A 100258-nucleotide genomic window follows, 5' to 3' on the forward strand; every position below is an offset into this window, starting at 1 on the left:
CGGTAGCAGCTGATAATAACCAGAACGTTTTAAATCAAACCAGCTGAATAGTTACGTTCTAAGTAGCTTTATGAAGCTTTCACCATTCCCCCAGAACGCATCAAGCAATACAAAATCAAGCCACTCTAAGAAAGCCTTAATTCGCGTTACACCTGGATAATGCTTCCGATAATAGGCCTCACGAGACCGCCAAGCTTTATACAAATGAACACGGCCGGCCTCGAGCTCAATTTTAATTGCCTTGTTTGCAGCAACTGAATTTCCAATTTGATGAAAATTCACCCTAAGCGTTCTGGCAAATTTTTGCTGAAGGTTTTCCTGTCCGGGGCATCCTGTATCAAGAATCTCCGGCTCTACTTGCGTTTGGGAAAACTCTGCGTAATCAAACACGCAGCCCTCAAATTTGCTACCTCTAAGGTTTGAGTTCGTGAACCTGCACCCAACAAATTTACATGAATCAAAAATACACTTATGCAAGTATGCTGAGTCGAACTGCGAGTAGCTGAAGTCGCAATCTGTGAAGCGTTTCTTCTTGGCAACCAAACGTTCAAATTGCTTATTTTTCAGGTTTACGCCTTTTAGGTCATGGGCGATAGCTTGGTCTGGGATAATTTCCCTGCCCGTCGGGCGAAAGTGATCATTCATGGCGTGAAACTCATCCTTCATACGGTATAACATTTGTATCCTAGCCTCGGAGGCCGATTTGCCTGAGGCCAGTATTTCCTGATGAATTTCCGTCAAAAACGGGCGAAAAGTCAGGTAGCATGAGCCGTTCAGGTCATCTGTTCACTCGAACTGAATCTGACAAAACGATCACCAAGCCTCATATCCACTTTTTGACTATGCCTTGTAACTTCATGATTTAAAATAAGTATCAGCAAATTTTTAGCCACACGCAAGGATACTGGCCTGCAAGGCCGTTTATCCGGCAGAATCAACCGAAAAAGCCTGAAAACCACGCTACCGCCCTCCTCGCGACGGAATACCGCCAAGGATGCACGCAGCCAGAGCCTTTAAAACAGAGGAATTGAGAGTGGGAGAGGATTCACCCAGCCTGGCTTCCGATGCTCAGCTGACGATTTGTTCTATTACCGATCAAAATCTGGCACCAGTACTCCTTCAGTGCCTGAAAGGCATGATGCCGAAAGCAGGCACAAGATGGAAGAAAAAAGGAGCAGGGGTGAGAGCTAGGGACGAGGTGCGAGGTTAAAAAGCAACAGCAGTGATTCGCGATTCATCATCGCGGCGTACCAGACCACCGGGACATCAGAACGGCTTACATACCCCTTCTGAAGCCGGCGAGCACTGGGGCGGTTTTTCGATCAGGCCCGGCAGGGGCGAGGCATGGATGCCGAGCCGCCGATGCGGCACAGGGATGTGACGTCAGTGGCGCCCGGAAAATCGTCCCAGCGCGCAGTAGAGAGGCTTCTGCGGGGGCGCCTTTCTTTGGTTACTTTATTTGCGCGTGCAAAGAAAGTAACGCGCCAGAAAGGCGCAACCCCAACCATCAAACTGTTTCGCAACGCCCGCCAGCACAGCGGTTTCAAGAATCAGAAACCATCAGCTTCGGATTGAAATGTTACCCATATCATTGAGCAGAACTGTTACCGATGTGGTTGAACTGCACAGTAACCGTGATTCGAGATTCGTGATTAACCTTGGCGGCACACGGCCGCACGGTGCAATTCGCACCGGCGGGCTAGCAGAACGGCTTCCACCCCCCTCAGCAGCCGACGAGCACCGGGATTATGTTCCGATCAGACCCGAAGGGGCGAGGCAGGGACTGCCGAGCTGCAGATTAAGAACATGAATGTTCCGACTCCCCACCTTGAAAGCCGGCCCCCGCACACTGGCGTCAGAGCGCAGCGAAAAGGCTTCATCGGGGCCTATTCTTAAAGGTAAAAAGCCTTGGATACTTTCTTTGCGTGTCGCGCCAGCAAGGCTCAATACAAACCATCAAACCAACCGCCTCGAAGCACCCGCCAACACGGCAGATCCACGGCCCCGGTAGCATATAGCTACCAAACCGAATTGTTACCCATGCGCTTGAATCGCACCCTATTCAGGTTTGATTAAGAATACCTTGTAGGCTCGTTCTGACTTCTGTAGGTTATTTCCAAAATAATTAATCGGTTTGCTTGGGAATGCTGGCACTGCTCGTGCCAGCGGGGATGGTCGCGGAATCGTTATTCCTGCCCAAGCCCGCCATAGGAGGTGCAGGTGAATGTATCCTGTTGCAATGGCAAGCCTATCCTGGAGTCGAAGTTGCAGGCCTTAGCACTTCAATCCCTGGGTCTATCCCTCCTCGCGGTCGTCACAGCGTTTATGTTTGGCTGCTCATCAGCTCCACTTCATGATGATCATCCCTTTGTTGCGGCTAACATGGCCGAACAATACGGCGAAGCCGCGCTACCCAACGTCGGCGCCAATCTGGCGACGTTGGGCAGCGGCACAGCATCTGCAGTGGTCATTCCGGACAGCGGCTTCATCGACCAGCACCTGGACAGCGTACAAACTCTTCCTTTTCAGCCTCTTGGCCACAAATTCGGCACCGATATCGTTATCGGCCGCTCAAGTGATGATCGCTACCGGGCCGGAATGGGCTGGATCAGCAAGAACGATCACAACCATGTGAAACTGAGTCTGTTCCGGCAGCAAACTCTAGGCGACGGACTCGACGGTCTATGGCTGGCCAGCCTCCAGGGCGAATTTACCCCGCTTGCTCTGGCTAACGATTTCGACTTCACGGGGGAGCTCGCCCTTGCCGCGCAAAGCGACTCCTCGCAACGAACGCCAGGGGGCTCCGGTATCCGCCTGCATCTGGACAGCAAGCCCGCGAACGGCTTCAGCTACGGCTTGGCCCTGAGTCAATTCAGCGCAGGCTTTCACCCCTACGGCAGTGTCGTGGCTGCAGGTGAACGCCGTGCTGTCGCCAAGCTGGGCTACAGACCCTGGAGCGATGCGAAAATGACCGCTAACGCGGATTATATTCTCCGCGGTTGGGATGGCGACATTCCATGCGATGAATACCGCACCGGCCTGTCGTTCTCCAGTACCGTTTTCACTTACCTGAGCGCCAAACTCGAAACATCCGCGCAGCGCACACTCGATTGCGCCGCGGCCTCCGATGCCGGCAACATCGACAGCTGGGCATTGACCCTCTCTGAAGATTCCTGGACGGGCTGGGACATAAACCTGTTTGCAAAGGTGTCGGAAAAGAGCCTGCCCTTCACGCAGGAGCCACAGACCTGGAGCCACTATCGCGTATCCGGTGACCACGACTTACGCCTGGGATCACACTGGGCCTCATTCGGCCCTGAAGTCTCCTTGCGAACCAACACCGTCGGTGAGGTAGAGCGCCGGCTGCAGACCGGGTTCGTGATGGGAATCGAAACCCGTACCCAGAATTTCAGCCTGCACCTGGGTTACGAGGCCCTTACAGGTTACGGGGGTGCACTTGACGGTAATGCCGGCAAGATCAAACTGAATTATCGTCTCGATTTCGATGCCTGAACGGTTGCCAATTATCCCTGCAGACGACGGGCGCGCCAAAACGCAGGATGCATCAACGAAAGCCGGAGCGAGCACTGCTGCCTGTGTGCGACCAGGCCCGCAGGGCGCAACACATAGCATCCAACCGATGCCGAACCCACCGCCACTGCAGATCCAAATTCAAACACGCAAAAACACCCAGAAAACTGACACCCATGTCAGTGAACAGCACTGTTATTCATGTCTCTTCTTCACCTGGCGGACATACTGGTCTTTCTGGCAATTCTTGGCTTCTTTGCCGTTTTAATTAGGTGTGTGCGCAAGCGCACAGCGAAGACACTGAAAATGGTGTTAACTGATTCCATTGTTTGACGGATTGCATATTCGCGCGGCATCCGACGAATAACGCCTGCGCTGGGTTCCATTGAAGCACCAGACGCCTGCAGATCGAGTTGCACAGATGCCGAGGCGGATGTAGCTCCCTCAGTCACAGGTTAGCGTGAGAAGAGAAAAGTCATGAACTTGCAACCCCCAAGCACAGCTGAAACCACAGGCACCTACCTGTTACGTTTTATTTCGTTGTATGACCGGGGACGCGGCATCGCTGTGCCCTGCGATGCCGCTGGCAACGTTGACACGGCTTCACTCAGCCTGCGACTTCGCCTTGCGTATCTTCGCGCAAGGTTAATGGTAGGTCGGGAGTACTCACGTCCAACAGTGCAGCCGAAGGCCGGCAGATGGATAGGCTCCGCTTTACCCATGCTGCACATGGACACTAAACCGCAAGAAGTAATTTAGTACCAGCAGGACGCCAGAACAACGCTATACCCCCCTGGGCAGAAAATTGCTCCGGCATTGACTACCGGCCATCCATGGCCCTGCGCCTGCGAACACCGGGCGCATGCAGCGATCAGGCCCGCAGACAGGGACTGTTGTACCTCCGATGACAGCATACCCGGCTCTTCACCCTGACGGCAGGCCGACCGCAGAATGGCGTCAGAGCACAGTGCAAAGGCGGCATCTGGGGTCATTACTATTAACCTGGCTGGCAAATAGGTTCTTTTTATGTCCAGCTGCCGCGGGTTATCGATCGACGGGCACGAAAATAAAAGGGGCAGCCATTATTAAACCGGTGGCATTTTACGTCTGTAGAGCCGGTTTAATACTGTGGCGCAGGATGCGCCACCATTGGCCAACGGCCAATGCGAGCCTTTGAAAATCCAGGGATTTCACAAATTCCGCCTGACTTTCAAGGGCGATGATGAAACAGGGCGGGACGACCTGTTTCATCGCCAGGTTAATAGCCAACGGCTACCCTGATACCGGATCATTTTCAAAAGAGCGGTCAATTTTTGGCGGGCTATAAAAGCGGTCTTTACACTTCTTTGGTGCGCTAACGCACGGACAGAATTTTGGCATGCATACATACTGAAAACAGCACTTTACGCCTCGATTCAAATACCACCACAAGGATTCGACCATGAAAGCGCTTGTTTACTTGGGACCAGGAAAAAAAGCATTGGAAGATCGACCGAAGCCAGATATTTCTGCGCCTACCGACGCCATCGTAAAAGTGACGAAAACGACAATTTGCGGCACTGACCTGCACATTTTGAAAGGTGATGTGCCAACCTGCCAGGCGGGCACTATTTTAGGCCACGAGGGCGTAGGTATCGTAGAAAAGGTGGGCGAGGCAGTAACAGCATTCAAACCGGGTGATCGGGTTTTGATTTCATGCGTCAGCGCCTGCGGAAAATGCAGCTATTGCCGCAAAGGTATGTACTCCCATTGCAGCACCGGCGGCTGGATTTTAGGTAATAGTATTGACGGCACCCAGGCAGAATTCGTGCGAACGCCTCACGCCGACACCAGCCTTTACCCCATTCCGGATGGCGCGGATGAGGAGGCTCTTGTGATGTTGAGCGACATTCTCCCAACGGGATTTGAGTGCGGCGTGCTTAACGGAAAAGTTAAGCCAGGCGATATCGTTTCAATCGTCGGCGCAGGGCCGATCGGTCTCGCAGCCTTGCTCACTGCTCAGTTCTACTCGCCGGCCGAAATCATCATGATCGATCTTGATGATAACCGTCTTGAAATGGCAAAACGTTTCGGCGCAACGGCGACCGTCAATAGCACTGACGGCAAGGCCAAGGATACTGTCATGAGTATGACGAACGGGCGCGGTGTCGACACGGCCATTGAAGCCGTCGGTATTCCTGCGACCTTCGAGCTTTGCCAGGAAATTATTGCGCCGGGTGGAACCATCGCCAATATCGGTGTACACGGCAAAAAAGTTGACTTGCATTTGGAAAGTCTATGGGATCGCAATATTACTATCACGACTCGCCTCGTTGATACGGCAAGTACACCAATGCTGCTCAATATACTGGCGGCGAACAAAATAGATCCAAAAATGCTCATTACTCACCGCTTCTCGCTAGAGAACGTTATAGACGCATACGAGACATTCGAAAACGCGGCGAATACGAAGGCACTCAAAGTGATTATTAACCAATAACGCTGATATATTCCGGCCGGCGTACAGGACATTTCCACAGGAAATAATCACGTCAATGGGTGTTTAGATCGTGCATTTCCCATGGATGCACAAGTGTTATGTGTTTTCATTTGGGCACGATGGGGTTGTGTCGCAAGAAGAGGGCTTCCACAATCAGGATAGTCAGCATTACGACACAAGCGATGCCCACCACCAGCAGATCACTGGATATTTTAATCCAGAGAAATCCAGCCAGAACGACCAGATCAAGAAAAATTGCGCCTATAAGAACGGCGCTACGGGCGCCAATTTCCTGCCGCAGATGACGCAATATGCCCCAGTGAACGGCCATATCCATTATCAGATAAAAAATGATGCCCAACGCGGCGATACGTGATAGATCAAAGAAGGCCGTCAGCAGCAAACCCAAGACAACTGTATAGACCAGAGTATGCTTTTGGATGCTGCCCGGCATCCCAAAATGACTGTGGGGGACAAGTTTCATCTCTGTCAGCATTGCCAACATCCGAGAAACTGCAAATATGCTGGCGATAATTCCGCCTGCTGTCGCCAGCATAGCCAGCACAACCGTAAACCACAGAGCATATTCGCCCAGTGCAGGCCTGGCGGCAGCCGCCAAGGAGTAATTTCTCGTTTCGATAATTTCCTGAAGAGACAAGTTGCTCGCGACAGCAAACCCCACCAGCGCGTAAATAACAACACAAAGCGCGATGGAGATGATGATGGCTCTGCCCACATTGCGGTGCGGGTCTTTCAGCTCCGAGCCACTGTTTGTAATAGTGGTAAACCCCTTGAAGGCCAGAATACCGAGGGCCGTAGCGCCAATGAAACCGGCCAGTGATATGTCAGGGTCTTGGGCTGAGAAATTAACTTCCACCGAATCTGCCACCGTGACCCCCACAACGCCGAACAGAACGATACCGCCTATCTTGATAAATCCAAGCACCGACGACACGCCCTCGATCATACGGTTAGCGGATAAATTGATCAGAAAGGCTACCAACAACAATCCGACCCCCAGTGTTGGCACCAGCAAACTGCTATCGTCGATTTCAAACAACTGCAGTGTATAAGCCCCAAATGTGCGGGCCAGAAAACTCTGGGCGATGACCATAGAAAAATACATCAGCAGGGAATGAAAAGCCGTTGTCAGCGTACTGCCATAAGCCTTTTTCAGGTACATGGCTATTCCGCCGGCCGACGGATAAGCATTCGACATTTTAACGTATGAGTGGGCGCTGAATGACACTATCAGTGCGGCCGAAAGAAAAGCCAGTGGGAAAAGACGCCCGGTCATCTCGGCCATCTGACCGGTCAGGGCAAATATCCCTGCCCCGATCATCACCCCAGTACCAAGGGCAACAGCTCCGACCAATGTCAGACTGTCTTTACGATACTGCGGCTTTCGATCTTCAGTCATCTGCATATCGTTACGAATATCTCCTCTATCCAAGGTCGGCGATATCTATCCTGGATAACATAGTGGTCGCAATTGAGGCTGCGATGCCGCGCATCGAAACCCAGATCCCCGCTTCCCAGTTCTGAACATGCAAGACCCCGAATACGACACCTTTAACTGCTACTTCAAGCTTTGCCGCTGCTTGAACCTAAGCGGACAGTCAGAGTTGCTTGCGTAACTTCAGCAACTCCTTGCGGCGCACGGCGCTGACTTTCGGGTAGCTCATTTTAAGGTCCTGCAGCGCCTCAACGATGATCTGGGAGATGATCAGCCTGGCGTTCTTCTTGTCATCGGCCGGAATGACATACCATGGTGACTCCTCTGTGCTGGTGGCACTCAGGCATGCCTCATATGCACGCATATAGTCGTCCCAGTGCCTGCGTTCCTGGATGTCGGCGAGGCTGAACTTCCAATTTTTCTCGGGCTCATCGATACGCGCGAGAAACCGTTCGCGTTGTTCCTCCTTAGACAGGTGGAGAAAGAACTTGATCACCCGCGTGCCGTTGCTGTGCAGATGTGCCTCCAGATCCGTGATGGATTTGAAGCGCTCGTCCCAGATGGCACTCCCGGCGACCGCATCGTCGGAAAACCCCTGCGCCCGGAGCAACTCCGGGTGCACCCGCACCACGAGTACATCCTCGTAGTAGGAGCGATTAAATATACCGATCCGCCCCCGCTCCGGCAGACGCTTGGTGGTGCGCCACAGGAAATCGTGCTCCAGCTCCTCGACGCTCGGTTGTTTAAAACTGAATACCTGGCAACCCTGTGGATTCACGCCCGACATGACATGGCGAATAGCCCCGTCCTTGCCGGCGGTATCCATGCCCTGGAAAATCAACAGCACGGCTTGCCGATTCGAAGCATAGTTCAATCGCTGCAACTCGCTCAGTTCGACGACCTGAGCCTCCAGCATCTTTTTATATGCTTTCTTGGAGTCATAAACGGGCACAATCTTGGTCGGACGCTGAGCCAAATCAACTTTATTGCCGGGATGAACGCGGTGATCATTAGGATCTATTTTCATAAAATCTGCCTGGTGTTCATGTTATTAGCCTGGCGGAGAAACAGTTTTCCGCCCTATTTGTCCGTTATGTACAGGAAGTACGGTCCCATAACTTTTGCTCCTGCAAAGTAAGGATTTCCGCCATCCTTGGCGGCCATACCGCACACGCATGGATGCGTGTGCGGTCACGCCATAGGCGCTTTAACCTAAAAGAACGGGCGCAGGTGCGTGGACATGCTGACCTTCCTCAGGGGAAAAGGTGGCGTTCACATTGGCCTGCGGCCAATGATGAAGCATCCCTGCTTCATGGATTCACCCGCCGGATTAATAGCCACCGATGAGTTTTCCACCAAGAGCAAAAGCGCCGGCAACAAGCGCAGCGACCGTGCCGAGCAGGCTCCATAACTGGTTCGGCTTCATACTCCCCAAAAGCTCGCCAACCGTGAGTTCCGATGGATTCTTCGCAGCACTGATTTTTGCAGTCGGGCGCTGCGTCAGCTTTTGTTTCCAGCTGGAAAGTACATCCGCTCGAGCGCAATAACAACAGTTGCGCAGCAGTTGTCCAGCAACTGCGTCACTGCCTTGAGAGGCGAATCAGCACTGATGGTATTTCGCCCGACAGTATGCGGAATGAGCCCTTCGCTTCGAAGCCGGTCTTCAACAGCACGCACAAAGACCTCTTGCTGCTCCGTCGCCGTTCCACCAACGCTGACGAACAGGTTCAGCTCACTCATTTCCACAGCTCCTCAGTGACGGGATGAGACGCATATCGTTTGCAACCTGGCCTGCAATCCTGCTGGCGACTCATGGGAAATTGACGCAGCCGTCGCGCAGGCCGGATCAACCCAGGCGCCTGCAAAGCACGCTACCGCCCTTCCGGCGACGGAACATCGCCTGCGATCCGCCAGCGACAGGGGGAAACACAAGTATAGGAAACGCGGGAGGATTCACCCAGCCAGGCTTCCGATGCCCACCAGACAAGATGTCGTTATCCGTCATGCCACAGGCGCTTTAATCTGAAAAGTCCGGCCATGCAGGGCGTTTATCGTCACAGGCCGGGGCCTTCCCATTGGCCCGTCTATTCAACGCAACGCCCAATGCCAAAACGAAAAAGGCCCGACATTTCTGCCGGGCCTTTCTATTGTCCAACCTAACGATCTCGTTCCAGCTCGCAGATTGCAGCGCGCGGATTCGAGAACCTAGCCTCAGTCTTCCCGATAATTATCAATCGACGGGCAGGAGCAAATGAAGTTGCGATCCCCGAACACGTTGTCGATACGGTTGGCCGCCGGCCAGAACTTGTTGCGACGGGTGGATTCGGTCGGGAACACCGCCTCATCACGGCTATAGACGCGATCCCAGTCACCCACCAGGTCCGCCATGGTGTGCGGTGCATGGTGCAGCGGGTTGTTTTCCGCCGTCCATTCACCGGATTCGACGCGGCTGATTTCGCCACGAATCTTCACCATGGCTTCGATGAAGCGATCCAGCTCCGCCTTGGATTCGGACTCGGTCGGCTCGATCATCAGGGTGCCGGCCACCGGGAAAGACATGGTGGGCGCGTGGAAACCGTAGTCCATCAAACGCTTGGCGATGTCTTCCTCGCTCACGCCGCAGGCTTCCTTCAGCGGGCGTATATCGACGATGCATTCGTGGGCCACACGACCGTTACGGCCCCGGTACAGGATCGGATAGTGCTCACCGAGCTTCTCGGCCAGGTAGTTGGCACCCAGGATCGCCACGCGGGTGGAATCCTTGAGGCCGGACTTGCCCAGCATGCGGATGTACATGTAGCTGATCGGCAGGATGGCACCAGAACCGAAAGGCGCCGCAGATACTGCGCCGTTCTGGTTGTCCAGACCCGGTACAGCACTCACCTGATGACCCGGCAGGAAGGGTGCCAGATGGCTCTTCACGCCGATGGGGCCCATGCCCGGGCCACCGCCGCCGTGGGGAATGGCGAAGGTCTTGTGCAGGTTAAGGTGCGATACGTCGGAGCCGATCAGGCCCGGCTTGGAAATGCCGACCTGGGCGTTCATGTTGGCGCCATCCATATACACCTGGCCGCCGTGCTTGTGCACCAGGTCACAGATCTCGACGATTTCCTGCTCGAACACGCCGTGGGTGGACGGGTAGGTAATCATCAGGCAGCTGAGGCTCTCGCTGTGCTGCTCGGCCTTGGCACGCATATCGGCCACGTCGACGTTGCCCCTGGCATCGCACTCAACGATGACCACCTTCATGCCCATCATGGCCGCGGACGCAGGGTTTGTGCCGTGGGCGGATGACGGAATCAGGCAGATATCGCGGTGACCTTCACCGATGGATTCCTGGTACTTGCGGATTGCCAAGAGACCTGCATATTCGCCCTGGGCACCGGAGTTGGGCTGCATCGAGACGTTGTCGTATCCGGTGATTTCCACCAGCATGGCTTCCAGCTCTTCGAGCATGCGGTGGTAACCCTGAATCTGGTCCTGCGGTGCGAAGGGGTGGATATTGGCAAACTCGGGCCAGGTCACCGGAATCATTTCGGCGGTGGCATTGAGCTTCATGGTGCAGGACCCCAGCGGGATCATGCCGTGAACCAGGGAGTAGTCCTTGTTCTCGAGCTGCTTCATGTAACGCAGCATTTCAGTTTCGCTGTGGTGGGTGTTGAACACCGGATGGGTCAGGATGGCATCTTCGCGGCGCTGCGCAGGCGCAATACCGGTGGCCTCCCCTGCCATAATGCGCGCATCGATGGCAGCCACATCCAGGCCGTGGCCAGCACCCAGAATAACATCGAACAGCTCGGCGACATCGGCGGCGGTGGTCGTTTCGTCCAGGCTGATACCCAGACGATCCGTGCCGTTAAGGCGCAGGTTGCAGCCCTGTGCCAGGGCGCGCTGATACACCGCCTGCTGCTGATCGTCCAGGGTCAGTGTCAGGGTATCAAAGTAGCTGTCGTTGACCGCAAAGCCCTTGTCCGCCAGGCCGATGGCCAGAATAGCGGTGAGGCGGTGGGTACGCTCGGCGATGGCTTTCAGGCCATCCGGGCCGTGGTACACGGCGTAGAAGCTGGCCATGTTGGCCAGCAGCGCCTGGGCGGTACAGATGTTGGAGGTCGCCTTCTCGCGGCGGATATGCTGCTCGCGGGTCTGCATGGCCATGCGCAGGGCCTGGTTACCACGGGTATCGACGGAAACACCGATAATGCGACCCGGCACCGAACGCTTGAGCTTGTCGCTGGCGGCAAAGAAAGCCGCATGCGGACCACCAAAGCCCATGGGCACACCAAAGCGCTGCATCGAACCCAGCACCACGTCAGCCCCCAGTTCGCCAGGGGATTTCAGCAGCACCAGTGCCATCGGATCGGCCGCCACGGCCACCATGGCCTGCTGGCTCTTGGCGCTGGCGATCAGGGTCTTGATATCGGTGATGTTGCCGCAGGTACCGGGGTACTGCAGCTGCGCACCGAACACATCGTGCTGATCCAGCTCTGAAGCCGGCGCCACGACCACATCGTAACCGAAGTATTCGGCGCGGGTGCGGATAACGTCGATGGTCTGCGGGTGCACATCATCGGCGACAAAGTAAGTATTGCTCTTCTTGCGGTTGGAACGCTTGCACAGCGTCATGGCCTCAGCCGCGGCGGTGGCCTCATCCAGCAGGGAGGCGTTGGCCAGATCCATGCCGGTAAGATCCATTACAAGCTGCTGGTAGTTGAGCAGGGATTCCAGTCGGCCCTGGGCAATTTCCGGCTGGTATGGCGTGTAGGCGGTGTACCAGCCCGGATTTTCCAGCACGTTGCGCAGTATGATGTTAGGCACGCGGGTGTTGTGGTAACCCATACCGATATAGGACTTATTGACCTTGTTCTGCCGCGCCAGGCCCTGCAGATAGCTCAGCGCCTCGACTTCGGTCTCACCGTCGTTCATGGCCAGGGCATCGTCGAGCAGAATGCTGGACGGTACTGTCTGGCGCATCAGGTCGTCGAGGGACTCGGCATTCAGGGTCTGCAGCATGGAGTGCTGTTCGGCCGCATCGGGGCCAATATGGCGACGGGTAAAATCCGTGCGCTGCTCAAGTTCAATCAAGGTACGGGGTTCAACAGCCATAACACTAACCTGCGTGCTCTGTGCCGGCTTCGGATCTGCCGAAACCTGCAACGGGTTCTAAAAAAGCGAAGAGCGCACAGCTCTTCGCGTTTTGCATCAATAGCCGCCCTGCGAGTGCAGGGCGCAACTTATTCCGCAACCGTCGCCTGATAAGCGCTCGCATCGAGCAGCTCTTCGAGCTCGGAGGCGTCGCTCAGTTTCAGCTTCGCGATCCAGCCTGCCTGGTAGGCATCTTCGTTCAGGGTCTCGGGGGCATCCACCAAAGACTCGTTCACGGCAATCACTTCGCCGGACAGGGGCGCGTAGATATCGGATGCCGCCTTGACGGACTCCACCAGGGAGAAGTCTTCCCCCTTGGCGACATCACGACCGACTTCGGGCAGTTCAACGAAAACCACATCGCCGAGCAACTCCTGGGCGTGATCGGTAATACCGACGGTTACGGTGCCGTCGCCATTATCGAGAATCCACTCGTGAGATGCAGTATATTTCAGTGTATTGGGCACATTGTTCATCGATAAATCCTTCTAAAACACTATTTTCAGTTCGATTTTTGAGAAACGGTACCTTTATCGATACCTTAACGGTGCGATTAACGGTAAAGGGGGAAGCGGCCACAGAGGGCTTCCACCTCGGCCAGTACCCGTGCCTCGACCGCCGCATTGCCTGCAGGGCTATCTACCAGACCATCCAGCACGTCGTTGATCAGATGCCCGATCTGGCGAAATTCGGTCGCGCCAAATCCACGGGTGGTGCCGGCCGGTGTGCCCAAGCGAATACCGGAGGTCACCATGGGCTTTTCCGGATCAAACGGGATGCCGTTCTTGTTGCAGGTGATGCCGGCGCGCTCCAGTGCCTCTTCCACCTGGTTACCCTTCAGGCCCTTGGGCCGCAGATCCACCAGCATCAGGTGCGTATCGGTGCCGCCGGTGACGATGTCACAGCCGCGCTCCACCATCACCGAGGCCAGGACACGGGCATTTTCCAGCACCTGGTCAATATAGGTCGTGAAGCCGGGCTGCAGGGCTTCACCGAAGGCCACGGCCTTGGCGGCAATCACATGCATCAGCGGGCCGCCCTGCAGACCGGGGAAGACCGCGGAATTGATCTTCTTGCCCAGGTCCAGGTCGTTGCACAGGATCATGCCGCCGCGGGGGCCACGCAGTGTCTTGTGGGTGGTGGTGGTAACGACATGGGCGTGGGGCAGCGGGCTCGGGTGGGCACCGGTGGCGACCAGGCCGGCAATGTGGGCCATGTCGACCATCAGCAGTGCGCCGACCTTGTCGGCAATGGCACGGAAACGGGCAAAGTCGATTTCCCGCGGGATGGCGGAACCACCGGCGATTATCAGCTTGGGCTGGCACTCGAGTGCCAGCGCTTCCACCGCATCGTAGTCGATGCGCTGGGTGTCCGGCGATACGCCGTACTGCACGGCATTGAACCACTTGCCCGACAGCGCCGGGCGGGCGCCATGGGTCAGGTGACCGCCGGCATCCAGCGACATGCCGAGGATGGTGTCACCGGGCTGCAGCAGCGCCAGCATCACCGCGCCATTGGCCTGGGCACCTGAATGGGGCTGCACATTGACGAAGGCGCAGTTGAACAGTTCCTTGGCACGGGCAATTGCCAGAGCTTCGGCTTCGTCGACGAACTCGCAGCCACCGTAGTAGCGACGGCCCGGATAGCCTTCGGCGTACTTGTTGGTCAGTACAGTGCCCTGGGCCTGCATCACCGCCTTGGAGACAATGTTTTCCGAGGCAATCAGCTCAATCTGGCTGTCCTGACGGCGGAATTCCGCATCCACCGCACCCTGCAGCGCAGGATCGGCGGTGCCGAGATCCTGGGTGAAAAACGCGGCGCGTTCAGCGTTGGCGTAGAGATCCTGTGTGCTCATGGTCTTATTGTTCCCAGCTGACTGAAGGTTGATTAACAGGCCACCACGTTGACGGCCAGGCCGCCGGTGGAGGTTTCCTTGTACTTGTCCTGCATGTCGAGACCGGTCTGGCGCATGGTCTCGATCACGGAGTCCAGCGACACATGGTGCTCACCGGTGCCGCGCAGCGCCAGGCGCGCCGCGTTGATGGCCTTGACCGCCCCCATGGTATTGCGCTCGATGCAGGGCACCTGCACCAGGCCACCGATAGGGTCGCAGGTCAGGCCCAGATTATGCTCCATGCCGATCTCGGCGGCGTTTTCGACCTGGCGATTGCTGCCCCCGAGTACCGCGCACAGAGCGCCGGCGGCCATGGAACAGGCCACGCCTATCTCGCCCTGACAGCCGACTTCGGCGGCCGAAATGGAGGCGTTTTTCTTATACAGCATGCCAATGGCGGCGGCGGTAATAAGGAAGGTCTTGATGCCTTCGACGCTGCTGCCCGGTACAAAGCGGTCGTAATAGGCCAGTACCGCCGGAATCACGCCGGCGGCACCATTGGTGGGCGCGGTCACGACACGGCCGCTGGCAGCGTTTTCCTCGTTCACGGCGATGGCATAGAGGTTGACCCAGTCGAGCACCGTGAGGTGATCCTTGATGCTGCGCTCGGGATGATTGACCAGCTCCTGCCACATGTCATGGGCACGGCGCTTGATGCGCAGCCCGCCCGGCAGCTCGCCGGTGTGCTTGCAGCCTTCGCGGATGCAGTCATCCATCACCTGCCATATCTTCAGCAGGCGCTGGCTGATTTCCGCGTCCTCATAACGGGTGCGCTCGTTCTCCATCACCAGCTCGGCAATAGTCAGGCCCGCTTCATCGCCGTAGGCCAGCAACTCGGCGGCGTTGTTGAACGGGTACGGCACTTCGATGGATTCATCCTCGGCGCCGCGGCCCTGATCATTGGCCTCTATATCACTGAGCACAAAGCCCCCGCCCACTGAGTAATACACATTGCTGTAGAAAATCAGCCCGGCGGCATCCAGCACGTCCAGGCGCATGCCGTTGGGGTGCTTGGGCAGCGACTCGCCAAAATGAAAGCGCAGGTGATCGGCTTCGCGAAAGGGTACTGGCAAGGTTCCGCCCAGTAACAGGCTGCCGTCTTCGCGAATTTGCGCAATAAGACCGTCGATACAGGCCGGATCCACCAGATCGGGCTTCTCGCCCAAAAGGCCCAGCATCACGGCGATGTCCGTGGCGTGGCCCTTGCCGGTCATGGCCAGAGAACCGTACAGGCTCACCTTCACCGCCGCGACCCTGTGCATCAGTTTGCCCTCGGTGAGTTCCGCCACAAAGCGGTTGGCCGCAACCATCGGCCCCACCGTATGGGACGACGAGGGTCCAACCCCTATTTTGAACAGATCAAATATGCTCAGTGCCATCTCGTCGCCTGCTACATCTAGTGTGAGTAAAACAGTGCCCCTGACGCCCTGCTCAGGACACCCCGGGGCCCGCCGGATTCAGTACCCTGACTTCGCGCTGCGGGAACGGAATCTCGATATTGTGTTCCTTGAAAGCATCCCAGATCATCAGCAGCAGATCCCCGCCCACGCGGTTCTCACCGTCATCGACCCCTTCCATCCAGAACTCCACCAGGATATCCACGCCGGAATCACCAAAACCGCTGATCTCGGCATCCGGCCGCTCCTCAATGGGCACCTGCTCGCCGCTGATCACCCGCGGGTGACTGGCGACCACTGTGCGCAGCAGGTCGAACAGAAAATGCAGGTCTGTCTTGTATGACACCTGAAACGCCAGCGCGTAACGCTGCTTGATGTTCTTGTGCGTCCAGTTGGTGAAGCTGCCGCTGATAAACTGCTCGTTGGGCACCATGATGTCCTTGCCATCAAAGGTTTCCAGCGTGGTGGATCTCATGTTCAGCTCGCGGATCATGCCCTTGCGGCCGTCTTCCATCTCGACGTAGTCACCCACGCTCAGCGAGCGCTCCAGCAGCAGGATAATGCCGGAGATAAAGTTCGAGGCGATGGACTGCAGGCCAAAACCCAGCCCCACACCCAGGGCGCCCCCGAATACCGCCAGCGCCGTCAGATTGATGCCCATAATCTGCAGCAGCAGAATGAAGACAATAAAGAAGAGCGCTATCTGAAACAGCTTGGCAAAAACTTCCCGCGTGCCCGCATCCAGATCCTGCTGGCTGCGGATAATCTGCTGGCCGGCCGTATTCGACAGCCGCCCAAGCCAGAACAGTACCGACCCGAATATCAGCACCCGTGCCACACCGTAGGCCGACACCTGGATATTGCCGACCTCCACCGAAATGCTTTCGAGGTAGGCGATCAGGCCATCGAGCCAGCCAAAAATATGCAACAGGGCGATGGGCAGAAAGACCCAGGATGCCAGGGTGCGAAAAAACTTCTTTTCCACAAAACGATTGATGATCGAGTAGAGCATGAACACCACGGCGAAGCTCAAACCCAGACGCACCAGCCAGTTCTGAGCGAACAGTTTCTGACTCAGATCAGCGGCAATCGACAGCATCAGAATCAGCATCAGTGGCAGCAGCAGGTTGCGCGACGCATAAATCTGCAGACGTAATCGCAACAGGGCGCCCTCCAGCGGGCGTTTTCTCAGCAGCGGCGAATGACTCTTCAGGTAAGCCGCGATGGAGTAACCCACCAGTAACGCGATCGCAATCAGGCCGATCTGGGAGTAAAAGGTCGGACTGCTTAGCCACTCCAGCGATGCAGACAACATCTGCTCAAACCTGTCCATGAACTCGTCTATGTTCATCAATACTTTCCTGCCACGTCCCGGGGGTTGAATTATTACGTTAATGCCGTGGTACAGCTCCCAGTATGATCGGCAAACAGCCAGAAGGCGAAACAGCCAGTCTCCGTGCCCGGCACAGGCTTAACCCCAGAGAACAGTTAGACTAGCAACAGCGTTTCCAAAAATCAAAGAAATATTTCCTATTGGAAACTTAATTCCCTTTAGTGGGAATCAATCACCAACAGAGGGCTTTCTTTCCAACATCTGGCAGCTTGTGTAGTATCGGGAAAATATAAAATTAGATGCCGGCTTTTAACCCCACTGCCCGCCCTGTCGCTCGCCCCAGGCCGCCCACAACGCGCGTCCAGGCGCGCGGGCCCTGCGCGGACCGGCACTCAGGAGTGAATGTTCATGTCTGACCAGCCCCAGTCGCCACCCGAACTCCAGGTAAGCGCCGCCAGCCACGAAGCCATCGTTGAGCCCCTGCAACTGGGCAAGCGCGTGCGCGAAATCCGCCTCAGCCAGAACCTCACCCTGGAAGAAGCCAGCAAGCGCACGGGGCTGGCCCGCTCCACTCTGTCCAAGATCGAAAACGAGCAGATCTCCCCCACCTTTACCGCCGTCAACAAACTGGTAAAGGGACTGGGGATCGATATACCGCAACTGTTCTCCCAACCCAGCAAAAGCCGCAGCAGCGGCGGTCGGCGCGATATTACGCGCTGCGGTGAAGGCAAACCGCGCGCCACTCCAACCTACGAACACGAAATGCTGGCTTCTCAGCTGACCAACAAGAAAATGATCCCGTACAAGACCACAGTGAGGGCTCGCAGCTTTGATGAATACGCCGACTGGGTGCGTCACGACGGCGAAGAACTGCTCTACGTACTCAGCGGCAGCATCCGCTTCTATACCGAATTTTACGAACCCATTGATCTGGCCGAAGGCGACAGCGCCTACTACGACTGCGAGATGGGCCACACCCTGATATCCACCAGCGAAACAGACGCCGTGATCCTGTGGGTCACGGCCTGAGCCTGAGACCCACCCCTTAAAAGCGCCTTCGCTGCTATACTTCCTCCCTCGTCCTGACAGGGCCGTCCTTCCCCTCCCCTGGAAGGGCGGCCTTTTTCACACCGACTTATTACACCGACGACAGGCACACAGAGACGACACCTTGCTGCGCCATTGCGACAGCCCAAGGCCATTTATCTATTGCAATCGACTTAATGATCCGCTAATTTCGTTTCCTATTGGAAACTTAGTTTATCTGGAATCGCCCACGCAAGCCTATCCCCGCCAGGCGTCCGGACAGCCAACACACCTTCGAGACGGAGCACATCATGGCAGAGCAACCTAACAGCGCCCTGAAAAAGACCCCACTGTACGACCTGCACCTGGAGCTGGGCGCCAAAATGGTACCCTTTGCAGGCTATGAGATGCCGGTACAGTATCCGCTGGGTGTAAAGAAGGAGCACCTGCAGACCCGCGAACAGGCGGGCCTGTTTGACGTATCCCACATGGGCCAGGTCATGCTCAGAGGCGAAGGTGCCGCCGCCATGCTGGAGTCCCTGGTGCCGGTGGATATCATCGACCTGCCGGTGGGCAAGCAGCGCTATGCCATCTTCACCAATGATCAGGGCGGTATTCTGGACGACCTGATGGTCGCCAACTGGGGTGACAGCATCTATGTCGTGGTCAACGCGGCGTGCAAGGAACAGGATATCGCCCACATGCGCGCGCACCTGCCTGAAGGCGTAACCCTGGAAGCACTGGATGATCGCGCCCTGATCGCGTTGCAGGGCCCGGCAGCCGTGACAGCCCTGAGCCGACTGGCCCCCCAGGTGGCCGACATGGTGTTCATGGATAGCGGCCGTATCAGCATTGATGGCGTCGACTGTTTTATCAGCCGTTCGGGCTACACCGGCGAAGATGGCTACGAAATTTCCATCCCCGCCAGCGACGCCGACCGCCTGAGCCGCTTGTTGCTGGCTCAGCCTGAAGTCGACTTTATTGGCCTGGGTGCCCGTGACTCGCTGCGCCTGGAATCCGGCCTGTGCCTGTACGGTCACGATCTGGACACCAACACCACGCCGGTGGAAGCCAGCCTGCTGTGGGCCATTTCCAAGTGCCGCCGCGCAGACGGCGAACGTGCCGGCGGCTTCCCCGGTGCCGACATCATCCTTGGTCAGATCGCCAACAAGGACAACAGCCGCAAGCGCGTGGGCATGATTGGCGAAGGCCGCGCACCGGTACGCGAAGGCACCGAGCTGTTTGATGCCGACGACAACCGTATCGGCATTGTAACCTCCGGCACCTTCGGCCCCAGCGCCGGCGCCTCCATCGCCATGGGCTACGTCAGCAGCGGCGCCGCCGTGATGGACAGCACTATCTTCGCCGAAGTGCGCGGCAAGAAACTGCCGATGCGCATCAGCAAGATGCCGTTCGTCGAGCAGCGTTACTTCAGAGGTTAAAGAGCAGAGGTTAAAGAGCAGAGGTTGAGAACCGGCGTTAAACGCCGAGCTTTATGGGGCCGCGGATAAAATAATCCGCGGCTAGACCACTGCTATTAACCCGCGACCAATCCGCATCCAGACGGGATCGCCCGCAGAATGCCGCCGTCGAAACACCCAGCCCGCTCACTCAGCTTGAGCTGTACTGCGAAGCCGATGCCAGGGACCTGTCCCTGGCGCTGGCACAGCCAGCACTGGTTGACGAGCTGACGCTGGACAGCGGCAACTGGCTGGTCGTCGCAGGCCAGGAAGCAACCTTGCCGGTGCAGGATTTGCTCGAGCAGCATTTTAACGCCGTGTCGCCCGGCGCGCAGCCGGGCTCTGCCCAGGCGCAAGACAGCAACGGGACCCCAGGCATGGCATTCTGGCTGCAGCCTGGCGAGCGCTGCCAGCTGCTGATGCGCCAGGTCAATGCCTGCAGTCTGGCCGGGCAATTGGGGCAATCGCTGCAGCGGGGCGCGAAGGCCTGAGAATCGCAGGTGCGAGCCTGCTCAATTTCACCCTTGCGTTATTTCTTTTGAGCAGTTAAATTTGCTCGGCGTTACACAGTTTTGCATCACGAGAAGGGCTGACGTCCTCGCCAACCTGCCAACCTGGGCAAGGTGGTTGCCGCCAAGCGGCGATGCGGTCTATACCGACAACCAATCAGGTATCCGCACTTAATACGTCAGCTCTCATGAATGAGTCTAGAAAGACATGCCTCAGTGGCAGGCCTTTCGTTAAAACATGGGAGCACGGCATGTTCGAAGCACATTTCAACACCACATCTGAAGCGACAGCGCCTTGCTGGGCCGGGCACGCACGCGAATCACATACACAGCAGCACACCGATACACTGGCAGTTCCGCACGTAAATACACAGCCACCTGCACAGCAAAGCGCAGAACAGGGCCTCACCCGGCGCATCCAAAACCTGCGCCACACGTGCCCACTGCACGTCTGGGCCGCCCCTGGCAAACGCAAGGATGCCTGCGGTAGGGTTCGCGAGCACTGGTTTCTGTATATCGAATACTGCAGCGGCACGGGCGCGCGGATCTGGCAGAAGCTGGAACGCGCCCAGGCTGACTGCAGCCTGGACGCGCTCTTCACGCTGGCGTGCCAGGCAGAACTGCCCGGCATTGATAGCGAGCGCACCCGCCTGTGGCTGGAGATGCACCGCGGTCGCTAAGCGGCGCAGCAGTTACTGCATTGCCTCGACACTGAAGCCAAGCCCGCGCGCCCGGGACAGCAGCCCCTCGGGGCCCACCAGATGAGCCGCGCCCACCAGCACCAATTCGGTTTGCGGACTGTTCAGCAGGATTTCTATCTGTGACCACCAGAGTCGATTGCGCTCCAGCACCAGGGTGCGATACAACGGCTCGTAATCGAGTTTCAGCTGCAGCACCAGCTCGTCATACAACTGCGCCTCGTCCCCCCGGCGCCAGGCGTCAATCAGGCTATCGAGCGTGCTACTGTCCACTTCCAGCTCGTCGAGGACCTGGGTCAGAAAGAGGTCGGGATCTTCCTCCCCCATTGAAAACAGATACTGCAGGTGCTGCCTAATTGTCTCGAGCCCGATCACCGGCTTGCCGTCATCCAGCGCCTGACGATACAGCCGCATGTCGACTCCCGCCTCAGTTGCCCCAAGACGCACCATCTCAATGCCCAGTAGTGTCAGAAATACGCCGGATGGCCGCAGCGACTGCAGCATCTGCGGCGCCAGTCCGCGACTGACAGCATAGTGCTCCAGCCGCTGCCAGCTTGACTCCGACAGCTGATCCGACAGACGGCCACCCTCGGCATACAGCATGCCCTGTGCGATCAGTGCCTGCACCTCCGGTTGCGCCAGATCGCCGAGATCGACTTCAAACAACAGCACATCAGACTTCGCATAGGCCTTATCAAATGCCTCGGGCAGCGGCAAATCCCCGGGCCTGAGCATATGCACCGTCGCCCCCAGATAGAGCACGCCGGAATCATTTGCAATGCGCCACACCGGGCTTTGCGCCCAGAGCGGCGGCGCGCACAACAGCAGCAGCGCCATCGCACAGCGCAGTATCCTGCCAAATCCCGCCTTTATCATTACGCCTCCCGCGACAATCTATTTGCGCCACAGTACCCGCAAGCGAACCCGGACAGAAAGTCGTCGCTGCCATAGTCGCTGCAGTTTTCACAATCCAGGCGGTACTCACCCGCAGTGCACGCGGTTTAGCGTTTGGCGTAGCCCGGCAAATTAAGCATGAAAGGCGGCTGGGCGACACAGTCGATATTTTTGGCCCGCATCCGCAGGCAGACGACGCCGACGTTGTCGCGGCTGTAGCCAATCAGCAGCGCCTTCCAGGAGGTGCCGTTTTCCATATCCCGCTCCAGCAGCAGCGCACGCCCGCCGTCCAAAGCCCCGCCCAGCTGTGTCTTTGCCGCTGCGATGGCGCGACGCGCCTGGGCACGGTCAGGATAGATCCCCAGCAACAGGCCCCAGCTTTCAATCGGCCAAACCGAGTGCGCCTGCAGCTCTCCCCTCACGGGCCCCCGCTCACAGCCGCTGCGCCCGATCGGGCCTTGCATCGACACGGACTGCAGCTCGGGCCTCTGCATAAATGGCGGAAGCTCAGCCATAGAACCGGATTCGGTAACGGGGACGGCAAAGCCTTCATCCAGCAACAGCCTCACCTGCTTGTCCCGCGCCGCCCGGCTATTTGCCCCCAGCACCACCGCAATCAGGCGCCGGTTATCACGCCGTGCCGAGACCGCAATGTTGTAGCCGGCCGCGCAGGTGAAACCGGTCTTCAGACCATCCACACCCGGATAGCGGCCGAGCATACCGTTATGGGTGTGCAGGGTGCGGCCCTTGTACCGGGTCGAGCGAGTGGCAAAAAGCCCGTAGCGCTGCGGAAAATCCTGCAACAGGCGCCAGGCCAGAATGGCCTGATCCCGCGCCGTCGTTATCTGCTGCGCATCCGGCAGGCCACTGGCATTGCGATAACGGGTATCCGCCATGCCAAGCGACTGCGCACGCGCCGTCATCTGCTCGGCAAAGCGCGCTTCGCTCCCGCCCAGCGCCTCGGCCAGCACCACAGCGACATCATTGGACGACACTGTAGCCAGCGCTTCTATCGCCTGTGCCACTGTGATTGTTGCTCCGGTACGCAGCCCAAGTCGCACGGCGGGCTGCGCCGCAGCCTGCCGGGACACCGGCAAGGCACTATCCAGAGTCAGCCGACCTTCCTCAAGCGCTTCGAATGTCAGATAGAGGGTCATGAGTTTTGCCAGCGATGCCGGGTACCAGTGCTGATCAAGCCCATCCTGGCGCAAAATCTGACCGCTAGCGGCATCAAGCAGCAGCACCGGATTGCCGGCCCGTGCCGCGGGCGTCGCTGCGCAGAACACCAACAGCAACAGCACATGCAGCGACGTTTTAAACAGGACAGGAAAAGACTGCGCAGGACGGATATAACCGCGCACGCCGCGAAGGACAGGAAAGAGCAACAACAAAAAACCGTTGGGCATGATAGTTCAACTTCCCCCGCCGCCAGGCGAAAGGCCCTTGGAGCCTAGACCGCCGTGATTAAGGTTGCCTATCAGCATAGGTCATGGAAGGGTCGAACAGCGGTCACAGTGACAGCCCTGTGTTCTCTGTGCGCAAGAATAGCAGAAGACCTCAAGGGGGGGGGGGGCAGATGCCGGTACGCGCCAGTGTCAGCATTTCGGCCTCATAGGCAGGTTTAAGCTCACGCCAGGCAAAGCGCTGCAGCGACAACTGCAACGGAGCAGCCGCTGGATTTATCCGCAGACTGGAGACTGCACTCGCAGCAGCACTCGCAACAACGGAGGCCTGGCGCTCGATCAGGTCGGCCGCATGGCCCGCTTCAGCGACCAGATCATCAGCAACACTGGCATAAAGACCGGACGCCGGCACCAGCTCTGGATACACCAGCCGGTTGGGTAGTACCGGCAGACAGCCCGCGGCCAATGCTTCAAGCACCGCCAGCCCCTGGAACTCATGCTCGGCCGTGGACAGCACCAGATCCGCCGAGCGCAGCCATGCCTGGTACTCGGCGCGCGTTTCGGCAAAGCCGAACTGCACCAGCCGATGCCCGAAGCTGGCACCAATCTCGGCAAACTCCGCCGGCGTATGGCGAAAGCTCTGCCCCAGCAAACAGAGCCGGTAATCCAGCTGTCGCGCTTCCAGCGCCTGCAGAATGGCCAGCAGGCGGCGCGGCCCCTTGTCGTACTCCCAGCGCGCCGACCACAGCAGACGCAGCGGCCGCCGTACATCGCCCCTGGCATAGACACCGCTGTCAACGCCACCAACAACAGGCAGATCCCAGCGTGCATCGGCACCGCCCCCAGTGCAGTCTCTGGCGTCAAAACAACGGTCCGCCAGCGGTACCGGCAGCACGGCTGAGCGCTCGCGCAAGCGCGCTACTATGCCGGCCGGCACCTGATCCGGCAGTTTCTTCATCAAGGCAGCTGCACCTGCCAGGAAGCTGTCACGGTTGTAGGCGGAATTGAACAGCACCCGGTCAGCCGCCAGCGCCGTGTAGATATTGAGAATCTTCGGTTCAACCGCCTTGAAGGCGCGCTCGGACTCGGGATAAGCAAACTGGTTTTCGTGGAAATACACCAGGGTCGGCACCTGAGCCAGGGCCGGTACCAGGCCGCGCAGTGCCGACAGATCGGTCATGGAGGTGGCCAGCACCAGATCATAGGGGCGCTGCAGCGTTTCGCGCTCATTAAAGGCCCAGCTCAGACTGTTGCCCCGAATGCGCCAGGAAAAGTAACGCGGCGCCAGGGTCAGCAGCGTCCAGTCCCAATGCGGCATGCCGCCCATTAACTGGCGATACCAGTGCTGATGACTGGCCGCATCGTAGGCCGATAACAGCAGTACGCGCACGGAATCAGTCGCGGGGGATCGGGCGCTTGGCGCCGCTCTCGTCGATCGCCACGTAGGTAAAGACGGCTTCGGTGACCCTGAAATGCGGCCGACTCCCCTTCTCGCGACTCAGGCGCGGGCGCACCCAGACCTCCAGATGCAGCGCAACCGAGGTATTGCCCTGGTGCTTGACCGCGCCGTAACAACAGACCACATCACCCACCTGTACCGGACGGATGAACTTCATCGAATCCACCGCCACTGTAACAACGGGACCCGCTGCAATCTGCTGCGCCAGAATACCGCCGGCAATGTCCATCTGTGACATGATCCAGCCGCCAAAGATATCACCATTGGTATTGGTATCGGCGGGCATGGCCAGGGTGCGCAGCAATAGATCGCCACCAGGCTCCCCGGGGCTGGCAGGCTGCGAGGAACCGGGCAGCGCGCTCTCGTCTGTCCCCTGCTGCGGGCTCTGCTTGGTACTCTTGGCCATCTGCTTCTCCTGTTATCGAGCCTAAAACCGCCCCGATGGTGCAATCCAGCGCAGCATTATACGCGCCCACAACCGCAGCGTCCTGTATTTGCGGGCGCGGCAAGCACAACGATAGACTTGTAATACGTATTTTTGTATAATACGCGACCTTTTCCCCCATCCAGATTCTGTGCCCCGCGCACCGGGTCTCAGTTTCACAGGTACTTCAATCCATGTCAGATGCTGGTGAACAGCTCTCCTTTACCTCTCTCGGTCTGTCCGAACCGGTGCTCAAAGCACTGACCGATGTCGGTTACGAAACTCCATCTCCGATTCAGGCGGCTAGTATTCCGTTCCTGCTCGCCGGCAGGGATCTGCTAGGCATGGCACAGACCGGCACTGGTAAAACCGCTGCCTTCGCACTGCCGCTTCTGTCCCGTTTGGACACTACACGTCGCGAACCCCAAATGCTGGTGCTGGCGCCTACGCGCGAGCTCGCCATCCAGGTTGCTGAAGCTTGCCAGACGTACGCCAAGCACATCCCGGATTTCCATGTCCTGCCGATCTACGGCGGCCAGGCCTATGACACCCAGCTGCGCCAGCTCAAGCGTGGCGCCCAGGTTATCGTCGGCACACCGGGCCGTGTTATGGACCATCTGCGTCGCGGCTCGCTGAAACTCGACACACTCAGCGCCATGGTGCTGGATGAGGCCGACGAAATGCTGCGCATGGGCTTCATCGACGATGTCGAATGGATCCTCGAGCACACGCCCAAAACCCGCCAGATTGCTCTGTTCTCGGCCACCATGCCGCCGCAGATCAAGCGCGTTGCACAGAAATACCTGAATAATCCTGAGGAAATCCGGATTGTCAGCAAGACGTCGACTGCACCGACCATCACGCAGAAATACCTGCGTGTCAGCAGCCATCACAAGATGGAAGCCCTGACCCGCATCCTCGAAATCGAATCCTTCGAGGCCATGCTGATCTTTGTGCGCACCAAGTCGGCCACCGAAGAACTGGCCGGCAAGCTGGCCGCACGCGGACATGCCGCCGAAGCCCTCAATGGTGATATTTCGCAGCAACAGCGCGAACGCATCGTCGAGCGCCTGAAAGCCGGCAAGATCGATATCCTCGTGGGTACCGACGTTGTTGCCCGCGGCCTGGACGTTGAACGCATCAGCCACGTGCTGAACTACGACATCCCCTACGATACCGAATCCTATGTGCACCGTATCGGCCGTACCGGCCGCGCCGGACGCAAGGGCGAGGCGATCCTGTTCGTGGCACCGCGCGAAACCCGCATGCTTTACGCCATCGAAAAGGCCACCCGCCAGCCGCTGGAGCGTATCGAGCTGCCGAGCGTTGGCGTGATCAACGAAAAACGTGTTGAGCGTTTCATGCAGCGCATCAGTGACACTCTGGATAACGGTGAAATAGCCACCTATCTGGATCTGCTGACCGACTACCAGAAAGAGCATGACACTGACCCGTTGCAGATTGCCGCCGCCCTCGCCCTGATGGCTCAGGGTGAAACACCGCTACTGCTGGATGAGCGTGAAATCCCGCAGCCACGGGAATACAAGGACGAGCAGCCGCGCGAGCGTCGTGGACCGATCAGCGTTAATCCCACAGCACGCCCGCTGAAGGATCACCCCGAGATCGAAATGCAGCGCTTTGTGGTCATGGTTGGCCGCAGCCACGGCGTTATGCCGAAAAACATCGTCGGCGCCATCGCCAACGAAGCCAACATGGCTGCCAACCTGATCGGCCAGATTGATCTGTTCGACGATTACAGCACCGTTGACCTTCCGGCCGGCATGCCCGCCAAGGTCATGCAGGTTCTGAAAAAAGCCTTCGTCTGCGGTCAGCGCCTGAACATTCATGCAGCCGGCGAAACCCCGGACACGGATCGTGGCGCACCTTCACGCGGCACACGCCGCCCGGGCGGCCCCAGCAAGGGCGCTCCCAACAGAAGCCGTAGCAAGCCGCGCGAAGGCGCAGCTCCGAACCGCCGTCCGCCGCAGAAGTAAGCAGACCGCTACAGACCCCAAAGCAGCCACAAGCTGCCTTGGGGATGGTTACGTCAGCTCACTCTGCACAACAGCGCAAGATGCCACAAAAAAGCCCGCCACCGGGTTACCGGTCGCGGGCTTTTTCGTGGCTCTCACCTTGCGACAAGAACATCACTCAGGCGTTGTGATACTCCAGCGCCACCCGGCGTGTCAGACAGGTCAGCAGGGTATAGGGAATGGTGTTGCAGAACTGCGCCACTTCAGAGACCGGAAGCTGTGGCCCCCAAAGCTCCACCCTATCGCCAATGCTGACATCGGCAATGTCGGTAATATCGATGGTCATCATGTCCATGGAGACACGCCCGGCGGTCACCGTGCGCTGCCCCCTGACCACTACCGGCGTACCGCTGACGGCATGGCGCGGATAACCATCACCATAACCCATGGCAATGGTGGCGATACGGCTCGGCCGCTGACAAATAAAACCGGCGCCGTAACCCACCGCATCCCCGACGTCGAGCTCGTGAATGGCGATGATTTCGGTGCTCAGGGTCATGGCCGGCTGCAATTTCGCCGCCTCATCCTGCGCCACCTCAAAAGGCGTCGCCCCCCAGAGCATCAGCCCTGGACGCAGCCAGTCTCGACGCGCCTGGGGCCAGGCCAGGGTTGCCGGCGAGTTGGCCAGACTGTGGGGCGCATCAATGCCTTCAACCGCCTGATCGAAGACGGCGATCTGGCGCTGCGTGGTATCCAGCGACAGATCATCGGCGCAGGCAAAGTGACTCATCAGGGTGATTTCAGCCACCTGTGGCAAAGCACGCAAGCGGGTATAGGCACCCTGAAAATTGCGCGGCTCAATCCCCAGGCGATGCATGCCCGAATCCATTTTCAGCCAGACATTCACCGGTGCCGGCAGCTCGGCCGCGGCCAGCGCATCGATCTGATGTTCGCTGTGTACTGCGATCCAGAGACCATTGCGCGCAATATAATCCAGCTCACTGGCTTCGAAGAAACCTTCCAGCAATATGATCGGCTGTTCGATACCGGCGTCACGCAGCTCCACCGCCTCTTCAATACAGGCCACACCAAAGGCATCCGCCTCGCCAGCCAGCGCCCTGGCCACCTTCACGGCGCCATGACCATAGGCATTGGCCTTGATGATAGCCGCCGCACGGGCACCGGGTGCCAGTGCACGGGCCAGGCGATAATTGTGGCGGATGGCGGCCAGATCGATACTGGCCTTTGCTGCACGACTCATACTCATTCCTCCGAATGCCGATTAAGCTGCGAACAGTCCGGGCCGACCAGCCGCCGCCCCGGGACGGGTAACGCGATTTACTCGCCGGTTACCATGATGGCTTCAACTTCAATATCCACAGCCTTGGGCAGCTGCTTGACCGCGTAGGCGGCGCGGGCCGGGTAGGGTTCGGAGAAGTAGCGGGACATCACTTCGTTCACCTGGGCAAAGTTGGCCAGATCGGACAGCAGGATGGTGAGCTTGACGCAATGATCCAGCGAACCACCGGCTTCTTCGGCGATGGCCTTGAGGTTTTCAAATACGCGCACGGCCTGAGCTTCGAAGGAATCATTCACCACTTCCATGGTGGCAGGGTCCAGCGGAATCTGGCCGGAGATGTACACAGTGTTACCCACTTTGACAGCCTGGGAGTAAGTGCCGATTGCTGCAGGGGCTTTTTCGGTATTGATAATGCTACGGTTAGCCATGTCGCTTCCTTAGGTACTAAATTAGGAGGTACTGATTTGTTAATCGTTCTTGGTCAATGGTCCTGATATGCGGATCATCAGCGGGCCACTTAGGATTGCAGCCGCGGCGGAGGAGTCCGCGACAGCAGGCCTAAGTGTCCTTTATTCGGCGCCAAAAGTCAGCGCCACTGCGCACTCCAAAGAGCGCTGCGGCGACGCCAAGCAGTGCAGATGCGACACTGCAGCCCGGGCTGCAACGTCGCGCACCGACATCAGCTGGCGTAGGCGAAGGGGTAACGGTCGATTCCCAGGCCCGTGGGATCGATGTCGGTCTTGTTGCCACTGAGCAGGTCAGAGACAAACTTGGCCGAGCCCAGGGACATGGTCCAGCCCAGGGTGCCATGTCCGGTGTTGAGGAACAGGCTCGGGTAGCGGGTTGCACCCAGGATGGGCGTACCGTCCGGAGTCATCGGGCGCAAACCAGTCCAGAATTCGCCCCGTTCCATGTCGCCGCCACCGCCGAACAGATCAGACACCACGAAGTTGACGTTGGCGCGGCGCTTCTCCGGCATCGACAGGTCGTAACCGGCCAGCTCTGCGCTGCCACCGACACGGATACGGTCGTTGAAGCGCGTTACCGCCACCTTGTAGGTTTCATCCATTACGGTAGACACAGGTGCACGGCTTTCATCAATAATCGGCAGCGTCAGGGAGTAGCCTTTTACCGGATAGATGGGCGCACGCATATCGATCTGCTTGAGCAGCATGGGGCTGTAGCTACCCATGCACACCAGGTAGCGATCGGCCTTCATGACACCGGCACCGGTTTTCACGCCCGCAACGTCGCCCTTCTCCATGATCAGGCCATCGATCTGGGTGTTGTACATGAACTTCACGCCCATCTCTTCGCAGCGTGCCGCCAGCGCCTGGGTGAACTTGAAGCAGTCACCGGTTTCATCGCCGGGCAGCTGCAGGCCACCGACAATCTTGTCCTGCACGTACTGCAGCGCGGGCTCCTTGCTGACGCAGCCCTGACGGTCCAGCACGGCAAAGGGCACACCCAGCTCACGCAGCACGTCTATGTCCTTGGCGGCGCCGTCCACCTGCTTCTGGGTGCGGAAAACCTGCAGCGTGCCGCCGGTACGGTGTTCATAATCGATATCGATGGTCTGGCGCAGGGTCTTGAGGCAGTCGCGGCTATACTCGGCGATGCGGACCATGCGCCCCTTGTTGACCTGATATTTGCCTTCGGTGCAATTGGCGAGCATCTTGCTCATCCATTCGTAAAACTGGTAATCCAGCGTCGGCTTGATCATCAGCGGCGACAGATCCTGCATCAGCCACTTGACGGCCTTGAAGGGTACGCCGGGTGCCGCCCAGGGCGCAGAATAGCCAGGCGATACCTGACCTGCGTTGCCAAAGCTGGTTTCCATGGCCGCCGCGGACTGGCGGTCAACCACCGTCACCTCATGACCCGCATTGGCGAGATACCAGGCGCTGGTAACGCCAACAACACCACTACCGAGAACGACTACGCGCATTTGGCTACCCTCTGGTTATTTTTTAATCTACAGCAAGAATATGTATTGCAGTATAGGGGATAGTTATCAGAATTTTTTTGCGTTTTTACGGTTTTCGCGGATAATAATCTGCCTATAAATACAATCACCGGAAATAATTATGGAAACCTTCAGCAGCGGTCAAAAAAAGCGCAAGCTTGACCGTATAGACATGAATATTCTGCGTACCCTGCAGTTCGAAGGGCGCATTTCCTATACCGAGCTGGCAGACAGGGTCGGGCTGTCCACCACCCCCTGCATGGAACGGGTAAAACGGCTGGAGAAAGACGGCTATATCGAGGGGTACTACGCGCGGGTCAACCCCGCAGCACTGGGCTACAGCATGCTGGTGTTCGTCGAGATCGCCCTGTCCTACCAGTCACCGGACGCATTCGACAGCTTCAACAAGGCCGTGGCCCAGCTGCCCTACATCATGGAATGCCATCTGGTGTCCGGCGACTCGGATTATCTGCTCAAGGCGCGCATCCGCGACATGACCGAATACCGCGAACTGCTCGGCGAGATGCTGCTGACACTGCCGGGGGTGAAAAACTCGAAGAGCTACATAGTGATGGAAGAGGTCAAGGAATCCCTGGCGCTGCCCATTGATATCAACAAGCCCCGCACTTATTAGCCGGCCGAAAGCATAGCCGGCAGATATCCATGAGCACAAAGGTATCGGCCAGCCAACAGACCCGAAGCGGCCTCAAGGACACGGAACAGGAAGCCAGCCCAGAGCCCTATCAGATACTCACGTCCGGCAGCTGGCGCAGCCAGTCAAAGAATACCCGTATACGGGCGTTGTCCAGCGCCCCGGGTCTGTGAATCAGGTAATAGGAACAACAGGACGGCAATGCTGGCAACAGTGATACCAGCCGGCCAGTATTCAGATCCTGATCAATCAGCCGGCCGCGAGCCAGCGCCACCCCGAGACCTGCGGCGGCGGCCTCCATGGCGAGATCCGCCCGGTTAAAGTAGTGCCCGCGATCACTATCGACCTCCCCCAGCCCCGCCTTGTCGAGATAATAGCGCCACTCCGCATCGCGGCGCGCCTCATGCCAGGCCATGGAGTCGTGCAGCAGCGTCAGATCCCGCCAGCTGGCAGGGTCCTTCCAGTCACGTGCAGCAACATAGTCGGGACTGGCCACCGGAAACAGCGTTTCGGCCAGCAGCGGTGTTGCCACCAGCTCGCGATACTCGCCGAAGCTGTAGTCAATCGCCAGATCGAAATCCCGCGGCTCGGTGCGCAGCAGGGATTCCTCGGCGAAGGTTTCAACCCGAATATCGGGATAGCCTGCCTGGAACAGGCGCAGTCGCGGCACCAGCCACTTGAACAGCAAGGACGGTGTTGATCGAAAGCGGATCTGCCCTTCCAGCATCTGACGCTGCAGGCGCAGCACACAGCCATCCAGATCCTGCAGACTTTTGTGCACCACCTCAAACAGCTGCTTTCCTTCGCCGGTGAGATTCAGCCCCCGCGGCAGGCGCTCGAACAGCTTGAAACCAAGCTGGGCTTCCAGATGCTTGATCTGCTGACTGACAGCTCCGGTGGTGACATGCAGTTGCTCCGCGGCACGGGTAAAGCTCAGGGTGCGGGACGCCACATCGAAGGTTCGAAGCGCGGCGAGTATCTGGGCATTAATCATCTATGTCTCCGGCACCAGTGTCAGTCAGGACAACAGTAAAGCAGAGCCCGGCGGCTTTGCGTAGACCCACAGCAGCAGATTGACGCTAAAGTTGCTTTAGTTTGCCTATAATCGACTTAAATATTCATTGCTTGCGGTTGCTATAGGCTGACTCCAGAATGCCCGCCTCGATACAGCCAGTGACAAAGGATTAATGGTGCCAATACAAGACGCTCGCTCCATCAGCCACAAACTCTCCCTTGGCAAACCATTATTCTGGCTAAACCCGGCCTGCGCGCACGACGCCCCGCAACCCGAGCTGCAGGAAATCGAAGCCGCCGCTGCGCGCCTGCAACGCTGCGCCCCGCTGCTGGCCCGCCTGTTCCCCGAACTTGCGGCGGCTAACGGCCTGATCGAATCCCCACTCCTGGCGGTGCCGGCACTGCAACAGGCGCTCGCACTACCGGGCACACTGCTGCTCAAGGCCGACCATGATCTGCCGATAGCGGGTTCCGTAAAGGCTAGAGGCGGCTTCCATGAAGTGCTCTGCCATGCCGAGTCCCTGGCGCTCGGTGCCGGTATTCTGCACAGCACTGATGATGACTACCTGAAACTGGCAGGCCCCGAGGCGCGGGCGCTCTTTGCGCAGCATCTGCTGGGCGTGGCCAGTACCGGCAACCTGGGTCTGAGTATCGGCGTGATTGGCGCAGCGCTGGGCTTTGACACCTGCGTGCACATGTCCAGCGATGCCAAGGAATGGAAGAAGCAGCGTCTGCGCAACTTTGGCGTGCGCGTCATCGAGCACGCCAGCGACTACAGCGCAGCCGTTGCCGCAGGGCGCGCCGACACCGAAGCCAACCCCTGCGGCTACTTTGTCGATGACGAGAACTCACCCAGGCTGTTCTACGGCTATGCCGTGGCGGCACTGCGCCTGCGCGACCAGCTGGCCGCAGCGGGCATCCCGGTCGATGCAGAGCACCCGCTCATGGTCTATATTCCCTGCGGTGTGGGGGGCGCGCCCGGCGGCATCTGTTTTGGCCTCAAACAGATTTTCGGTGATGCCGTGCATTGCTTCTTTGCCGAGCCTGCACAAGCCCCCTGCGTGCTGCTGGGCGTACAGGACCCGAGTATTCCCTCGGTCTATGATATTGGTCTGAACTGTCAGACCGAGGCCGATGGCCTGGCGGTGGGTCTTGCGTCCGAGTGGGTCTGTACGCGCATTCGCACTTTGCTGGCCGGTGTCTACACCGTGACCGACGAAAGCCTCTATCGTGACCTCTACCGGCTGCAGAGCACCGAACAGATCGCCATAGAACCCTCTGCCGCCGCTGGCATCCAGGGGCCCACCAGGTTGCTGAACGACGGCGCCGACTACCTTAGCGCCCGCGGCCTGGAACCTCGTCTTGCCAAGGCGACACAGCTGATCTGGACCACCGGCGGACGCCTGGTGCCCGACGAAGAATATAAAAAGTTCCTCAAAAGAGGAAAAATAGCTTCTAATGAAACATTAACTGATTAAAATAGAATCTGTTTCCTACACGAAACAACCAGCCGACAACACAGAGTGCTCTGCACGCGTCGAGTTGAACGGTCCTGCAGTCACCCAAACGCTGATCGCCGGGTGACTTCACATCATGCCGCACCCCTATCCGGGGCGGCTGATAACAATAACAACGAGGAGGCTTACCTCTAATGGAAATGATCGAGTCCGTCATCGGAGAGATTAACAGCATTGTATGGGGCCCGCTGATGCTGGTTCTGATACTGGGCGTTGGCCTGTTCCTGTCCCTGGGACTGCGCCTGATGCCGATACTGAGGCTGGGTACCGGCTTCAAACTGTTGTGGCGGGGCCGCAAGGCTGCCAGCGGCGATGAAAATTCCGGCGAAATATCCCCCTTCCAGGCCCTGATGACCGCACTGTCGGCGACCGTGGGTACCGGTAATATCGCCGGTGTTGCCACCGCCGTCTTCCTCGGCGGTCCAGGCGCCCTCTTCTGGATGTGGATCACCGCCCTGGTCGGCATGGCCACCAAGTACGCCGAAGCCGTACTGGCCGTCAAATACCGTGAAGTAGACGAAGAAGGCAACCACGTCGGCGGCCCCATGTACTACATCAAGAACGGTCTTGGCAGCAAATGGGCCTGGCTGGGCATGGCCTTTGCCATCTTCGGTGCTATCGCGGGCTTTGGCATCGGTAACACTGTGCAGGCAAACTCGATCGCCAGCGTCATGGAATCCAACTTCGGCACGCCCACCTGGGTTACCGGCGTGATCGTGATGGTACTGGTGGGTGCGGTACTGATCGGCGGCATTCGTCGTATCGGCCATGTTGCGGGCGCCCTGGTACCCGTAATGGCGGTTTCCTACATACTGGCGGGCCTGGTGGTACTGTTCATCAACGCCGAGCAGATTCCCCACGCTCTGGACCTGATCTTCACCCACGCCTTCTCACCGGTTGCCGCTGAAGGTGGTTTTGCCGGCGCTGCTGTTTGGGCCGCCATCCGCTTTGGTGTTGCCCGCGGCATCTTCTCCAACGAAGCGGGCCTGGGTTCAGCGCCTATCGCCCACGCCGCGGCTCAGAACAAGAGCCCGGTACGCCAGGGCCTGGTCGCCATGCTGGGTACCTTTATCGACACCATCCTGATCTGCTCGATCACAGGTCTGGTTATCGTCACCTCCGGCACCTGGACTAGCGGCGAATCCGGTGCAGCCCTCACCTCCGCGGCCTTTGCCCAGGCGCTGCCGGGGCTTGGCAACTACCTGGTGGCCATTGCACTGGCGATCTTTGCCTTCACCACCATCATTGGCTGGTCCTTCTACGGCGAGCGCTGCGTTGAGTATATCTTTGGCGTCAAGGCCATTGGCCCCTACCGGGTCCTGTGGATTCTGGCGGTGCCGGCGGGTGCGGTACTGAGCCTGGACTTCATCTGGCTGGTAGCCGATACCCTCAACGCCTTTATGGCGATCCCCAACCTGATTGCCCTGCTGCTGCTCAGCCCGGTGGTATTTCAGGTGACCCGCGAGTTCTTTGCTGAAAACAAGGATCTCTGATCCGGCGTAAAAACCCGCGACTGAAGAAGCAAGACACAAAAAAGGACCGGCAATTGCCGGTCCTTTTTTATTTCCGCTGCACGCTCAGGTTAACGGTATGCCTTTGGCTGCCGTATGCGCAGCTACAACTCCAGACCCAGATCACCCACCGCAGGGCCATACTGCACCTGAACCCGTTGCGGCAACTCGGGATCGAAGCCGCAGATAAGCCGCATACCACCGCTGTCGACATAATATTCCAGCGTGCCTTCACGACGCGACCGCCAGCGCACATGGGTCAGTTCCTGCTCATCCCACAGCTTCCACCAGTTGGCATCCCACTGCGCGGCGCGACTGAAACCCGGCGCACAGTTGCGCTGGGCACGGGCTTCGTTTTGCTTGCCCCAGCACTCAAGGTCCTTACTGCACTGAATATCCTTAAGTCGCCCCGCCTTGGACGTCAGCTTCTTGATGCAGGCACTGACCACCAGCGGGTTCATGCTGCTGGCCTGACAGTCACGAATAGCCTGCTCACTGGCCGCCAGGGCCTGTGACGACAGGCCCCAGGCGCCGGCCAGCAACATAAACGGTAGCAATCCTTTCATCGATCGAATTCCTGAAGGTTTTCAGCAGTGTAGCCTAAGAGGCTGGGAATTTTCAGCCGCATTGCGCGCACCACAGGCAAAAAGCCGCAGCCACCAGCGCCTGCGGCTTTTCGCAATCCCGCCCACTGCCTATAATGGCGCCCTTCCTTGCAACGGCGGAGCATCTCACATCCATGCAGCGCATCGACATGATTCTGGTGGCACGGGCGCAGGCCGGTTCACGCACCCACGCCCAGCGCCTGATCAAAGACGGCCGGGTGCAGGTACAGCTCAACAGTGAGTGGCAGTCGGTCACCAAACCCGGCCTGAAGCTTGACGCCGATATCGAGCTGCGCGTCAGTCCTGACCCGCAGGATCGCTTCGTCTCCCGGGGCGCCCTCAAACTGCTCGGCGCGCTGGAACAGCTGCAGCTGGACCCGACCGGTCTGGTCGCCATTGATGTCGGTCAGTCGACCGGCGGCTTTACCGACTGCCTGCTGCAGCATGGCGCCGCGGCCGTCGTGGGTATCGAGGTAGGGCACGATCAGCTCGATGCGCGCCTGCGGGCCGACCCCCGCGTTACCTGCCTGGAAGGCGTCAACGCCAGAGCGTTGAGCGCAGAGCAACTGCTGCCATTGAGCCGTGATGGCGCAGGCTTTGATCTAGCAGTCATGGATGTGTCCTTTATTTCCCAGACCAAGATACTGCCGGCCCTGGCACCGCTGATCCGCGGTTCAGGTCGCCTGATCAGCCTGGTAAAGCCGCAGTTTGAAGTGGGCCCCGCCGGCATCGGCAAGGGCGGCATCGTGCGCGATGAAAGCCTTTACGCCGACGTCGAAGCGGACATTCGAGCACTGTGCGAAGCGCTGGGTCTTGGCGTGCAGCACTATATGCCAAGCCCCATTACCGGTGGCGACGGCAATCGCGAGTTTCTGCTGATCGCAATCCAGACCAGAACAGCCTGAGACCCTGGCCCAATCAGGCCTGGCACCCGTCCTGAGTCAGGCACCGATGGCGCAAGATCTGTATACTTGCCCCATTCATTACAGAGACAGATCCCATGGAACTGAAACGCACCCTGCCAACGGCCGTCGACAACGCCCTGGAATACCTGACAGAGGCTACCGGCCTGCCGAAGAAGCGCTTAAAGGATGCCATGAACAAGGGCGCCGTCTGGCTGATACGCGGCACCCACGAGCGTCGCCTGCGCCGCGCCAATAGCCCACTGAAGGCCGGCGACCGGATCGAACTCTATTACGACGAAGCCCTGCTGGAGCTCAAGCCTCCCCAGCTTAGCCCCATCGAAGACCGCATGGGCTATACCCTCTGGTACAAGACCGCTGGCGTGATGTCGCAGGGCACCCGCTATGGCGATCATATGGCGCTGCCGCGCATGGCAGAGCTGGCCTATGGCTACAAGCGGGAGATTTACACGGTACACCGGCTGGATCGCGAAACCCGCGGTCTGATACTGCTGGCGCATAATCGCAAGATGGCGGCGATACTGTCGAAACTGTTTCAGGATGGCGCGGTAGAAAAGGGTTACCAGGCTGTTGTGCTGGGAGAGGCACCACTGGAGGGGACTGTTGATCTGCCGCTGGACGACAAGGCCGCCATCACCCATTTCACGCGGCTGGAATATGACGCCGAGCGCAACACCAGCGTACTGGAGATTCGCATCGAACATGGCCGTACCCATCAGATTCGCCGCCACCTGGCCCATATTGGTCACCCGGTGATGGGGGATCCGCGTTACGGTGAGGGCAACAAGAACCGAGAGGGCCTGTTACTGGTCGCGCACCGGCTCAACTTTATCTGCCCCATGCGCCGCCAGCCCACCGAATTCCAGCTGCCCCAGCCGTTCGTCACTAAAGCCAACAGCTGAGCTGACGCCGGAGCTGGCGGGCTATTCGCCCACCAGCTGCTTCAGCTCCCAGCGGCCCTGTTCGGGTGCAATCAGGTTCTGCAACATCGGCAGCGCCTCCTTGAGTTCGCCCGGTAGCGTCCAGGGCGGATTGATCATGAAGAGGCCGCTGGATGTCATGCCGAAGTCCTCGGTATCAGGCCCCAGCCCCAGCTCCGCCTGCCACAGATTACGCACACCGGCATTCCTGAAACCACGCACCATCTCATCAATGCGCGCCCGCACCACCACCGGATACCAGATCAGGTAGGTGCCAATCGGGAAGCGCTTGTAGCCCTCGAGCACAGCCTTAAGCACCTGGCGGTAATCACCCTTGTTCTCGTAAGGCGGATCAATCAATACCAGCGCGCGCTTTGACGGCGGTGGCAACAGCGCCTTGAGGCTGACAAAGCCATCACTGCGCTCGACCCGCACCCGGCGATCAGTTGCGAAACGCTCGCTCAGCAGGCGATAGTCGCTGGGGTGCAGCTCAAACAGACGTAACGCGTCCTGCTGGCGCAGCAACTGCGCGGCCACCAGGGGCGAGCCGGGATAATGCTCCAGATCCCCCTTGGGATTGATCTGGCGCAACACCGCCATCAGCGGCGTCAGGGCATCGGGCAGAGGCTGCCCCCAAAGACGCCCTATACCCGCTTCAAACTCCGCGGTCTTTTTGGACATGGCGGCGCCCAGGTGATAGCCGCCGGCACCGGCGTGGGTATCCAGATACAGCAGCGGCGTATCCTTGGTGGTCATGTACTCAAGTGTGCGGGCAAGAACCAGGTGTTTCAGTACATCGGCATAGTTGCCGGCATGATAAGCATGACGATAGCTGAGCATCGGCTTTCCGGAGGCATTAAAAGTCGGGGGGCGCCAGCATACGCCGTCCCCCCGGGGGATTCCACTGTAAAACGGCTTAGTCTGCCGGTAGCGGCACAATCAGTACCGGGCGATCACTGTGATGCATCACGCGCTGGGCGCTGGACCCCATAAACATCTTCGCCAGCACAGAATGGGTGCGCGTGCCCATGACAATCATGTCGGCATCTATCTTCCGTGCCGCGGCGAGAATCTTCTCTTCGACATTGCCCTTTTCGATCAGCACCAGGGGTTTGCTGAGCGCCTCGGCCTTACCCGCAGGCACCTCTTCGGCCCAGAATGCCTCCACCCGCTGCATCATCTTGTTGCGCAGGTCTTCAATTCCGGTCTTGCGCAGTTGTGCCAGCACCTCGGGCTCGAAGTGGGTGTCGATCAGCGCCTCGGTTGACGGGCTCAGCACCTCAACCACATGCAAAAAAGTGATAGTGGCACCATGCTCAATCGCCAGTTTCACCGCCATGCGCAGTGCCGGCACCGAGTTTTCGCCCAGGTCCGATGCATACAGAATTTGCTTGATATCAGGTAGCATGATTCACGTCTCCTTTAGTTAAATGCCACAGCGCCTTTCTCCTCTATCCCCAGGCTCAGTACTGCGTATCGGGAATCTGCACCACCAGCCCATCGAGCTTTGGAGATACTTCGAGCTGACAACTGAGGCGGCTGTTGGCTTTGCGCTCCGCGGCCACGAATTCGAGCATTTCGAGTTCCTCCTCGCCAGGCTCATCCACCGCCCCGGACACCACATAGACATGGCAGGTTGCGCAGCTGCAGCCGCCACCGCACTGGGCCACGATGCCTTCAATCCCCTTGTCTATCGCGCCTTCCATCACGCTCCAGCCATCGGGTATCACCAGCTCCTGACGCTGCCCATCCGGTTCTATGTAGGTAATCCTCGCCATTGCCGTCCCCTTGCCTGTCGATATACCAAGTGTAGCCAGTGCAGCACACAGACGCGGGCATGCAAGCCACAACAGCCAGGGAATTGGCAACAAAATAACATCCTGCGTTGCACCTATAGCGCAGTTGCCTTAATATCCACCCCGCTCTTGGGGGAGTAATCTTCCGGTCGGCCGCGCCGACCAGAGTGGCTGTCAACATACTTGGGCCCCATGCCCATGGCAGTCACGTCCTGCGGGATTGATGAGACCTGAGACACGACAAGCTGCTCCTGGCGGGCCGGCTTGCTGTGTCTTGGTGTTTTCAATTCAAGCCCGCCCAGGAACATGCCCATGGAAGCCCTGCTAGCCTCTGCCTCTGCCGTCGCCATCGCCGAGATCGGTGACAAAACCCAGCTCCTTTCGCTTTTTCTCGCCTCGCGCTTTGTCCAGCGCAACGCCATCATTGCCGGCATCCTGCTCGCGACCCTGCTCAATCACGCCCTTTCCGCCTGGCTCGGCGTCTGGGTTGCCCACTGGATTCCCGCCACCTGGCTGCCCTGGATCATTGGGCTGAGCTTTATTGCCGTCGGCCTCTGGGTACTGATTCCCGACAAGGAAGACGACGAAAACGCCGGCGTACTGCGCTTTGGCGCCTTTATCGCCACCTGCGTACTGTTCTTTATTGCCGAAATTGGCGACAAGACCCAGATAGCGACCGTCATTCTGGCTGCGCGCTTTGACGATGCCACCTTCTGGGTCATCATCGGCACGACGCTCGGCATGATGCTGGCCAATGTCCCTGTGGTGTACGCCGGCGCCTGGCTGATGCAGCGCCTGCCACTGGCCTGGGCCCGGCGCGGCGCCTGCCTGTTATTTGCAGGCCTGGGTATCGCGGCCATACTGATGCAGTAGCATCCTTAGCCTGGCGAAGCCCTGCCCGGATGTGAAACCGACAGATTCGGGCAATAATTTACGAACAAAACATAAAAATTAACAAAAAAACGCAAAACAAACCCACGCTACACTTGTTATTTAATTAAATTTACGTAAATTAACACAACTAAGATTCATCCTGGTCTACGACCGTTGATCGGTAACCCTAATAAGAGGAGCCCGAGATGGCCAACATCTCAGATTCTGACGCCTGGAAATTTCTGCAACAGCACGCCGGAGAAATTGGCGACGTTCATCTGCGCGATCTGTTCGAGCAGGACCCGAACCGTTACGAAAAATATTCGATTCGAGTGCAGAATATCCTGCTGGATTACTCCAAAAATCCGGTCACGGACGAAACCATGCAGGGCCTGCTGGATCTTGCCAAAGCTGCCGGCGTTGAAAACTGGCGCGAGCGCATGTTCCACGGCGACCGTATCAACTCCACCGAAAACCGCGCCGTACTGCATACAGCCCTGCGTAACCGCACCAACACGCCTGTGTACCTCGATGGCGAAAATGTCATGGAAGTGGTCAACCACGAACTCGGCCGCATGAAAGCCTTTGTCGATTCGGTTCGCAAGGGCGAGTGGCGCGGCTATTCCGGCAAGCGCATCACCGATGTCGTCAACATCGGTGTCGGCGGTTCGGATCTGGGACCGCGCATGGTGACCCAGGCATTGCGCCGTTATGCCGATGACCGCATCAAGGTGCATTTCGTCTCCAACGTCGACGGCGTTGAAATTGCCAACGTGCTGCGCCCGCTCAACCCCGAGCGCGTCATGTTTGTGGTGGCCTCCAAGACCTTTACCACCAGCGAAACAATGACCAATGCCCAGACCGCACGCAACTGGCTGATGTCCTCCGCCTTTGACGAGCGTGCGGTAGGCAGCCACTTCGTGGCCGTATCCACTAACCACGAAGCGGTGAAAACCTTTGGTATCAAGCGTGAAAACACCTTCCAGATGTGGGACTGGGTCGGCGGTCGTTATTCGCTCTGGTCGGTCATAGGCCTGCCCATCGCGCTCTGCCTGGGCTTCAAACAGTTCGAAGCGCTGCTCACCGGCGCCCACGAAATGGACATCCATTTCCGGGATGCGCCCATGGAGAAGAACGCACCGGTACTGCTGGCACTGGTCGGCCTGTGGAACAGCACTTTCCTGGGCCGTCAGTCCCAGGCGATTCTGCCCTACGACTGGCCTCTGGCACGCTTCGCCGCCTATCTGCAGCAGGCCGATATGGAAAGTAACGGCAAGTCGGTCGACCATGACGGCAACCAGGTTCCCTACAGCACCGGTTCCATCATCTGGGGCTCTCTGGGCATCGATGGACAGCACGCATTTTATCAGTATCTGCACCAGAGCAAGACCGTGGTGCCGGCCGACTTCATCGGCTCAATTGAAAGCAGCACGCCCGTGCGCGGTCACCATGAAAACCTCATGGCCAACTTCTTCGCCCAGACCGAAGCCCTGATGAACGGCATCGACGAAGGCGAAGTACGCCGCGATCTGGAAGCCAAGGGCATGAAGCCGGACGCGATTGACGCGCTGATTCCCCACAAGGTGCACGCCGGCGATCGTCCGACCAACACCCTGCTGCTGGAACGCCTTGATCCCCGCACCCTGGGCGCTCTGATTGCACTGTACGAACACAAGATCTTCGTACAGGGCGTGATCTGGGATATCTGTTCCTTTGACCAGTGGGGCGTTGAACTTGGCAAGACCCTGGCCAAGCAGATACTGCCGGAACTGACCGGCGGTGCCGTATCGGACAAACATGACAGTTCGACCCGGCACCTGATCGAGTACTTCAACGAACAGCGCCGCAAGACCGCCGAAGAAGCAGGGCGCTGAGGCTCAGCCTCAGCCCACCCTGCCCCCCTGGAGAAAATCCGATGCAGCAGAAAGTGATTCAGATGCCGGCCCTCAAGCGCATTGCGCTGATTGCCCACGACAATATGAAGCACGAGTTGATTGACTGGTCACGCCAGAATCTGCAGCAACTGAGCCAGCACCGGCTGTTTGCCACCGGCACCACCGGCCTTATGCTAGAGCAGGAGTTGCAGCTGCAGATCAACAAACTGATCAGTGGCCCCCTGGGCGGTGATCAGCAGATCGGCGCCATGCTGGTTGATCAGCAGATCGACATGGTGATCTTCTTCTGGGACCCGTTCGAGCCCATGCCCCATGACCCGGACGTCAAGGCGCTGCTGCGCATTGCCGCGGTCTGGAATGTGCCTGTGGCCTGCAACCGCAGCACCGCGGACTTTGTGATCGGCTCAGCACTGATGAACCAGAGCCACGAATACCGGGTGCCGGACTACGACGCTTACATCAAGCAACGCATAGGCTAATGCCCTCGGTCACGCGAGCCTAAAAAGCCGGCAGCCCTCAGGGCTGTCGGCTTTCCACCTTATCCTGCTCACCTTCCTCCTGCACCGCCCGATACAACTCATCCGAGCTGTACTGCGAGCCTGGCTGAGGCACAAAGCGAGGCTTGCTCTGGGCCATGCCGCGCCGCGCACTCTGATACAGACTGAACAACGCCAGCATAAAGGCCACCGCGCCGTTAAACACAAACAGACCCGACGGCCCCAGGGCCGACATGGCAGTACCACTGAGAAAGGGCCCAAGGATGGCACCAATGCCAAAGCCTGCCAGCAAGGCCCCGGCGGTTTGCATGCGCCGCCCGGGATCGCCCCAGTCGTTGGCGTGGGCGCCCGCCAGGGAATAGAGCGTAAAGGCCAGACAGCCATAGCTGAAACTGCCGAGCAACAACCACTTCACCTCCACTTCCTGCATCACCAGCCAGGCCAGTGCCCCGCAGCACAGCGTGGTACCGGTGGACGCCAGGGCGATCACCTTGCGTCGCTCGATACGATCAGACAGACGCCCCAGGGGTATCTGCAGCACCAGGCCACCGAGAATGCCACAGGCCAGAAAGAGCGCGATTTCATCGGCCGAGAGGCCCGCATCCTGCGCCGACAGCGGCCCCATGGTATAGAAGGACGCATTGATCAGGCCGGCTGCCATGGCGCCGAAAAAGCCCACCGGAGAAGCCTTGAGCACCGGTGAAATGCGCAGCGGCCCGGGCGGTTCCGGCAGCGGTGCCACAGTGCGGGTCAGCAGCACCGGAATCAGCGAGACCGAAAATGTAATGGAGGCCAGCAGAAAGAGCCGGTAGCCCCCCGGGTCATCCAGCATGAGCAGCAGTTGCGCCGAGCCCGCCCCCAGATAATTGATAATCATGTAGATCGACAGCACGGCGCCGCGGTTATGATCCTCAGCCCTGGCATTGAGCCAGCTCTCGGTCACCACTATGAGCCCCGCCATGCTGAAGCCCGCAATCAGACGCAGCACAAACCAGAGCGAGGGCGACACCACCAGCATGTGCAGCAGCGGCGTAATGGAAATCAGCGACGCAAAGACCCCAAAGGCGCGGATATGGCCCACCTTGTTGACCACGCCGGCCGCATAGCGCGCCCCCAGAAACAGACCGATAAAATAGCTGCCCATCACAAGGCCGATCAGCTCGGTGGGAAAACCCTCCAGCCGGGTACGCAGGCTGAGCAGAGTGGTAAACATGCCGTTGGCCAGCAACAGCAATCCATAGCTGGCCAGCAGTGCGGTCAGCTGACGAATAGGCCCCATTGATCAAACATCCCTGGTCTGCAGTAAAAGACGCGGCACCCCTTTGGTGCACCGGTATCTTGGCCTGTTAGGCCCCGGGGCGCCAGCGCGACAAAGGCGTCCTAGCAGATTAATTGCGCCCAACCCCAGCGCAAAACGCTCGAACGCGAAAACGCCCGGACATTGCTGCCCGGGCGTTGATGTTTGCTATTAACCGGGCGGACAAATAGGTTCTCTACCTATTTGTCCGTCACGCCATAAAAACGGGCGCAGGTGCACGGACATGCTGATTTTTCTGGCGTTCGCACTGGCCTGCGGCCAGTGATGAAGCTTCCCTGCTTCATGTATTAACCTGCCGGGTTAATAACCGGCTCAGAGTCGGTCTAGAGCATAAAACCCAGCGCCAGGAATCCGATGGCCGAAACCACACCGCCGAGCATCGCATAGGGCAGCTGGGTAATGGCGTGACTCATGGGGCTGATACCACAGGCCTTGGCCGAGAGTACCGTGGAGTCGCCGTAAAAGCAGGCATGGGAACCGAAGGCGGACGCCGAGATCATGGCGCCCACCACCAGCGGAATATCGGCGTTAACGGCCAGCGCCAGCGGCAGGATGATCGGCATGCCCACCACGAAAATGCCCCAGAAGGATGCCGTGGCAAAAGCCAGCGCCGCCATCACCACGAAGGCCACCATGGGCAGCATTTCCGAGGTCATGAAGGTCGTCGTCGCATTGATCACGTATTCGGTGGTGCCCAGGGTATCGTTGACTTCCGCCAGCATGAAGCCGCAGAACAGCGTGCCCAGTGGCATGATCATGCCGACAAACCCCTTGAGAATGCCGTCGAACATCTGCCCGACACTCAGCAGCCGCTGCACGCCGAAGAATGCCAGGGTCACGAAGATCGACGCCATGGCACCGGACATGATGTCGATATCGAAATACCAGGTGAAGAAAATCAGCGACGCGATGGGCATGAAGAAATTCAGCGTATGGGATTTCTCCACACCGGCGTCCATCTCGACGTTATGCGGGATATCGGCGTCGCTTACCACCTGACCGGTGCTTTCTACCCGTTTCTCGGCGTCTTTCATTTTGCCCAGCAGCGGCAGCTTGCCGCTGATGGCCAGCATCACCACCGCCAGGCAGACCCAGGCATAGAGCATATAGGGAATGGAGCTGATGAACAGGTCAATACCCTGGCCTTCGGCTGCAACATTGTTTTCTTCCAGCAGGCCGGAGAAGAACACCGCCCAGGTCGAGAATGGCAGAATAATGCACACCGGCGCCGCCGTGGAATCCACCACGTAGGCGAGGAATTCCCGCGAGGTCTTGACCCGGTCCGTGGCCTTGCGCATCGAGGCGCCGATGGTCAGTGCATTGAGATAGTCATCGATAAAGATCACCAGACCCAGGGCCATGGTCGAGAACAGGGTGCCCTTTTTCGTGTGCACCTTGGTGGTCAGCCAGCGGCCGAAGGCTTCGGCGCCGCCCCCCATGGTCACCAGGGCGATCATGCTGCCCATCAGGCCGCAGGCGACAAAGATCCAGGCCACCGTCTCGTTCATGAAGACATCGAGGAAGGTACTGCCCAGCACCGGAATAAAGTCCGCCACCGAATTGGTCATGATCAGGCCCACCAGCACGCCGATAAACAGCGATTCGATGGTGCGCTTAGTATAGAGCGCGGTGGCGATCACCACGCCGGTCGGCAGCAGGCTGAGCATGCCGAAGTTGCCATCCGCACCATAGGTCTGGAAGCAGTAAAGTGCAAAGGCGATCACCGCCAGTGCGATGGCACCAACGGCAATGGGCTGACTCGTTCGCGCTGTGTTCAGGTTCATAGCCGCGTCAGTTGAAGTCGTCATCTGTGTCCCTCGTTATAGTTGTTTTTCGCCGCAACGGGAACGCGACACCAGACCCCGCTCACATCAGGGGCCTGCCGTCGACTTATTGCAACGATGATTTAGAGTGTGACTGCTACCCCGGATCAGGCCCTGGGCTGCTGCTGGGTAATGCAGTGAATATTGCCGCCGCCCAGCAGAATTTCCCGCGCGTCGACGCCAATGATCTCGCGCTCGGGGAAAAGCCCCTGCAGGATTTCACGGGCCTGGCCATCCAGGGCCTTGTCCAGCAGCGGAAACACCACCACTGAATTGCCGATATAGAAATTGATATAGGAGCCGGCCATGCGCTCGCCTTCGCTGCGCGGATGACTGCCTTCGCACAGGTCAACGCCCACGGCTTCGTCGGCACTCATGTACAGGGGCCCCGGCTGGGGCAGCTTGTGCACTTGGAGCCTGCGACCCTTGGCATCGGTGGCCTGGTTCAGCACCTCCAGGGCGGCGCGGGAAATCTCATACTGCGGATCGGCCGGATCATCGCACCAGTGCAGTGCCACCACGCCTGGCCGGACGAAGCAGGCGATATTGTCGACATGCCCGTTGGTCTCGTCGTTGAAGGTGCCCCGATCCAGCCAGATCACCTTGGATACATTGAGATAGTCGCCCAGCTGCGCCTCGATCTGTTCACGGCTGAGGTGCGGATTGCGGTTCGCATTGAGCAGACATTCTTCGGTGGTCAGCAGGGTGCCCTCGCCATCCACATGGATGGCGCCGCCTTCCAGCACAAAGGGTGCCCGAAAGCGCCGGTCGCCATTGATTTCACACAGCTTGCGGGCGACGCGATCATCCTTGTCCCAGGGGAAATACAGGCCGCCATTCAGGCCGCCCCAGGCATTGAACTGCCAGTCGATACCGGCCCGCTCGCCCGCATCGTTAATCACGAAGCTCGGCCCCATGTCCCGCATCCAGGCATCGTTGGAGCTGATCTCGACCACACGTATGTGCGGCGCCAGCATGGCACGGGCATTTTCGTACTGGCCATCGTTTACCGCCACAAACACCGTTTCGCTGCGCGAAATGGCGTCGGCCACTGCGGCAAAAGCCCGCTGGGCCGGCTTGGCGCCCAGACGCCAGACATCACCGCGCTGGGGCCAGAGCATCCAGCAGGCATCATGGGGTTCAAACTCGCCCGGCATCCGGAAACCCAGTGCTTTGGGGCTGAGGTTATCGTTCGTGTCACTCATCGCAGGCAACCTGTTTTCTTTGACTATAGATGCTCTAGAGGCCGGGCGAACACGCGCCCACCCGGCAAAGGACCAGGCTCTCACGCCTGATAATGGCCGTCTTCGATCAGGGACTCGACGGTGGCCAGAATGCTCTGACGCAAAATGCCCACCACCAGGTCCACTGTCTCGCGGCTCCAGATCAGCGGCGGTGACAGCACGTTCAGATGTGCGATGGGCCTTACGATCAGGCCGCGCTTCTGGCATTGCTCGGCGATGCGCTTGCCGACATTGGCTTCCATGGGCAACAGTGCCTTGGTCGCCTTGTCGGCCACGCTTTCGATGCACATCATGAAATGACTGCCACGCACATCACCGACGATGGGCAGGTCCAGCAGTGTCTTCAGCTGCTGCTCGAGGTAAGGGCCGACATCGCGCACATTGCCACAGATGTTTTCGCGCTCCATGATCTCGATGTTCTTCAGCGCGGCGGCGCAGGCCACCGGGTGCCCGGAATAGGTAAAACCGGTGCTGAACACGGCGCCTTCACGCTGCGGCTTGCTGATCACGGCGTAGATTTCATCGCTCAGCAGGGTTGCACCCAGCGGAATATAGCCCGAGGTCAGGCCCTTGGCGCAGTTGATGATATCCGGCTGAATGCCAAACACCGCTTCAGAAGCGAAGAAATGCCCCAGGCGCCCAAAGGCCGTCACTACCTCATCGGCGATATAGAGCATGCCGTGCTTCTTGCAGACGTCATACATGCGCCCGTGATACCCCTCTGGCGCCACCAGCACGCCACCGGCACCCATGATCGGCTCGGCGATAAAGGCCGCAACCTTGTCGGCACCGCCGAGCTGACGGATGCTGCTCTCGAAATCCTCGACCAGATAATCGCAGTACTGGGCTTCTGTCATGCCGTCGGGGCGGCGATAGCAGTTGGCCTCGGCCACGTGGTGGACGAACTGGTCGGCGGTATCAAAGCCCCAGTTATTGCTTTCGATACCGGTCAGGGTCGAGGACACATAGGTGGTACCGTGGTAGCCGTTTTTACGCGAGATAATGATTTTCTTATCGTGCTGACCCAGCTGGTTGAAATAGTAATGCACGATACGGATGGTTGTATCATTGGCCACCGAACCGCCACAGCTGTAAAACACATGATTCAGATTCGACGGCGCCAGTTCGGCCAGTTTGGCGGACAATTCAATCGCCGGCACGTTGGAGAGATTATTAAACGGCGAATAATAGGCCATGCGCTCGGCCTGCTCGGCCATGACCTGGCCCATTTCCCGGCGGCCATGGCCAATATTGACGCACCAGAGCCCGGCGATACCGTCGAGGTATTTATTACCCTTGCCATCGAAAACATATTCGCCGCGGCTTTCGGTAATAATATCGCAGCCTTCTTTTTCGAAAACCGAGAAATCAGTAAAGGGATGGATAAAGTGCGCCTTATCCTGTTCCCACAATTTGTTAATATCATGTGCCATGCGAATTGCCTCGCGGTGTTCTGCGTTATAAAGTTAACCAACAGACCCTAAGGTACTACCGGAGCAAAAACTCCATCTATACCCCCGAAGAGATATGCACAGTGCTATGAATAAAATCGGCCTTGGTGTTCCACCCTCACAAAGCTGGCACAAAGACCTGGCACGGCTGATTGATCATATTCGCATGCGCAATTTCCCTGAGGTGCTGAACGACTGCCTGCAGAGCCTGGTCAGCTTCGACACCCTGCTGATCGCCACCTACAAGCACACCTTCAAGCCCATAGTCGTGCTGAGCAATCACCCGCAGCGCATGGGCCCTGCGCTGAATCGCTACGTCGATCAGCTCTACCTGCTGGATCCGCTTTTCAACGCCATGCAGCAGGGTCTGGCGGGGGGTGTCTACCGGTTGCGGGAAATCGCGCCGGACTGCTTCGAGAGCAGCGAGTACTACCGCAGCTGCTATCACGAGTTCGATCTGGTGGATGAAATTATTCTGGTGATACCACTGGAAAACGACGTCAGTTTTACGCTGTCGCTGGGGCGAAAATCGAGCCTGGGCTCCATTACCCGGGCCGAACGCAACACCCTGAGCCAGATTTTTCCGGTCATAAGCGCACTGGTACACCAGTTCTGGCTGGCCCAGTCATCGGACTATGTGCACAACGAGGAGTCCCGCGATGCCATGGAATACGCCCTCTCGACCTTCGGCAGCGGTGTGCTGACCAAGCGCGAGCAGGAGATCACCGGCCTGATACTCAAGGGCCACTCATCCAAGGCCATCGCCGATCTGCTGGATATCAGTGCCGGCACCGTGAAGGTACACCGCAAGAACATCCACGCGCGTCTGAACACCTCAACTCAGTCAGAATTATTCTCGATGTTCCTCGGCCACCTCACGAGCCTGGCGGGAAGCTGACTGGATATATACGAAAATGGCAGGAAAAGGCTGGAATGCAAATAGGGCGCTGCCTTGAGGTAGCGCCCTTTTTCGATCCCGGCAAAAGGCTCTGCTTACAGACGAATCCAGATGGTTTTGAGCTCGGTGTATTTTTCCAGCGCATGCAGCGACTTGTCGCGACCATTGCCCGAGCCCTTGACGCCACCAAAGGCCACGCTCTGGTCGCCATCGCCCCAGCCATTGACCCACACCATGCCGCTTTGAATCCGCCTGCTGACGCGATGGGCGCGCTTCAGATTCGAGGTCCAGACGCAGGCACCCAATCCATAAACACTGTCGTTGGCCAGGCGCACGGCATCGTCCTCGGTGTCAAATTCGCACAGCGCCAGCACAGGGCCGAAGATCTCCTCGCGAACAAAGGTCATGCCATTGTGGGCATCGCTGATCAGCGTGGGCTGGGCATAAAAGCCCTCACCGGCGCGATGCTCGCGTACGCCCCCCAGCACCAGAGTGCCGCCCTCCTCCAGACCCGAGGCAATATAACGGTTGACGTTTTCAAGCTGGGCGGCATCCACCAGCGGTCCCATGGTGGTTGCAGGGTCCAGCGGGTCACCCGGCCGGTAGGTCTTGGCCGCCTCCTGCAGTGCCGCCAGAAAGGCGTCCTTGATGCCCTTCTGCACATAGAGCCTCGAGGCTGCGATGCAGACTTCGCCCTGGTTGGAATAGATCGCCGCCGCCGCATTGGCCGCCACTTCGCCAATGTCCTCGCAGTCGTCAAAAATGATATTCGGCGACTTGCCGCCGGCCTCAAGCCAGACACGCTTGAGGTTGGACTGCCCGGCATACTCCATCAGCATGCCGGCCACCCGGGTGGAACCGGTGAACACCAGCACATCCACATCCATGTGCAGCGCCAGCGCCTTGCCGGCGGTATGGCCATAGCCCGGCAGTACGTTGAGCACGCCATCGGGCAGGCCCGCTTCCTTGGCCAGCTGAGCCAGGCGCAGTACGCTCAGGGGTGACTTTTCCGACGGTTTGAGAACCACCGAATTGCCCGCCGCCAGTGCCGGCGCCAGCTTCCAGGTCGCCATCATCAACGGATAGTTCCAGGGTACGATGGCGCCGACGACTCCGATGGGCTCGCGGCTCATCAGCGCCAGGGCATCATTGCCGGTGGGCGCAATTTCACCGTAGATCTTGTCCACAGCTTCTGCGGTCCAGCGCCAGCAACCGATGCTGGAGGGCAGATCCAGACCGGTGGATTCACGTATCGACTTGCCCATATCCAGCGTATCGAGCAACGCCATTTCATCCTGATGCTGCTCGATCAGATCAGCCAGCCGTAACAGCACCTGCTTGCGCTGCTCGGGCGAGCGTTCGGACCAATCGCCGCTGGCAAAGGCGGCACGGGCACTGCGCACAGCGACATCGACATCGGCGGTGTCGCAGGCGGCGATCTCGGCCAGGGTCTGCTCAGTGGCAGGATTAATAGTCGCGAAAGTCTCGCCGCTGATGGCCGGGACAAAACGTCCATCAATCCAGGCCTGATTGCAGAACGCGAGATCCGCGGCCTGCGCCTTCCAGTCGTCATAGCTCTTGTTCGCCATAGTCTTACCCGCTGCTGTTCTGGCTAGTGTTGCGTCCAGTCTACGCGGGACACCGCCGCGGCTGAATATCCCATGGGGGGTATATACCGCCGCACTGGCCCCAGATCTGGAGCACCCTGCAGAACCGAAGCCAGCTACCCCCACAGGGGTATGGAGTCCGTCGTGCAAGACGCCGATACTGTAGCCACATCTGACAACGACGGGGCTCGGCAGGCACTGGCTGCACGCCGGCGATTGGCTCATTTTGTTGTCAGCTGTGCTCATTACCCTGTTTGTAGCATTCCTTGTAAGCTTCTGGCCGCCGCTTGGCGGCCATTTTTTTATGCCGCATTTACTCCGACTTAAAAGCTTTTGACTGGTTAACGGGTGATTGAGGAATGAGCAGCGATGATTACTTGATGCACATCGGCGATAGCAGCTATCCCCCAGTGGGTATATCGAGGCTATGGCCTTGTTACTTACATTGCATCATCAGCACTGCGTTTTAACAGCACGCATTACGCATTTTTCGGCCACATTCAAGCGGGAGCCAGTCGATGCCCATACACACAATTAATGCCCAGCGACTCTGGGGAAGCCTGATGGAAATGGGCGAGATCGGTGCCACCGACGCCGGCGGCTGCTGCCGCCTTGCCCTCACCGAACTCGATCGCCAGGGCCGGGACCTCTTCGTGCGCTGGTGCAAGGAGGCCGGTTGCGACATTCATGTCGATCGCATCGGCAATATCTATGCACGACGTCCCGGCACCGACCCCGAAGCCCTGCCCATCAGCACCGGCAGTCACCTCGATACCCAGCCTACCGGTGGCAAGTTCGATGGCATCTACGGCTGTCTGGCCGGGCTTGAGGTCATTCGCGCCCTGAACGATCACAAGATTCAGACCCGCCGCCCGGTGGAAGTGGTGATCTGGACCAACGAGGAAGGTTCGCGCTTCGCCCCTGCCATGGTGGCGTCGGGTGTCTACAGCGGTAAATTCAGCCTCGATTACGCCCTCAACCAGACCGATGCCCAGGGCATTCGCTTAGGGGATGCCCTCAAGTCCATCGGCTACGACGGTGACCTGGAGGTGGGCGCACGCAGGTTCGCCAAATTCTTTGAACTGCATATCGAACAGGGGCCGGTGCTGGAACGGGAAAATGATCAGATAGGCGTGGTCACAGGTGTGCTCGGCATGCGCTGGTACGATGTCAGCGTCAAGGGCGTGTCGGCCCACGCCGGCCCCACTCCCATGAGCTATCGCCGTGATGCCCTGGGCGCCAGTGCCCGCATGATCAGTGCGCTGATCGATATGGCAGCAGAGCGGGTCGGGGAAGATGGCCGCTGCACCATCGGCGAGCTCAGCATTCCAAAGGCTTCACGCAACGTGATTCCGGGGGACCTTAACTTTACCCTGGATCTGCGCAACGCCAGCCTTGCGGGCCTGGAGGCCATGGAACAGCAGGCCCGCAGCCTGATTGACCGCATCGCCACAGACGCTCAGGTGGAAGTAACACTCGAGTGCATCTGGGACTCGCCCCCCACGGTGTTTGATGCCAACTGCATCGAGGCGGTGGAGCGCGTGGTCGCCGACAGTGGCTGCAGCTACCGCCGCATGACCAGCGGCGCTGGCCACGATGCCGTCAATATCAGCGCGGTGGCACCCACATCAATGATTTTCGTACCCTCAGTAGGCGGTATCAGCCATAACGAGAGCGAATATTCGACCCCTGAGCAGATCGCCAGCGGCGCCCGTATCCTGTACTCGGTAATGAAGAACGAAGCCCAGTGCACCTGATATCGGCGCCCCTAGTTTAGAGTATTCTTCAACCAGAGTCTGAGCCAGAGCCCGAGAGGACTCTGGCTTTTTTACGCATCCAGACCTGTTTTTTGGAAATCATTTCCATTTTTAACCGGCAACACAATTGCGCTGCCTGGGCGCGGCGGTTAGGCTATCGACCGCCCTGCCTCTGCCGCACAAGGATGCCCAGGTCATGACACCCCTAGATTACCTCCTGCTGGTTCTGGCCGGCTACTTTGCCGGCGTGCTCAACACCATCGCCGGTGGCGGCAGTTTTCTCACCTTTCCGGCCCTGGTCTACGCCGGCATCCCGCCCATTGCCGCCAATGCCACCAGTGCTGTGGCCGTATTGCCGGGCTATCTTGGCGGCACCCTTGGCTTCAAGCGCGAACTGCAAACCCTGGATCGCATCATGCTGCTGCGCCTCAGCCTGCTGGGCCTGGCCGGCGGCATCACCGGCGCCCTGCTGCTGCTGATCACCCCGGCGGCCGTATTCGATATCGCCGTGCCCTTTCTGCTGCTCGGCGCCACCCTGCTGTTCGCCTTCGGCAACCGTCTGATGTCGCTGCTGCGCCGTTCCGGACGGCCGCTGCCGATGGCCCCCGGCCTGCTGGTGGTAGCCATTTATGGCGGCTACTTTAACGGCGGCCTGGGCATCATGCTGCTGGCACAGTTCGCCGCCGCCGGCATGCAGGAACTCAATCTGATGAACGGCCTGAAGAACCTGCTGTCCTTCGTGCTGTCGTCCATCTCGGTGGTCGCCTTTGCCGTCGCCGGCATCGTTGAATGGCAGCCAGCGCTGATCATGATGCTGGCTGCAACCCTGGGTGGCTACAGCGGTGCCGGTATCGCCCGCGCCCTGCCGGTGCGCGTGGTACGCGGCATCGTAATCGGCGTTGGCCTGGTGATGACGCTGGTATTTCTGCTGCGCTAAAGGATCATCGGCACCCTTGCAGTACGCCGCCTGGCTGCCTCAGAAATTCACCCAGCGGGCGCCGTTATCGGCCGACTCCACGCAGCACTCCAGCATTCGAACACCCTCAACGCCGGCCGCGATATCAGGATACCAAAGGGCTTCCAGCGTCGCCTGATCGTCGTGATCCGCCGCGGCCATTGCCAGCCCAAACCGATGGTACAGGTTGGCCCAGGACTCGAAGAAGCCCTCGGCATGACCGCCACCGATACGATTGGTGGCGATACCCGGCACCTCGTTGTACAGATAGCCCATGCCCCGATCCAGCAGCTGCGCCGGCTGCCCCTGGACCTCGTAGCGCAGCTGATTGGGGTGTTCATCCCACCATTCGATACTGGCTTTTTCACCCACCACGCGGATCTTCTGCTGGTGCATGGAACCGGCATTGATGGCGCTGGCCCAGAGTGTGCCGACAGCGCCGTTTTTGAACTGCAGCATGACATGGGCGTTATCTTCCAGTGGCGCGCGACTTTGCACGAAGCTCTGGCGCATGCAGCACAGCCGCTCCACTTCACAGCCTGTCAGCATGCCGGCCAGAAACCAGGTGTGGGTGCCCAGATCCCCCAGGACGAAGCTGGGGCCGGACACCGCCGGATTCATGCGCCACTGGGCACCGGAACTGTGCTTTTCGATCGCCTCACTGTGAAAGCCGTGGGCGAACTGCATGTTGATCACGCGAATGGCCCCCAGATCGCCACGCCTGATCATCTCCCTGGCCTGGTGCAGCATCGGAAAACCCGCATAGCCATACATCACGCCAAAGACCTTTTTTGCCGCCTGCGCCCGTCGTTGCAGATCCCGTGCCTCGTCGGCGGTAAAGGTCACCGGCTTTTCACAGATCACATGCAGCCCGGCGTCCAGCGCCGCCTTGCTGATGGCGTAGTGCGTAGCGTTGGGCGTGGCGATGGACACAGCCTGAATGCCATCGGCCCGCTTGGCTTCCTGGCTGAACATGGAGGCATAATCGGCGTAGCAGCGTTCAGGAGCCAGCCCCAGCCGGGTGCCAAAGTCACGGCATCGCTGCGGATCTATATCAAAGGCCCCGGCCACCAGCTGAAACAGGCCATCGCGCTGGGCACCTGCCCGATGGGCATGACCGATCTCACTGCCACGGCCGCCACCGACCATGGCCCAGCGAATGGGTGATTCAAAACGCATCTCTTCATTGAACATCAGCCTGCTCCGGTTTTTATCATTGGAAACATGTTGCTTGCTGATCAGGATGCTAACATTGAGGCTTGGGCCAAATAGCGCATAAACACCTCAAAAACACCTCAAATAACGAGACGCGAGAATCCGATACGCCAATGAAACCCGCCTTTGCCCTCAAACAGATCGCCGCCCAGGCCGGGGTCAGCCTGGCCACTGTTGACCGGGTGGTCAACCAGCGCCCCGGCGTGCGTCTGCAAACCGTGCAGTGGGTGCAGCAGGCAGTGCAGGAACTGGAGCAGCAGGCGGGGCTTGTGGGCTTCAGGGGCAGAAGTTTCTATATAGACGTGATTATTCAGGCGCCCGAGCGCTTCACCAGCGCCGTGCAGCAGGCTATCCACCGCGCTCTGCCGCTGCTGCAACCGCTGCGCATCCGGCCACGCTTTCACCTGCACGAAGACCTGGAGGTGCAGCCACTGGTCAGCATGATCCAGGGCTGTGCCCGGCGCGGCTCCCAGGGGCTGATACTGAAAGGCCCCGATGAGCCGGCGGTTAACGAGGCGGTACAACAACTGACCGAGGCCGGCATCCCGGTCGTTACCCTGGTGTCGGACCTGCCCCACAGCGGTCGCTGCGCCTATATCGGCATGGACGACCGCGCCGCCGGGCGTACCGCCGCCCATCTGATGCAGCAGTGGCTGCAGGATCAGCACAGCACCATCGCCGTGAATGTCAGCAATCAGCGCTTTCGCGGTGAGGAAGAACGCGAGATGGGGTTTCGGCAGCTACTGCGCGAGCAGGCGCCTAACATGCGGATTACTGAAATTGTCGGCGGTCTCGGTATTCATGGCACCACTTACGCCCGCACCCGCCAGTGCCTGCAACAGGACGCCAGCATCAGTGCCGTGTACAGTGCCGGCGGCGCCAATCGCGCCATTCTTGATGCCTTTGCCGCCGAGCAACGGGACCTGCGTCTGTTTATCGGCCACGACCTGGATAGAGACAACCGCGCCCTGCTGCTGGAGCGGCGCATCGATGCCATCATCGATCATGATCTTGCGCAGGACGCCCACCGTGCCTTTGTGTATTTGCTGCAACAGCATGGCGTGGTACCGGCGGGCAGTAGCGAGACCCGCTCGCGCATCAACATCGTCACAGCCTACAACCTTTAGGCCGCCGCCTGATGCGTGCGGTGCCGGTTTTACGCCATGATGTGCTCGCCGGCATCAACATAGAGCGTACTGCCGGTGAGGTTAATGCCCAGATCGCTGACCAGAAAAGCAGCCATGGCGCCGACATCCGCCGGTGTACTTAGCCTATGCAGCGGCGCCTGGGCAATAGTGTGTTCCATCAGCGTATCGAACTGCGCAATACCGGATGCTGCACGCGTAGGCATGGGGCCCGGCGACAGCGCATGCACGCGGATATCCTGGCCCCCGAGCTCTGCCGCCAGATAGCGCACTGAACTTTCCAGCGCGGCCTTGACCGGCCCCATCAGGTTGTAGTGATCAACCACCTTTTGGGCACCGTAGTAACTCATGGTCAGCAGTGTACCTCCGGCAGGCATCAGCGCTTCAGCCAGGCGAGCGATACGAATGAAGGAGTGACAGGAAATATCCATCGCCCGGGCAAAGCCCTGCTGCGACGTATCCAGCAACCGACCATGCAGCTCATCCAGCGCCGACCAGGCAATGGAGTGAATCACGAAGTCGATTGTGCCCCAGGTGGTTTTGGCCGTATCAAACAGCCGCTCTAGATCTCCTGGCTGGCCCACATCACAGGCCTGAAAAATCGTCGCACCGAGGCGTTCAGCCAGTGGCGCCACATGGGAGCGCGCCTTGTCGTTCTGGTAACTGATGCACAGTTCGGCGCCGGCCTCGCGCAGCGCCAGGGCGCACCCGTATGCAATGCTCTGGTCATTTGCCACCCCCAGTACAATTCCCTTTTTACCGCTCAAATCGATTGCCAGGCTCATGTCCAGTTCCTTTAGGAGGTTGTTGATCCGTCGAGAGTAGCAGTTCCAACGCTGTTTGCATCCACGCAGCATGGTGCCGCGCCAAGGGAGCACGCTCACTGATGCAGGTCAAACAATTGACGATCAGTGCTCAGACGCAGCCGTCTCGAATACCACCATGGTGCCAATCTGCTGGCTGCGCTGGCGTATAGGCTGGCATCGTTGTGTGGCCAGCCATTGCGGGGTATCGGCGGGATGGCGGTTCTCGTCATCCAGATCCAGTGCGGGGATGCGGGTCTGGGGGCTCAGCTCCAGCTCGGCACCGAGTTTTTTCACCAGCCAGTGCGCCCGCGCATTGGCCCGGACCAGACGCCCGCGCCGGTCAAATGCCAGCAGCCCCTGCACTTTCCAGCGCCGGAATAATGCCTCGGTCTCGTCCAGTACCTCCTGTCGGGCCCGAAAGTAGAACGCCGACAGATTGGCTTCAATCAGCCGGGCCGCGTCCATCGCAAAATCCAGCGCGTGGCCCTGGTAGCTGTCCGTGAAACCCGAGACATCCACGGCCCCCAGCACCCGCCCATCGTGGGGATCGCGAATGACATCGGCCGAACAGGTATAGCGCTTGATGCCACTGCAAAAATGCTCGGCGCCATACAGCTGTACCGCTTCTGCCGCCGCCAGCGCCGTGCCAATGGCATTGGTGCCCACTGCCGACTCTGACCAGAGGCCACCGGTTACCAGATTGACCCCCTGCGCGGCATGGCGCGTACGACGGTCGCCGGCCACATCCAGGATGAGGCCGCTGGCATCGGCCAGCAGGATGACGCTATCGGCCTTGTGCAGCAGCTCCCCTGCCCGCTGCAGCACCGGATGGGCGGCCTCGCGCAGATCTGCCTGTCGATAGCGATGGAATTCAATCTGGACGGGGTCGTCGATCAGTGGGGCATGCCGCAGTTGCGGATCAAGGCGTGACTGATGGCAGCGGCGCCAGGAGTCCTCCACCACCGGCCGAATGTCCTGGTTGCTGTAATCCTGACCCAGCACAAACCGCTCCCACACCTCCAGCAGGCGGTGATGGTGCTGCGGATTGCTAAGCAGCTGGGAGCGATCGCGGATGGAGGCCGCCGCCTGTGCCGCCTGCGTGCGGGTAAAAAAATGGCCGTGGCGCACAAAGCCTGCCACCACGCCAGCCTTGACCGCCGTTACACGACCGCTGTCGAGCCTTGCAAGTACCAGTTCCGCGGGCAGGCCATCCAGCAAGTGCATGGGCGCCGACGCACCATTGGCAAAGCAGGACGGGTGCACAACGCCGGTTTCCATATCGTAGAACGCGGGCCTGAAGCCCAGATCGCGGTTCTCATCGCTGATCCCGCCACTGCCACGGAAAACGTCGTTTTGCAGACGCAGCATCTCGGGCGTCAGCTCAACTCTGGCGGCTGGAGGGCTTGCCGTGAAGACCGTCTTGCCAACCATAGTACCTCCTGACCCTGGGGCCCGGTAGCCGGGTTAGTGCGAGCTGTACGTCCATATTGTGGCGCGTCGCCAGATGTGTGCGGGCGCGCACTGCGCAGCCCGAAATTCAGCCTGCCTTGAGTATAGCCCGCATCCCCTGGGGTTCTGAGGTTTGCAGCCTTGAGCTTTAGAGCCCAACGCCAGGCAGCGGCGGTCCCAGGGAAGCGGCGCCGGGAAAAAAGTCGGTAATAGACCCAAAGCGGATACCAGGCATCCGGCTGCAGTTACCTGGCAGTTCCGTTCTTGGTGCCATTTGCTTTGATGGTAGTGATCAGGCTTTTCCGTTCGTCCTGGGCTGCCACAAACCGGTTCGGTGGCCTCTTCTGTCAGCATTCGTGCGGGCGCCAAAAATACACACTGGGTCTGCTCACACTATGCTGATAGTGATGCTGGTACGTCGCTTTCTTAACCAGCCAGGGCAGTGGACTGCGCCCAAGCGCCACCGCTGAACTTAGCCAGCACGCCATGGAGATGGAATATGAGTACGAAACCAAATACAAAACAAAATCAGCACACAGACCCAGTCTGCAATATGGTGGTATCAAGCGACTCCGAATTCCATTCACACCATGAAGACAACGAGTATTATTTTTGCAGCGAACGTTGCCTGCAGAAATTTAACGAGCATCCAGAGCAATATCTCGATCAGCAGACCTTGGCACCTCATGCAGCTCAGGCTGAGTCAAGCCCTTATACATGCCCCATGCATCCTGAAATCCAGCAACAGGGGCCCGGCAATTGCCCGAAATGCGGGATGGCGCTGGAGCCGATGCACGCACCGGAGACCTCGGCCCGCACCGAGTACAGATGCCCCATGCATCCCGAGGTGGTGCAGGATCACCCCGGTAGCTGCCCCAAATGCGGGATGGCACTCGAAGCCGTGACAACATCCGGCGGCGAAGAAAAGAATGCAGAGCTTGTCTACATGAGCCGCCGATTCTGGGTGTGCACCCTTCTCGCTCTGCCCGTGTTTTTCCTCGCCATGACAGCCGATATGCTACCTGCCTGGCTGCCGGATTGGCTTTCAATGCAAACAGTTCAATGGATTGAGTTCGTGTTGGCAACACCTGTTGTGCTGTGGGGCGGCTGGCCATTTTTTGTCCGCGGCTGGCAATCCGTCCGAACATGGAACCTCAATATGTTCACCCTGATTGCACTGGGTGTCTCTGTCGCCTGGGGGTATAGCGTTACGGCCCTGCTGTTTCCACAGATTTTCCCTCCGGTCATGCGCAGCGAAAATGGCTTGGTGGCTGTCTACTTTGAAGCTTCAGCCGTGATTACGGCTCTGGTCCTTATGGGGCAAGTCCTTGAGTTACGCGCTCGTTCACGCACCAATGCGGCCATTCAGATGCTGCTTGGTCTTGCGCCGAATACGGCGCGCATCCTGAACGAGGATGGAACCGAAAAAGATATCCCTCTGGAGGAGGTAAAGCCCGGCGATACCTTGCGGGTCCGACCCGGCGAGAAAGTACCGGTTGATGGTACTGTCATCGAAGGTGAAAGTAATATAGATGAATCCATGGTTACCGGAGAACCTGTCCCTATAGCAAAATCAACCGACGACAAACTCATCGGCGCTACGGTAAATGGAACCGGCAGCTTGCTGATGCGGGCGGAAAAAGTCGGCTCCGACACCCTGCTGGCACAAATCATAAAAATGGTGGCTGATGCACAAAGGTCGCGGGCACCCATACAAAAATTGGCGGATACTGTGGCGGGTTATTTTGTCCCCGCGGTGGTTGGCGCGGCGGCGGTCGCTTTTATTGTTTGGTGGCTGTGGGGCCCGGAGCCACGTCTGGCGCATGCCGTTGTGAATGCCGTGGCTGTGCTTATCATCGCCTGTCCATGTGCACTGGGCCTTGCCACACCAATTTCCATCATGGTGGGAACGGGGCGTGGCGCCCAGGCCGGAGTCTTAATTAAAAATGCCGAAGCACTCGAGATCATGGAAAAAGTCGACACCCTGGTTGTGGATAAAACCGGTACGCTAACCGAAGGCAAACCAAAGCTGGTTGCTGTGCAGGCAGAATCAGGATTGGACGATGATGAGATATTGCGCATGGCCGCCAGCCTCGAACGCGCCAGCGAACACCCTTTGGCGGAGGCTATTGTCAATGGGGCTGAAGAACGCGGGATCAAGCTGGCTAAAGCCAGTAACTTTCAGTCGATTACCGGTAAAGGCGTCACAGGCGAAGTTGACGGACATAAGGTGGCAGTCGGCAACCTGAAACTGTTAGAAAGCCTGAATATTAAAACGGGTGAATTATCTCAGCAAGCAGATAAAGAACGCGTCAAGGGAATGACCGTCATGCTGATTGCGATTGACGGCCAAGCAGCAGGTTTAATTGGTGTTGCTGACCCCATCAAAGACGCAACAGGCGAAGCCATTAGCGATTTGCATGCCGAAGGTATCCGGATCGTCATGCTTACCGGTGACAGTAAAACCACCGCCAAAGCTGTTGCCGACAAGCTGGGGATCGATCAGGTACATGCTGAAGTGTCTCCTGAACAAAAAGCCGAAGTCATTAAACAGCTTCAAGCAGAAGGCCGTATCGTCGCCATGGCTGGCGACGGTATTAACGATGCCCCTGCCCTGGCACAGGCCCATGTCGGCATTGCCATGGGCACGGGTACCGATGTAGCAATAGAAAGCGCGAACGTCACTTTAATTAAAGGTGATTTACGGGGAATTGTCAGAGCGAGACGACTAAGCCGGGCCACCATGCGTAATATCAAGCAAAATTTATTCTTTGCCTTTATTTACAACATAGCGGGTATTCCAGTGGCCGCCGGAATATTATATCCGTTCTTTGGAATACTGTTATCGCCAATGATTGCCGCTGCTGCAATGAGTTTCAGCTCGGTATCCGTGATCAGCAATTCGCTCAGACTAAGACAGGTAAAATTATAAACCATGAACGATGGTTTTCGATTTCAGAATGTCCGGTTAATCGGGTAGCAGACGGGGTCATGTTAGACTTTTCAGAATGACGAGAGCAACGTCAGTTTGATCTGAGCCCACTTAATCGAGAAGAGAGAGTTAGCAGCCATGAAACGAGTGCCTCAACTGCGCGACTTGTCTGACGATCATCACCAGGGGTTGGTCCTGGCGCGAAAGGCGAAGATGGCCGCATTGGGCCAAAAGGAGCCTTGCGGGCCCGAGATCTGGGCGGAGGTGGAGGCAGTGTTCCGGCGAGAACTGGAGCCTCACTTCGAAATCGAGGAATCGTTCATCGCAGAACCGCTTAGAGCGGCCGGCGAGTCACAATTAGCACAGCGACTCTGCGACGAGCATGAGGCGCTGCGTCAATACCTCATGCCTGGGCATCCGCGAACCTTAGACGACTTGCGCCTTTTTGGAGAACTCCTGCAGCAGCACATTCGCTTCGAGGAGCGGGAGTTGTTCCAGGTCGCCCAGCACAAGCTGACGAGCGAGGAGCTCGGCGCCGTTGCGCAAGCCTGCCACGACAGAGACCGCGAAACCTAGCCTACGGTGACGCAACAGGCGCGGTTGCGGTTTAACTGTCGCGCTAAGCTGACGGGTCAATACGAAAGGTTAATGTCCGTGTAGTGCCGCCCCCTGACAGCAGCATCCACCGAACACCATAAAAACTAGCCAAAAAGGCGGTGAATGTCAGATCGAGTCTGAATGACTACACCTGAACAAGACCAAAACGAACTTCGGCATCCTGCTTGAGGCGCTCCCATGAGATCGGGAAACCCTGCGGTTCGACAAAGCCATTGAGGTTGTATTGCTCCAGCATGCCGCCGGTGACCACCTCGTTTTTTTTTGCAGGCGGCATGCTGGAATTCCTAGAACATAAGGATGCCTTCAACTGGGTTAACACCGCGATCAGCAATTTAAAAGCTCGCCAAGGCAGCTGCCACTCGATCGGAGCCACGCATACCCCCTGTCTCTGACTGAAGATTGCTACCGGTTCAATAACCGGGTTGATCTGCGTGCCTGAATGCCCAAGCTTGGGCACCAGGAAGTGCGGACACCGCCTTACAAAAGATGGCTGAGGTTTTTGGGCAGTCAGGTAAATCACGGTCAATTGCTGCTTCTTTCCTATACTTCAGGTACACGATTTGTAAACGATGTACTCACCGGTTCGGTTTAGGTCGTCCCTGATGCAAATCGATCAATGACGATCCCTCTGGTAACGAGCTGCCATTGTGGATTAAGGAGCAATCGCGTGACCGATCAAGATAGCCCCACCGACCCTGACCCCGATTCAGACTCAACCAACCCCAACCCCAACGCCGAGCATGACCTTGCGACGCGCTTTCCAACCGCCTATACCATTCTGTTTCTGCTGATTATTTTTGTCGCGGCCCTGACCTGGGTCGTACCCGCTGGCAAGTACGAGCGGGTAATGAACGAAGAAGTCGGTCGGGAAGTGGCGGTGCCAGGAACCTACCAGACGGTAGATCCGAACCCACAGGGCTTTGTCGATATTATGCTGGCGCCAACAGCTGGGTTCTATGATCCGGACAGCTATGCGGCCAATGCCATAGACGTTGCCCTCTTTGTTCTGTTTCTGGGCGGTTTCCTGGGTGTTATGAATGCCACTGGAGCCATTGATACCGGCATACGCAGTGCCATGCGCCATCTCAAGGGTCATGAAATCTGGATGATCCCGATACTTATGTCGCTGTTTGCCATTGGCGGCACAACCTACGGCATGGCCGAAGAGACGCTGGCGTTCTATGCGATCCTGATCCCGGTGATGATGGCGGCCGGCTTTGATGCGGTTACCGGGGTTGCCATCATTCTTATCGGTGCCGGCATCGGTGTTATGGGTTCAACTATTAATCCGTTTGCTACGGTCATTGCCGCCAATGCTGCCAATATCCCATTTACCGATGGCATTGTGCTGCGCTTCATTCTGCTGATCGGCGGGCTGGTGATCTGTTCAGTCTATGTCATGCGTTATGCCAAGCGCGTAAAGGCAGATCCATCACTGTCGGTGGTGGCCAAACAGTGGGATGCTCATCGCCGTCTGTTTCTGCAGGGACATGAGAAGGGCGTTGAAGATGCCACGCTCAACGGCACGCAAATGGTTGCGCTGGTGATCTTTGCGCTGACCTTTGCAGTGATGATCTGGGGGGTCTCGTCACAGGGATGGTGGATGGCCCGCATGGGCTCGCTGTTCTTTGGCTCGGCTATCCTGATTGGCCTCATCGCACGTCTTGGCGAGAAAAAGCTCACCGGCAGCTTTGTTGATGGTGCGCGTGATCTGTTAGGTGTCGCGCTGGTGGTCGGCCTGGCCCGAGGCATTGTCGTGATCATGGATCAGGGCATGATTGCCGATACGATTCTGCACAGCGCTGAAACGTCCCTGGGAGGCCTGCCGCAACTGGCCTTTATCAACCTGATGTTCTGGATTGAAGCGGGCATGAGTTTCTTTGTGCCGTCGTCCTCCGGATTGGCGGTATTGTCCATGCCAATCCTTGCCCCGCTGGCGGATTTCGCCAACGTCGGACGCGACCTGGTGGTCACCGCCTATCAGTCCGCCAACGGTCTGGTTAACCTGATCAACCCCACCTTTGCGGTGGTGGTCGGTGGACTGGCCATTGGTCGTGTCTCCTATGATCGCTGGATAGCCTTTATCTGGCCCCTGTTAGTGATTCTTGTCATTTTCATTACGGTTGTGATCAGCGCAGCTACCTTCCTGTGATGCAGGATGAGCGAGGGGTAAGTCATGTCTGAACAAACGCTTGGCGTACATTCCGAAACCGGTACTTTGCGGCAGGTCATTGTCTGCCGCCCCGGGCTGGCCCATCGGCGGCTGACGCCGTCTAATTGCGATGCGTTGTTGTTTGATGATGTCTTCTGGGTCAAGCAGGCACAGAAGGACCATGATGTTTTTTCCAGTCTGATGCGCGCACGGGGTATCGAGGTACTTGATGTCAATGAACTGCTGGCGCAAACCCTGGCGATCACCAAGGCCCGTAAATGGATTCTGGATCACCGGATCACCTGGAACGAAATTGGTGTCGGGATGCTGTCCGACCTGCGCGCCTGGATGGACAAGCTGCCCGACGCCAAACTGGCAGATTTCCTGATCGGCGGGTTAGAGGTTGCCGATCTGCCCTTTGAGCCTGCTGGGCTGTTCGGCAATCACCTGGGGCATTACGGTTTTGTGTTGCCGCCGCTACCCAACTTCCTGTTCACCCGGGATAACAGCGCCTGGATCTACGGTGGGGTAACCCTCAACCCAATGTATTGGTCAGCGCGCAAACCCGAGACCCTGCTGATGGCGGCCATCTACCGTTACCACCCGAAATTTGCCGGTAAGGTTGATGTGCACTGGGGTGACCCCTTGCAGGATCATGGGCTTGCCAGTCTGGAAGGGGGCGATGTCATGGCCGTAGGCAATGGCGTGGTGCTCGTGGGCATGGGAGAGCGGTCCTCGCCTCAGGGCATTGGCCAAATGGCCAACGCCCTGTTCGAGAAAGGCGCAGCGCAAAGGGTAATTGCCTGTCAGATCCCAAAATCCCGGTCGGCCATGCACCTGGATACCATTTTTACGTTATGCGGCGGCGATGTGGTCACCACCTTCAAGGAAGTGGCGGACGAAGTGATCTGCTATGACCTGCGCCCCGGTGAGGGCAAAAAGCACCTCACCTTCCGTCAGGACCCCCGGCCACTTTTTGAGGTGGTGGCAGAGATCCTTGGCTATACGTCTTTGCAGGTCATTCCTACCGGTGGCAATGATCCGGCGGAGCGCGAGCGTGAGCAGTGGAACGACGGCAACAACGTGCTGGCGCTGAGCCCGGGTGTGGTAGTGGGTTACGACCGCAACGATGACACCAATGCAGCCCTGGAGGCTGCCGGTATCGAAGTGCTGGCGATTCCTGGGGCAGAGCTGGGCAGGGGCCGTGGCGGCGGGCACTGCATGAGTTGCCCAACGATACGTGATCCCATTTAATCTCAAAGGACACACACTATGGCCTTTAACCTGAAGAACCGTCATTTCCTGACGCTTCGTGACTTTACTCCCCGTGAGATCAGTTTTTTGCTGAAGCTGGCACTGGATCTGAAAACGGCCAAATACGCCGGCACCGAAGTGCCGCGGCTCAATGGCAAGGATATTGCGCTGATCTTTGAAAAAAACTCGACCCGTACCCGAGTCGGGTTTGAAGTGGCCGCCTACGATCAGGGTGCCCGCGTCACGTTTCTGGGGCCCACGGGCACCCATATTGGCCATAAGGAGTCGGTGAAGGATACCGCCCGGGTGCTGGGCCGGGTCTACGACGCGATCGAATATCGCGGCTTTGGCCAGTCGGTGGTCGAGGAACTGGCGAGGTATGCTGGCGTCCCGGTCTACAACGGCCTGACGGATGAGTTTCATCCGACTCAGATCCTGGCCGATTTCCTCACTATGCAGGAGCATGTCGAAAAGCCACTGCATGAGGTTGCCTATGTGTTCCTCGGTGATGCCGCCAACAACATGGGTGACAGTCTGCTGATCGGTGGCGCCAAGATGGGCATGGATGTTCGTCTCTGCGCGCCCGAAATATGCTGGCCGCGCCAGGCCGTGCAGGATGAAGCCCGCGAGATTGCCCGGGAAACCGGCGCCCGCATCACAATCACATCCGACGTGGATGCCGCCGTTGCCGGGGTCGACTTCGTCTACACCGATGTCTGGGTGTCCATGGGCGAGCCCAAAGAGAAATGGGCCGAGAGAATCAAGCTGCTGATGCCCTATCAGGTCAATGCGGCGGTGATGGAAAAAACCGGCAACCCCCGGGCCTGCTTCATGCACTGCCTGCCCGCCTTTCACAATACCGACACGTCCGTTGGCAAGGAGATGCAAGCGCAGTTCGGTATCGACGCCATGGAAGTCACCGAAGCGGTTTTCGAGAGCCCGGCGTCCATCGTCTTCGATCAGGCGGAAAACCGCATGCATACGATCAAGGCCGTGCTGGTTGCGACATTAGGGTCCTGAAGCTGGAATTGGCTGTCGATAAAAGGCGCACATTATGTTGATTGTTGCAGCTCTGGGCGGCAACGCCCTGTTGAAACGCGGTGAACCCCTGACCGCTGAAGCCCAGCGCGACAACGTCCGCACAGCGGCGGTGTCGCTGGCCGAACTTGTTCGTGCCGGGCATCAGCTGGTGGTGACCCATGGTAACGGTCCCCAAGTGGGGCTGCTGGCGTTGCAGGGTGCGGCCTATAAGCCGGAGGAGGCCTATCCGCTGGATGTGCTGGGTGCAGAAACCGAGGGCATGATCGGCTACATAATCGAGCAGGAGCTGGAGAACGCCCTCGGCCATGATCGCCCTGTGGCGACTTTGCTCACCCAGGTGGTTGTCGACCGGGACGATCCGGCATTTGCCAGGCCTACCAAGTTTGTCGGGCCTGTGTATGAAAAGGCCGAAGCGGAATCCCGGGCGGCCGCGGCCGGCTGGCAAATAGCGGCGGACGGCGACAAGTGGCGCCGGGTAGTGCCTTCACCCAGGCCCCTGGAGATTCCCGATCTGCGGGTTTTGCAACTGTTGCTGGATCAGCAGGTGGTGGTGATCTGCGCCGGCGGCGGCGGCATTCCGGTGCTGCGTCGCAATGACGGCAGCATGATTGGCGTTGAGGCGGTTATTGACAAGGACGCCGCCAGTGCCCTGCTGGCACGTCAGCTCGGTGCCGACGCTTTGCTGCTGCTAACGGACGTGGACGCGGTTTATCGGGATTTCAGTACGCCAGACGCAACTCCGATTGGCGAGTTGACACCAGCGCAGGCGCGAGCACTGGCCGTGCCGGCCGGCTCCATGGGACCTAAGGTGGCAGCTGGCTGTGATTTCGCGCAGACGGGTGGCATCAGTGGTATCGGTCGGCTTGAGGATGCGCTCGCCATTCTCGAGGGGCACGCCGGTACGCGGATTACAAACGCCGGCGAGAAAAGCACCCGTCGGACTTAACACTCATCTGCTCGGCTCTGGCATCCTGCTTCGCCCTACCTCCTACCTCCTACCTCCTGCATCCATGCAGTCGTGCGGAAAAACCGACTCTCTCCGGTAAAGAGGGGTCATTTTTGTTTACTCTTTATAGAATCACTTTTCACAAGCGACATCCCTGTAGCTTGCCCTTTGGGCAGCTATCGCTGTGTAAATCAGCAATCCTGCCGATTTATCGCCTTAAAAGAGTTCAAAAACGGCCTCATTCAATCGCCTGGGGCGATTGAGCGTGCTAAACCCGAAGGGGTGGGCGTCACGCTTGGCTCGCTCGTCACCCCAGTAACACCCAGGCGTGAATGCCCTCCTTGTGCCAGAAGCAGACCACAGCAGCCAACGCAGTCCAGAAAAATCCATTAAAAAAGGGCGATGAGTAAACTCATCGCCCTTTTTATTTACCGGCATATTATTTACCGACCCAGCCCGCACTCCCCCTTAACGGAAAATGCAGCACAGGCTCAATATTAATCAGGCCGCGTCCAGGCGCTGACTGATGTAACGGATGCTCTGTTCCAGCGCGGCCAGCGGGTTGGCAAGCGCGGTAACCTCGCTCGAAAACGGCTCAAACGAAATGTAGCCGCTGTAACCACCCTGCAGCAGGCTGCGGATCTGCCCGACATTGCCCAGCCGGTCTTTGGGGCCGACCAGCACGCGGTGCGCGTCCAGCATGTCATCAAAAGAAATGGCCGGATCTTCCACGCCGGAGATGTGCACCAGACCGGTATTCTGAGGGAAGAATTCGGTTTCACCGGCGCCCTGGTGGTGGAAGGTATCATGCACCAGGCCAAAGCGGTCTTCAGCACCCAGCGCCCTAATGGCCGCCACTGCATCCTGTTTCAGGCGCAGTGACGAGATCGGAAAGCCCAGCGGCTCAACAAAGCCCTTGAGATTGTATTTTTCCAGAATTGGCTTGATCGCGGTCAGTGCTTCCAGCAGACCGACCTCTTTCTGCGCGTCTGTGGCGTCATAGGCGCCGTCGTTCAATGGGCACATCACCAGCCCCTTGGCGCCGCAGGCGCTGGCCAGCTGGGCCAGTTTTTCGGCCGCTTGCGCCCGCTCCTCGTTCCAGATATTGAACGGGTAGAGCGCATTGATACTCAACACTTCTATACCCAGCTCTTCTGCCCTGGCACCAATCGCCCTGGCATTTTCAAGTTCAGTAACGCTGTTTTCCTGTACATCGTTACGCAGTTCGACGGCCTGAATACCCATTGTCTTGGCGGCATCCAGCAATTCGAACGCCGTCATCGACGGGGCGACCATGTGATTGAGAGAGAATTTCAGGGGTGACAAGGACATGACAAATTACCTGCAAAAACGAGCCTGCAAAAACCATCCGGCGGGCGCGTATCGTTAGCGCCGCACCCGGATGGCGAGTAGCAAAAATGAGCGAGCGCAGTGGCTCAGTTATAAAAGGCCGGGCGCTCGACCATAACCACGGCTTCAACCTGGTTGCTTTCCTGCGCGGCCACGGCCGCATCGGCGGCCACCGCAGCTGCGTAACCATCCCAGGAACTCGGTCCGCCCACGGTATCGTTTTCGCAGCCGCGAATGAAATCCTGCAGTTCAACGTCGTAGGATTCAATGAAACGATCTTTCCAGTCCACCAGGATTTCGTGGGACAGTTTGGCGCCCTTGCGCATCTGCAGGCTCTGGGGTTCCGGCAGGTTGGCAACGCCCTCCTCGCCCACCACCGAGCACTGGATGTCGTAGCCATACTGGCAGTTGACGAAGATTTCCAGGTCGATACGCACGCCCTTGAGGGTTTCGATCAGCAGGATCTGCGGGTCCGCCAGGTGCTCGAAACGGTTCTTGGTACGCCTTGGGTACACCACCTGCATGCTCTTGTAGTCGTCATCCAGCAGCCAGCGCAGCGCATCCAGTTCGTGGATGGCGGTGTCGACGATCGCCATGCTAGTGACATAGCGATCCGGCACCGTGGGGTTGCGGTGGGCGCAGTGCAGCATCAGCGGCTCGCCGATCTCATTGCTGTCGATGGCCTGCTTCAGCATCTGGTAGCCCTTGTCATAGCGACGCATAAAGCCCACCTGCACCAGGCGCTTGCCGGCGGCCACTTCCGCCTTGACGATATTGAGGCAACCTTCAGCCGTCACCGCCAGCGGTTTTTCGCAGAAGACGTACTTGCCGGCGGCAATCGCCGACAGTACGAACTCTTCGTGCGTCGGGCCCCAGGAGCAGACCAGAATCGCATCGACATTCTCTGCCTTGATCAGATCATGGCCATTCTCGTACACACGTGCGTCCAGGCCCAGGCGCTCGACCACGGCGTTCGCCTGTTCCAGATTGACATCATTGACCGCCACAATTTTGCCACCGGACAACGTCTGGGTGATTCTGCGAGCGTGATCTTCGCCAATTGCGCCTGTACCTATTACACCGATGTTAATTGTCATAGCGGACTCGTCACTGTTGGATTATTGGTATTTTTTTAAGCGTGCGGGCACCCGTTAGGGCGCCCATGTGGACCGGATGCATGGTGGATCTGTTACTTGAAATACTTGTCGACGTAGCGCTGCATTTCATCACGCATGTAGCGCGATGAGGCTTCGGCGCGTTCTTCCCAGGCGAACACGCAGCTCGACAGCACGCCGTCGAAGCCGATCTCGCTCAGGGTGCTGAAGAAGACATCCCAGTCGATCTCGCCTTCACCCATGTCCAGATGCTGATGCACCCGCGCCTGGGAGCCCGGCGGATTGACGATGTAGCGCAGATTCGACGAGGCCTTGTGATTGAAGGTATCGGCGACGCGGGCATGCACCAGAATGTCGCGGGTAGCGCGAATCGTCTCGGCCAGATCATCACCGTAATAGAAGGAGTGCGGTGCTATATAGGAGCACTTCACCGCCTTGGAATTGATGGTCTTGATGATATCTACCGCCGGATCCATGGTTTCAACCCAGTCTTCCGGGTGCGGTTCAACGCTGAGCGTCAGGCCTTCACGCTCCAGAATCGGCACCAGTACATCCATGGAGCGCCAGAAGGCATTCTCGCAGGCTTCAGCGCTATGCCGCCCTTCCCGGTCCGCGGCTGAACGCTCCGGCGAGGCGCCACGGCCGAATTCGGAAATCAGCAAGGGAGCGTCCATCTCGACGGCGATTTCGATGGTGCGCTTCCAGTTGTCCATCGCCATTTCCCACTCGTCCTGGTAAGGGCTGGACCAGCGATACATGGGCTGCAGTGTCGCCAGGCCCACACTGTGATCCTTCATCGCCTTCTTGAAGGCCTGAATGCGTTCGGGGTAAACACGCGGACGTGTCCACCACTGCAGAAAATCCGCCCGCGGCGACAGTTCTATATGCTCATAACCCAGCTCTGCCGTAAGGCGGCAGATTTCGGGCAACGACAGGTGGCGGTGCATGTAAGGATCAAGGGCGATTTTCATATTATTTTACCTATCAGCTTTATGACCCGACCTGAAACCCGAACATCCTGCGCCTGGGTAACCTGGATCGCGCCAAACAGAACAAACATACCGAAGACTATACTATTTAGAATAAATATTTCAATCATGGTGAAGTGAAAAAATGTCTTAGCTTGACTTACAACAATGAATTACTTTCATTTTCTGACAGTTTTAGCCTGATAAAAAGACCGCAACAAGACAATAGAAATGCCGAAATAGCCCTTTATTTAAAGCCACAAGGCTCTTTGACATAGTCTTTCATTTATCTCATCATGGCCTTTCAAATTAGAATAATAACGGTCAACCGCCATGTCCAACCGCATCACCATAGCCGCAGTGGCCCAGGCTGCCGGCCTGAGTGTCTCTACTGTAGACCGTGTGTTGAACAGTCGCGCGCCGGTCAAAAGCCAAACCGCCGAGCGCGTGCTGCAAGCCGCCAGGGCCACGGGCTACCCCATAGGCACCGACAGCACGCCCACAGAGACCCACGCCACAGAGGCATACCGACTCGGCTTCCTGCTGCAAAGCGCAGAACAACCCTTCTATAAAGAGCTGCAACAGCAACTCGAACAGGCACTGCGCAGCCGCAGCCTACTGACTCCCGGCAGGCTCAACAGCCCGGTCTTCGCCTTCACCGACGACACCAGTCCCAACGTCATCGCCCGTCAGATCGACAGCCTGGCAAACCAATGCGACGCCCTGGCGCTGACCTGCTACGAGCACCCCAGCATTATCCAGGCCATCGAGAACGCCGAAATCCGCGGCGTGCCAATAACCGCCCTGCTGTCGCCACTGGGCGCTGCCCCCAGACGTCCCTATATAGGGCTGGACAACCGCCGCGCCGGCCGTAGTGTCGGCTGGGCGGTCGCACAGCTGGGCCACAACAGCGGCAAGGTGGGCATCATGATCGGCCATCACCGCTTTGTCGGCCACGAGCTGCGCGACATGGGTTTTCGTTCTTACTGCCGCGAGCAGGCGCCTCAATTGACGGTGCTGGAACCCATGATCAGCCTGGACAATCATGAAGTGGCCTATCGCAATACCCGCCAACTGCTGGAGGACCACACTGATCTCTGTGCTCTCTATATAGCCGGAGGAGGCATGGAGGGCGTAATACGGGCACTACGCGACAGCCCGCCCGCACAACCCCTGTGCGTTATCGTGCAGGAGCTCACCTCAGACTCACGCCAGGCCCTGATAGATGGCGTTATCACCCTGGTGCTGGCCACCCCGCTGCGCCAGCTCGCCGGCGATACCCTCAACCAGATGTTGGCGGCTTTGGAACACAGGGACCACAGCGCCCTGCCCGCGCCCATCACAACGCCGGCCTTGCCCTTTATTCTGTACCACGCAGAAAATTGCTGATGCCGGAAACCCCTGAAAAGGCGCCAGAACGCCCGTATTACGGGGCCTTCAGCGTAACAGGGCACATAAATGGAACACTTAAATCAACAAATACAGAATATTTATTCCATTATCACTACCATTCGGAATATAAATTTCATAGAATCAGGGTGTGTTTGAAGCGATGTACACCCAAGGACACTGCGCTGCTGCATCAGTAAAGCACCGGGCATGAGCACACCGTAGCTCGTGACCCAGGCTTGGCCTGCAACGCAGTCATGGTGATACGGCTTTGACCGATAAAAAAAATATAAATAGCTGGCTGGAACGAATGTTCCAATTCGATCCAGACTGAAGTCCAATCAGGAGAAAGTCATGATCAGCACCAAAAAAGCTCTGCTCTGTGCCGCCCTCACCGCCATCATCGCCGCCCCAACAGCCATGGCGGACAGCCTTAAGATCGGCGTATCCATGGCACTGTTTGACGATAACTTCCTCACCACGCTGCGTAACGGCATCGAGAAAAAATCAGCCGAAGAAGGCGCCGAGGTTCAGATCGAAGATGCCAAAAACGAAGTCGGTACCCAGCTCAACCAGATTCAGAACTTCATCGCCTCCGGCGTAGACGCCATCATCGTCAACCCTGTGGATACCGATGCCACCGTGTCCATGAGTGACGACGCCGCCGCCGCCGGCATCCCTCTGATTTATGTCAACCGCCAGCCGATCAATATCGACATGCTGCCGACCAACCAGGCCTTCGTGGCATCCAATGAAGTGGAATCCGGCACCTACCAGACCCAGGAAGTCTGCCGCCTGATGAACGGCAAGGGCAAGGTACTGGTCATGATGGGCGAACTGTCCAACCAGGCCGCCATCCAGCGCACCAAAGATATCCACGATGTCATCGCCACGCCTGAATGTTCCGGCCTGGAAGTCGTGGCCGAACAGACCGCAGAATGGGACCGCACCAAGGGCAACAACCTGATGACCAACTGGATCGCCGCCGGTACCGAGTTCGATGCCGTCATCTCGAACAATGATGAAATGGCCATCGGCGCCATCCAGGCACTGAAAGCCTCCGGTCGCGACATGGACAGCGTCATCGTGGCCGGTATTGATGCGACCGCCGATGCCCTGGCCGCCATGAAAGCCGGTGACCTGGATGTGACCGTCTACCAGAGTGCCACCGGTCAGGGTGCCGGCGCCGTTGCAACAGCCATCAAGCTGGCCAAGGGCGAAACCACAGAACAGAAAGTCTGGGTCCCGTTCGAACTGGTAACACCGGCCAATCTCGACAAGTACCTGAAATAACTTTCAACCACACTCTTTAATCAATAATAAAATGGAGGGGTTGCGTTATGGTTAACGCATCACAGGTGGAAGCGGTGTCGTCAAGCAGCGCAATTCCTCAGGTAAAACCGTACGAATATGTGCTTGAAGTCGTCAATGCACGCAAAGAATTCCCGGGCGTGGTCGCACTGGACAACGTCTCTCTCAAGGTCCGCCCTGGTACCGTTCATGCCCTGATGGGCGAAAACGGCGCCGGCAAGTCGACCCTCATGAAGATCATCGCCGGTATCTATCACCCCGACGCCGGCGAGATCCGGCTGCGCGGTGAGGCGGTGCACCTGGCCACCCCACTGGCGGCCCAGGAAGCCGGCATCGCCATGATTCACCAGGAACTGTTGCTGATGAATTCCATGACGGTGGCGGAAAATATCTGGATTCGCCGCGAACCGCGCAACGCTTTCGGGCTGGTGAATCATGCCCAAATGCACCAGATGACCACCGAGCTGTTCGACCGGCTCAACATTACACTGGACCCGGACGCCGAGGTCAGCGAACTCTCGGTCGCCAACCGCCAGATGGTGGAAATCGCCAAGGCCGTATCCTTCAATTCCGATGTTCTGATCATGGACGAGCCCACCTCGGCCATCACCGAAAAGGAAGTCGCGCACCTGTTCGAGATCATCCGCGGCCTGCGTGAACGGGGCATCGGTATCGTCTATATCACCCACAAGATGAACGAGCTGTTCGAGATTGCCGACGAGTTTTCGGTGTTCCGCGACGGCCATTACATCGCTACCCACCTGTCATCCGAGGTGACCCGCGACGACATTATTCAGATGATGGTCGGCCGTGAAATCACCCAGATGTTCCCCAAGGAAGAGGTGGAAATAGGGGACGTGGTGCTGTCGGTGAAGAACCTGACCCTTGAAGGTGTGTTCCACGATGTGTCCTTCGACGTGCGCGCCGGTGAAATACTCGGTTTCGCAGGCCTGGTCGGCTCGGGCCGCTCCAACGTGGCCGAAACCCTGTTCGGTGTGACACCCGCCACCTCCGGCACCATCGAGATCAATGGCAAGAAGGCATCGATCCAGACCTCCCATGATGCCATCAAGCTGGGCATGGCATTCCTCACCGAGGATCGCAAGGAGACCGGCTGCTTCCTGCCACTGGATATCCAGGAAAACGCCCAGATGGCCGTCATCCACGATGATTTTGTGAAATATGGATTCGTGCAGGAGGCCAAGCTCGAAAAGGTCTGCCTGGAAATCAGCCAGAAGTTGCGCGTGAAAACGCCGAACATGCATGAATGCATTGAAAACCTGTCCGGCGGTAACCAGCAGAAAGTCCTGATCGGCCGCTGGCTGCTGACCAACCCCAAGATTCTGATCCTCGATGAACCTACCCGCGGCATCGATGTCGGCGCCAAGGCCGAGATTCACAGTCTGATCACGCAGCTGGCCCATAACGGGGTGGCGGTGATCATGATTTCATCCGAAATGCCCGAAGTACTGGGCATGAGTGACCGCGTGCTGGTCATGCACGAAGGTCACTGCACCGGCATTCTGGATCGCGCTGACGCCGATCAGGTAAAAGTCATGGATTTGGCTGCCCAATAATAAAAAACCCGAATATTGCACCATATCCGGGTTAACACCGCATCAGGAATATGAGAGGTCGATTATGACAACCCGAACTGCAACAGCGCCTAATGCCACTCTGGCAGCGCCATCCAAAAAACGTCTGCCCCAGGAAATCAGCATCCTGCTGGTTCTGTTCGGCATCGCCGCCTTCTTTGAAGTCCTCGGCTGGTTCCTCGTCGGCCAGAGCTTTCTGGGCAACATGAGCCGACTGCAGATCATCATTCTGCAGGTCTCGGTCATCGGCATCATCGCCGTGGGCGTGACCCAGGTCATCATCACCGGCGGCATCGATCTGTCATCCGGCTCAGTGGTCGCCATGAGCGGCATGGTCGCGGCAACCTTCGCCCAGGACGCCAACTGGCCGAAAATCATCCATCCGGCACTGGTTGACCTGCCCTGGTTCATCCCGCTCGCGGTGGGCCTGGCCGTCGGCGCGGCCGCCGGTTTTGTGAATGGCTGGCTGATCACCAAGACCAAGATTCCGCCCTTTATCGCCACCCTGGGCATGATGGTATCGGCCCGCGGTGTCGCCCGCTGGTACACCGATGGCAGCCCGGTATCCGGTTTCACCGAAAGTTTCGCCATGCTGGGTAACGGCATGGGCCGCTGGGCACCGGTGGTGATCTTCCTGGTCGTGGCCGTCGTGTTCCATGTGGTCATGCGCTACACCCGCTTCGGCAAGTTTACCTACGCCATCGGCGCCAACCCGCAGGCCGCCCGTGTCTCCGGTATCAATATTGAAACGCACCTGATCAAGGTCTACATGATTGCCGGTCTGCTGGCAGGTCTCGCTGCCATGGTCGCTATCGCCCGCATCAAGACCGCCCAGGCCGGCATGGGCCTGATGTACGAACTGGATGCCATCGCCGCCGCGGTTATCGGTGGGGTATCGCTGTCCGGTGGTCGCGGCCGCATCACCGGTACCGTGATCGGTGCGCTCATCCTCGGCGTGATGCTGTCGGGCTTCACCTTCCTGCGCGTCGATGCCTACTACCAGGACATCATCAAGGGAGCGATCATTGTTGTGGCCGTTGTGGTCGACATGCACCGCCAGAACAAGCGCAGCAAGAAGACCTGACGACCCGAACACAGCTGCCTGTAAAAAGGGGACCCTGACAAGGGTCCCCTTTTTTCGTTGTTGTCGGCACAAAAAGCCGCCTCCCCTTCGCAGACGCTAAACCAGCGGCGACAAAAAAGGCCGGTTAAAAAACCGGCCTTTTTAAATAGCTGTAGTACATAGCCGACAGCTAATCCTTTTTCAGATCCTGATTTTTGTCTTCCGGCTTTATTTCCTCAAAGGTATGGAAAAACATCCAGTAACAATAAAAAATAAAGCCCAGAGACACCATGCCCCAAAAGGGGCTATGGGTCGCCCACTCAAAAACGGACCACAAAATACAGAATACCGTTACAGCGATACGGCGCCACAGCGGCTGAAAAAAAACCAGATCCGTTTCTCTCATAAAGCGCACCCTACTCTGATTAACCCAAGTCGCCATTATAAAGCTCATGGGGGTCAATTTCATGGTTTGGCGCCGGCCTTTTACATAATATAGGCCACGCCAGACCATTAGCCGCTACTCGCTTGCCGGAAAATCCACCGGCAATGGCGCCGGGCGCTCGAACGTTGTTTTCAGCTCACAGAACTGGCGCGCCTTCGCCGACCAGAGCAGCCCTTCCATCAGCTCCAGTGAATGCAGTGCCATGGCACCGCTGGCCCGCTCCTCACGCTGCTGGCGGATCGCAAACGCCATATCGATCAGCCCGATACCACGGCTGTTTTCGGCATGACTGGTCGAGTTAAAGGGATGTTCGCAGGGCACCTCGATCCATTCGCTGCGAACCGCCGAATCCAGCCTGGGCATGCCCTGCCAGCGGTAATTGTCCCGTGTTCTGAGCAACACTTTGCCGCCAAACAGATTGGGCCCGTCCAGCGGATCTATATCGTTCATGCACAGGGTGCCTTTGGTGCCGTAGATTTCCATGCGTGGCAGCTCGGAATCCCAGACATCGAAGCTGGTGATAAAAGAGCCGATAGCACCGCTGGCAAACTCCATGGTCCCGGTGATATGGGTGTCTACTTCAACGTCGATCGTACTGCCACGCAGTGGTCCACTCTCCACGGGGCGGGTCGCAAAGGCTCGGCTGGACATGGCGCTACAATGCTTCACCGGGCCCAGCAACGCCAGCAGCGCCACAATGTAATAGGGGCCTATATCAAGCAGCGGCCCGGCACCGTCCTTGTAGATAAAGTCCGGATTAGGGTGGAACCACTCCTGACCGTGACTCACTACAAAAGCGCTGGCGCCAATGATATCGCCGATCAGGCCTTCATCCATCACCCGGCGGCAGGTTTGCAGCCGCCCACCCATAAAGGTATCCGGCGCACTGCCCAGGTATAGCCCCTTCAGTTTTGCCAGATCCATGATCTTCTGACTGTCGGCAAAATTGGCCGCCAGCGGCTTTTCGGTATAGACATGCTTGCCGGCCTGAAGCGCCGCCAGATTCAGCTCAGCATGCACTCCCGGCACCGTCAGGTTCAACAGGATGTCGATATCCGGGTCCGCCAGCAATTGCTCGGCGTTGGCATAGGCCTTTGGAATACCATGGGCCGCCGCCTTTTGCTGCGCCTTCTCCAGGCTGCGCCCGGCACAGGCCACCACTCGAACAATATCGCCGTAAAGTTTTAGATTGTTAATATAAACGTCGCTGATGTCGCCGATACCCAGCACGCCAACATTGAATACCCGGTTTTTGTCATTATTCATGGAGGATTCCTTATGATCTGAGGCTGTACTGCAGACTGCCAGTATAAAGTGACAGATAGCGATTGATAACAAAACCTGAAATTAATCAAGAATAATTTACAGGCACGGTACCTACAACCATCATTCATCAAGAGCGGGGCAGAAATGATAAATTGATAATCCCGGATGATGGAAGCAGCCGTGAAATGCAGCGCGGCGCACCATTACGGCCTTTTTAACCTGGCTGACAAATAGGCTCCCTCCCTATTTGCCCGTTATGTACAGGAAGTACGACAGAAAGATGCTCCTGCGTTTTCTGCATTCCCGCCATCCGTGGCGGTCGTATGCCGCACACGCATGGATGCGTATGTGCGGTCACCCCGGTTTAATAGTGGGAAATACCCTTAACAGCCTGCAAAAAAGAACAGTTTCAATATGCCAGCGCACGAGCGGGCGGCACGTCCGACTCTTGAGCCGAGCTCTGATAACAGCACCCGGGCACAGAACAGCCAAGCTCTTATAACGGCCTGCATTGTCGCGATCACGGCTCTTGCTGCGCAGCGAAACAGCCACGGCAATGAAAAAAAATATCCCAACGGGGGTCAACAGTCGGCGACCAATGAATTTAATGAAACAGTATTTTAATTTAATTGATTCGACGTACCGAATAGGCTTATGATGATGTCATTCCCGCCAGGAACTCGTCCTGGGCGGTACCCAATGACAGACCGGACAACAGAGGTAGGTGTTATGCAGGTTCGACAGAGCGTCCACAGCGAACACGCCAGACAAATGGGAACCCAGGACCTTCGGAAAAACTTCCTGGTCGAGGATATTTTTAGCGCTGAGCACTGCAGCATGACTTACAGCCATGTCGACCGGATCATCTTTGGCGGCATCATGCCGGTCGAGCAGACCCTCAGCTTTGCCCCCGAACTGGGCCAGGGCCTGGGTGTCGACTACTTTTTGCAGCGCCGCGAACTGGGTCTGATCAACGTAGGCGGCGCCGGTGTCATTAGGGTGGATGGCACCGAGTATGAGGTCGGACCGCGTGAAGCGCTCTATATCGGTCAGGGCGCCCGGGATCTCAGCTTCAGCAGCGTCGACCCGGCCCAACCGGCCAAGTTCTATTACAATAGCGCGCCGGCCCATACCGCCTACCCGACCCGCAAGATCACGCGCGAAGAGGCGGCGCCGGTCACGCTCGGTGATGCGGCCAGCAGCAACAGGCGCACCATCTTCAAATACATCGTGCCGGATGTACTGCCGACCTGTCAGTTGCTGATGGGGCTGACACAGTTGGAACCAGGCAGCTTGTGGAACACCATGCCCTGCCATACCCACGAGCGGCGCATGGAGGTTTATTTCTATTTCGACATGAATGCGGATACAGCCGTGTTCCACATGATGGGTGAACCACAGGAAACCCGTCATCTGCTGGTACACAACGAACAGGCCGTCATTTCGCCCAGCTGGTCAATCCATTCCGGTGTCGGAACCCAGAGTTACACCTTTATCTGGGGCATGGTCGGCGAAAACCAGGTGTTCAACGATATGGATCACGTCGCCGTAGGGGACTTGCGCTGACACCCGCCCCCGACACGACAGGAGACCTGCGATGATTTTGAATGCTTTCGACCTGCACGATAAGGTCGCGATTGTGACTGGCTGCAATACCGGCCTCGGCCAGGGCATGGCCGTCGGGCTGGCCCAGGCGGGCTGCCATATAGTCGGTGTGAATCGCAGCGATGCGAGCGAAACCCGGACCCTGATCGAATCGCTGGGGCGACGCTTTCTTGGTCTGCGGGCCGACCTTGGAAACACCGACGAACTGCCCGCGATCATCGACAGCGCCGTCAGCGAGTTCGGCAGGATCGATATACTGGTCAACAACGCCGGCATTATTCGGCGCAATGACGCGATCGATTTTTCAGCCAAGGACTGGGATGACGTGATGAACGTCAACCTGCGTACGACCTTTTTCATGTCGCAGGCGGTTGCGCGCCAGTTTATTGCACAGCGCAGCGGCGGCAAGATTATCAATATCGCCTCGATGCTGTCGTACCAGGGGGGTATCCGGGTGCCCTCCTATACCGCCTCCAAAAGCGGAGTGCTGGGCATCACCCGACTGATGGCCAACGAATGGGCCCATGAGAATATCAATGTCAACGCCATCGCCCCGGGCTATATGGCGACCAACAATACCCAGGATCTGCGCACTGATGAACAGCGCAATCAGGAGATACTTGAACGCATACCAGCCGCTCGCTGGGGCCAGCCGGATGACCTGATGGGCCCGGTGGTATTTTTGGCATCAAGGGCTTCCGACTATGTCAGCGGCCATACCCTCGCAGTGGACGGTGGCTGGCTGGCCCGCTGACGGGCTGTACAGGCCACTGTCGCCAGGACTCCGCCGCGCATCTGCCATCGCGCAAATGCCATTGCTCCGCACTGCATGCGGGGCTTTTTTATGTACAGGATGTACGGTTCCTGAAAACCGCTCCTGCGTTTTCTGGATTTCCGCCATCCCTGGCGGTCATGCCGCAGGCGCAGGGGCCGTTTTTTGCTCCCGGCAAAAACGCCATTCGGGCCATTCCTGGCCTTTATGCGCACGACTACATGGATGCAGGAGGTAGAGCGACGCAGGATGCCAAAGCCGAGGAGCGGCGATGTACTGATTGGCCGGACTGCCGTGAACAATCACCCCAGCCACTATCCGTCAGAACGGATAGTCGGGATAACCCAGCTGTTCGGAAATGGCGCGCGCCGAACGGTGCAGCATCGCCACATAGTCGGCATGCTGTTTTTCGTCGTAGCGCATCATGGGAAACGACAGACTGAGCCCTGCCGTGACCTGGCCGAAGCGATCAAACACCGGTACCGCCACACAGAGGAGCCCCTCTTCCATCTCCTGGTTGTCCTCGGCATAGCCCTGCTGACGAACCTGATCCAGCACCGGCATCAGCTGGTCGACGGACTGCAGTGTCTTGGAGGTAAACGGCTTGAACTCGACATCGGCAAGAATATCCCGCACCTCGCTCTCATCCCGCCAGGCCAGCAGTACCTTGCCGATGGCGGTGCTGTACAGCGGATTGCGCCGGCCGATGCGCGAATACATGCGCAGACTGTAGAGCGAATCGATCTTGTGGATATAGATGATGCTGTCTTCTTCGAGGGCCCCCAGGTGCACCGTCTCCTTCGTCTGCTTCGACAGCTCACGCATCTGGACATCGGCAAGGCGGATCAGGTCAACATTCTGCAGCGCCTTGGCCCCAACCTCGAACAGTTTCATGGTCAGCGAATACTTGTCGTTTTCGCCCTCCTGCTTGACGTAGCCGAGCGTTTTCATCGTCTGCAAGAATCGGTAAACGGTGCTTTTGGACATCAGCACGTGCTGTGAGAGTTCGGTGACACCGAGCTCCTGCTCGTTGCCAAGCGCCTGCAGGATGCCGAACACCTTCAGCACCGACGAAACAGAATCCGGGGTCTTGTCTACGGCAGCCATCAACAACCTCTCTGTTTTAATTAAATTGGAACATTGTGCCATTGTAAGAGCCAAGCGGTCTCAGATGCAATTGTCAGGAGTCGAGTGGTACCGATTGATCCGGTGCTTATAACGAAAAGAACTGAATCTATCGCCAACAAGGGCTTGTACCGAAAAAACAAAAATGAAATACTGTTTCTACTTTAAAGAAATACCATTTCTAAGAAAAATACCGGACTGCAGGAGCAGGCAACAGGCAACAAAGCCCCCGGGATGTCGAACCAGAAAGGGAGATACCAACCCAACTGCCCACCCCCAACCAGATGAAGCCATGAAATTCTCGATATAACACTAAGAACCTGAGGAAAGTAATCCATGAAATTGTTCACTCAATCCCTGCTGTCCTGCTGCCTTGTAACCACCCTTGCCTGCGGCACCCTCTTCTCGGCCAATACGTCGGCCCAGACCACACTGCGCCTGGCGTATGCCAGCAACAGTCAGCCGGTCAAGGACGCCCTTGCACTGTTCGGCAAACTGGTCGAGGAAAAGACCGACGGAGAGGTCAAGGTGATGTATTTCCCGGACAGCCAGCTTGGCGGTGAGCGCGAGCTCGTCGAGCTGACCCAGACCGGCGCCGTCGATATCACCAAGGTATCCGGTGGCCTGATGGAAAGCTTCTCACCGGTCTACGGCGTTTTTTCGATGCCATACCTGTTCGACAATGAGCAGCATTTCTACCAGGTCATGGATGATCCAAAGATCATGGACGGGGTATACCAGTCCACCAAAAACCTGGGCTTTGTCGGGCTGACCTGGTACGACTCGGGACAGCGCAGCTTCTATACCAAATCCAAACCAATCCAGACCCTGGATGACCTCAAGGGGATGAAAATCAGGGTCATGCAGAGCCAGACCGCCATCAGGATGATGGAGCTGCTGGGCGCAGCGCCGGTGGCCATGGGCCAGGCCGAAGTCTATACCTCCATCCAGCAGGGCATACTTGATGGTGCGGAAAACAATGAGTTCGCCCTGACCGTGGCACGCCATGCCGAGGTCGCCAAGCACTACTCGATGGATACCCACACCCGCATTCCCGATATCGTCCTGATCAGCTCGATGGCACTGGCCCAGCTCAGCGACTCGGAGCGTCAGGCTGTGTTCGAAGCCGCCCGGGAATCGACCGAGTTCGAAAAACAAGCCTGGAAAACGGCTATCGAACAGGCGCAGCAGGAGAGCCGCGATAAATTCGGCGTTGCCTTCTATGATGTGGACATCGCGCCATTTCAGCAGGCAGTGCAACCCATGTACGACGAGCTGAAGTCCGATCCGCAGCTGTACGGGCTGTATCAGCAGATCCGCTCGGTTGCTCAGAACTGAGGACAGTACCATGCACGGGCTGCGTACCTTTCTGGACAGACTGATTCAACTTTTCTGTATCAGCTTACTGGGTGTAATGGTGGCAGTGGCGCTTTGGCAGGTGGCGAGCCGATATGTTTTCGGCTCGCCCAGCACCCTGTCCGAAGAGTTTCTGCGTTTTGCGCTCATCTGGATTTCGATCATGGGTGCGGCTTATGTGGCCGGACAAAGCCAGCATGTATCGATGAGCTTGTTTGTTGATCTGATGCCACTGCGCGGCCAGCTGAAATGGGGCATGGCCATTCAGATCGTATTCCTGCTGTTTGCCGTGTCTGTCCTGATCATGGGAGGCGGACGTGCCGTTTCTATCTCGATGACACAGATATCGCCGGTACTCCAGATCCCAATGGGCCTGATCTATTCGGCGCTTCCGGTCTCCGGAGTCATCATTGTTCTGTACAGCCTGATCAATATTTTCGATCTGTACCGGACCTATCGCGTTCACGAGGATTAGCGACATGGTTCTTGAAGCAAGCTTGACCCTGATTCTCACCTTCGCGGTATTGCTACTGCTGAGTGTCCCGATCGGTATCTGTATCGCCGTCGCCTCCACCGCCACCATGCTGTTGATGATGCCGATGGACAGGGCGCTGTTTATTACCGCCCAGAAAATGGTCTCGAGCCTGGATACCTTTGCACTGCTGGCCGTGCCCTTTTTCATACTCTCGGGCGAGATCATGAACAATGGCGGTATTGCCGCGCGCCTGGTCAATTTCGCCAAGCTGTTTTCCGGCAAGATTCCGGGGTCACTCACCCATACCAATATCGTCGGCAACATGATGTTTGGCGCCGTGTCGGGCTCGGCCATTGCCGCCTCCACCTCCATCGGCGGTGTAATGGTGCCGATGAGCGAAAAGGAAGGCTACCAGCGCACCTTTGCTGCCGCCGCCAATATAGCGTCGGCACCGACAGGGATGCTGATTCCGCCGACCACGGCCTTTATCATCTATGCCCTGGTCAGTGGAGGCACATCCATTGCGGCCCTGTTCATGGGCGGCGCAGTTGCCGGCATCCTCTGGGGACTGGGCTGCATGGTCGTCGCCTATGTAGTGGCCAAACGCCACAACTATCCGATGGCGCAGGCCATAAGCCGACAGCAGGCCTGGCTGATTTGCCGTGAAGCGTTACCCAGCCTGTTACTGATTTTCATTGTGGTCGGTGGCATTGTGTTCGGCGTTTTTACGGCCATTGAAGCTTCGGCGGTGGCCGTTCTGTATACGGCGTTCCTGTCACTGGTGGTGTATAAATCAATCAAGTTAATTCAGCTACCGGCGATCATGATGTCCACCGTGCGCATGACCGGCATTATCATGTTTTTGCTGGCCGCGTCTTCGGCCATGTCCTTTGCCATGGCCTTCAGCGGACTGCCTGCTGTGATCAGTGAGATTATACTGGGCCTTGCCGACAACCAGATCATGGTACTGCTGATCATCAATATACTGCTATTGATTATCGGAACCTTTATGGATATTGGTCCGGCCATCCTTATATTCACACCCATATTGCTGCCGATCGCCACACAGATGGGCGTCGATCCGGTTCATTTTGGCGTGGTCATGATCTATAACCTGTCCATCGGCACCATCACACCGCCCGTGGGCTCGGGGCTTTTTGTTGGCGCCAGTGTTGCGCAGGTCAGAGTTGAAAGCCTGATCAAACCCTTATTGCCGTTTTATCTGGCCATCATACTGGTGCTGTTTGTCGTCACCTATATCCCCCAGTTGACGCTGTTTTTGCCGCAGCTGTTTGGGGTCTGATATCGCTCTGCATTTATAAACATTCACGATAGCCGGTTCTATGCCAGGTCAGCGCCTGTGTATAGCCGGGTACCCATAACAAAAACGCAATACAGCGGGAGACTGTGTTTCCATGAGAGTATTCAACGTTAAAGATAATCCGTTATTGTGCAAACCCGATTTCTTTATCAGCTACGACCAGCTCAAGGCGCTTATTCAAAAAGTCACCGACAACCTGGTCAACATTACCGACGAGAGCGGTGAGTTCCTGCTGCACCTGGACGATGGCCGCACCATCGATACCAAGGGATGGGCAGGCTGGGAGTGGACCCACGGCATCGGCCTTTACGGCATTTACCGTTATTACGAACAGACCAACGACACCCGGGCACGGGACATCATCGACCACTGGTTCAGCGCGCGCCTGTCAGAAGAACTTGCGACCAAGAACATCAACACTGTCTGCCCCTTTCTGACCCTTGCCTATCGCTACGAGGAGGACGGCAACAAGAGCTGGCGGCCCTACCTCGAAGCCTGGGCCGAATGGGTCATGTACGACATGCCCCGCACCGAACGGGGCGCCCTGCAGCATATCGTCTACAACAGCGAAAACCACCAGCAGATCTGGGACGATACCCTGATGATGAGCGTTCTGCCGCTGGCCAAGATCGGCCAGTTGCTGAACCGTCCGGAATTTGTCGAAGAAGCGAAATACCAGTTCCTGCTGCACACCCAGTATCTGATGGATCGGGAAACGGGCCTGTGGTTCCACGGCTGGACCTTTGAAGGCAAACACAACTTCGCCAAAGCCCGCTGGGCCCGCGGCAACAGCTGGCTGACGGTCGCCATTCCGGATTTTATCGAGCTGCTCGACCTGCCGGAGCACGACGCCACCCGCCGCTACCTGCTCCAGGTGCTACAGAGCCAGGTCGAGGCGCTGGCCAAATGCCAGCATGAGTCGGGCCTCTGGCATACCCTGCTCGACGATCCCGACTCCTATCTCGAAGCCTCGGCCACGGCGGGATTTGCCTACGGCATTCTGAAGGCCGTACGCAAGCGCTACATCGACAAGTCCTATGCCCCACTGGCGGAAAAGGCCCTGCGCGGTGTCATCAGCCACATCAATCCGGACGGCGAGCTGACCCAGGTCTCCTTCGGCACCGCCATGGGTGAGGATCTGGACTACTACCGCAATATTCCCCTGACCTCCATGCCCTACGGTCAGGCCATGGCCATACTCTGCCTGTCGGAATACCTGCGGGTCTATCTGTACCGCTAACACAGACCGAACCGGCCAGGAGCGCAACAAGGTGCGCTCCTGCATTATCCAGCCATACACCAAAAACCCTGCCGTACTCCCGTACCGGCAGGGTTCACTCTGTTCAGCGTCAAAAGTTTCCCAGTAGCCTGAAGCGCTAAATGCCTGCCTGGGAGGCCGCAGCGATGCCCGGCAACGTGACATCGTGCGGCACTATAGCCCCGCGGTGCTGAATCACGGTGCCCGCCAGACGGTGTGCCAGCCGGGCACTGTCTTGAGCCGCGAGGCCTGCCAGGCGTGCCGCCAGGTATCCGGCGTTGAACGAATCACCGGCGCCTGTCGTATCAATGGGCCTGATCCCCACCTCGGCGGGACTATGCAGGCGCTCGTGACCCCTGGCAACGATGCAGCCGTCGGCGCCCTGCTTCACGACCACCTCGACGGCCCCCTGCTGCTGCCAGTGCTCGATCACCTGTTCGGGCTGATCGTAACCATGCAACATACCTTCGTCGTCCAGGGTCGTCAGTACCGTCGCACCACAGGCGACCAGGGTGTTCATCGCCACAGAGGCCTGCTCTTTCGAGCCCCACAAGGCGGGCCGAAAATTCGGGTCGAACGCCAGCAGTCCCGTGCGTTTTTGCAGACAGGCAACCAGACGCTCGCGGGCTGATTCCGGCAGTATCGCCAGGCTGATACCGGACAGGTAGACCGCATCGAACCCCGCCAGACTGTGCAGAATCTCGTCCGCCCCGGGGCCATCCAGCAAGGCCCGGGCGGCTGAACTATCGCGCCAGTAATGGAAAACACGTTCACCCTGACTGTCGTTCTCGATCATGTAAAGACCGGGGCGGCGCCCGTTCAGCCGGCGTACCAGTGATGTATCAAGACCGGCACCGCTGAAGTGCCTGCACATGGCCGCGCTCAGGCGATCGTCCCCTAGCGCCGTGACATAACTGACGCTGGCACGATCACCCAGCAGGCGCTGCAGATAGTAGGCGGTATTGTAGCTGTCGCCGGCGAAGCCCTGGCGATACTGATCTGCGCCCTGGGGCGCCAGTTCGATCATGCATTCACCGATACTGGCGATTCGAAGGGCATTGGTGGTCATATTGGAACTCCCCTGTCTGACATATTGAGACAGATGCACAGGCTGCGCAGCGATGGTTGTAAAAAACCGGGTCCGCTGGCGTCAACCTTCAGCAAAACCCGGCACAGCGACCATATTCACATAATCAAAACATTGTTTCAATTTATAAAAAACACATTGCCGAATTATGCATTGCTGCCAACCCCTGCAGGCAAATGCAGCCGGGGGAGGCAACCTACGCAGCCCCGCCGGTCATTCAAACGCCAATAAAATTTTTATTTCCAACGCAATTAGAACTTCAGGCAGCAGCCTGCAAGCTGACGGAGAACCGCAGGGCATTCAGCATCTTCAGAAGCACGTTCCGCCGATCCGGCCTTGATGGGAGGGTATCTTGCTGCAACGGGCGATCCACGCCGATCTTTCCCGAACCTTGCTACCTGCCTTGTCCGTTCACCAATTCCCGCCAGCGATGGCAATAATCGGCCAGTCCTGGCATTTCAGGACGCTCGACAGGTGCCGCCAGCGCCGCGCCGGCCCAATCACAGCCCGGTATCACCTGGGCAGCGCCCTGGGTCGTGCCGGTGCTGTCCTCGCTGGCACGCACCTGCTGATACGGGCGCAGCGACTGCAGCACACTGAGGTAGACGGCATTGCGGGCGAAACTGCCTTCGACAAAAATATCACCGGCGCTTTGCAGCCGGCTCAGGCAGTAATCCGTAACCTGCGCACAGTACAGCGCAGCCAGTGCCGTACGCTCCCGCGCGTTTAGACTGTCCGCGGGCCCGATCACCGCGCCCTGGCGATCCCGGAACGGACCACCCTGGCTGGAAAATGACGGCAGCGCGAAAACACCCTGCTCCAGCACCCGCTGCAGGTCGGCCAGATCACAGTCATCGGCATCACGCAGCAGCTCCCATTCCCGCCCCCCCATGAAACGGATGCAGGGCACCGGGTCACCAAAGGCACTGACATTGGCCAGCATGTCGTCCTGCTCTCTCAATCCCTGCAGGGGAGCACCGATGCCGGCCATTACGGTCCAGGTGCCGGTGGATATGACGGTAAAGGGCACCTCGAGATGGCGCAGATAGGGCACCAGAGACGCATTGCTGTCGTGGATGCCGTTAATCACCTGGCAGTCGGCCGGCAGGCCCAGCTCGCGGGCCAGTTCCGGCAGCACCGGGCCCAGCACCTCGCCGGCCCTGAGCAGCGGTGGAAACAGCCCCTGCCAGTCCAAGCGCTCAACCAGCGACGAGTAGCGCTGCCGTTGCGGCTGCCACAGGTCGGTATGGCAACCCAGCGATGTGACTTCGCTGGCCGCGACGCCGCTCAGGCGCCAGCCCCAGTACTGCGGGTACATCAGAATGGTATCCACGCGGGCAAAGTCATCGGGCCTCGTGTGCGCCAGCCAGAACAGCTGTCGCCCCAGATTCAGCCCGCAGCCCAGCGCAGGACTCAGGGTCTCTTCGTAGTCCGGGCGCACAGGGTCATAATCGGCACTTGTCTGTTCACACAGATCCGACTCGTAATCCAGTACCGGCAGCGCCGGCGAGTGACCGGCCAGACAGACAGCGGTCGCACCGTGCGTCGTGAAGGTCAGAAAGCGCACCGCATAACGCCGGCCCAGCTGCACAATGCCGTCGCAATACCAGCGCCAGATACCCTCGATATCGGCCTGCGGGTAGGGCTCGGCCATGATCACGTCATTGCTGCGCCGCAATGACTCGAGCAGCGTTCCGGTCATCGCATCCAGGGCGCAGAGTTTGACATTGGTCTTGCCAATATCCAGTACCACGATAATCGCTTGCATGCTCACTCCAGATAGAACATCGGCTGCAACGCCATGGCCAACGGCTCATGGCTGCCAGGCTGCGTTTCCATCAGCGGGCTCATGCTCTCCCACCAGCGCTGCATCACCGGCTCCAGCCTGAGGGACACTGCATCGAAATGGCCCGCCGTGCTGAAATGCGCGAACAGTTGCAGCGTCTGCGGCTGCAGATAGATGTGATAATCACCGATGCCGTAGCCTTTCAGCAGGGCTGTCAGTTCCGGCCAGATGTCATCATGACGCTGCCGGTAGTCGGCCTCACAGCCGGGTTTTAGCTGCATGACAAAGGCATGGTTCATGGTGCGGGCTTCCTGTTTCTGAATTTTTTCAGCAGCACCGGTGTGGCGATAACCCCAATGAGCATGCCACCGATGATAATGGACATCACGATGCCCGGCACGTTGATCAGCCCCAGTCCGAAGGTCACCAGCCCCATCAGGAACACGGCAATGAAGACACCGGCAATGGTGCCGGAGCCGCCCATGATATTGACGCCGCCCAGCACCACCATGGTGATAATGCTCAGCTCCCAACCCAGGGCAATGGTCGGACGGGTACTGCCCAGGCGGGATGTCAGCAGAACCGCGGCCAGGCCACAGACCAGACCCACCAGCACAAACAGAATCAGGCGATGACGTGCCACATTGATGCCGGAATAGAAGGCAGCAACCGGGTTATTGCCAATGGCATAGGTACGGCGGCCAAAGTTAGTTTTGTGCAGCAAACCGTAGAACAGCAGTGCCAGCACCAGGAACAGCACGAATTCGAAACTGAACATGGCATAGACATACCCCTGACCGAAATAGGCGAAGTCCTGCGGATAATCCTTCATCACGGTATCGCCCAGCAGTATGTAGCTGATGCCGCGAAACAGGCTCATGGTGCCGATGGTCACGACGATGGAGGGGATTTCGAACCGGGTCACCAGCAAGCCGTTGATCAGGCCGCACAGCAGGCCCACTCCCAGACCCGCCAGCATGATCAGCGATGAGCCGGCGCCGGTCTGCGCCACGAACCCCATGGCCACCGAGGCCAGCGCGATGATGGAGGCGATCGACAGATCAATTTCCCGGCTGATGATCAGCATGGCGACCGGCAGCGCGACTATGGCCTTCTCGACAAAATTGAAGGTGGCATCAGACAGGTTCCAGGGGTCCAGAAAATAGGGCGATGCCAGGCTGTTGATCACGAACACGGCGGCCGTGATGAGCAGCAAAAAGAACTCCCAGGAAAGCAGTCGATACGACAGGCTGACCCTGGGCAACAAGGGCTTGTGCATTAATTTTTCCATCGCAGGCGATCCTGTTGTTATTTTAGTGGGTCTGTAAGGCCGCTTTTTTCAGAATGATGCGTCCGGTCTTGCGTTCGCTCTTGGCGTTGGCGATCACCGCGATCACAATCACGGCGCCCGATACCGCCATCTGCCAGAACGGCGAGACGCCGATCACCGGCAGCGCATTGTTGATGACGCCCAGAAAGAGCGCGCCCAGCACGCAGCCCTGCACCGTGCCGATACCACCCATAATGCTGACACCGCCGATTACACAGGCCGCAATCACCTGCAGCTCGAAGCCGGCGGCAACATCCACATAGGCCACGGCGTAGCGCGATACCCACAGATAGCCGCACAGCCCCGCCAGCAGGCCGGAAATGCTGAAGGCGACAAACTGCAGCCGACCGACCTGGATACCGGTATAGAAGGCGGCCGTCGGGTTATTGCCCGCCGCATAGATTTCACGCCCCAGCCGCCGGTGGCGGGTAAAGTGCGCCATCAGCACAATCACTATCACCGACACCCAGGCCAGCACCGGAATGCCGAGCAGCTCTGAACGCGGAATGCTGACAAAGGCGGCGCTCATTTCATGGGCATTCACCCAGGCACCGTCGCTGAGCAGAAACACGATGCCGCGGTAAATACTCATGGTACCCAGGGTTACCACTATGGCCGGAATCCCCAGCTTCCACACCAGCGCGCCGTTGATCATGCCCAGAATCAGACCCAGCAGCGCCCCGGCCAGCACCAGCACGGGCACCGCAACATCCGGGTAGGCGCTGTTGAGCATGGCCACCACCATGCCGGTCAGGGCGAGGTTGGCGGCCACCGACAGATCAATGCAGCGGGTCAGTATCACCAGCATCTGCCCCAGCGCAAGGATGATCAGGATCGAGGTGTCGTTGTACACCGCCAGCAGGTTCGAGGGCAGCAGGAAGTCCGGCATCACCAGCCCCACCATCAGGGCCAGCACGATGATCAGCACGGCCAGCAACACTTCACGATTTTGCAGTAATGTCTTCATCGATAACCTCCCCTATCCGCCGGTCGCCGCAGAGACGATACGCTCGGCGGAAAATTCATCGCGCTTGAACTCGCTGACCATCAACCCCTCGTGCATGACGATCATCCTGTCCGACATGCCCATGACTTCAGGCAGTTCCGATGACACCATGATCACCGCCAGACCGTCCTGCACCAGTTCGCACATGAACGCATGGACCGCCGCCTTGGAACCAATATCGATACCCTTGGTCGGTTCGTCGAGAATGATGACCTTGGGCTTGGTCGCCAGCCACTTGCCGATAACCACCTTCTGCTGGTTGCCGCCGGACAGGTTGCCCACCTTCTCGCGCCAGTCAGGTGCCTTGACCTGCAAGCGCCGCGCGTAGCTGTCGGCCAGCGCATATTCGGCCCTGTCGTTCAGCACGCCACTGGTGTTGATGGTGCTCAGCTGCGGCAGGCCAATGTTCTGATAGATTGGCAACTCCAGCACCACGCCCTGCGCCTGGCGCTCCTCCGGCACATAGACGATGCCGGCCTTGATGGCATCGGCGGGGGATCGGATGGTCACGGCCTGCTGCCCGATCTCGACCTCGCCCTGCACGCCTTTGGATACCCCGAACAGGGCCTGCATCAGCTCTGTTCGTCCGGCACCCACCAGACCATAAAAACCGAGGATTTCACCCTCATGCAGGTCAAAGCTGATAGCGTCGAATTCAGTCGGATGACGCAGATTGCGCACCTGCAGCACCGGCTCGCCAATGGTGGCATTCACTTTGGGATACACCTGCTCAACGGTACGGCCCACCATCAGGGTCACAAGCTGCGCTTCGTCAACCTCATCGATCCTGCCGTCGGCCACATGGCAGCCATCGCGGAAGACCGTGTAGCGATCGGCAATGGCGAAGATTTCATCGAACTTGTGACTGATGAACATGATGGCGCAGCCGGCCTTTTTCAGCCGTCGCACGATGCCGTAGAGCTCTTCGATTTCGTGGTGCGACAGTGCCGCCGTGGGTTCATCCAGGATCACCACCCGCGCCTCGAATGACAGCGCGCGGGCAATGGCTACCATGTGCCGCTGGCCGATACTCAGAAATTTCAACGGGGTTTTTGGGTCAACCGGCGCTTCAATATCCTGCAGTATCTGCTGCGCCCGTGCATGCATCAGCGGCCAGTCCAGCCGACCGGAGCGCGCATGGGTGAGGTAATGGCCGGCGAAGATGTTTTCCGTCACGCTGAGCTCGTCAAACAACACCGTTTCCTGGTGAATCGCGGTAATCCCCAGGCTGCGCGCGGCTTCCGGCGTATCCAGCGATATCAGCTCACCGCCAAATCGCAGTTCACCGTCATCCGGCTGATAGATACCGGTCATGGTCTTGACCAGGGTCGACTTGCCAGCGCCGTTCTCGCCGATCAGCGCCGTTACCTGCCCGGGGTAGAGGTCCAGCTGCACCTGATCGAGTGCCTTGACACCCGGAAAGGATTTGCTGACGCCTCGCAAGGAAAATAGAGCGTGAGATTCAGGCATGGTTATTTCTTCTTCTGGGAATAACGGGGCTCGGCAGGGAACCGCAGGCTCCCTGCCGGTCAGGACAGGTGATCAGAAGATATCGGCGAAGGCGTGTACGTTGGAGGTGTTGTACACGAACGGCTCAGCCATGGCGGCGTTGCCCTGTTCATCCAGCTGGGCCACACCGATGCGCCCCATGCCCACTTCGGTGTCGCTGGCATTGCCCTGCACCAGATTGTACGAAATCATGGCGGCGGCGTAGCCCAAATCGATCGGATTCCAGATGGCGAAGCTTTTTACGGCGCCCGAATCCACATGCCCGGCCAGCTCCGATGGCAGACCCAGACCTGTGACATAAACCTCGCCGATGCGACCCTGATCCTGCACCGCCTGTGCCGCCGCCACAATACCTACGGAGGTCGGGGCAACAATGACTTTCAGGTTAGGGTGAGACTTGAGCAGACCCACGGTTTCGCGGTAGCTCTTGTCGGCCAGGTCATCACCGTACACCGTGGCGACCAGGTTCAGCTGCGGATACTGCGGCAGCACCTTTTTCATTTCCTCGATCCAGATATTCTGGTTGGTCGAGGTGGGGGTGGCGCTGAGAATGGCGATATCGCCCTGGTCGCTACCCGTGGCCTTCAGGGCTTCATCGGCCAGCTTGACGTTCATCTCGCCGATCAGCGAATTGCTGGAGGGATTGAGGTGTACCTGACGCCCCTCGGGTGCCACACCGGAATCCCAGGACACCACCTTGATACCGCGCTGCTGGGCTTTTTTCAGAATGGGTACCAGGGCATCGGTATCATTGGCCGATACCGCGATGGCATCCACTTTCTGCGCGATCAGTGAATTGATCACCTCGATCTGGCCTTCTGCGGTGGTCGATGTCGGACCGGTATAGATCACTTCCACATCGCCCAGCTCCTTCGCCGCTTCCTGCGCCCCCTGGTTGGCGGCCTCGAAAAAGCCGATACCCAGTGCCTTGACCACCAGGCCGATACGCACCGAATCCGCCTGAACCAGGCCACTGGTTGCCATTGCGGCTGCTACGAGGGCAGTTGCCATTATTTTCTTGAAAGGCATGTTTAGGTCTCCGTCTCGCTTGTTGTTGTTATATCGACAGTCACCCCAGGAGCCTGTCGGGCTTGGCCGATCGTAGATCAGTGTTAAGTCCGGCAGGCTCCCTGATGGGCGCTTGCTATTCGGCGACGGCTTCGGCTTTTGAGATAACGAGCCTGCAGCCGGCATCCTCTATCAGTTTTTGCGTTTTTGCATCGATACCGTCATCAGTGATCACGATATCCAGTTCCGACAGCGCACAGACAATCAGACTGCTGCGCTGTGAAAACTTGCTGCTGTCGACCAGCAGTACCCGCTGTTCCGCCTGTCGCAGCAGGCGTGTCGTGCCCTGCACGATTTGCGGGTCGGTTTCCATCACGCCCAGCGGGCCGACCCCCTGGGCACCGAAGAACATCCTGGCGGCATAGAAGTTGGCCGAGCCGTCTTCCGGAAACGGGCTCAGAATCAGATTCTGTTCCCGGTACACCTTGCCGCCCGGCAGCGTCACGCTGCACTTGCTGTGCTTGAGCAGATAGTCCGCAATGACAAAGGAGTTTGTCATGACATGTAGCTGCCGGTTTTTCAGGTACTCCGCCATCATGTAGGCCGTGGATCCGCCGCCAATGATGATCGACTCACCCTCTTCGCACAGTGCTGCTGCCTCCCTGGCGACCAGTCGTTTTGCCCTGGCGTTGATCGTTTGACTGATCGCAAAGGGACGTCCTGCAAGACCGGTTGATGTGGGTGGGTGCAGGGACTCGGCACCACCGCGCACTTTCCTCAGTTTGCCTGCCTTGTGCAGAAAGCTGATGTCTCGCCGGATTGTCGCCTCCGAGGCTTCCAGCAGTTCCACCAGGTAGCTGACAGTTGCTACCGGTTTCTCCGCCACCTCAGCCAGGATGATTCTATGTCGCTCACGTTCGTGCATAATCAGTCCTTGTTGGTCAATATGTCGCACACAAATGCGGATTGCAAGCGCTATATGATTTTTAATGATTACTTATGATTGGGATTGACTGATAAAAACAAGCGGCGTACATTATTTCAATCACAGTAGATCACAAAGCACAGCAAAACAGCAGAACCCGTCATGATTGTGACAATTTTTGCCTGATTCATCTAATAATTAGTAAAAGAGGTTGCCCCGTATGTCCGAACTCGACACCCAATCAAGCCTGATCCCCAATCGCTGGGACGATCACAAAGCCGCCGGCATGTCGGGGCCCGAATTACTCCGATACCGCTCCAACCTGCTCGGCTCGGACATGCGCGTCACTAACTACGGTGGCGGCAATACCTCCGGCAAGATCGGCTGCATCGATCCGCTCACCGGCGCCGAAGAAGAGATTCTCTGGGTCAAGGGATCCGGTGGTGATATCGGCAGCATGGATCTGGCCGGCTTCGCCACCCTTTATATGGACAAGCTGCAGGCCCTTAAAAAGCTGTATCGCGGGGCTGAGCACGAAGACGAGATGGTCGCCTACCTGCCCCACTGCACCTATAACCTGAACAGCCGCGCCGCCAGCATCGACACCCCGCTGCATGCCTATGTACCCTACAAGCACGTCGATCACCTGCACCCGGATGCCGTGATCTCCATCGCCGCCAGTAGCAACAGCCGCGAACTCACCGAGACCATCTACGGCAGCGAGATCGGCTGGCTGGCATGGCGCCGTCCGGGATTCCAGCTGGGCCTGGAACTGGAAAAGATCGCCGCCGAAAACCCGCACCTCAAGGGCGTCGTGCTGGAAGCCCACGGTCTGTTTACCTGGGCCGATACAGCCAAAGCCTGCTATGAAGTCTCGCTGGAAATGATCAATCGCGCCCAGACATGGCTGGATGACAGACTGCAGAATACCGCCGCCTTCGGTGGCGCCTGCCAGACTTCGCTGGCCGATAGCGCGCGCCATCGCGTGGCAAGCCGCCTGATGCCGATCATTCGCGGCAAGAGCAGCGAGCATCAGCGCCAGATCGGTCATTTCAATGACAGTCCCGCGGTGCTCGAGTTCGTCAACAGCCGGCAGCTCAAGCCACTGGCAGACCTGGGCACCTCCTGCCCGGATCACTTCCTGCGCACCAAGATCAAGCCGCTGGTGCTGGACTACAACCCGGATAGCGACAACCTGGATGCCATCATCGCCGGTCTTGATGACCAGCTGAGCGCCTACCGTGCCGATTACGCCGCCTATTACGAACGCTGCAAGCATGACAACAGCCCGGCGCTGCGCGATGCCAACCCGGTGGTTTATCTGATTCCCGGTGTCGGCATGCTGACGTTCGCCAAGGACAAGGCCACGGCACGCATTGCCGGCGAGTTCTATATCAACGCCATCAATGTCATGCGCGGCGCCTCGGGGGTCAGCGACTACATGGGACTGCCGGAACAGGAAGCCTTTGACATCGAATACTGGCTGCTCGAAGAAGCCAAGCTGCAGCGCATGCCCAAACCCAAGGCGCTGGCCGGGCGCGTTGCGCTGATCACCGGAGGCGCCGGCGGCATTGGCCGTGCCACGGCCGAGCGGCTGCTGCGTGACGGTGCCTGCGTGATGCTGACGGATATTGATCAAAACAGCCTGAACGAAACCCTCGAAGCCTTTCAGCAGGTCTTTGGCGCCGACGTGGTCGCCGCCATTCGCATGGATGTAACGGACGAGAATCAGGTCCAGCAGGCCTTCGATACGGCGGCGGTTTGCTTTGGCGGCGTCGATATTCTGGTCTCCAATGCCGGTATCGCCTCGTCGTCGCCGCTGGATGAAACCACGCTTGAGAACTGGAACTTCAACCAGAACATTCTATCTACCGGTTACTTCCTGGTGGCGCGCTCGGCCTTCACTATGATGAAGCAGCAGAAAATGGGCGGGTCCATCGTCTTTGTTGCCAGCAAGAACGGCCTGGTGGCCTCGGCCAATGCCGCCGCCTACTGCACCGCCAAGGCCGCTGAAATCCAGCTGGCCCGCTGTGTTGCACTCGAAGGTGCACCGCACGGCATTCGCGCCAATGTGGTGAACCCGGATGCCGTGCTGCGCGGCTCCAAGATCTGGACCGGCAAATGGAAGGAAGAACGCGCCAGTGCCTATCAGATGTCCACCGACGATCTCGAAGAACACTACCGTCAGCGCAGCCTGCTCAAGCGCAATGTGTTCCCGGAGGATATCGCCGAGGGCGTTTACTTCTTTGTGTCGGACATCTCCGCCAAGTCCACCGGCAATGTGCTCAATGTCGATGCCGGTCACGCGCCGTCCTTTACCCGATAAGCCCCTCGGGTCCCGCGGGGGCCCGACCCGTTTGAGGTTTGCACCATGACAACAAAAACAATGATCGACACTCAGCTCATCGCTGACCAGAATGCCGAGCTTAAAAACGCCCTGGACAGCGAGTACGCCGCCCTGGGCGAGAAACTGGCGCGCGCCGGCCAGAATATCGATGCCATCACCGAACAGGCGACCCACTTCGCCATCGCCCTGCCCTCCTGGGGCCTGGGCACCGGCGGCACCCGCTTCGCCCGCTTTCCCGAAGCCGGCGAACCGCGCAATGTCTACGAGAAGGTCAGCGACTGCGCCGTGGTCAACCAGCTCGGACAGGCCACGCCTGCGGTATCGCTGCACATTCCCTGGGATACACCGTCGGACCCTGCGGAGCTGCGCCAGTTTGCCGACGAGCGCGGGCTGCATTTCGATGCGATGAACTCCAACAGCTTCCAGAATCAGAAAGACCAGGCGCTGTCGTACAAGTACGGCAGCCTGAGCCACAGCGACAGGGCTGTGCGGGACCAGGCGGTGGAACACAATATCGAGGTGATTGAACTGGGCCGCAAGCTGGGCTCCAACGCCCTGACCGTCTGGGTCGGCGATGGCTCCAATTTCCCGGGCCAGCAGCATTTCTCCCGCGCCTTTTCCCGCTACCTGGACAGCGCGTCAGCCATCTACAATGCGCTGCCGGATGACTGGAGCATGCAGCTGGAGCACAAGATCTTCGAACCGGCCTTCTATTCCACCGTGATTCAGGACTGGGGCAGCAGCTACCTGGCAGCCACGCACATCGGTGAGCGCTGCAAGTGCCTGGTCGATCTTGGCCACCACGCGCCCAACGTCAATATCGAGATGATCGTGTCGCGCCTGGCCCAGTTTGGCAAACTCGGCGGCTTCCACTTCAATGACAGCAAATACGGCGACGACGATCTGGACAGCGGCTCAATCAACCCCTATCAGCTGTTCCTGGTGTTCAACGAACTGGTGGACATCAAGCTCAACCAGCCGAGCTTTGCACCTTTCTACATGCTGGATCAGTCACACAATGTCACCGACCCGATCGAAAGCCTGATCTACAGCGCCGCCGAAGTGCAGCGTGCTTATGTCAAGGCCCTGCTGATCGACCGCAATGCCCTGGAAGGCTATCAGGACGGCAACGATGCCCTGATGGCACAGGGCACCCTCAAGGCCGCCTACAACCTGGATGTCGAACCCATCCTGCAGATGGCACGCCTGCGCAGCAACGGCGCCATAAACCCGATCAACGCCTACCGCGCCAGCGGCTACCGGGAACAGTGTGGCAAGGACCGCCCGGCGAGCAAGAACAGCAGCGGCTCCGGCATCGTCTGACGCGACCCGCCAGGCTCGAACAGCCCCCCCGGCCCGCGTCTGCAAAGATGCGGCCGGGACTGATCCAACATCGGCTCATCTGAGCCGATTTTGCGTTATGCACCCCCCTCCCCCCGGATACACGCGGGCGGCCGCAGGCTCATAACAATAATGGAATATAAATTCCTTTCGTGTAATATATAGAACATTAGTTTCATAATAGTATTCAGTCCGGTGAGCTCGCGCCTTGCGCCACTCACCGCACAGGAGGGTCACCATGTTGAACCGCAGAACAAAAATCGTCGCCACCCTGGGGCCCGCCAGCACCTCTCCCGCCGTTATCGACCAGCTGATCCGGGCCGGCGTCAACGTGGTGCGGCTGAACTTTTCCCACGGCTGCGCCGAAGACCACCGCCTGCGCGCCGACCTGGTGCGCGAGCTGGCGCGCAAACAGGGTCGCTTTGTGGCGATTCTCGGCGACCTGCAGGGCCCCAAGATCCGCATCGCCCGCTTTGCCGACACCAAGGTGAGGCTGCAGACAGACGCGCACTTCGTTCTGGATGCGGCGATGGACAAGAACGCCGGCACCGCGCAGGCCGTGGGTATCGACTACGAGGCCCTGATCAGCGACAGCCGCCCCGGCGATATACTGCTGCTGGATGACGGTCGCATCGTGCTGGCGGTGGAGTCCGTGGCTGGCAGCCAGATTCACTGCCGCGTGCAGGTGGGTGGCGAACTGTCGAACAACAAGGGCATTAATCGCCTGGGCGGTGGCCTGTCAGCCGCGGCCCTGACCGACAAGGATCGCGAGGACATCCGCACCGCCGCGGCCATTGGCGTCGATTACCTGGCGGTCTCCTTCCCGCGGGATGCCGCCGACATGAACCTGGCCCGCGAGTTGCTGCACCAGGCCGGCGGCGACGCCCGGCTGGTCGCCAAGATAGAGCGCGCCGAAGCGGTGAATGATCACGCCGTGCTGGATGACATCATCCGCGCCTCGGACGTGGTCATGGTGGCCCGCGGCGACCTGGGCGTGGAAATCGGCGATGCCGAGCTGATCGGCGTGCAGAAACACATCATCGATCGCGCCCGGGCCCTGAACCGCGTGGTCATCACCGCCACCCAGATGATGGAGTCGATGATCACCAGCGCCATGCCGACCCGCGCCGAGGTATTCGACGTGGCCAACGCCGTGCTCGATGGCACCGATGCGGTCATGCTGTCGGCCGAGACCGCCGCCGGCGACTTCCCGGTTCAGACCGTGGAAGCCATGGCCCGGGTGATTATCGGGGCCGAGAAGCATGCCCGGTCGCACCGCTCCAACCACCGTGTCAGCGAAAGTTTCAGCGATATCGACGAAACCATTGCCCTGTCGGCCATGTATGCCGCCAATCACCTGGACGGCGTGAAGGCGATTATCTGCATGACAGAATCCGGCGACACGCCGCTGCTGATGTCCCGCATCAGCTCACAGCTGCCGATCTTCGCCTTCAGCGGACACACCCGCACCCAGAACCGGGTGGCGATGATTCGCGGTGTGCAGACCATCCCGTTTGACTCCGATGCGCTGCCCAACGAGGCCATCAACCGCCTGGCCGTGGAGCAACTGACTAATCGCGGCGTGATCACCGACGGCGACCTGGTCATCATCACCAAGGGCGATTACGTCAAGGCCCACGGCGGTACCAATACCCTGAAGATCGTCTGTGTTGGACAGACCATCCGTTAATGACCCTGCGAATCAGTGCCCATGAACCCCTGGCGACCAGCACAGGCCGGCGTCAAGGCGCCGTTTCGATAGCACTAACAGAGGTAAGCCCCATGCAAAGCCAGCATTCATATAAAGAACAGCAGCAGAACGCACAAGCGCAAGACTCCAGAGCCCAACGCCAGGAGTGGCCCAACGACTTCAACCTGCGGGCAGAAGCCGCGGAACAGCAGGAAGTGGTACGGGCCGCCAAGACCTGGCACCCGCGCCAGACTCCGCCCCTGAGCTGCTCCGAATACGATTTTTAGGCTCTGGCTCAGTGCACCAGGCACCAGGCACCAGGCACCGGAAAAATAGGCTGAAACACGAAATAGAGATTAATTAACCAAAAAAATCGGTCAAGAAAATGTATTTTGGTGTTTTTTTAGGTTAATAAACTAAAATTTCTCGACCAGGCGCCCTATTGCGGTTAGATTCTAAGCAGCGCCCAGGCCGTCACACCGGCGGCGCGAAGTCGCTCGCCGCAACCTTGCGTTCGAGCCGGGTGCAGATGCATTCGAGCAGAATCACCCTAACAACAAATGACGATACTCACAGAGGCAGACATGAGCAGCATTTCCCAGATCAAGGCGCGCGAAGTACTGGATTCACGCGGCAACCCGACGGTTGAAGCTGACG

The 100258-nt window shown here is 58.3% G+C and carries 86 protein-coding genes and 1 riboswitch; of the genes, 40 read left to right on the plus strand and 46 right to left on the minus strand.

The window, feature by feature from the left end; genetic code table 11:
* Positions 1–51: 51 nt before the first annotated feature.
* A complete protein-coding gene (locus MRS74_RS14440; protein WP_254580980.1) occupies positions 52–645 on the minus strand; it encodes a pentapeptide repeat-containing protein in 594 nt (197 codons plus the stop codon).
* A gap of 699 nt (positions 646–1344) precedes the next feature.
* Here MRS74_RS14440 and MRS74_RS14445 point away from each other — a divergent pair.
* Both MRS74_RS14445 and MRS74_RS14450 read left to right on the plus strand, forming a co-directional pair.
* Complete coding sequence (locus MRS74_RS14445) at positions 1345–1575, plus strand: hypothetical protein (RefSeq protein WP_254580981.1); 231 nt, start codon at positions 1345–1347, stop codon at positions 1573–1575.
* 645 nt (positions 1576–2220) lie between these two features.
* Positions 2221–3513 (plus strand): hypothetical protein, encoded by a 1293-nt coding sequence (locus MRS74_RS14450; protein WP_254580982.1) that lies wholly within the window; start codon positions 2221–2223, stop codon positions 3511–3513.
* 1119 nt (positions 3514–4632) lie between these two features.
* On the opposite strand, the gene MRS74_RS14455 is transcribed toward MRS74_RS14450, so the two are convergent.
* Positions 4633–4800 carry a hypothetical protein gene (locus MRS74_RS14455; RefSeq protein ID WP_254580983.1) on the minus strand — a complete coding sequence of 56 codons (168 nt, stop codon included), beginning with the start codon at positions 4798–4800 and terminating at the stop codon, positions 4633–4635.
* Positions 4801–4972: 172 nt separating this feature from the next.
* Between MRS74_RS14455 and MRS74_RS14460 the strand changes: the two genes are divergently transcribed.
* Positions 4973–6010 (plus strand): zinc-dependent alcohol dehydrogenase family protein, encoded by a 1038-nt coding sequence (locus MRS74_RS14460; protein ID WP_254580984.1) that lies wholly within the window; start codon positions 4973–4975, stop codon positions 6008–6010.
* Positions 6011–6116: 106 nt separating this feature from the next.
* On the opposite strand, the gene MRS74_RS14465 is transcribed toward MRS74_RS14460, so the two are convergent.
* On the minus strand, positions 6117–7436 hold the full coding sequence (locus MRS74_RS14465; RefSeq protein WP_438362340.1) for an APC family permease: 1320 nt from the start codon (positions 7434–7436) through the stop codon (positions 6117–6119).
* 193 nt (positions 7437–7629) lie between these two features.
* Complete coding sequence (locus MRS74_RS14470) at positions 7630–8493, minus strand: ADP-polyphosphate phosphotransferase (protein WP_254580986.1); 864 nt, start codon at positions 8491–8493, stop codon at positions 7630–7632.
* A gap of 213 nt (positions 8494–8706) precedes the next feature.
* On the opposite strand from MRS74_RS14470, the gene MRS74_RS14475 reads away from it, so the two are divergent.
* Positions 8707–8877, plus strand: coding sequence for a hypothetical protein (locus MRS74_RS14475; protein ID WP_254580987.1), 171 nt, complete (start codon positions 8707–8709; stop codon positions 8875–8877).
* A gap of 89 nt (positions 8878–8966) precedes the next feature.
* Here MRS74_RS14475 and MRS74_RS14480 read toward each other — a convergent pair whose 3' ends face one another.
* From MRS74_RS14480 to MRS74_RS14505, 6 genes are all read right to left on the minus strand, one after another.
* Positions 8967–9206 carry a hypothetical protein gene (locus tag MRS74_RS14480; RefSeq protein WP_254580988.1) on the minus strand — a complete coding sequence of 80 codons (240 nt, stop codon included), beginning with the start codon at positions 9204–9206 and terminating at the stop codon, positions 8967–8969.
* 471 nt (positions 9207–9677) lie between these two features.
* Positions 9678–12569 carry an aminomethyl-transferring glycine dehydrogenase gene (gcvP, locus tag MRS74_RS14485; RefSeq protein WP_254580989.1) on the minus strand — a complete coding sequence of 964 codons (2892 nt, stop codon included), beginning with the start codon at positions 12567–12569 and terminating at the stop codon, positions 9678–9680.
* Positions 12570–12697: 128 nt separating this feature from the next.
* A complete protein-coding gene (gcvH, locus tag MRS74_RS14490) occupies positions 12698–13084 on the minus strand; it encodes a glycine cleavage system protein GcvH (protein ID WP_254580990.1) in 387 nt (128 codons plus the stop codon).
* A gap of 77 nt (positions 13085–13161) precedes the next feature.
* Positions 13162–14463 carry a serine hydroxymethyltransferase gene (locus MRS74_RS14495; protein WP_254580991.1) on the minus strand — a complete coding sequence of 434 codons (1302 nt, stop codon included), beginning with the start codon at positions 14461–14463 and terminating at the stop codon, positions 13162–13164.
* Positions 14464–14495: 32 nt separating this feature from the next.
* On the minus strand, positions 14496–15881 hold the full coding sequence (locus MRS74_RS14500; protein ID WP_254580992.1) for an L-serine ammonia-lyase: 1386 nt from the start codon (positions 15879–15881) through the stop codon (positions 14496–14498).
* Positions 15882–15933: 52 nt separating this feature from the next.
* A complete protein-coding gene (locus MRS74_RS14505; RefSeq protein ID WP_254580993.1) occupies positions 15934–17250 on the minus strand; it encodes a mechanosensitive ion channel family protein in 1317 nt (438 codons plus the stop codon).
* A gap of 390 nt (positions 17251–17640) precedes the next feature.
* On the opposite strand from MRS74_RS14505, the gene MRS74_RS14510 reads away from it, so the two are divergent.
* Entirely contained in the window at positions 17641–18261 is a 621-nt protein-coding gene (locus tag MRS74_RS14510; protein ID WP_254580994.1) for a helix-turn-helix domain-containing protein, read from the plus strand.
* Positions 18262–18569: 308 nt separating this feature from the next.
* Entirely contained in the window at positions 18570–19700 is a 1131-nt protein-coding gene (gene gcvT, locus MRS74_RS14515; RefSeq protein ID WP_254580995.1) for a glycine cleavage system aminomethyltransferase GcvT, read from the plus strand.
* 95 nt (positions 19701–19795) lie between these two features.
* On the opposite strand, the gene MRS74_RS14520 is transcribed toward gcvT, so the two are convergent.
* Positions 19796–20026: a hypothetical protein gene (locus MRS74_RS14520; protein WP_254580996.1), complete on the minus strand. Its 231-nt coding sequence runs from the start codon at positions 20024–20026 to the stop codon at positions 19796–19798.
* Positions 20027–20287: 261 nt separating this feature from the next.
* Positions 20288–20394, plus strand: a riboswitch (SAM-I-IV-variant riboswitch).
* An 84-nt stretch (positions 20395–20478) separates the two neighbouring features.
* Here MRS74_RS14520 and MRS74_RS14525 point away from each other — a divergent pair.
* Positions 20479–20907, plus strand: coding sequence for a hypothetical protein (locus MRS74_RS14525; protein WP_254580997.1), 429 nt, complete (start codon positions 20479–20481; stop codon positions 20905–20907).
* 12 nt (positions 20908–20919) lie between these two features.
* On the opposite strand, the gene MRS74_RS14530 is transcribed toward MRS74_RS14525, so the two are convergent.
* The 4 genes from MRS74_RS14530 to yciA form a co-directional block, all read right to left on the minus strand.
* A complete protein-coding gene (locus MRS74_RS14530; protein ID WP_254580998.1) occupies positions 20920–21801 on the minus strand; it encodes a TraB/GumN family protein in 882 nt (293 codons plus the stop codon).
* A 125-nt stretch (positions 21802–21926) separates the two neighbouring features.
* Complete coding sequence (locus MRS74_RS14535) at positions 21927–23225, minus strand: D-alanyl-D-alanine carboxypeptidase family protein (RefSeq protein WP_254580999.1); 1299 nt, start codon at positions 23223–23225, stop codon at positions 21927–21929.
* Positions 23226–23376: 151 nt separating this feature from the next.
* Positions 23377–24612 carry a tRNA-queuosine alpha-mannosyltransferase domain-containing protein gene (locus tag MRS74_RS14540; RefSeq protein WP_254581000.1) on the minus strand — a complete coding sequence of 412 codons (1236 nt, stop codon included), beginning with the start codon at positions 24610–24612 and terminating at the stop codon, positions 23377–23379.
* A gap of 4 nt (positions 24613–24616) precedes the next feature.
* Complete coding sequence (yciA, locus tag MRS74_RS14545) at positions 24617–25087, minus strand: acyl-CoA thioester hydrolase YciA (protein WP_256557949.1); 471 nt, start codon at positions 25085–25087, stop codon at positions 24617–24619.
* A gap of 212 nt (positions 25088–25299) precedes the next feature.
* Here yciA and MRS74_RS14550 point away from each other — a divergent pair, with 212 nt between their 5' ends.
* Positions 25300–27099, plus strand: coding sequence for a DEAD/DEAH box helicase (locus MRS74_RS14550; RefSeq protein WP_254581001.1), 1800 nt, complete (start codon positions 25300–25302; stop codon positions 27097–27099).
* A gap of 157 nt (positions 27100–27256) precedes the next feature.
* On the opposite strand, the gene alr is transcribed toward MRS74_RS14550, so the two are convergent.
* The 3 genes from alr to MRS74_RS14565 form a co-directional block, all read right to left on the minus strand.
* Entirely contained in the window at positions 27257–28339 is a 1083-nt protein-coding gene (gene alr / locus MRS74_RS14555; RefSeq protein ID WP_254581002.1) for an alanine racemase, read from the minus strand.
* 77 nt (positions 28340–28416) lie between these two features.
* The gene (locus MRS74_RS14560) at positions 28417–28806 is read right to left on the minus strand and encodes a RidA family protein (RefSeq protein WP_067296332.1); all 390 of its coding nucleotides are present in this window, start codon (positions 28804–28806) and stop codon (positions 28417–28419) included.
* Positions 28807–29057: 251 nt separating this feature from the next.
* Positions 29058–30326, minus strand: a complete 1269-nt coding sequence (locus tag MRS74_RS14565) for a D-amino acid dehydrogenase (protein ID WP_254581003.1) — start codon at positions 30324–30326, stop codon at positions 29058–29060.
* A 139-nt stretch (positions 30327–30465) separates the two neighbouring features.
* On the opposite strand from MRS74_RS14565, the gene MRS74_RS14570 reads away from it, so the two are divergent.
* A complete protein-coding gene (locus tag MRS74_RS14570) occupies positions 30466–30978 on the plus strand; it encodes an Lrp/AsnC ligand binding domain-containing protein (RefSeq protein WP_254581004.1) in 513 nt (170 codons plus the stop codon).
* A 109-nt stretch (positions 30979–31087) separates the two neighbouring features.
* Here MRS74_RS14570 and MRS74_RS14575 read toward each other — a convergent pair whose 3' ends face one another.
* Complete coding sequence (locus tag MRS74_RS14575; protein ID WP_254581005.1) at positions 31088–31990, minus strand: LysR substrate-binding domain-containing protein; 903 nt, start codon at positions 31988–31990, stop codon at positions 31088–31090.
* 193 nt (positions 31991–32183) lie between these two features.
* Between MRS74_RS14575 and dsdA the strand changes: the two genes are divergently transcribed.
* On the plus strand, positions 32184–33488 hold the full coding sequence (dsdA, locus tag MRS74_RS14580; protein WP_254581006.1) for a D-serine ammonia-lyase: 1305 nt from the start codon (positions 32184–32186) through the stop codon (positions 33486–33488).
* A gap of 173 nt (positions 33489–33661) precedes the next feature.
* On the plus strand, positions 33662–35020 hold the full coding sequence (locus MRS74_RS14585) for an alanine/glycine:cation symporter family protein (RefSeq protein WP_254581007.1): 1359 nt from the start codon (positions 33662–33664) through the stop codon (positions 35018–35020).
* A gap of 122 nt (positions 35021–35142) precedes the next feature.
* Here MRS74_RS14585 and MRS74_RS14590 read toward each other — a convergent pair whose 3' ends face one another.
* On the minus strand, positions 35143–35604 hold the full coding sequence (locus MRS74_RS14590) for a hypothetical protein (protein ID WP_254581008.1): 462 nt from the start codon (positions 35602–35604) through the stop codon (positions 35143–35145).
* Positions 35605–35777: 173 nt separating this feature from the next.
* Between MRS74_RS14590 and MRS74_RS14595 the strand changes: the two genes are divergently transcribed.
* Positions 35778–36548 carry a TlyA family RNA methyltransferase gene (locus MRS74_RS14595; RefSeq protein WP_254581009.1) on the plus strand — a complete coding sequence of 257 codons (771 nt, stop codon included), beginning with the start codon at positions 35778–35780 and terminating at the stop codon, positions 36546–36548.
* Between the two features lie 95 nt (positions 36549–36643).
* Positions 36644–37468, plus strand: a complete 825-nt coding sequence (locus MRS74_RS14600) for an RluA family pseudouridine synthase (RefSeq protein ID WP_254581010.1) — start codon at positions 36644–36646, stop codon at positions 37466–37468.
* A gap of 21 nt (positions 37469–37489) precedes the next feature.
* Here MRS74_RS14600 and MRS74_RS14605 read toward each other — a convergent pair whose 3' ends face one another.
* From MRS74_RS14605 to MRS74_RS14615, 3 genes are all read right to left on the minus strand, one after another.
* On the minus strand, positions 37490–38326 hold the full coding sequence (locus MRS74_RS14605) for a 23S rRNA (adenine(2030)-N(6))-methyltransferase RlmJ (RefSeq protein ID WP_254581011.1): 837 nt from the start codon (positions 38324–38326) through the stop codon (positions 37490–37492).
* A 76-nt stretch (positions 38327–38402) separates the two neighbouring features.
* Positions 38403–38894 carry a universal stress protein gene (locus tag MRS74_RS14610; protein ID WP_254581012.1) on the minus strand — a complete coding sequence of 164 codons (492 nt, stop codon included), beginning with the start codon at positions 38892–38894 and terminating at the stop codon, positions 38403–38405.
* Positions 38895–38949: 55 nt separating this feature from the next.
* Positions 38950–39264 (minus strand): 2Fe-2S iron-sulfur cluster-binding protein, encoded by a 315-nt coding sequence (locus tag MRS74_RS14615; protein ID WP_254581013.1) that lies wholly within the window; start codon positions 39262–39264, stop codon positions 38950–38952.
* A 330-nt stretch (positions 39265–39594) separates the two neighbouring features.
* Here MRS74_RS14615 and MRS74_RS14620 point away from each other — a divergent pair, with 330 nt between their 5' ends.
* From MRS74_RS14620 to MRS74_RS14630, 3 genes are all read left to right on the plus strand, one after another.
* Positions 39595–40155 (plus strand): TMEM165/GDT1 family protein, encoded by a 561-nt coding sequence (locus MRS74_RS14620; RefSeq protein WP_254581014.1) that lies wholly within the window; start codon positions 39595–39597, stop codon positions 40153–40155.
* 206 nt (positions 40156–40361) lie between these two features.
* Positions 40362–42029: a glucose-6-phosphate isomerase gene (gene pgi, locus MRS74_RS14625; protein ID WP_254581015.1), complete on the plus strand. Its 1668-nt coding sequence runs from the start codon at positions 40362–40364 to the stop codon at positions 42027–42029.
* 41 nt (positions 42030–42070) lie between these two features.
* Positions 42071–42529: a methylglyoxal synthase gene (locus tag MRS74_RS14630; RefSeq protein ID WP_254581016.1), complete on the plus strand. Its 459-nt coding sequence runs from the start codon at positions 42071–42073 to the stop codon at positions 42527–42529.
* 37 nt (positions 42530–42566) lie between these two features.
* On the opposite strand, the gene MRS74_RS14635 is transcribed toward MRS74_RS14630, so the two are convergent.
* The 4 genes from MRS74_RS14635 to MRS74_RS14650 all read right to left on the minus strand — a co-directional run bounded on the left by MRS74_RS14635 (position 42567) and on the right by MRS74_RS14650 (position 48365).
* Positions 42567–43826, minus strand: a complete 1260-nt coding sequence (locus tag MRS74_RS14635; RefSeq protein ID WP_254581017.1) for an MFS transporter — start codon at positions 43824–43826, stop codon at positions 42567–42569.
* A gap of 362 nt (positions 43827–44188) precedes the next feature.
* A complete protein-coding gene (locus tag MRS74_RS14640; RefSeq protein WP_254581018.1) occupies positions 44189–45673 on the minus strand; it encodes a Na+/H+ antiporter NhaC family protein in 1485 nt (494 codons plus the stop codon).
* A gap of 122 nt (positions 45674–45795) precedes the next feature.
* Positions 45796–46893, minus strand: a complete 1098-nt coding sequence (gene aguA / locus MRS74_RS14645; protein WP_254581019.1) for an agmatine deiminase — start codon at positions 46891–46893, stop codon at positions 45796–45798.
* 80 nt (positions 46894–46973) lie between these two features.
* Positions 46974–48365, minus strand: a complete 1392-nt coding sequence (locus MRS74_RS14650; RefSeq protein ID WP_254581020.1) for an aminotransferase — start codon at positions 48363–48365, stop codon at positions 46974–46976.
* Between the two features lie 106 nt (positions 48366–48471).
* Here MRS74_RS14650 and MRS74_RS14655 point away from each other — a divergent pair, with 106 nt between their 5' ends.
* Complete coding sequence (locus MRS74_RS14655) at positions 48472–49281, plus strand: helix-turn-helix domain-containing protein (protein WP_254581021.1); 810 nt, start codon at positions 48472–48474, stop codon at positions 49279–49281.
* A 95-nt stretch (positions 49282–49376) separates the two neighbouring features.
* Here MRS74_RS14655 and MRS74_RS14660 read toward each other — a convergent pair whose 3' ends face one another.
* Entirely contained in the window at positions 49377–50870 is a 1494-nt protein-coding gene (locus MRS74_RS14660; protein WP_254581022.1) for an aldehyde dehydrogenase, read from the minus strand.
* 536 nt (positions 50871–51406) lie between these two features.
* Between MRS74_RS14660 and MRS74_RS14665 the strand changes: the two genes are divergently transcribed.
* Together MRS74_RS14665 and MRS74_RS14670 are read left to right on the plus strand one after the other, a co-directional pair.
* On the plus strand, positions 51407–52645 hold the full coding sequence (locus tag MRS74_RS14665) for a Zn-dependent hydrolase (protein WP_254581023.1): 1239 nt from the start codon (positions 51407–51409) through the stop codon (positions 52643–52645).
* Positions 52646–52841: 196 nt separating this feature from the next.
* Complete coding sequence (locus MRS74_RS14670; protein WP_254581024.1) at positions 52842–53582, plus strand: sulfite exporter TauE/SafE family protein; 741 nt, start codon at positions 52842–52844, stop codon at positions 53580–53582.
* 39 nt (positions 53583–53621) lie between these two features.
* On the opposite strand, the gene MRS74_RS14675 is transcribed toward MRS74_RS14670, so the two are convergent.
* Entirely contained in the window at positions 53622–54794 is a 1173-nt protein-coding gene (locus tag MRS74_RS14675; protein ID WP_254581025.1) for a Gfo/Idh/MocA family protein, read from the minus strand.
* 134 nt (positions 54795–54928) lie between these two features.
* Here MRS74_RS14675 and MRS74_RS14680 point away from each other — a divergent pair, with 134 nt between their 5' ends.
* Positions 54929–55942, plus strand: coding sequence for a LacI family DNA-binding transcriptional regulator (locus MRS74_RS14680; protein ID WP_254581026.1), 1014 nt, complete (start codon positions 54929–54931; stop codon positions 55940–55942).
* Between the two features lie 29 nt (positions 55943–55971).
* Here MRS74_RS14680 and fabI read toward each other — a convergent pair whose 3' ends face one another.
* Together fabI and MRS74_RS14690 are read right to left on the minus strand one after the other, a co-directional pair.
* A complete protein-coding gene (gene fabI, locus MRS74_RS14685; protein WP_254581027.1) occupies positions 55972–56745 on the minus strand; it encodes an enoyl-ACP reductase FabI in 774 nt (257 codons plus the stop codon).
* A 123-nt stretch (positions 56746–56868) separates the two neighbouring features.
* Positions 56869–58197, minus strand: coding sequence for a GAF domain-containing protein (locus MRS74_RS14690; protein WP_254581028.1), 1329 nt, complete (start codon positions 58195–58197; stop codon positions 56869–56871).
* Between the two features lie 517 nt (positions 58198–58714).
* Here MRS74_RS14690 and MRS74_RS14695 point away from each other — a divergent pair.
* Positions 58715–61147: a heavy metal translocating P-type ATPase gene (locus MRS74_RS14695; RefSeq protein ID WP_254581029.1), complete on the plus strand. Its 2433-nt coding sequence runs from the start codon at positions 58715–58717 to the stop codon at positions 61145–61147.
* Between the two features lie 138 nt (positions 61148–61285).
* Positions 61286–61723 (plus strand): hemerythrin domain-containing protein, encoded by a 438-nt coding sequence (locus MRS74_RS14700; RefSeq protein ID WP_254581030.1) that lies wholly within the window; start codon positions 61286–61288, stop codon positions 61721–61723.
* Positions 61724–61889: 166 nt separating this feature from the next.
* Here MRS74_RS14700 and MRS74_RS14705 read toward each other — a convergent pair whose 3' ends face one another.
* Positions 61890–62039 carry a hypothetical protein gene (locus MRS74_RS14705; RefSeq protein WP_254581031.1) on the minus strand — a complete coding sequence of 50 codons (150 nt, stop codon included), beginning with the start codon at positions 62037–62039 and terminating at the stop codon, positions 61890–61892.
* A 393-nt stretch (positions 62040–62432) separates the two neighbouring features.
* Here MRS74_RS14705 and MRS74_RS14710 point away from each other — a divergent pair, with 393 nt between their 5' ends.
* Genes MRS74_RS14710 through arcC form a run of 4 tightly spaced genes read left to right on the plus strand, consistent with a single transcriptional unit; the run spans position 62433 to position 67158 of the window.
* Positions 62433–63917: a YfcC family protein gene (locus tag MRS74_RS14710; protein ID WP_254581032.1), complete on the plus strand. Its 1485-nt coding sequence runs from the start codon at positions 62433–62435 to the stop codon at positions 63915–63917.
* A gap of 24 nt (positions 63918–63941) precedes the next feature.
* Positions 63942–65171 (plus strand): arginine deiminase, encoded by a 1230-nt coding sequence (locus tag MRS74_RS14715; RefSeq protein ID WP_254581033.1) that lies wholly within the window; start codon positions 63942–63944, stop codon positions 65169–65171.
* Positions 65172–65189: 18 nt separating this feature from the next.
* Positions 65190–66191 carry an ornithine carbamoyltransferase gene (gene argF / locus MRS74_RS14720; RefSeq protein WP_254581034.1) on the plus strand — a complete coding sequence of 334 codons (1002 nt, stop codon included), beginning with the start codon at positions 65190–65192 and terminating at the stop codon, positions 66189–66191.
* 34 nt (positions 66192–66225) lie between these two features.
* Positions 66226–67158, plus strand: a complete 933-nt coding sequence (gene arcC, locus MRS74_RS14725) for a carbamate kinase (RefSeq protein ID WP_254581035.1) — start codon at positions 66226–66228, stop codon at positions 67156–67158.
* Positions 67159–67659: 501 nt separating this feature from the next.
* Here arcC and MRS74_RS14730 read toward each other — a convergent pair.
* The 3 genes from MRS74_RS14730 to MRS74_RS14740 all read right to left on the minus strand — a co-directional run bounded on the left by MRS74_RS14730 (position 67660) and on the right by MRS74_RS14740 (position 70594).
* Entirely contained in the window at positions 67660–68490 is an 831-nt protein-coding gene (locus tag MRS74_RS14730) for a TIM barrel protein (protein ID WP_254581036.1), read from the minus strand.
* Between the two features lie 104 nt (positions 68491–68594).
* Positions 68595–69605 carry a bifunctional inositol 2-dehydrogenase/D-chiro-inositol 1-dehydrogenase gene (gene iolG / locus MRS74_RS14735; protein ID WP_254581037.1) on the minus strand — a complete coding sequence of 337 codons (1011 nt, stop codon included), beginning with the start codon at positions 69603–69605 and terminating at the stop codon, positions 68595–68597.
* A gap of 92 nt (positions 69606–69697) precedes the next feature.
* The gene (locus MRS74_RS14740) at positions 69698–70594 is read right to left on the minus strand and encodes a sugar phosphate isomerase/epimerase family protein (RefSeq protein WP_254581038.1); all 897 of its coding nucleotides are present in this window, start codon (positions 70592–70594) and stop codon (positions 69698–69700) included.
* Positions 70595–70924: 330 nt separating this feature from the next.
* On the opposite strand from MRS74_RS14740, the gene MRS74_RS14745 reads away from it, so the two are divergent.
* From MRS74_RS14745 to MRS74_RS14760, 4 genes are all read left to right on the plus strand, one after another.
* A complete protein-coding gene (locus MRS74_RS14745) occupies positions 70925–71980 on the plus strand; it encodes a LacI family DNA-binding transcriptional regulator (RefSeq protein ID WP_254581039.1) in 1056 nt (351 codons plus the stop codon).
* 354 nt (positions 71981–72334) lie between these two features.
* Positions 72335–73273, plus strand: coding sequence for a sugar ABC transporter substrate-binding protein (locus tag MRS74_RS14750; protein ID WP_254581040.1), 939 nt, complete (start codon positions 72335–72337; stop codon positions 73271–73273).
* Positions 73274–73320: 47 nt separating this feature from the next.
* The gene (locus tag MRS74_RS14755; protein ID WP_254581041.1) at positions 73321–74868 is read left to right on the plus strand and encodes a sugar ABC transporter ATP-binding protein; all 1548 of its coding nucleotides are present in this window, start codon (positions 73321–73323) and stop codon (positions 74866–74868) included.
* A 64-nt stretch (positions 74869–74932) separates the two neighbouring features.
* Entirely contained in the window at positions 74933–75970 is a 1038-nt protein-coding gene (locus MRS74_RS14760) for an ABC transporter permease (protein ID WP_254581042.1), read from the plus strand.
* 169 nt (positions 75971–76139) lie between these two features.
* Here MRS74_RS14760 and MRS74_RS14765 read toward each other — a convergent pair whose 3' ends face one another.
* Entirely contained in the window at positions 76140–76418 is a 279-nt protein-coding gene (locus MRS74_RS14765; protein WP_254581043.1) for a hypothetical protein, read from the minus strand.
* Between the two features lie 51 nt (positions 76419–76469).
* On the minus strand, positions 76470–77660 hold the full coding sequence (locus tag MRS74_RS14770) for a Gfo/Idh/MocA family protein (RefSeq protein ID WP_254581044.1): 1191 nt from the start codon (positions 77658–77660) through the stop codon (positions 76470–76472).
* 729 nt (positions 77661–78389) lie between these two features.
* Between MRS74_RS14770 and kduI the strand changes: the two genes are divergently transcribed.
* Together kduI and kduD are read left to right on the plus strand one after the other, a co-directional pair.
* The gene (gene kduI, locus MRS74_RS14775) at positions 78390–79226 is read left to right on the plus strand and encodes a 5-dehydro-4-deoxy-D-glucuronate isomerase (RefSeq protein ID WP_254581045.1); all 837 of its coding nucleotides are present in this window, start codon (positions 78390–78392) and stop codon (positions 79224–79226) included.
* A 31-nt stretch (positions 79227–79257) separates the two neighbouring features.
* Positions 79258–80019 carry a 2-dehydro-3-deoxy-D-gluconate 5-dehydrogenase KduD gene (kduD, locus tag MRS74_RS14780; RefSeq protein ID WP_254581046.1) on the plus strand — a complete coding sequence of 254 codons (762 nt, stop codon included), beginning with the start codon at positions 79258–79260 and terminating at the stop codon, positions 80017–80019.
* Positions 80020–80358: 339 nt separating this feature from the next.
* Here kduD and kdgR read toward each other — a convergent pair whose 3' ends face one another.
* Positions 80359–81144, minus strand: a complete 786-nt coding sequence (kdgR, locus tag MRS74_RS14785; RefSeq protein WP_254581047.1) for a DNA-binding transcriptional regulator KdgR — start codon at positions 81142–81144, stop codon at positions 80359–80361.
* A gap of 354 nt (positions 81145–81498) precedes the next feature.
* Here kdgR and MRS74_RS14790 point away from each other — a divergent pair, with 354 nt between their 5' ends.
* The 4 genes from MRS74_RS14790 (at position 81499) to bglB (ending at position 85554) form a co-directional block, all read left to right on the plus strand.
* Entirely contained in the window at positions 81499–82500 is a 1002-nt protein-coding gene (locus MRS74_RS14790; RefSeq protein WP_254581048.1) for a TRAP transporter substrate-binding protein, read from the plus strand.
* A gap of 10 nt (positions 82501–82510) precedes the next feature.
* Complete coding sequence (locus tag MRS74_RS14795; protein WP_254581049.1) at positions 82511–82993, plus strand: TRAP transporter small permease; 483 nt, start codon at positions 82511–82513, stop codon at positions 82991–82993.
* A gap of 4 nt (positions 82994–82997) precedes the next feature.
* Complete coding sequence (locus MRS74_RS14800; protein WP_254581050.1) at positions 82998–84296, plus strand: TRAP transporter large permease; 1299 nt, start codon at positions 82998–83000, stop codon at positions 84294–84296.
* A gap of 112 nt (positions 84297–84408) precedes the next feature.
* Positions 84409–85554: a beta-galactosidase BglB gene (gene bglB, locus MRS74_RS14805; protein ID WP_254581051.1), complete on the plus strand. Its 1146-nt coding sequence runs from the start codon at positions 84409–84411 to the stop codon at positions 85552–85554.
* 136 nt (positions 85555–85690) lie between these two features.
* Here the strand turns inward: bglB and MRS74_RS14810 are convergent, their stop codons facing one another.
* From MRS74_RS14810 to MRS74_RS14845, 8 genes are all read right to left on the minus strand, one after another.
* A complete protein-coding gene (locus tag MRS74_RS14810) occupies positions 85691–86641 on the minus strand; it encodes a sugar kinase (protein ID WP_254581052.1) in 951 nt (316 codons plus the stop codon).
* Between the two features lie 412 nt (positions 86642–87053).
* The gene (locus MRS74_RS14815) at positions 87054–88427 is read right to left on the minus strand and encodes an FGGY-family carbohydrate kinase (RefSeq protein ID WP_254581053.1); all 1374 of its coding nucleotides are present in this window, start codon (positions 88425–88427) and stop codon (positions 87054–87056) included.
* Between the two features lie 2 nt (positions 88428–88429).
* Complete coding sequence (locus MRS74_RS14820) at positions 88430–88744, minus strand: L-rhamnose mutarotase (protein WP_254581054.1); 315 nt, start codon at positions 88742–88744, stop codon at positions 88430–88432.
* Positions 88741–89736, minus strand: coding sequence for an ABC transporter permease (locus tag MRS74_RS14825; protein ID WP_254581055.1), 996 nt, complete (start codon positions 89734–89736; stop codon positions 88741–88743). Before MRS74_RS14825 ends, MRS74_RS14820 begins: the two co-directional genes overlap by 4 nt.
* Positions 89737–89758: 22 nt before the next feature.
* Positions 89759–90742, minus strand: coding sequence for an ABC transporter permease (locus MRS74_RS14830; protein WP_254581056.1), 984 nt, complete (start codon positions 90740–90742; stop codon positions 89759–89761).
* A 12-nt stretch (positions 90743–90754) separates the two neighbouring features.
* On the minus strand, positions 90755–92251 hold the full coding sequence (locus MRS74_RS14835; protein ID WP_254581057.1) for a sugar ABC transporter ATP-binding protein: 1497 nt from the start codon (positions 92249–92251) through the stop codon (positions 90755–90757).
* Positions 92252–92323: 72 nt separating this feature from the next.
* Positions 92324–93274 carry a rhamnose ABC transporter substrate-binding protein gene (gene rhaS / locus MRS74_RS14840; protein WP_254581058.1) on the minus strand — a complete coding sequence of 317 codons (951 nt, stop codon included), beginning with the start codon at positions 93272–93274 and terminating at the stop codon, positions 92324–92326.
* A 160-nt stretch (positions 93275–93434) separates the two neighbouring features.
* Positions 93435–94223, minus strand: a complete 789-nt coding sequence (locus MRS74_RS14845; RefSeq protein ID WP_254581059.1) for a DeoR/GlpR family DNA-binding transcription regulator — start codon at positions 94221–94223, stop codon at positions 93435–93437.
* 220 nt (positions 94224–94443) lie between these two features.
* Here MRS74_RS14845 and MRS74_RS14850 point away from each other — a divergent pair, with 220 nt between their 5' ends.
* The 4 genes from MRS74_RS14850 to MRS74_RS14865 all read left to right on the plus strand — a co-directional run bounded on the left by MRS74_RS14850 (position 94444) and on the right by MRS74_RS14865 (position 99888).
* Positions 94444–96549, plus strand: coding sequence for a bifunctional rhamnulose-1-phosphate aldolase/short-chain dehydrogenase (locus MRS74_RS14850; RefSeq protein ID WP_254581060.1), 2106 nt, complete (start codon positions 94444–94446; stop codon positions 96547–96549).
* 45 nt (positions 96550–96594) lie between these two features.
* Complete coding sequence (rhaI, locus tag MRS74_RS14855) at positions 96595–97893, plus strand: L-rhamnose catabolism isomerase (RefSeq protein ID WP_254581061.1); 1299 nt, start codon at positions 96595–96597, stop codon at positions 97891–97893.
* 259 nt (positions 97894–98152) lie between these two features.
* Entirely contained in the window at positions 98153–99601 is a 1449-nt protein-coding gene (gene pyk, locus MRS74_RS14860; protein WP_254581064.1) for a pyruvate kinase, read from the plus strand.
* Between the two features lie 92 nt (positions 99602–99693).
* Positions 99694–99888, plus strand: a complete 195-nt coding sequence (locus tag MRS74_RS14865; RefSeq protein ID WP_254581062.1) for a hypothetical protein — start codon at positions 99694–99696, stop codon at positions 99886–99888.
* Positions 99889–100258 lie beyond the last annotated feature (370 nt).

The sequence above is a fragment of the Marinobacterium sedimentorum genome, assembly GCF_024267675.1.
In the GTDB taxonomy this organism is placed as follows: domain Bacteria; phylum Pseudomonadota; class Gammaproteobacteria; order Pseudomonadales; family Balneatricaceae; genus Marinobacterium_A; species Marinobacterium_A sedimentorum.

Excerpts from the sequence above, each read along its gene's own strand:
- MRS74_RS14440 (WP_254580980.1), bottom strand. The coding sequence starts at position 645 with ATGAATGATCACTTTCGCCCGACGGGCAGGGAAATTATCCCAGACCAA.
- MRS74_RS14445 (WP_254580981.1), top strand. The coding sequence starts at position 1,345 with ATGGATGCCGAGCCGCCGATGCGGCACAGGGATGTGACGTCAGTGGCG.
- MRS74_RS14460 (WP_254580984.1), top strand. The coding sequence starts at position 4,973 with ATGAAAGCGCTTGTTTACTTGGGACCAGGAAAAAAAGCATTGGAAGAT.
- MRS74_RS14465 (WP_438362340.1), bottom strand. The coding sequence starts at position 7,436 with ATGCAGATGACTGAAGATCGAAAGCCGCAGTATCGTAAAGACAGTCTG.
- MRS74_RS14470 (WP_254580986.1), bottom strand. The coding sequence starts at position 8,493 with ATGAAAATAGATCCTAATGATCACCGCGTTCATCCCGGCAATAAAGTT.
- MRS74_RS14475 (WP_254580987.1), top strand. The coding sequence starts at position 8,707 with ATGCTGACCTTCCTCAGGGGAAAAGGTGGCGTTCACATTGGCCTGCGG.
- MRS74_RS14480 (WP_254580988.1), bottom strand. The coding sequence starts at position 9,206 with ATGAGTGAGCTGAACCTGTTCGTCAGCGTTGGTGGAACGGCGACGGAG.
- gcvP (WP_254580989.1), bottom strand. The coding sequence starts at position 12,569 with ATGGCTGTTGAACCCCGTACCTTGATTGAACTTGAGCAGCGCACGGAT.
- gcvH (WP_254580990.1), bottom strand. The coding sequence starts at position 13,084 with ATGAACAATGTGCCCAATACACTGAAATATACTGCATCTCACGAGTGG.
- MRS74_RS14495 (WP_254580991.1), bottom strand. The coding sequence starts at position 14,463 with ATGAGCACACAGGATCTCTACGCCAACGCTGAACGCGCCGCGTTTTTC.
- MRS74_RS14500 (WP_254580992.1), bottom strand. The coding sequence starts at position 15,881 with ATGGCACTGAGCATATTTGATCTGTTCAAAATAGGGGTTGGACCCTCG.
- MRS74_RS14505 (WP_254580993.1), bottom strand. The coding sequence starts at position 17,250 with ATGAACATAGACGAGTTCATGGACAGGTTTGAGCAGATGTTGTCTGCA.
- MRS74_RS14510 (WP_254580994.1), top strand. The coding sequence starts at position 17,641 with ATGTCTGACCAGCCCCAGTCGCCACCCGAACTCCAGGTAAGCGCCGCC.
- gcvT (WP_254580995.1), top strand. The coding sequence starts at position 18,570 with ATGGCAGAGCAACCTAACAGCGCCCTGAAAAAGACCCCACTGTACGAC.
- MRS74_RS14520 (WP_254580996.1), bottom strand. The coding sequence starts at position 20,026 with ATGCTGCTCGAGCAAATCCTGCACCGGCAAGGTTGCTTCCTGGCCTGC.
- MRS74_RS14525 (WP_254580997.1), top strand. The coding sequence starts at position 20,479 with ATGTTCGAAGCACATTTCAACACCACATCTGAAGCGACAGCGCCTTGC.
- MRS74_RS14530 (WP_254580998.1), bottom strand. The coding sequence starts at position 21,801 with ATGATAAAGGCGGGATTTGGCAGGATACTGCGCTGTGCGATGGCGCTG.
- MRS74_RS14535 (WP_254580999.1), bottom strand. The coding sequence starts at position 23,225 with ATGCCCAACGGTTTTTTGTTGTTGCTCTTTCCTGTCCTTCGCGGCGTG.
- yciA (WP_256557949.1), bottom strand. The coding sequence starts at position 25,087 with ATGGCCAAGAGTACCAAGCAGAGCCCGCAGCAGGGGACAGACGAGAGC.
- MRS74_RS14550 (WP_254581001.1), top strand. The coding sequence starts at position 25,300 with ATGTCAGATGCTGGTGAACAGCTCTCCTTTACCTCTCTCGGTCTGTCC.
- alr (WP_254581002.1), bottom strand. The coding sequence starts at position 28,339 with ATGAGTCGTGCAGCAAAGGCCAGTATCGATCTGGCCGCCATCCGCCAC.
- MRS74_RS14560 (WP_067296332.1), bottom strand. The coding sequence starts at position 28,806 with ATGGCTAACCGTAGCATTATCAATACCGAAAAAGCCCCTGCAGCAATC.
- MRS74_RS14565 (WP_254581003.1), bottom strand. The coding sequence starts at position 30,326 with ATGCGCGTAGTCGTTCTCGGTAGTGGTGTTGTTGGCGTTACCAGCGCC.
- MRS74_RS14570 (WP_254581004.1), top strand. The coding sequence starts at position 30,466 with ATGGAAACCTTCAGCAGCGGTCAAAAAAAGCGCAAGCTTGACCGTATA.
- MRS74_RS14575 (WP_254581005.1), bottom strand. The coding sequence starts at position 31,990 with ATGATTAATGCCCAGATACTCGCCGCGCTTCGAACCTTCGATGTGGCG.
- dsdA (WP_254581006.1), top strand. The coding sequence starts at position 32,184 with ATGGTGCCAATACAAGACGCTCGCTCCATCAGCCACAAACTCTCCCTT.
- MRS74_RS14585 (WP_254581007.1), top strand. The coding sequence starts at position 33,662 with ATGGAAATGATCGAGTCCGTCATCGGAGAGATTAACAGCATTGTATGG.
- MRS74_RS14590 (WP_254581008.1), bottom strand. The coding sequence starts at position 35,604 with ATGAAAGGATTGCTACCGTTTATGTTGCTGGCCGGCGCCTGGGGCCTG.
- MRS74_RS14595 (WP_254581009.1), top strand. The coding sequence starts at position 35,778 with ATGCAGCGCATCGACATGATTCTGGTGGCACGGGCGCAGGCCGGTTCA.
- MRS74_RS14600 (WP_254581010.1), top strand. The coding sequence starts at position 36,644 with ATGGAACTGAAACGCACCCTGCCAACGGCCGTCGACAACGCCCTGGAA.
- MRS74_RS14605 (WP_254581011.1), bottom strand. The coding sequence starts at position 38,326 with ATGCTCAGCTATCGTCATGCTTATCATGCCGGCAACTATGCCGATGTA.
- MRS74_RS14610 (WP_254581012.1), bottom strand. The coding sequence starts at position 38,894 with ATGCTACCTGATATCAAGCAAATTCTGTATGCATCGGACCTGGGCGAA.
- MRS74_RS14615 (WP_254581013.1), bottom strand. The coding sequence starts at position 39,264 with ATGGCGAGGATTACCTACATAGAACCGGATGGGCAGCGTCAGGAGCTG.
- MRS74_RS14620 (WP_254581014.1), top strand. The coding sequence starts at position 39,595 with ATGGAAGCCCTGCTAGCCTCTGCCTCTGCCGTCGCCATCGCCGAGATC.
- pgi (WP_254581015.1), top strand. The coding sequence starts at position 40,362 with ATGGCCAACATCTCAGATTCTGACGCCTGGAAATTTCTGCAACAGCAC.
- MRS74_RS14630 (WP_254581016.1), top strand. The coding sequence starts at position 42,071 with ATGCAGCAGAAAGTGATTCAGATGCCGGCCCTCAAGCGCATTGCGCTG.
- MRS74_RS14635 (WP_254581017.1), bottom strand. The coding sequence starts at position 43,826 with ATGGGGCCTATTCGTCAGCTGACCGCACTGCTGGCCAGCTATGGATTG.
- MRS74_RS14640 (WP_254581018.1), bottom strand. The coding sequence starts at position 45,673 with ATGACGACTTCAACTGACGCGGCTATGAACCTGAACACAGCGCGAACG.
- aguA (WP_254581019.1), bottom strand. The coding sequence starts at position 46,893 with ATGAGTGACACGAACGATAACCTCAGCCCCAAAGCACTGGGTTTCCGG.
- MRS74_RS14650 (WP_254581020.1), bottom strand. The coding sequence starts at position 48,365 with ATGGCACATGATATTAACAAATTGTGGGAACAGGATAAGGCGCACTTT.
- MRS74_RS14655 (WP_254581021.1), top strand. The coding sequence starts at position 48,472 with ATGAATAAAATCGGCCTTGGTGTTCCACCCTCACAAAGCTGGCACAAA.
- MRS74_RS14660 (WP_254581022.1), bottom strand. The coding sequence starts at position 50,870 with ATGGCGAACAAGAGCTATGACGACTGGAAGGCGCAGGCCGCGGATCTC.
- MRS74_RS14665 (WP_254581023.1), top strand. The coding sequence starts at position 51,407 with ATGCCCATACACACAATTAATGCCCAGCGACTCTGGGGAAGCCTGATG.
- MRS74_RS14670 (WP_254581024.1), top strand. The coding sequence starts at position 52,842 with ATGACACCCCTAGATTACCTCCTGCTGGTTCTGGCCGGCTACTTTGCC.
- MRS74_RS14675 (WP_254581025.1), bottom strand. The coding sequence starts at position 54,794 with ATGTTCAATGAAGAGATGCGTTTTGAATCACCCATTCGCTGGGCCATG.
- MRS74_RS14680 (WP_254581026.1), top strand. The coding sequence starts at position 54,929 with ATGAAACCCGCCTTTGCCCTCAAACAGATCGCCGCCCAGGCCGGGGTC.
- fabI (WP_254581027.1), bottom strand. The coding sequence starts at position 56,745 with ATGAGCCTGGCAATCGATTTGAGCGGTAAAAAGGGAATTGTACTGGGG.
- MRS74_RS14690 (WP_254581028.1), bottom strand. The coding sequence starts at position 58,197 with ATGGTTGGCAAGACGGTCTTCACGGCAAGCCCTCCAGCCGCCAGAGTT.
- MRS74_RS14695 (WP_254581029.1), top strand. The coding sequence starts at position 58,715 with ATGAGTACGAAACCAAATACAAAACAAAATCAGCACACAGACCCAGTC.
- MRS74_RS14700 (WP_254581030.1), top strand. The coding sequence starts at position 61,286 with ATGAAACGAGTGCCTCAACTGCGCGACTTGTCTGACGATCATCACCAG.
- MRS74_RS14705 (WP_254581031.1), bottom strand. The coding sequence starts at position 62,039 with ATGCCGCCTGCAAAAAAAAACGAGGTGGTCACCGGCGGCATGCTGGAG.
- MRS74_RS14715 (WP_254581033.1), top strand. The coding sequence starts at position 63,942 with ATGTCTGAACAAACGCTTGGCGTACATTCCGAAACCGGTACTTTGCGG.
- argF (WP_254581034.1), top strand. The coding sequence starts at position 65,190 with ATGGCCTTTAACCTGAAGAACCGTCATTTCCTGACGCTTCGTGACTTT.
- arcC (WP_254581035.1), top strand. The coding sequence starts at position 66,226 with ATGTTGATTGTTGCAGCTCTGGGCGGCAACGCCCTGTTGAAACGCGGT.
- MRS74_RS14730 (WP_254581036.1), bottom strand. The coding sequence starts at position 68,490 with ATGTCCTTGTCACCCCTGAAATTCTCTCTCAATCACATGGTCGCCCCG.
- iolG (WP_254581037.1), bottom strand. The coding sequence starts at position 69,605 with ATGACAATTAACATCGGTGTAATAGGTACAGGCGCAATTGGCGAAGAT.
- MRS74_RS14740 (WP_254581038.1), bottom strand. The coding sequence starts at position 70,594 with ATGAAAATCGCCCTTGATCCTTACATGCACCGCCACCTGTCGTTGCCC.
- MRS74_RS14745 (WP_254581039.1), top strand. The coding sequence starts at position 70,925 with ATGTCCAACCGCATCACCATAGCCGCAGTGGCCCAGGCTGCCGGCCTG.
- MRS74_RS14750 (WP_254581040.1), top strand. The coding sequence starts at position 72,335 with ATGATCAGCACCAAAAAAGCTCTGCTCTGTGCCGCCCTCACCGCCATC.
- MRS74_RS14755 (WP_254581041.1), top strand. The coding sequence starts at position 73,321 with ATGGTTAACGCATCACAGGTGGAAGCGGTGTCGTCAAGCAGCGCAATT.
- MRS74_RS14760 (WP_254581042.1), top strand. The coding sequence starts at position 74,933 with ATGACAACCCGAACTGCAACAGCGCCTAATGCCACTCTGGCAGCGCCA.
- MRS74_RS14765 (WP_254581043.1), bottom strand. The coding sequence starts at position 76,418 with ATGAAATTGACCCCCATGAGCTTTATAATGGCGACTTGGGTTAATCAG.
- MRS74_RS14770 (WP_254581044.1), bottom strand. The coding sequence starts at position 77,660 with ATGAATAATGACAAAAACCGGGTATTCAATGTTGGCGTGCTGGGTATC.
- kduI (WP_254581045.1), top strand. The coding sequence starts at position 78,390 with ATGCAGGTTCGACAGAGCGTCCACAGCGAACACGCCAGACAAATGGGA.
- kduD (WP_254581046.1), top strand. The coding sequence starts at position 79,258 with ATGATTTTGAATGCTTTCGACCTGCACGATAAGGTCGCGATTGTGACT.
- kdgR (WP_254581047.1), bottom strand. The coding sequence starts at position 81,144 with ATGGCTGCCGTAGACAAGACCCCGGATTCTGTTTCGTCGGTGCTGAAG.
- MRS74_RS14790 (WP_254581048.1), top strand. The coding sequence starts at position 81,499 with ATGAAATTGTTCACTCAATCCCTGCTGTCCTGCTGCCTTGTAACCACC.
- MRS74_RS14795 (WP_254581049.1), top strand. The coding sequence starts at position 82,511 with ATGCACGGGCTGCGTACCTTTCTGGACAGACTGATTCAACTTTTCTGT.
- MRS74_RS14800 (WP_254581050.1), top strand. The coding sequence starts at position 82,998 with ATGGTTCTTGAAGCAAGCTTGACCCTGATTCTCACCTTCGCGGTATTG.
- bglB (WP_254581051.1), top strand. The coding sequence starts at position 84,409 with ATGAGAGTATTCAACGTTAAAGATAATCCGTTATTGTGCAAACCCGAT.
- MRS74_RS14810 (WP_254581052.1), bottom strand. The coding sequence starts at position 86,641 with ATGACCACCAATGCCCTTCGAATCGCCAGTATCGGTGAATGCATGATC.
- MRS74_RS14815 (WP_254581053.1), bottom strand. The coding sequence starts at position 88,427 with ATGCAAGCGATTATCGTGGTACTGGATATTGGCAAGACCAATGTCAAA.
- MRS74_RS14820 (WP_254581054.1), bottom strand. The coding sequence starts at position 88,744 with ATGAACCATGCCTTTGTCATGCAGCTAAAACCCGGCTGTGAGGCCGAC.
- MRS74_RS14825 (WP_254581055.1), bottom strand. The coding sequence starts at position 89,736 with ATGGAAAAATTAATGCACAAGCCCTTGTTGCCCAGGGTCAGCCTGTCG.
- MRS74_RS14830 (WP_254581056.1), bottom strand. The coding sequence starts at position 90,742 with ATGAAGACATTACTGCAAAATCGTGAAGTGTTGCTGGCCGTGCTGATC.
- MRS74_RS14835 (WP_254581057.1), bottom strand. The coding sequence starts at position 92,251 with ATGCCTGAATCTCACGCTCTATTTTCCTTGCGAGGCGTCAGCAAATCC.
- rhaS (WP_254581058.1), bottom strand. The coding sequence starts at position 93,274 with ATGGCAACCAGTGGCCTGGTTCAGGCGGATTCGGTGCGTATCGGCCTG.
- MRS74_RS14845 (WP_254581059.1), bottom strand. The coding sequence starts at position 94,223 with ATGCACGAACGTGAGCGACATAGAATCATCCTGGCTGAGGTGGCGGAG.
- MRS74_RS14850 (WP_254581060.1), top strand. The coding sequence starts at position 94,444 with ATGTCCGAACTCGACACCCAATCAAGCCTGATCCCCAATCGCTGGGAC.
- rhaI (WP_254581061.1), top strand. The coding sequence starts at position 96,595 with ATGACAACAAAAACAATGATCGACACTCAGCTCATCGCTGACCAGAAT.
- MRS74_RS14865 (WP_254581062.1), top strand. The coding sequence starts at position 99,694 with ATGCAAAGCCAGCATTCATATAAAGAACAGCAGCAGAACGCACAAGCG.